This window comes from Streptosporangium sp. NPDC001559 (assembly GCF_042893955.1).
Classification (GTDB): domain Bacteria; phylum Actinomycetota; class Actinomycetes; order Streptosporangiales; family Streptosporangiaceae; genus Streptosporangium.
The window spans coordinates 1-115343 of the sequence record NZ_JBIAVG010000024.1 but is presented as its reverse complement, the minus strand read 5'-3'; the positions used below and the strand labels follow the sequence as shown (position 1 = coordinate 115343).

99 protein-coding genes and 3 pseudogenes (1 of these 102 running past the window's edge) are annotated in these 115343 nt (G+C 70.0%); 52 read left to right on the top strand and 50 right to left on the bottom strand.

Annotation, left to right across the window (positions count from 1 at the left end; translation table 11 throughout):
• From ACFYY8_RS38125 to ACFYY8_RS38115, 3 genes are all read right to left on the bottom strand, one after another.
• On the bottom strand, positions 1-1037 hold the 5' portion of the coding sequence (locus ACFYY8_RS38125) for an MFS transporter (RefSeq protein ID WP_390049738.1). It extends 208 nt beyond the left edge of the window; only the first 1037 of its 1245 coding nucleotides appear in the window; it begins with the start codon at positions 1035-1037; its stop codon lies beyond the left edge, outside the window.
• Between the two features lie 29 nt (positions 1038-1066).
• The gene (locus ACFYY8_RS38120) at positions 1067-1804 is read right to left on the bottom strand and encodes an SDR family NAD(P)-dependent oxidoreductase (protein WP_390049736.1); all 738 of its coding nucleotides are present in this window, start codon (positions 1802-1804) and stop codon (positions 1067-1069) included.
• A 148-nt stretch (positions 1805-1952) separates the two neighbouring features.
• On the bottom strand, positions 1953-2525 hold the full coding sequence (locus ACFYY8_RS38115; RefSeq protein ID WP_390049734.1) for an NADPH-dependent F420 reductase: 573 nt from the start codon (positions 2523-2525) through the stop codon (positions 1953-1955).
• 130 nt (positions 2526-2655) lie between these two features.
• On the opposite strand from ACFYY8_RS38115, the gene ACFYY8_RS38110 reads away from it, so the two are divergent.
• From ACFYY8_RS38110 to ACFYY8_RS38080, 7 genes are all read left to right on the top strand, one after another.
• A complete protein-coding gene (locus ACFYY8_RS38110) occupies positions 2656-3147 on the top strand; it encodes a MarR family winged helix-turn-helix transcriptional regulator (protein ID WP_390049732.1) in 492 nt (163 codons plus the stop codon).
• Positions 3148-3666: 519 nt separating this feature from the next.
• The gene (locus ACFYY8_RS38105) at positions 3667-5004 is read left to right on the top strand and encodes a carotenoid oxygenase family protein (RefSeq protein WP_390049730.1); all 1338 of its coding nucleotides are present in this window, start codon (positions 3667-3669) and stop codon (positions 5002-5004) included.
• Positions 5005-5357: 353 nt separating this feature from the next.
• The gene (locus tag ACFYY8_RS38100) at positions 5358-5492 is read left to right on the top strand and encodes a hypothetical protein (RefSeq protein WP_390049728.1); all 135 of its coding nucleotides are present in this window, start codon (positions 5358-5360) and stop codon (positions 5490-5492) included.
• A 557-nt stretch (positions 5493-6049) separates the two neighbouring features.
• On the top strand, positions 6050-6526 hold the full coding sequence (locus ACFYY8_RS38095) for a peptidase inhibitor family I36 protein (protein ID WP_390049726.1): 477 nt from the start codon (positions 6050-6052) through the stop codon (positions 6524-6526).
• Between the two features lie 292 nt (positions 6527-6818).
• The gene (locus ACFYY8_RS38090) at positions 6819-7457 is read left to right on the top strand and encodes a PadR family transcriptional regulator (RefSeq protein WP_390049724.1); all 639 of its coding nucleotides are present in this window, start codon (positions 6819-6821) and stop codon (positions 7455-7457) included.
• Positions 7454-8983, top strand: a complete 1530-nt coding sequence (locus tag ACFYY8_RS38085; RefSeq protein ID WP_390049722.1) for an FAD-dependent monooxygenase — start codon at positions 7454-7456, stop codon at positions 8981-8983. Before ACFYY8_RS38090 ends, ACFYY8_RS38085 begins: the two co-directional genes overlap by 4 nt.
• A gap of 252 nt (positions 8984-9235) precedes the next feature.
• Entirely contained in the window at positions 9236-9955 is a 720-nt protein-coding gene (locus tag ACFYY8_RS38080) for a GNAT family N-acetyltransferase (protein ID WP_390049720.1), read from the top strand.
• Positions 9956-10027: 72 nt separating this feature from the next.
• On the opposite strand, the gene ACFYY8_RS38075 is transcribed toward ACFYY8_RS38080, so the two are convergent.
• The gene (locus ACFYY8_RS38075) at positions 10028-10582 is read right to left on the bottom strand and encodes a DUF4158 domain-containing protein (protein WP_390049718.1); all 555 of its coding nucleotides are present in this window, start codon (positions 10580-10582) and stop codon (positions 10028-10030) included.
• Positions 10583-10774: 192 nt separating this feature from the next.
• Here ACFYY8_RS38075 and ACFYY8_RS38070 point away from each other — a divergent pair, with 192 nt between their 5' ends.
• Together ACFYY8_RS38070 and ACFYY8_RS38065 are read left to right on the top strand one after the other, a co-directional pair.
• Positions 10775-11230 (top strand): GbsR/MarR family transcriptional regulator, encoded by a 456-nt coding sequence (locus ACFYY8_RS38070; protein ID WP_390049716.1) that lies wholly within the window; start codon positions 10775-10777, stop codon positions 11228-11230.
• A 9-nt stretch (positions 11231-11239) separates the two neighbouring features.
• Positions 11240-12067 carry a class I SAM-dependent methyltransferase gene (locus tag ACFYY8_RS38065; protein WP_390049714.1) on the top strand — a complete coding sequence of 276 codons (828 nt, stop codon included), beginning with the start codon at positions 11240-11242 and terminating at the stop codon, positions 12065-12067.
• Positions 12068-12125: 58 nt separating this feature from the next.
• Here ACFYY8_RS38065 and ACFYY8_RS38060 read toward each other — a convergent pair whose 3' ends face one another.
• From ACFYY8_RS38060 to ACFYY8_RS38045, 4 genes are all read right to left on the bottom strand, one after another.
• Positions 12126-12506 carry a hypothetical protein gene (locus ACFYY8_RS38060; RefSeq protein ID WP_390049712.1) on the bottom strand — a complete coding sequence of 127 codons (381 nt, stop codon included), beginning with the start codon at positions 12504-12506 and terminating at the stop codon, positions 12126-12128.
• A complete protein-coding gene (locus tag ACFYY8_RS38055) occupies positions 12503-13060 on the bottom strand; it encodes a MarR family winged helix-turn-helix transcriptional regulator (RefSeq protein WP_390049710.1) in 558 nt (185 codons plus the stop codon). Before ACFYY8_RS38055 ends, ACFYY8_RS38060 begins: the two co-directional genes overlap by 4 nt.
• A 27-nt stretch (positions 13061-13087) precedes the next feature.
• On the bottom strand, positions 13088-13816 hold the full coding sequence (locus ACFYY8_RS38050) for a DUF998 domain-containing protein (RefSeq protein ID WP_390049708.1): 729 nt from the start codon (positions 13814-13816) through the stop codon (positions 13088-13090).
• Positions 13817-14308: 492 nt separating this feature from the next.
• Entirely contained in the window at positions 14309-15400 is a 1092-nt protein-coding gene (locus tag ACFYY8_RS38045) for a Dyp-type peroxidase (RefSeq protein WP_390049706.1), read from the bottom strand.
• A gap of 474 nt (positions 15401-15874) precedes the next feature.
• Between ACFYY8_RS38045 and ACFYY8_RS38040 the strand changes: the two genes are divergently transcribed.
• Both ACFYY8_RS38040 and ACFYY8_RS38035 read left to right on the top strand, forming a co-directional pair.
• Positions 15875-23812: an RHS repeat-associated core domain-containing protein gene (locus tag ACFYY8_RS38040; RefSeq protein WP_390049704.1), complete on the top strand. Its 7938-nt coding sequence runs from the start codon at positions 15875-15877 to the stop codon at positions 23810-23812.
• Between the two features lie 110 nt (positions 23813-23922).
• Positions 23923-24636, top strand: a complete 714-nt coding sequence (locus tag ACFYY8_RS38035; protein ID WP_390049701.1) for a hypothetical protein — start codon at positions 23923-23925, stop codon at positions 24634-24636.
• A 213-nt stretch (positions 24637-24849) separates the two neighbouring features.
• Here the strand turns inward: ACFYY8_RS38035 and ACFYY8_RS38030 are convergent, their stop codons facing one another.
• Positions 24850-26220, bottom strand: coding sequence for an aminotransferase class I/II-fold pyridoxal phosphate-dependent enzyme (locus ACFYY8_RS38030; RefSeq protein ID WP_390049698.1), 1371 nt, complete (start codon positions 26218-26220; stop codon positions 24850-24852).
• A gap of 180 nt (positions 26221-26400) precedes the next feature.
• Here ACFYY8_RS38030 and ACFYY8_RS38025 point away from each other — a divergent pair, with 180 nt between their 5' ends.
• The 9 genes from ACFYY8_RS38025 to ACFYY8_RS37985 all read left to right on the top strand — a co-directional run bounded on the left by ACFYY8_RS38025 (position 26401) and on the right by ACFYY8_RS37985 (position 40119).
• Positions 26401-28113, top strand: a complete 1713-nt coding sequence (locus tag ACFYY8_RS38025; RefSeq protein WP_390049696.1) for an ABC transporter family substrate-binding protein — start codon at positions 26401-26403, stop codon at positions 28111-28113.
• The gene (locus ACFYY8_RS38020; protein ID WP_390049694.1) at positions 28103-29593 is read left to right on the top strand and encodes an ABC transporter substrate-binding protein; all 1491 of its coding nucleotides are present in this window, start codon (positions 28103-28105) and stop codon (positions 29591-29593) included. Before ACFYY8_RS38025 ends, ACFYY8_RS38020 begins: the two co-directional genes overlap by 11 nt.
• Positions 29594-29647: 54 nt before the next feature.
• Positions 29648-31138 (top strand): ABC transporter substrate-binding protein, encoded by a 1491-nt coding sequence (locus ACFYY8_RS38015; RefSeq protein WP_390049692.1) that lies wholly within the window; start codon positions 29648-29650, stop codon positions 31136-31138.
• Positions 31139-31162: 24 nt separating this feature from the next.
• Positions 31163-32152, top strand: coding sequence for an ABC transporter permease (locus ACFYY8_RS38010; RefSeq protein WP_390049690.1), 990 nt, complete (start codon positions 31163-31165; stop codon positions 32150-32152).
• Complete coding sequence (locus ACFYY8_RS38005) at positions 32142-34076, top strand: dipeptide/oligopeptide/nickel ABC transporter permease/ATP-binding protein (RefSeq protein ID WP_390049688.1); 1935 nt, start codon at positions 32142-32144, stop codon at positions 34074-34076. The genes ACFYY8_RS38010 and ACFYY8_RS38005 overlap by 11 nt, the downstream gene beginning before the upstream one ends.
• A gap of 34 nt (positions 34077-34110) precedes the next feature.
• Positions 34111-35088, top strand: coding sequence for an ABC transporter ATP-binding protein (locus tag ACFYY8_RS38000; RefSeq protein ID WP_390049686.1), 978 nt, complete (start codon positions 34111-34113; stop codon positions 35086-35088).
• Positions 35089-35409: 321 nt separating this feature from the next.
• Positions 35410-37200, top strand: a complete 1791-nt coding sequence (locus ACFYY8_RS37995; protein ID WP_390049684.1) for an asparagine synthase-related protein — start codon at positions 35410-35412, stop codon at positions 37198-37200.
• A gap of 224 nt (positions 37201-37424) precedes the next feature.
• Positions 37425-38858, top strand: coding sequence for an MFS transporter (locus ACFYY8_RS37990; RefSeq protein ID WP_390049682.1), 1434 nt, complete (start codon positions 37425-37427; stop codon positions 38856-38858).
• Positions 38859-38901: 43 nt separating this feature from the next.
• The gene (locus tag ACFYY8_RS37985) at positions 38902-40119 is read left to right on the top strand and encodes a cytochrome P450 (protein ID WP_390049680.1); all 1218 of its coding nucleotides are present in this window, start codon (positions 38902-38904) and stop codon (positions 40117-40119) included.
• 7 nt (positions 40120-40126) lie between these two features.
• Here ACFYY8_RS37985 and ACFYY8_RS37980 read toward each other — a convergent pair whose 3' ends face one another.
• Positions 40127-41311, bottom strand: coding sequence for an FAD-dependent monooxygenase (locus tag ACFYY8_RS37980; RefSeq protein ID WP_390049678.1), 1185 nt, complete (start codon positions 41309-41311; stop codon positions 40127-40129).
• A 66-nt stretch (positions 41312-41377) separates the two neighbouring features.
• Here ACFYY8_RS37980 and ACFYY8_RS37975 point away from each other — a divergent pair, with 66 nt between their 5' ends.
• The gene (locus ACFYY8_RS37975; protein WP_390049676.1) at positions 41378-41962 is read left to right on the top strand and encodes a TetR/AcrR family transcriptional regulator; all 585 of its coding nucleotides are present in this window, start codon (positions 41378-41380) and stop codon (positions 41960-41962) included.
• Positions 41963-42197: 235 nt separating this feature from the next.
• On the opposite strand, the gene ACFYY8_RS37970 is transcribed toward ACFYY8_RS37975, so the two are convergent.
• The 4 genes from ACFYY8_RS37970 to ACFYY8_RS37955 form a co-directional block, all read right to left on the bottom strand.
• Positions 42198-43397 (bottom strand): alpha/beta hydrolase, encoded by a 1200-nt coding sequence (locus ACFYY8_RS37970; RefSeq protein WP_390049674.1) that lies wholly within the window; start codon positions 43395-43397, stop codon positions 42198-42200.
• 228 nt (positions 43398-43625) lie between these two features.
• Positions 43626-44300 carry a response regulator gene (locus ACFYY8_RS37965; protein WP_390049671.1) on the bottom strand — a complete coding sequence of 225 codons (675 nt, stop codon included), beginning with the start codon at positions 44298-44300 and terminating at the stop codon, positions 43626-43628.
• Positions 44297-45511 carry a sensor histidine kinase gene (locus tag ACFYY8_RS37960; protein ID WP_390049668.1) on the bottom strand — a complete coding sequence of 405 codons (1215 nt, stop codon included), beginning with the start codon at positions 45509-45511 and terminating at the stop codon, positions 44297-44299. The genes ACFYY8_RS37965 and ACFYY8_RS37960 overlap by 4 nt, the downstream gene beginning before the upstream one ends.
• 170 nt (positions 45512-45681) lie before the next feature.
• Positions 45682-46047 carry a winged helix-turn-helix transcriptional regulator gene (locus tag ACFYY8_RS37955; RefSeq protein ID WP_390049665.1) on the bottom strand — a complete coding sequence of 122 codons (366 nt, stop codon included), beginning with the start codon at positions 46045-46047 and terminating at the stop codon, positions 45682-45684.
• 75 nt (positions 46048-46122) lie between these two features.
• On the opposite strand from ACFYY8_RS37955, the gene ACFYY8_RS37950 reads away from it, so the two are divergent.
• Positions 46123-46974 (top strand): MBL fold metallo-hydrolase, encoded by an 852-nt coding sequence (locus ACFYY8_RS37950; protein WP_390049663.1) that lies wholly within the window; start codon positions 46123-46125, stop codon positions 46972-46974.
• Positions 46974-47972, top strand: coding sequence for a zinc-binding alcohol dehydrogenase family protein (locus ACFYY8_RS37945; protein WP_390049661.1), 999 nt, complete (start codon positions 46974-46976; stop codon positions 47970-47972). The genes ACFYY8_RS37950 and ACFYY8_RS37945 overlap by 1 nt, the downstream gene beginning before the upstream one ends.
• An 87-nt stretch (positions 47973-48059) precedes the next feature.
• On the opposite strand, the gene ACFYY8_RS37940 is transcribed toward ACFYY8_RS37945, so the two are convergent.
• Complete coding sequence (locus ACFYY8_RS37940) at positions 48060-49016, bottom strand: AraC family transcriptional regulator (RefSeq protein WP_390049659.1); 957 nt, start codon at positions 49014-49016, stop codon at positions 48060-48062.
• Positions 49017-49105: 89 nt separating this feature from the next.
• Here ACFYY8_RS37940 and ACFYY8_RS37935 point away from each other — a divergent pair, with 89 nt between their 5' ends.
• Together ACFYY8_RS37935 and ACFYY8_RS37930 are read left to right on the top strand one after the other, a co-directional pair.
• Positions 49106-50725, top strand: a complete 1620-nt coding sequence (locus tag ACFYY8_RS37935; RefSeq protein ID WP_390049657.1) for an alcohol dehydrogenase catalytic domain-containing protein — start codon at positions 49106-49108, stop codon at positions 50723-50725.
• Positions 50722-51279 (top strand): NAD(P)H-dependent oxidoreductase, encoded by a 558-nt coding sequence (locus ACFYY8_RS37930; RefSeq protein ID WP_352012324.1) that lies wholly within the window; start codon positions 50722-50724, stop codon positions 51277-51279. The genes ACFYY8_RS37935 and ACFYY8_RS37930 overlap by 4 nt, the downstream gene beginning before the upstream one ends.
• 5 nt (positions 51280-51284) lie before the next feature.
• Here ACFYY8_RS37930 and ACFYY8_RS37925 read toward each other — a convergent pair whose 3' ends face one another.
• On the bottom strand, positions 51285-51470 hold the full coding sequence (locus ACFYY8_RS37925) for a hypothetical protein (protein WP_390049655.1): 186 nt from the start codon (positions 51468-51470) through the stop codon (positions 51285-51287).
• Entirely contained in the window at positions 51451-54693 is a 3243-nt protein-coding gene (locus ACFYY8_RS37920; protein ID WP_390049653.1) for a BTAD domain-containing putative transcriptional regulator, read from the bottom strand. The genes ACFYY8_RS37925 and ACFYY8_RS37920 overlap by 20 nt, the downstream gene beginning before the upstream one ends.
• 102 nt (positions 54694-54795) lie before the next feature.
• Between ACFYY8_RS37920 and ACFYY8_RS37915 the strand changes: the two genes are divergently transcribed.
• Positions 54796-55434 (top strand): hemerythrin domain-containing protein, encoded by a 639-nt coding sequence (locus ACFYY8_RS37915; RefSeq protein WP_390049651.1) that lies wholly within the window; start codon positions 54796-54798, stop codon positions 55432-55434.
• A gap of 34 nt (positions 55435-55468) precedes the next feature.
• Positions 55469-55873: a DUF4267 domain-containing protein gene (locus tag ACFYY8_RS37910; RefSeq protein ID WP_390049649.1), complete on the top strand. Its 405-nt coding sequence runs from the start codon at positions 55469-55471 to the stop codon at positions 55871-55873.
• Positions 55874-56635: 762 nt separating this feature from the next.
• On the opposite strand, the gene ACFYY8_RS37905 is transcribed toward ACFYY8_RS37910, so the two are convergent.
• Together ACFYY8_RS37905 and ACFYY8_RS37900 are read right to left on the bottom strand one after the other, a co-directional pair.
• A complete protein-coding gene (locus ACFYY8_RS37905) occupies positions 56636-57319 on the bottom strand; it encodes a response regulator (protein ID WP_390049647.1) in 684 nt (227 codons plus the stop codon).
• The gene (locus tag ACFYY8_RS37900) at positions 57316-58599 is read right to left on the bottom strand and encodes a sensor histidine kinase (RefSeq protein WP_390049645.1); all 1284 of its coding nucleotides are present in this window, start codon (positions 58597-58599) and stop codon (positions 57316-57318) included. Before ACFYY8_RS37900 ends, ACFYY8_RS37905 begins: the two co-directional genes overlap by 4 nt.
• Positions 58600-58727: 128 nt before the next feature.
• On the opposite strand from ACFYY8_RS37900, the gene ACFYY8_RS37895 reads away from it, so the two are divergent.
• The 4 genes from ACFYY8_RS37895 to ACFYY8_RS37880 all read left to right on the top strand — a co-directional run bounded on the left by ACFYY8_RS37895 (position 58728) and on the right by ACFYY8_RS37880 (position 63632).
• The gene (locus ACFYY8_RS37895) at positions 58728-60185 is read left to right on the top strand and encodes a S41 family peptidase (protein ID WP_390049643.1); all 1458 of its coding nucleotides are present in this window, start codon (positions 58728-58730) and stop codon (positions 60183-60185) included.
• A gap of 153 nt (positions 60186-60338) precedes the next feature.
• Positions 60339-61262, top strand: a complete 924-nt coding sequence (locus ACFYY8_RS37890; protein ID WP_390049641.1) for a tyrosine-type recombinase/integrase — start codon at positions 60339-60341, stop codon at positions 61260-61262.
• Between the two features lie 7 nt (positions 61263-61269).
• Positions 61270-61482, top strand: coding sequence for a hypothetical protein (locus ACFYY8_RS37885; RefSeq protein WP_390049639.1), 213 nt, complete (start codon positions 61270-61272; stop codon positions 61480-61482).
• Between the two features lie 347 nt (positions 61483-61829).
• Entirely contained in the window at positions 61830-63632 is a 1803-nt protein-coding gene (locus tag ACFYY8_RS37880; protein ID WP_390049637.1) for a hemopexin repeat-containing protein, read from the top strand.
• A gap of 86 nt (positions 63633-63718) precedes the next feature.
• Here ACFYY8_RS37880 and ACFYY8_RS37875 read toward each other — a convergent pair.
• From ACFYY8_RS37875 to ACFYY8_RS37850, 6 genes and pseudogenes are all read right to left on the bottom strand, one after another.
• Positions 63719-65060 (bottom strand): annotated as a pseudogene (locus ACFYY8_RS37875) (transposase); the annotation flags it as partial.
• Between the two features lie 296 nt (positions 65061-65356).
• Positions 65357-65776: a hypothetical protein gene (locus tag ACFYY8_RS37870; RefSeq protein ID WP_390049635.1), complete on the bottom strand. Its 420-nt coding sequence runs from the start codon at positions 65774-65776 to the stop codon at positions 65357-65359.
• A 217-nt stretch (positions 65777-65993) separates the two neighbouring features.
• Positions 65994-66761, bottom strand: a complete 768-nt coding sequence (locus ACFYY8_RS37865) for a hypothetical protein (RefSeq protein WP_390049633.1) — start codon at positions 66759-66761, stop codon at positions 65994-65996.
• Between the two features lie 92 nt (positions 66762-66853).
• Positions 66854-67867 carry a HEAT repeat domain-containing protein gene (locus ACFYY8_RS37860; protein ID WP_390049631.1) on the bottom strand — a complete coding sequence of 338 codons (1014 nt, stop codon included), beginning with the start codon at positions 67865-67867 and terminating at the stop codon, positions 66854-66856.
• Positions 67868-67873: 6 nt separating this feature from the next.
• Positions 67874-68530: a HEAT repeat domain-containing protein gene (locus ACFYY8_RS37855; RefSeq protein ID WP_390049629.1), complete on the bottom strand. Its 657-nt coding sequence runs from the start codon at positions 68528-68530 to the stop codon at positions 67874-67876.
• Positions 68531-68648: 118 nt separating this feature from the next.
• Positions 68649-69632, bottom strand: coding sequence for an Lrp/AsnC family transcriptional regulator (locus tag ACFYY8_RS37850; RefSeq protein ID WP_390049628.1), 984 nt, complete (start codon positions 69630-69632; stop codon positions 68649-68651).
• A gap of 110 nt (positions 69633-69742) precedes the next feature.
• On the opposite strand from ACFYY8_RS37850, the gene ACFYY8_RS37845 reads away from it, so the two are divergent.
• Entirely contained in the window at positions 69743-70591 is an 849-nt protein-coding gene (locus ACFYY8_RS37845) for an NAD(P)H-binding protein (RefSeq protein ID WP_390049626.1), read from the top strand.
• A gap of 75 nt (positions 70592-70666) precedes the next feature.
• Here ACFYY8_RS37845 and ACFYY8_RS37840 read toward each other — a convergent pair whose 3' ends face one another.
• Positions 70667-71887 (bottom strand): FAD-dependent monooxygenase, encoded by a 1221-nt coding sequence (locus ACFYY8_RS37840; RefSeq protein ID WP_390049624.1) that lies wholly within the window; start codon positions 71885-71887, stop codon positions 70667-70669.
• Between the two features lie 30 nt (positions 71888-71917).
• Here ACFYY8_RS37840 and ACFYY8_RS37835 point away from each other — a divergent pair, with 30 nt between their 5' ends.
• Entirely contained in the window at positions 71918-72658 is a 741-nt protein-coding gene (locus tag ACFYY8_RS37835) for a TetR/AcrR family transcriptional regulator (RefSeq protein WP_390049622.1), read from the top strand.
• Here the strand turns inward: ACFYY8_RS37835 and ACFYY8_RS37830 are convergent, their stop codons facing one another.
• Positions 72659-73300: an HD domain-containing protein gene (locus ACFYY8_RS37830; protein WP_390049620.1), complete on the bottom strand. Its 642-nt coding sequence runs from the start codon at positions 73298-73300 to the stop codon at positions 72659-72661.
• Between the two features lie 101 nt (positions 73301-73401).
• Between ACFYY8_RS37830 and ACFYY8_RS37825 the strand changes: the two genes are divergently transcribed.
• The 3 genes from ACFYY8_RS37825 (at position 73402) to ACFYY8_RS37815 (ending at position 76177) form a co-directional block, all read left to right on the top strand.
• Positions 73402-74340: a GlxA family transcriptional regulator gene (locus tag ACFYY8_RS37825; protein ID WP_390049618.1), complete on the top strand. Its 939-nt coding sequence runs from the start codon at positions 73402-73404 to the stop codon at positions 74338-74340.
• Between the two features lie 71 nt (positions 74341-74411).
• A complete protein-coding gene (locus tag ACFYY8_RS37820; RefSeq protein ID WP_390049616.1) occupies positions 74412-74852 on the top strand; it encodes a YybH family protein in 441 nt (146 codons plus the stop codon).
• 233 nt (positions 74853-75085) lie between these two features.
• Complete coding sequence (locus tag ACFYY8_RS37815) at positions 75086-76177, top strand: hypothetical protein (RefSeq protein WP_390049614.1); 1092 nt, start codon at positions 75086-75088, stop codon at positions 76175-76177.
• Between the two features lie 9 nt (positions 76178-76186).
• Here ACFYY8_RS37815 and ACFYY8_RS37810 read toward each other — a convergent pair whose 3' ends face one another.
• A complete protein-coding gene (locus ACFYY8_RS37810; protein WP_390049612.1) occupies positions 76187-77362 on the bottom strand; it encodes a low temperature requirement protein A in 1176 nt (391 codons plus the stop codon).
• Between the two features lie 208 nt (positions 77363-77570).
• Complete coding sequence (locus ACFYY8_RS37805; RefSeq protein WP_390049610.1) at positions 77571-78761, bottom strand: SGNH/GDSL hydrolase family protein; 1191 nt, start codon at positions 78759-78761, stop codon at positions 77571-77573.
• A 154-nt stretch (positions 78762-78915) separates the two neighbouring features.
• Between ACFYY8_RS37805 and ACFYY8_RS37800 the strand changes: the two genes are divergently transcribed.
• On the top strand, positions 78916-82173 hold the full coding sequence (locus ACFYY8_RS37800; RefSeq protein ID WP_390049608.1) for a BTAD domain-containing putative transcriptional regulator: 3258 nt from the start codon (positions 78916-78918) through the stop codon (positions 82171-82173).
• A 20-nt stretch (positions 82174-82193) separates the two neighbouring features.
• Here ACFYY8_RS37800 and ACFYY8_RS37795 read toward each other — a convergent pair whose 3' ends face one another.
• The 6 genes from ACFYY8_RS37795 to ACFYY8_RS37770 form a co-directional block, all read right to left on the bottom strand.
• Positions 82194-82415, bottom strand: coding sequence for a helix-turn-helix domain-containing protein (locus tag ACFYY8_RS37795; protein WP_390049606.1), 222 nt, complete (start codon positions 82413-82415; stop codon positions 82194-82196).
• Entirely contained in the window at positions 82415-82900 is a 486-nt protein-coding gene (locus ACFYY8_RS37790; RefSeq protein WP_390049604.1) for a DUF2975 domain-containing protein, read from the bottom strand. Before ACFYY8_RS37790 ends, ACFYY8_RS37795 begins: the two co-directional genes overlap by 1 nt.
• A 212-nt stretch (positions 82901-83112) precedes the next feature.
• Positions 83113-83664 (bottom strand): EF-hand domain-containing protein, encoded by a 552-nt coding sequence (locus ACFYY8_RS37785; RefSeq protein WP_390049602.1) that lies wholly within the window; start codon positions 83662-83664, stop codon positions 83113-83115.
• Between the two features lie 488 nt (positions 83665-84152).
• Positions 84153-84290 carry a hypothetical protein gene (locus ACFYY8_RS37780; RefSeq protein WP_390049600.1) on the bottom strand — a complete coding sequence of 46 codons (138 nt, stop codon included), beginning with the start codon at positions 84288-84290 and terminating at the stop codon, positions 84153-84155.
• Positions 84291-84346: 56 nt separating this feature from the next.
• The gene (locus ACFYY8_RS37775) at positions 84347-84637 is read right to left on the bottom strand and encodes a hypothetical protein (protein ID WP_390049598.1); all 291 of its coding nucleotides are present in this window, start codon (positions 84635-84637) and stop codon (positions 84347-84349) included.
• A 238-nt stretch (positions 84638-84875) separates the two neighbouring features.
• Complete coding sequence (locus ACFYY8_RS37770) at positions 84876-86672, bottom strand: hypothetical protein (RefSeq protein ID WP_390049596.1); 1797 nt, start codon at positions 86670-86672, stop codon at positions 84876-84878.
• Positions 86673-86928: 256 nt separating this feature from the next.
• Between ACFYY8_RS37770 and ACFYY8_RS37765 the strand changes: the two genes are divergently transcribed.
• The 3 genes from ACFYY8_RS37765 to ACFYY8_RS37755 all read left to right on the top strand — a co-directional run bounded on the left by ACFYY8_RS37765 (position 86929) and on the right by ACFYY8_RS37755 (position 89399).
• On the top strand, positions 86929-87210 hold the full coding sequence (locus tag ACFYY8_RS37765; protein ID WP_390049594.1) for a hypothetical protein: 282 nt from the start codon (positions 86929-86931) through the stop codon (positions 87208-87210).
• A 209-nt stretch (positions 87211-87419) separates the two neighbouring features.
• Complete coding sequence (locus ACFYY8_RS37760) at positions 87420-88184, top strand: hypothetical protein (protein WP_390049592.1); 765 nt, start codon at positions 87420-87422, stop codon at positions 88182-88184.
• Positions 88185-88589: 405 nt separating this feature from the next.
• Positions 88590-89399, top strand: a complete 810-nt coding sequence (locus ACFYY8_RS37755) for an STM4013/SEN3800 family hydrolase (protein ID WP_390049590.1) — start codon at positions 88590-88592, stop codon at positions 89397-89399.
• 22 nt (positions 89400-89421) lie between these two features.
• Here ACFYY8_RS37755 and ACFYY8_RS37750 read toward each other — a convergent pair whose 3' ends face one another.
• From ACFYY8_RS37750 to ACFYY8_RS37740, 3 genes are all read right to left on the bottom strand, one after another.
• Complete coding sequence (locus ACFYY8_RS37750; RefSeq protein ID WP_390049587.1) at positions 89422-90510, bottom strand: PQQ-dependent sugar dehydrogenase; 1089 nt, start codon at positions 90508-90510, stop codon at positions 89422-89424.
• A gap of 78 nt (positions 90511-90588) precedes the next feature.
• Positions 90589-90900 carry a cyclophilin-like fold protein gene (locus ACFYY8_RS37745; protein ID WP_390049767.1) on the bottom strand — a complete coding sequence of 104 codons (312 nt, stop codon included), beginning with the start codon at positions 90898-90900 and terminating at the stop codon, positions 90589-90591.
• A complete protein-coding gene (locus ACFYY8_RS37740) occupies positions 90884-91309 on the bottom strand; it encodes a hypothetical protein (RefSeq protein ID WP_390049585.1) in 426 nt (141 codons plus the stop codon). The genes ACFYY8_RS37745 and ACFYY8_RS37740 overlap by 17 nt, the downstream gene beginning before the upstream one ends.
• A 19-nt stretch (positions 91310-91328) precedes the next feature.
• Between ACFYY8_RS37740 and ACFYY8_RS37735 the strand changes: the two genes are divergently transcribed.
• Positions 91329-92213: a LysR family transcriptional regulator gene (locus ACFYY8_RS37735; RefSeq protein ID WP_390049583.1), complete on the top strand. Its 885-nt coding sequence runs from the start codon at positions 91329-91331 to the stop codon at positions 92211-92213.
• A gap of 68 nt (positions 92214-92281) precedes the next feature.
• A complete protein-coding gene (locus ACFYY8_RS37730; RefSeq protein ID WP_390049581.1) occupies positions 92282-92761 on the top strand; it encodes a VOC family protein in 480 nt (159 codons plus the stop codon).
• A 94-nt stretch (positions 92762-92855) separates the two neighbouring features.
• Here the strand turns inward: ACFYY8_RS37730 and ACFYY8_RS37725 are convergent, their stop codons facing one another.
• Positions 92856-94013 carry an MFS transporter gene (locus tag ACFYY8_RS37725; RefSeq protein ID WP_390049579.1) on the bottom strand — a complete coding sequence of 386 codons (1158 nt, stop codon included), beginning with the start codon at positions 94011-94013 and terminating at the stop codon, positions 92856-92858.
• A 425-nt stretch (positions 94014-94438) separates the two neighbouring features.
• Between ACFYY8_RS37725 and ACFYY8_RS37720 the strand changes: the two genes are divergently transcribed.
• Positions 94439-96781: an excinuclease ABC subunit UvrA gene (locus ACFYY8_RS37720; protein WP_390049577.1), complete on the top strand. Its 2343-nt coding sequence runs from the start codon at positions 94439-94441 to the stop codon at positions 96779-96781.
• A 12-nt stretch (positions 96782-96793) separates the two neighbouring features.
• Here the strand turns inward: ACFYY8_RS37720 and ACFYY8_RS37715 are convergent, their stop codons facing one another.
• Positions 96794-97486 (bottom strand): TetR/AcrR family transcriptional regulator, encoded by a 693-nt coding sequence (locus tag ACFYY8_RS37715; protein ID WP_390049575.1) that lies wholly within the window; start codon positions 97484-97486, stop codon positions 96794-96796.
• A 53-nt stretch (positions 97487-97539) separates the two neighbouring features.
• Between ACFYY8_RS37715 and ACFYY8_RS37710 the strand changes: the two genes are divergently transcribed.
• Positions 97540-98664: an FAD-dependent oxidoreductase gene (locus tag ACFYY8_RS37710; RefSeq protein WP_390049573.1), complete on the top strand. Its 1125-nt coding sequence runs from the start codon at positions 97540-97542 to the stop codon at positions 98662-98664.
• 96 nt (positions 98665-98760) lie between these two features.
• Here the strand turns inward: ACFYY8_RS37710 and ACFYY8_RS37705 are convergent, their stop codons facing one another.
• From ACFYY8_RS37705 to ACFYY8_RS37690, 4 genes are read right to left on the bottom strand one after another with little or no spacing between them, the layout of a single operon-like run.
• Positions 98761-99381 (bottom strand): response regulator, encoded by a 621-nt coding sequence (locus ACFYY8_RS37705; protein ID WP_390049571.1) that lies wholly within the window; start codon positions 99379-99381, stop codon positions 98761-98763.
• Positions 99378-100586: a sensor histidine kinase gene (locus tag ACFYY8_RS37700; RefSeq protein WP_390049569.1), complete on the bottom strand. Its 1209-nt coding sequence runs from the start codon at positions 100584-100586 to the stop codon at positions 99378-99380. Before ACFYY8_RS37700 ends, ACFYY8_RS37705 begins: the two co-directional genes overlap by 4 nt.
• A 7-nt stretch (positions 100587-100593) precedes the next feature.
• The gene (locus tag ACFYY8_RS37695; protein WP_390049567.1) at positions 100594-102423 is read right to left on the bottom strand and encodes a hypothetical protein; all 1830 of its coding nucleotides are present in this window, start codon (positions 102421-102423) and stop codon (positions 100594-100596) included.
• A complete protein-coding gene (locus tag ACFYY8_RS37690; protein WP_390049565.1) occupies positions 102408-103175 on the bottom strand; it encodes an ABC transporter ATP-binding protein in 768 nt (255 codons plus the stop codon). The genes ACFYY8_RS37695 and ACFYY8_RS37690 overlap by 16 nt, the downstream gene beginning before the upstream one ends.
• A 153-nt stretch (positions 103176-103328) precedes the next feature.
• Between ACFYY8_RS37690 and ACFYY8_RS37685 the strand changes: the two genes are divergently transcribed.
• A complete protein-coding gene (locus ACFYY8_RS37685) occupies positions 103329-103847 on the top strand; it encodes a VOC family protein (RefSeq protein ID WP_390049563.1) in 519 nt (172 codons plus the stop codon).
• A gap of 13 nt (positions 103848-103860) precedes the next feature.
• The gene (locus tag ACFYY8_RS37680) at positions 103861-104679 is read left to right on the top strand and encodes a MerR family transcriptional regulator (protein WP_390049561.1); all 819 of its coding nucleotides are present in this window, start codon (positions 103861-103863) and stop codon (positions 104677-104679) included.
• A gap of 6 nt (positions 104680-104685) precedes the next feature.
• Here the strand turns inward: ACFYY8_RS37680 and ACFYY8_RS37675 are convergent.
• The 3 genes and pseudogenes from ACFYY8_RS37675 to ACFYY8_RS37665 all read right to left on the bottom strand — a co-directional run.
• Positions 104686-104925: pseudogene (locus tag ACFYY8_RS37675) on the bottom strand (hypothetical protein); the annotation flags it as partial.
• A gap of 127 nt (positions 104926-105052) precedes the next feature.
• Positions 105053-105568, bottom strand: a pseudogene (locus tag ACFYY8_RS37670) (helix-turn-helix domain-containing protein); the annotation flags it as partial.
• A gap of 40 nt (positions 105569-105608) precedes the next feature.
• The gene (locus ACFYY8_RS37665) at positions 105609-107264 is read right to left on the bottom strand and encodes a serine hydrolase (protein ID WP_390049559.1); all 1656 of its coding nucleotides are present in this window, start codon (positions 107262-107264) and stop codon (positions 105609-105611) included.
• A 207-nt stretch (positions 107265-107471) separates the two neighbouring features.
• Between ACFYY8_RS37665 and ACFYY8_RS37660 the strand changes: the two genes are divergently transcribed.
• On the top strand, positions 107472-108422 hold the full coding sequence (locus tag ACFYY8_RS37660) for a helix-turn-helix domain-containing protein (RefSeq protein ID WP_390049557.1): 951 nt from the start codon (positions 107472-107474) through the stop codon (positions 108420-108422).
• 45 nt (positions 108423-108467) lie between these two features.
• Entirely contained in the window at positions 108468-108977 is a 510-nt protein-coding gene (locus ACFYY8_RS37655; protein ID WP_390049555.1) for a signal peptidase II, read from the top strand.
• A 70-nt stretch (positions 108978-109047) separates the two neighbouring features.
• Here ACFYY8_RS37655 and ACFYY8_RS37650 read toward each other — a convergent pair whose 3' ends face one another.
• Entirely contained in the window at positions 109048-109644 is a 597-nt protein-coding gene (locus tag ACFYY8_RS37650; RefSeq protein WP_390049553.1) for a TetR/AcrR family transcriptional regulator, read from the bottom strand.
• A 96-nt stretch (positions 109645-109740) separates the two neighbouring features.
• Here ACFYY8_RS37650 and ACFYY8_RS37645 point away from each other — a divergent pair, with 96 nt between their 5' ends.
• The 3 genes from ACFYY8_RS37645 to ACFYY8_RS37635 all read left to right on the top strand — a co-directional run bounded on the left by ACFYY8_RS37645 (position 109741) and on the right by ACFYY8_RS37635 (position 111756).
• On the top strand, positions 109741-110652 hold the full coding sequence (locus ACFYY8_RS37645) for an NmrA family NAD(P)-binding protein (protein ID WP_390049551.1): 912 nt from the start codon (positions 109741-109743) through the stop codon (positions 110650-110652).
• A gap of 158 nt (positions 110653-110810) precedes the next feature.
• Positions 110811-111110 (top strand): hypothetical protein, encoded by a 300-nt coding sequence (locus tag ACFYY8_RS37640; RefSeq protein WP_390049548.1) that lies wholly within the window; start codon positions 110811-110813, stop codon positions 111108-111110.
• A 94-nt stretch (positions 111111-111204) separates the two neighbouring features.
• Complete coding sequence (locus ACFYY8_RS37635) at positions 111205-111756, top strand: hypothetical protein (RefSeq protein ID WP_390049544.1); 552 nt, start codon at positions 111205-111207, stop codon at positions 111754-111756.
• 258 nt (positions 111757-112014) lie between these two features.
• Here the strand turns inward: ACFYY8_RS37635 and ACFYY8_RS37630 are convergent, their stop codons facing one another.
• The gene (locus ACFYY8_RS37630) at positions 112015-112989 is read right to left on the bottom strand and encodes a helix-turn-helix transcriptional regulator (RefSeq protein ID WP_390049542.1); all 975 of its coding nucleotides are present in this window, start codon (positions 112987-112989) and stop codon (positions 112015-112017) included.
• An 80-nt stretch (positions 112990-113069) separates the two neighbouring features.
• On the opposite strand from ACFYY8_RS37630, the gene ACFYY8_RS37625 reads away from it, so the two are divergent.
• Positions 113070-113804: an alpha/beta fold hydrolase gene (locus ACFYY8_RS37625; protein ID WP_390049540.1), complete on the top strand. Its 735-nt coding sequence runs from the start codon at positions 113070-113072 to the stop codon at positions 113802-113804.
• A gap of 125 nt (positions 113805-113929) precedes the next feature.
• On the opposite strand, the gene ACFYY8_RS37620 is transcribed toward ACFYY8_RS37625, so the two are convergent.
• Positions 113930-114229 (bottom strand): Tn3 family transposase, encoded by a 300-nt coding sequence (locus ACFYY8_RS37620; protein ID WP_390049538.1) that lies wholly within the window; start codon positions 114227-114229, stop codon positions 113930-113932.
• Between the last annotated feature and the right edge of the window lie 1114 nt (positions 114230-115343).

The following is a 115343-nucleotide window of genomic DNA, read 5'->3' as shown; positions in this document are numbered from 1 at the left end:
GTGAGCCCGGCGAGCAGGGAGCCGAGGGCGTTGGCCAGATTGAAGGCGCCGATGTTGGCCGCCGAGGCCAGCGAGGGAGCCTGCGAGGCACTGTCCAGCACCCACGTCTGCAGCGGCGGGATCGTCGCGAAGGCGGCCACCCCGAACAGGACGATCGCGGCGATGAAGGCCGGCTGGTTGCCCGCTGCCACAGCGACGATCGCCGACAGGACGGTGAGGGCGCCGACGGAGACGTAGACCGCGGGTAGCACGGCCCGGTCGGCCAGGCGACCACCAAGGAGATTGCCCGCGACCAGGCCGATCCCCAGCAGCCCCATGACGGTGGGCACCGCGCCCGGGGAGAAACCGCCCACGTCGGTCATCATCGGTGCGATGAAGGTGATCACCGTGAACACCGGCGCGAATCCGAACACGGTCATGGCCAGCGCCGGCCAAACGCCCCCTTGCCGGAAGACACTCAGTTCGCGCAGGAGGCTCTGTCCCTGGGGGCGCGGGTGGGAGGGGACCAGCGCCCCCACTCCGGCAAGGCCGACAGCCGCGACGGCGACGACGGCCCAGAAGGTGGCGCGCCAGCCGAACGCCTGCCCGATCGCGGTGCCGGCGGGAACGCCGAGGACGTTCGCCAGACTCAGGCCGGAGAACATCACCGACAGCGCACGGGCGCGCTTGGCCGGTTCCACCAGGTCGGCCGCGACGACGGCGCCGACGCCGAAGAAGGCGCCATGGGAGAAGGCCGCGACGATCCGCCCGGCCATCAGCACACCGTAGGTGGGGGCCAGCGCTGAGAGCAGGTTCCCGGCCAGGAAGAGGACCATCAGGGCGAGCAGCATGGTCTTGCGGCGCAGGCGCGTCCCCGCGATGGTGAGAAGGGGCGCGCCGATGACCACGCCGGCGGCGTATCCCGAGACCAGCAGCCCGGCGGCCGGAACGCTGACATTGAAGTCGGCGGCCAGCTCAGGCAGTAGGCCGTTAATGATGAATTCGGTGGTTCCGATGCCGAATGCGCTTATCGCAAGGGCGAGCAGAGCCACGGGCATGAGGGGCTCCTGTCAGCGATGGGGAGAGGTCAGCGCGGGTAGGCGCCGCCGTCCAGGCTCAGCACCTGGTTGGTGAGGTATCCGTTGCGCAGGACGGACAGCGCCAGGTCGGCGACCTCCTCGGGCCGGCCGAACCGGCCGACGGGCAAGGCGCGGGGATCGGCGTTGCCGGGCAGCATGCGTGTGTCGGCGATCAGAGCGGGCGCCAGGGCGTTGACCGTCACGCCGCGGGAGGCGACGCGGGCGGCCAGGAAGTGGGTCAGGCCGTGCAGCCCGGCCTTGGAGGCGGCGTAGTCCGCGCCGACGACGCCGCCGGTGAAGGCGGCGACCGAGGACATGAACAGCACGCGCCCATACCCGCGTGCGGTCATGCCCGGCAGGGCGTGCTGGGCCAGCAGGAAAGGGGCACGCAGATTGATCGCGAGCGTGCGGTCCCACGCCTGGAGGTCCAGCGTGGTGTAGTCCTGCTGGAGCGCGTGCCCGGCGTTGGGGATCAGGATGTCGACGGGGCCGCCGAGCGCGTCGGCGGCCTCATCCAGCAGTCTGGCCGGGATATGAGGGTCGGCGAGGTCGCCGGCGAGCGCGACCGCGTCGACCCTCGCGTCCTGGGCCTGAGCGGCCAGCTCATGGGCCGGGCCGGAGTGCGAACCGTAGACGAAGGCGGTCTTCACACCGGCGGCGATGAGGCGTCGGCCCAGTGCTTGGCCGATGCCGCCTGACGCCCCGGTGAGCAAGGCCACCCTGCCGGACACATCGTGATCGCTCATCCCCCGCCCTTCCCTGCGCGCCGCGGTTGTACGGATGACCGGCGGATCAAAGGTCTGCCGGGTGATCTCCTCGCCGAAGGCATGGGCGGGATCCGCTCGTACGGGCTGAGGACCGCCGGGCGGAATCCCACCGTCCACGTCGGGACCGTCATGCCCGTGCCAGGGTGAAGCCGATGCCTGCGCCCATCCCCAAGCCGTACGCGAGCTGGATCAGCAGCTCCACGGCCGGCTCCAGGTAGCGGGCGTTGGCCAGCGGTCCTGCGTCCACGGCGTCGAAGCCGAGCTGCGCGCCCAACTCCAGCACGGTCTTCTTGGCGGCCTCATCGTCGGAGGCCACCGGCAGGAACAGGCCAGGGGTGTCCAGGGTGGAGGCGAACACGGTGTTGAAGGCCTTGACCACTCGGGCGCCGGGCAGTGCGGCGGCGACCTGCTCCCCCGCCGAGGTGGTGTGCCCGATGGTCAGCGACATGAAGTCGGCCGCCAGCGGGTTGGTGACGTCGATCACGACCTTGTCCCGCAGAGCGGACTTGATCTTGGCGTCGATCTGGGCGACGGCGGGGAACGGTACGGCCAGCACGATGACGTCGGCCTCGGCGACCTGCGCCGCGACCTGGTCCGGAGCGGTGGAGGAGTTCGCCGTGCTGACCGTGTGCCCGGCCGCGGTGAGGCGGTGCTCCAGAGCGGAGCCGACGTTGCCCTTGCCGATGATGCCGATCTTCATGAGTGGCCCTTTCCGAGATGCGAGGCGCGTCGATGGCACGACACGAAATGCGTCGAATTCGACGCATTTGTGCAACGGGATCGATGGTACGGATGCGTCGAATTCGACGCAACTTCGATAGGCTTCCGGCATGAGCGAACCGCGGTGGTTGGACGAGACACAGATGCGCGCCTGGACCGGCTTCCTGGAAACCTCCGGCCTGCTCCAGCGCCACGTGGAACGGCAACTTCGAGAGGACGCCGGGCTCACCATGATCCAGTACGAGATCCTGCACTGGGCCAACGAGTGCGCCCCCCAGCACCGGTGCATCACCGAGCTCGCCGACCTGATGATCACCTCGCGCAGCGGCCTGAGCTACCAGGTGGCCCAGCTGGAGAAGGCCGGACTGTTGCGCCGCGAAACCGACACCAACGATGAACGCAGGGCCATGGTCGTCATCACCGAAGACGGTCGGCGACTCCTTGCGAAGACCGCGCCCGGACATGTGGAGGCGGTCCGTGACGGCCTGATCGATCTCTTGACCGGTGAGCAGGTCGCCCAGCTCGCCGACATCATGGACAGCGTGCGCACCCGGCTGCGTTCCCGTGTGCCGTCGGCCACCTCCCGCAGAAGGACCACCTGAGAAGAAGTGGTCATGAGCGGGGCTCCGTCCGGCGAAGGCGGCCGGTGAGGCGGTGCCGGTTGGCGGCGAGCCGCACCCGTGCGCCGGAGTGATCGACCTTCTCTGAAGGGCTCCCGGTAGCGATCGCGAAAAATCCAACAGATATGGGCCTGGCTTGCATGGATGGGCTCTGGGCCCGCCGTGCCATGATCGTGTTTCTCCAGGAGTTCCCGCAGGCCGGAAGCAATACCGTCGGATTCTGCCCCATTGCTACCGGGACCCCTGGTAGCCCTTTCCGGCCTACTTGGTCTGCCCTCCTCCGGATCTTCCCGCTGCCCCGGTTCGCCGACGAGCGACTGCCCGGGCCTGACCGGCATGGTCAGCGGCTCCACCCAGGATTTTCTGAGGCGGCCCTCACCTGGGACTCCGCCGGGCGGCTGAGGCGTGCAGGAAGAACAAGACTGTTGCCCGCAGATTTTTTCGTGCACGGTTGTCGGCGTCTTCCCCTACGCCGACAGGAGTCCCAGCATGCCCGAAATCATGCCTTTGCATCTCGCGGGCAACAACGCGCCGGTCGCCGAGGAAGTGACCCTGGAACCGTCCAAGGTCGTCGGCGAGATCCCGCCCGAGCTGAGCGGGCAGTTCTTCCGCAACGGGCCGAATCCGCGTACCGGCTGGTCACCGCACTCCTTCGCGGGCGACGGAATGATCCACACCATCGCGTTGGAAGGTGGCAGGGCACGCTGGTACCGCAACCGGTACGTGCGTACGCCACTGTATGAGCACCCCGGCCAGTCCCGCTTCGCCCTCGCCTTCGACCAGGAGACAGGCCGGATCGACTACCGGGTGACCACGGCCAACACCCACCTGATCGCGCACGCGGGCCGACTACTCGCCCTGGAAGAGGGCGGCTTTCCGTACGAGGTGACGCCGGACCTCGCCACGATCGGGGTGCACACCTTCGGCGGGGGCCTGCAGACCCCGATGACCGCGCACCCGAAGACCTGCCCGATCACCGGTGAGCTGTTGTTCTTCGGATATCAGCTACGTCCGCCGTACCTGACCTACTACCGTGTCTCGGCTGCCGGTGAGGTGGTGCAGACGCGGGTCGTGGACGTGCCGCGCGCGACGATGACGCACGACTTCGCGATCACCCGCAACCATGTGATCTTCATGGACCTGCCGGTCGTCTTCGACTACGTCCAGGCCGCGGCGGGCGGGCCGCCGTGGCGCTGGGATGACGCGCACCGCGCCCGGTTCGGCGTGCTGGCACGTACAGCCGGCGACGACGCGCCCATACGCTGGTTCGACGTCGCTCCGTGCTACGTGTGGCACACCATGAACGCCTTCGAGGACCCGCAAGGCGACACGATCACCGTCACCGGCACCCGCGTCCCCACGTTGTGGCGCGGCGGCGCCGACGACCTGGAGGGAGGGCTCCCGGTCGTGCACCGCTGGACGCTGAACCTGAGGTCAGGCGCGGTCGCCGAGGAACCGTTCGACGACGCACCCAGCGAGTACCCCCGCGTGGCCGACTCGGTGCTCGGACTGCCCCACCGTTACGGCTACACGACGAGCTTCTCCCTGGACGCCGAGCCTGAGCGGTCAGAGATCTACGGCTACGACCTCACCAGCGGTGGCGAACGGACGATGCACCGTCTCCCTCGAGGCCACACCTGTGGCGAGGCCGTCTTCGTACCCCGGGCCGGGGCCGGCGAGAACGAGGGCTTCCTGATGACGTTCGCTCACGACCGCAGCACCGGCACGGGCTACCTGGCCGTCCTGGACGCCGCCAACCTGGCCGCGCCTCCGCTCGCCGAGGTACACGTCCCGGTGCGCATCCCCGCGGGTTTCCACGCCAACTGGATTCCGGTTTGAGTAAGCGCAGGCGGAGCGGAAGGTGTGTGGAAGGCCGCGGCGTCGGCGAAGCCCCGCCGGATTGCGATGGCGCGAATCGGCCGGCGACCACCTCGATCAGCTCGTCTTCATCGACGCCTACGTCCCGGACGATGGGGATTCATGTTGGTCTTTGACCAGCGACAGCTTCCGCGAGTTGTTCATAGTCGGCGCCCGCGCCGACGGTCGATGGGTCGCAGTCCCCGAAGGACTCGACCCCCGCGCGACCGCACCCCCTGGCGAACCTCGTCCAGTCGATCAGGCTGAAAGGCAACCCCAGCCGCGCGCTCGGCCGAACGTTCATCAGTGGTGGCGCATGGCCGGGTAGCCCGTTCGTGACCCTGACCGAACGGTTGCGCAACGACTCAAGCTGGCAGGTTCACGAGATCCCCGTCGGCCACAGCATCGCCCGCCGCGATTCGCACAGCCTCGCGGCCGTTCTCGGCGCACTGTCGCCGGGCTCCGCCTGACGCGCAGCCGCTCACTCCTCTGTGCCATCGTCGTCCTCGTAGAGGTGGACGGTCGCCGAGTCGGAGCTGTATCCGGCGCACGCGGCTCCTGTGCGGTGGAAAGTTCCTCAGCTGTGGAGAGTTCCGCCTTTAACGGTGCTCTGAACTGCGGAAATACACACCGTTTCCGGTGAGGCAGGAAAAATTCGCGTTTGGGGGCGCGGCAGATTCCCCGATGGTCGCTCTTCAGCGGTGCTTCCCGGGATGGGGTGCCGCCGGAATACGGCGGAAACGGGCCGCGCCGGGACGCCGACCGGACAGAACCGAGGTTCTGTCCGGTGCGCCGATCGCTGTTGTCGCTGGGGCCGGTGACGCGTTTCTTGGCCCTCCACTCGCCGGGTGGCCCCGGTTGGGTCGCCGGCCATGGACTGCCCGAACAGCACGCCTGCGGCATGCTCCACATGAGGTGCTGTCGCGTTCCTGCCCACGGACTGACCGAGCGGGGTCAACACGCACTCAACATGGACTCAACATCGGCCTGCCTATCTTCCTGTTCACCACACGAAGAAGGAGACGAAATGAGTTTCATGAGAGTGGCCGCCATCGTCATCGGCGCCGGTGTCATCGTCGGCGGCGCGCTCCCGGCCCAGGCAGCCTCAAGCAGCGCCCGAGTCGACGCCTACATGGCCGCGTTTCCCGGCGGGACGAAGGTCGGCAACAACGAGATCTCCTGGCAGGGCGGCGACGTCCGCGTGGTGCTGGAGGCCACCGCCAGGTCCTGCCCGGCCGGCTACTACTGCGTCTATGAGCACCAGTACTGGCGCGGCGCGATGGCCGCGTGGCGGGCCTCCGCCACGAACTGCAAGAAGTTCGAATTCACCCCCTACTGGCGGGATAAGGTCTCCTCGTTCTGGGCGCGCGGCGGCTGCCCGGCCGCCAACTACTTCCTGAAGAACAAGAAGAAGTGGCAGCCGGATCACTTCGAGCCCTTCGAGGGGAAGAAGGCCTGGGTCCGGTTCAACGACAGCTACGACTACGCCGCCCGCGGCTTGTAGGCCCTCCGCCTTGAACATGTTCCCCGCCGCCAACTAGCGCCGACCGCTTAGGATCTTGATCCTGTCCGGTTCCTGAGCGGGTACGGCCGGAATACGCGGGAACCGTACCGCCGGGTCTCCGACCGGACAGAAGCCCTGTTCCGTCCGATTCCCGGGACGATGTCTGACCAGGTCAACGCAGTAGAGCTGCTGCAGGGGCCGATCAGGCCCCACGCCGGGCACGACCATCCACAGCCGAAACCCCGGGCCGACCCGCGCCGGATTGAATAGTAATGACATGAATAGTAAGTTCATGACTATGAAAGTGACGGAACGGCGTTCCGGGCTCGGGCTGGTAGTGCTGGTGGCGCTCCTCGAAGCGCCGATGCACGCCTACCGCATCCACGCGCTCATCAAGGCCCGCGGCAAGGACCGCGTCGTCAACGTGCGCGGCCGGGCGAGCATCTACCAGGCCATCGACCGGCTGCAGCGACTCGGGCTCATCGCCGTACGCGAGAGCGGCCGGGTCGACAACCGGCCCGAGCGCAGGGTCTACGAGATCACCGAGCAGGGCAGGAAGGCCGCCCGCCAGTGGCTGAAGGAGATGCTCACCGACACCGGCAACGACTTCCCCGAGTTCCTCGTCGGCATCTCTTTCCTCACCGTGCTCACCCCCGAGGAAGTACGGCACGAACTGGCCGCCCGCGCCGAACGCCTGCGAGCGGAGGCCGGGGAGCTCGACGCGGCGTTCGCGCGGTACGGCGAGCTTCCGCGCGTCTTCCTCCTCGAGGAGGGGCTCCGCCGCACGATCGTCAAGGCCGAACTCGGCTGGCTCGAGTCCGTCCTGGAAGACCTGCGCACCGAAGCCCTCTCCTGGAACGACCAGTGGCTACGGGAGATCGCGGCCAAGTACGCCCACCAGATCGACGACCAGGAAGAGACCGGGTCATGACCACCCACCACGAGCACGTACCCGTTCTCATCGTCGGTGGTGGCCTCGTCGGCCTGGCCACCTCGATGTTCCTGTCCCGGCACGGTGTCCGCCACCTGCTCGTCGACAAGCACCCCGAGGTCACGCTGCAGGGACGGGCGCGCGGCATTAACCCCCGCACGATGGAGATCTACCGCGCGTTCGGAGTCGCCGACGCCGTGACCGAGGCGGGCCGGCCATTCGCCGACGACGCCGGCGGCGTGCGCTGCGAGACCCTGGCCGGCGAGTGGCAGTGGCTGTTCGAACCGGACCAGCCGCGCGAATGGCCGGAGCACACGGCGGGAACGTTCAGCCTGGCCGACCAGAACGCCGACCAGCGCTTCGAGACCGAACTGACCGACTTCCGGCAGGATGATGACGGCGTCACCGCCACGATCCGCGACCGGGCGACCGGCGAGACCAGCACGCTGCGCGCCGACTACATGGTGGCCGCCGATGGCCGCCGCAGCCCGATCCGGGAGCGGCTCGGCATCGCCAAACCCCTCCGAGGGCAGACGCTGAACTTTCTCAGCGTCATCTTCGAGGCCGACCTCGACCAGCTCGTCGAGCGGCGTGCGATCCTGTGGTTCATCGTGAACCGGAAGGTTGGCGTCGCCGTCCTCACCACCACCGCCCGGCGCGGCCGGTGGTCGCTCGGCATCGGCTACGACCCGGCCACCCGGTCACCCGCCGACTTCACGGCGGAGCGCTGCACCGAGATCATCCACGGCGCGCTCGGCCGCGACGACATCCCCGTCGTCGTCGAGGACGTGACCCCGTGGACGCAGGAGGTGGGGATCGCCGACACATTCCGGCAGGGACGCGTCTTCCTGGTCGGCGACGCCGCCCATACCTGGTCGCCCGCCGGTGGCATCGGCGCCAACAGCGGCGTCCAGGACGGGCACAACCTCGCTTGGAAGCTCGCCGCCGTGATGGACGGGCGGGCCGCGCCCGCGCTGCTCGACAGCTACGAGCCGGAACGCCGGCCGGTCGCCCAGATTCTCGCCGAACTCACCGAGCTGCGGCAGGCCAGGCGCTCCGGCCATAGCCCGGAGCGGGACGAGGTCGACGACCTGCACTGGGCGCTCGGTCAGCGCTACACCTCGCCCGCCGTGCTCGGCGCGCCGTACGGGAGCGTGTTCGGCGACGGTCTAGACCTGCGCGGTCGGCCCGGGACGCGGGCGCCGCACCTGTGGCTGGAGCGCGACGGCGAGCGCATCGCGGTCCACGACCTGTTCGCCCGCTCGTTCGTCCTGCTCACTGGCGGCGGCGGGAAAGCGTGGCTGGATGCGGCGGACGAGGTCGAGGCGTACCGCGTCGGCGTGGCCGGCGAGGACGTGGATCTGGTGGACAGCGAGTCGGAGTTCGCCCGCAGGTACGAGCTGGGAACCGACGGCGCGGTGCTGGTCCGGCCGGACGGTTACGTGGCCTGGCGCGCCGAGCCCGGCACCACCGACCCGGTCGGCGCCCTCCGGGAGGCCCTCGGCGCCATCCTGGGCCGGTCCTAAGCTTGTTGCAGAAGGTGGTGTTTAGGCAGGTCGGGGCGGGGTGGTGACTGTCGTGGTCATGGTGTGAGGGCGAGGTTGAGGGCGTGTATCGAAAGTGCCGGCCGCCGGCGTGGCACTGCCTAAATGGCATGCGGTCATCACTCGGTCGTGCTGGGATCAATCGCTATGAGTGATTATTTCCCTGACGAAGCCGACTTGGCGGACAGGATGGAACGGAACCTGGCGGAACACGCCTGTCATCTGCACCGGAGTATGCCCAATGCAACTGTCGCAGAGACCGGTGACCTCCTGGTCGCGGACAGCGGCCTGGACGACGACACGTTCAACATCGTCGCGGCGGCCCGCTTCACTGCCGCCGACACTACGGCCCGCATCACCGAGACCGTCGGGACGCTGGCCGGCACCGGTCGCGGTTTCTCCTGGTGGGTGGGCCCTGCCTCGACACCGGCAGACCTCACTGCCCGCCTGACGGCGGCCGGTCTGCCGGTGTCCGAATGCGAGACGGCGATGTGGGCCGAGCTGGACGACACCCTGCCGCCTCCCGCCGTTCCGGGACTGGGCATCCGGACGGTGACCACGCCTGAACAGCTCGCCGACTACGCCACGGTCCTCGCCGCGAACTGGAATCCACCCGCTGAAACCGTCCGCGACTTCTTCGCCCGGGCCGCTTCGCAGGCGCTGGCCGCGACCTGCCCGGCCCGGTATCTGGTGGGCTACGTGGAGAACCGCCCGGTCTGCTCCGCCGAGGTGTTCCACCACGCGGGAGTCGCCGGCATCTACAACATCTCCACCCTGGCCGCCCATCGCCGGCGCGGCTACGGCGGAGCCATCACGCTCGCGGCCCTCCGCACGGCCCGCGAGCGAGACCACCGCATCGCGGTCCTGCAGGCGTCGGCCGACGGCGAACCCGTCTACCGCCGCCTGGGATTCCGCGCCTGCGGCCAGTTCGTCGAACATGCCATCAATGCCTGAACCGCCAAGACTCCACGGGCTGGCCGTCCGCCATCCCTGAATGAGCCGGTCACAGCCACTCATTGATGGCCGCTACGAGGAGTGGCCTCGTAGCGGCCCGCGAGCGTGTCGTATCTCGTGACCACAGTCCGGTTCCTTTTGAGACGGTTGGCCGTACTCGACGGCATACCGAGCCTTGTAGTCCTCGGCGTTGAGCTCGTGCGCCAGCCGGTCGAACGTCTCAGCCCGCGCGATCTGGCGAGCATGCGCGATCCGCTCCACCAAGGTCACCGGCCCCGGCCGGATCGCCTTCGCCGAGATCAGGTACTCCCACGCCAGCCGGAACAACGGCGTCGGCGAGTCATGCCCCATCTCCCGCGCCGGCAGAAACTCATCCAGCTCCTTCACCTCCAGCGCCGTCGCAGGCGGCGCCGATGCCACGTCGTCCGGCACGAACCCCAGCCACGGCAACGTGCACGACGTCACGGCAAGCCCCAGCCGATCCGTCGGTCCCCGGCCACGACCGGGAGCGATGAACGCCACGTCCGCCGGGGCCAAGGTGAAGGACCGGAACAGCTCCTCCCGGCCGATCTCAGGGAATCTCCGCAGGGCCTCCGGTTCCTGGTCCGCGAACACCCGCGTCGCCAACCGGCCGCTTCCTGCCAGAGTCCGAAGATCCCCAGCTCAGGAGCCCATCGGGTTGTATCCGCCCGATTTTCCGCGAGTACTACGGGGACTCCCTGAACGGCGAATCGTATTGAATTTGCTAGTTATTTCAGTCATGATTGAAATGACTGGCGGCATTGAACCGGCACATGATCAGCAAGGAAGGACGCGACGATGAGCGCCGAGGAACAGCGGGACCGGCTGCTTCGATGGGTGGAGCGGGTGGCCGCCTTCTGCGTCGATGAGTGGGGGCTGCCACCCATCACCGGACGCATCCTCGGCTGGCTCATGATCTGTGATCCGGCCGAGCAATCCGCCGGCCAGATCGCGGAGGTCATCCAGGCCAGCCGGGCCTCGCTCACCTCGAACATGCGGTTTCTCACGACCATCGGCCTGGTCAAGAAGGTGAGAAGGCCCGGAGATCGCACCTCCTACTACCGCATCGAGGACGACGCCTGGCAGAAGGTCGTTCAGCGCAAGATTGAAAGCCTGAGCGCGTTCGGCGAGATCGCCGACGAAGGGCTCGACCTCGCGGGCGGCGAGGGGCAACGCGCAGAGCGCATCAAGGCCGCCCACGACTCCCTGACATGGCTGCAGAACCTCGCGGCCCGCCATCCACTACGCCGTTAAGGAATCTCCATGCGCCGCCGGCAACCCAAGCTCGGCCTGATCCAGGAAACGCTGCTGCTCACGCTCTACGCCCGAGCCCTGGACGCGGGGCGGCCCAGCCCGATCCTCGGCGACACGTTCTCCGCCGACCTGGTCGACGGAATCGACTACGACTTCGGCAGGCTGAAGGTCAAGCCCAACCTCGTCGTCACCACGGCACTGCGCGCCAAGAGACTCGACGACGTCGTCCGCGCCTACATCGCCGCTCACCCCGGATGCGTGGTGCTCGACCTGGGCTGTGGTCTGGACACCAGGATGTTCCGCTGCGATCCGCCTCCAGGCGTCGACTGGTACGACATCGACTTCCCGGAAGTGGTGGACCTGCGATCCGAATGCCTGCCCGGCCGTTCCCACCTGGTCGGAGCCGACCTCACCGGCTCCGGCTGGCTCGCGGCCGTCCCCGGTGACCGACCGGCGATGATCGTCGCCGAAGGACTGCTTCCCTTCATGCCCGGCGACTCCTTCCAGGCGATGACCCGCGAGCTGGCCGGCCGTTTCCCTTCGGGTGAGCTCGCGCTCAACGGATACACCCGTTTCGCCGCCTGGGCCATGAAGTACCACCCGACTATCAAGGCACTCGGCATCAAGGCCGCCCAGGGCTTCGACGACGCGCACGAACCTGAGTCCTGGGGCCCCGGCCTCGAACTGGTCGAGGAGCAGATCCTCACCCGCGCTCCGGAGGTGGCCGGATTCCCACAGCCCCTACGCGCGCTGACCCGCCTCACTGCCCGCAGCACCGCCCTGTCCCGGCAAGGGGCACGTGTTCTCCGCTATCGGTTCGGCCCTCGAAGAGGCTGAGCACAGGAGCCGGCGACAGGTGCCGAGCGGCCCGCGAACAGGATGGCGGCCCCGCCTGTCACGGTTCGATGTGGGCCCTCATCGACTGCCACGGGGAGGCGTCGAACAGCAGCGTGATCGAGACGATCCTGCCGTCCTCCAGGCGGAAGTGCTCGGCGGTGCACTGCGTGCCCACCGGTGTGGCGGTGTGCACGTCGTAGACGAGGGTCGCCTCCGCCTCGCCGTACAGCTCACTGATCAGTTCCACACCGGTCACGATCGACACGAATCCCGGGAGCGTGGCCAGGTGGCCCGTCCGGTCGTCGGAGCTGATGAACGGGCTCTGGAAGTGGAACGGCTCCCCCAGGTGCTCGGCGGCGGCGGTCACGTCGCCGCGGAAGCGCGCCTCGTGATAGCCGCGTACGGCGTGGCGGGTTCGTTCCGGAGAGGAGGTGGTCATGAGTGGGGTCCCGTCTGGTGAAGGTGGCCGGTGAGACGGTGCTGGTTGGCGGCGAGCCGCAGGCACAGGTCACGGAAGGTGACGAGGTCCTCGGGGGTGAACCCCTGGAACATGGCCCGCATCGCCATCCGAGCGGGCTGGCGGAACGCCTCGATCCACGCCTGCCCCGCGGTGGTGATCTCGGCCAGGACCGAGCGCCTGTCCTCGGGATCGGGGACGCGGCGGACCAGCCCGTCGCGTTCCAGGGTGTCCACCAGGCCGGTGACGTTGCGGGAGCTGACCCCGGCGGCGCGGGCGAGGTCACCGATGCTGATGCCCTGACCGGCCGCGCCGAGCCGGATCAGCAGGTCGAGGGCGCCCGCGCTGACCCCCCTGCCCTCGGAGCCCTGGGCGCGCATGCGTTCGACGGAGTGGTAGGCGGTGCGGACGGCGGCGCCCGCCTCGAAGGCGAGCAGTTGGTCGCCGTCTTCGGCGAACCGCGCCATCGCCTCTCTGACGCGGGGGTCGTAGAGGGTCCCGTCCTCGTCGTGCCCGTAGTTGTGTACGTCGTTCATAGTGAGAATGGAGATTAGTACCTACTTCTAGATCTTCGCAACGGGGCCGCGGCGCCTTGAGGGGGGCGGGCGAAGGGCCCCGCTCCGGAGCAGCAGGTGAAGGGCCAACAGGCTCAGCCAGCACCACCCGATGACGATCGCCGCACGCTGGAACAGCCCACCGAGGGAGACCAGCCCTTCGGCCTGCTCGAAGCCCAGGCTGGAAAGGACCATCGCCGCCGTGAAGGCGATCCCGGTGAGTACGGAGTAGACCGCCCATCCGCGTTCTCCCCAGCCGGCGAAGCGCCGGGCGAAGACGAGGCAGGCCGCCACCAGCGCCACGAAGGTGGCGAACGAGATGCCGTCGTGCAGGGCCGCGTGCGCGCTGCCGTAATGCGTGAGCCTGGCGGGGGTGCCCGGCGGATAACCGCTGATCGGGTCGGTGACGAAGATTCCGGCGCCGAGCAGTCCCAGCGCCCAGGCCGCCACCAGCAGCGGCCCCCAGGTCGAGCCCCCGAGCGGCTGGAGCGCGCGCCGTAACCCGACGGCGAAGGCCAGGGTGAGCAGGCCCGCGACGAGGAAGTTGGCCACCTGTACCCATCCGAGATCACCCAGGGCGAGTGAACTGACCGGATGGCGCAACGGGTCGTAGCCGGCTCGGGCGGCGCCCGCGACGAGGAAGGTGAGGACGAACAGCGGACCTGCGATCACCCCGCAGACGAGGAGGGGGGCGGTCCGTGCCGCCTCGGCCAATCGGGAATGTGTTCGCGCTGACATGGATGGCATTGCCCCTTTGGGAGTGGGTGACGATGCGGTTTCGCGTACCCGGCCGCGAAGAAGCGGGCGTGCCGTGGAACGGGGGCGCGCCTCCTCGAGGTGTTTGTCAGTCTGGGTTGACAACCACCAACGCGTCAACCCCAGTTGACAAACACGGAAGAAGGGGGCTCGCGAAGAGGCTCGAGTCGCACGACCCGGCAGTCCTCTTGCGGGCGGTGAACGCGTTGCATCGGCCGGCCGAACAGGTCGAGGCCGCAGCGGTGACACAGGCCAGGCAGCAGGGACGCCCTGGGGGTGTCCCGTCAGTCCGTCCACGCCAAGCGCGGAAGGAGGGAAACGGTGTCCGAACAGTTCACGGAGGACGCCAGAGCCGCGGTCACCTCGGCGCGCGATGAGGCTCGGCTACACGGAGACCATGGCACCGGGCCGGACTCCGAGGGCAGCCAAATCAATTCGTCTCAGTGATAAAACAGAAATGACGCTCTGTCATAGTCAGGTCACGAATTCAAAGGGATCGCTGCGAGAGAGATCGGGAATGAAATAGTAACCTCCCCCCACAGTAAGGGTGTATCTGTCAAGGGGCTGTCCGGCCAGTCGGCGCTGGACGCCGGCGAAACCGCCTTCCAGGTCACTTTGGAAAGCCACGAAGAGCATGCCCTGCGAGTCGGGTCCTTCATGGAAGTTATAGCCGCGCCGGAGCATCCGGGGAGGCGCGACTCCGGGTGTGCCCGGATTGGCGCGACGGGTGTGGGAGTCCAGCGGGGTGAGTTTCCCGTCGGGGTCGGCGCCGAAGGCCGGCCGACCGACAGGGGCGGTGCCGTCCAACCATGTGCCGTCGCGGCGCCGCCCCATCACCTGTTCCTGTACCTGGACGGGCTCGGCGTCCCATAGCCGGGTGGCGAACCGGATGACGCGCACCACCTGGTAGGTGCCTCCCGCCGCCCAGCGCGGCTCGCCCGAGCCGGAGGCCACGCGCACGACCTCCGCCGGACTCGGGCCACCCAGGAAGGATGGGTTGCCGTGCCCCTCCACGAACCCGAACAGGTTGCGTGCCAGTGCCCGGCCGTCGCTCAGGCGGCTGTCCGACCGGAACCCCCGCTTCTCCCATCGGACCCGCGCGGACGGGACCGTACGCCGCCAGGAGGCGCTCACCCGATGGGCACGCTCGGCGGTCGCGGCCGAGACCTGAAGCAGCAGGTCGCCATGGGTGAGTCCATCATCCAGCACGTCACCGGGGAAGAGCGGCATGCGCGTCAGGGCGGTGGGTCGAGCGCCCGTCAGCCCGGCCTTGTCGAACCATGACGCTCCAAGGGCGACGGCGGCCTGTGTTCCCTCGCCGGGGTCTCGGGTGAGACGGGCCAGTGCGGCGAACGCGCGTACGGCCTCCTGGCCGGCGGGCACGTCGAGCGCCGCCATGACGATGTGCGGCGCAGGGGGCAGGAGCACGGCGGGCAGCGAGCCGTCGGAGACGAACACGGGGTCGTCTCCGGAGTCGGCGGACGTCATCGCGCAGAGGGTCGCCAAGCCCCCGAGGGCGATGACCCCGCGCCGCGTGATGGCCTCCCGGCCGTCGGGGGGACTCACGACCTCCTCGGAGGTGCCGGGTGGTGTCGTGTCACAGGCTCTCCAGGGTGTCCGCTTCCGGGTTCGACACGCTACAAAACACCACGTTTTCTAATAAATCAAGATTCGTTACCTTATTGAGATACCAAAACAATTGGCCTTGTTTTCCGTGATCATTCGACATAGTCTTCCCGATTGTCGAGTAAAGCCCACATTAAAACGACAGGGTCGGAAGTTTCCGATTTTCTGCGGGTTTCGTCACGGGGAGTAAACATGTCGTTTTCCGCGCGTAGGAAATTTCTGGCGACCTTGCTCGGCCTGAGCGTTGCCTCCTCGTCACTCCCGGCTCATGGGCAGAGCGAGCCACCTTCGAAGCCCTCTCGCGTCGCAAGCCCGGTCGCGCTTCCTCTTGTGGACGGCGGCGCCGGACCGCCGGCGACGACCTCGGCGGTGACAGGCCCGCCCGCGAAGATCGGCACACCGAGGTCCTCGAACGTGGAAGCGGCCGGTCCCGCCATCTACGCCTATGACGCGGCGGGCAAGCTGGCCGGCGTCGCGCACCCGGGCGGTGAGGCGGCCAAGTACAACTACGACGAGGCAGGCAATCTGCTCGGCATTCAGCGATACCCCGCGGCGCAGCTGTCGGCGATGAGCCTCGTCCCCGTCTCCGCCCGGCCCGGAGCGACCGTTCGCGTCTACGGCACCGGCTTCTCCTCCACACCGGCCGCCAACGCGGTCTCCTTCAACGGCGCCGCCGCCACTGTGACCGCCGCCACCGCCACCACGCTCACCGTGATCGTGCCTCCAAACGTGACGACGGGACCGGTCGCCGTCACCGTCGGTGGCACCACCGCGCAGGCCGGGACGTTCACCCTCGGCGAGCCCGGCCCGGCTATCACGGCGATTAGCCCCCAATCAGGCCTGCCGACCACCGAGGTCACGGTCACCGGTTCCGGGTTCGCGAGCGCGTTACCCAACAACGTCGTCAGCGTCAACGGGACTCGTGCCGAGATCACTTCAGTCACGGCGACCGAGCTGAAGCTGGTGATCCCCGACGGGGCGACCACCGGCAGACTGGTGATCACCACCCCTGCGGGGAAGGCGGTGTCCGCCACGGACTTTCCCGTCCCCCTACCCGGTGTCGACCCGGTGACCATCGAAAGCACCACCCGTGTGCAGGTGGGCGGCCCGGCTCAGCCGGTCCCCATATCCACTGCGGGTAAGTCCGCGCTCGTCGTGTTCGACGCGCCTGCATCGGGAGAGGCCGACATCGGCTTGACCGGGAACACCCTGGGCGGCGTCGACACGATCGCCTACAGCTACGCGGGCAAGAAGATCACCAGTGTTTACACCAGTGGCGCAGGCTCGGTCAGACTCACCGGCCTCCGCGAAGGCAGGACATACCAGCTCCTGATCGACCCCAACTCGGCCGCGGCGGTCGGCCAGATCACGGTGACATCGTCCGAGCCGGTCGACGCGGGCGTTCTGTCCGCCACAGGTGCGGCCACCACGGTCACCCTTCCGCGCGCGGGTCAGCACGGGAAGATCACCTTCGCGGGGACGGCGGCCGACGCCGTGAGCCTGGGCTTCACCGCGAACACCCTCAGCGGCGCCGCCTACGTGGATGTGGTGGCGCCGGACGGCACGGTCGTGGTCGACGACTACTACGTCTCGGGGGGCTCCGTCGACGAGATCGACATCGCCAAGCTCCCGCAGAGCGGAACCTACAGGGTTCTGGTGAGCCCCCTGTACGCCGCTACCGGAGCGATCAGCGTCACCCTTTCAGTCCCGGCGGACGGCGGGACGCTCTCCCCGACCGGCGCCGCGACGACGGCGACCGTCGCTCGGCCGGGTCAGAACGCCGTCCTCGCTTTCCCGGGGTCGGCGGGTGACGCGGTGAGCGTCGGTTTCACCGCCAACTCGATCAGCCAGTCGACGTATGTCGACGTGGTGGCCCCCGACGGGACGGTGGTGGTCAACGACCACCACGTCTCGGGGGGAAGCGAAGGAGAGATCGACATCGCCAGGCTCCCGCAAAATGGGACGTACAGAGTTGTTCTGGATCCCATGCGGGCAGGCGTCGGTTCGATCTCGCTCACGTTGTCCACTCCCGTGGACGGCGGGACGCTCTCCCTGACCGGCGCCGCGACGACGGTGACCGTCGCTCGGCCGGGTCAGAACGCCGTCCTCGCTTTCCCGGGGTCGGCGGGTGACGCGGTGAGCGTCGGTTTCACCGCCAACTCGATCAATAAGGCGATGTATGTCGACGTGGTGGCGCCTGACGGCACGGTGGTGGTCAACGACCACTATGTCTCGGGGGGATCCGCAGAAGAGATCGACATCGCTCAGCTCCCGCAGAGCGGGACGTACAGAGTTGTTCTGGACCCCGATTGGGCGGGTACCGGTTCGATCTCGCTCACGTTGTCCACTCCCGTGGACGGTGGGACGCTCTCCCTGACCGGCGCCGCGACGACGGCGACCGTCGCTCGCCCGGGTCAGAATGTGGTCCTCACCTTTCCGGGATCGGCGGATGACGCGGTGAGCATCGGTTTCACCGCCAACTCGATGAACCAGCCGGCCTATGTCGACGTGGTGGCCCCCGACGGAACGGTCGTGGTCAACGACCACTACGTCTCGGCGGGATCCCCAGAAGAGATCGACATCGCCAGGCTCCCGCAAAATGGGACGTACAGAGTTGTTCTGGATCCCACGCGGGCAGGCGTCGGTTCGATCTCGCTCACGTTGTCCACTCCCGTGGACGGCGGGACGCTCTCCCTGACCGGCGCCGCGACGACGGCGACCGTCGCTCGGCCGGGTCAGAACGCCGTCCTCGCTTTCCCGGGGTCGGCGGGTGACGCGGTGAGCGTCGGTTTCACCGCCAACTCGATGAACCAGTCGACGTATGTCGACGTGGTGGCCCCCGACGGGACGGTCGTGGTCGACGACTACTACGTCTCGGGGGGCTCCGTCGACGAGATCGACATCGCCAGGCTCCCGCAGAGCGGGACGTACAGAGTTGTTCTGGACCCTCTGCGGGCAGGCGTCGGTTCGATCTCGCTCACGTTGTCCACTCCCGTGGACGGCGGGACGCTCTCCCTGACCGGCGCCGCGACGACGGCGACCGTCGCTCGGCCGGGTCAGAACGCCGTCCTCGCTTTCCCGGGGTCGGCGGGTGACGCGGTGAGCGTCGGTTTCACCGCCAACTCGATGAACCAGTCGACGTATGTCGACGTGGTGGCCCCCGACGGGACGGTCGTGGTCAACGACCACTACGTCTCGGCGGGATCCCCAGAAGAGATCGACATCGCCAGGCTCCCGCAGAGCGGGACGTACAGAGTTGTTCTGGATCCCACGCGGGCAGGCGTCGGCTCGATCACGCTCACGGTCTCCGGACGGGTCACAGGCGGCTCGCTGGCACTCGGTGGAACCGCCGTCAGCGCGACGATCTCCCGTGCCGGGCAGGACGCGGCCTTCACCTTCAGCGGGACCGCCGCGCAGAAGGTACGGCTCAACGTCACGGGAGTTCCGACCTTCACCGGCGGCTACATCTACGTGGACGTCTACAAACCCGACGCGACCCGGCTCAGCAACACCTACGTCACCGCCGACAAGAGCATAGACCTGGCGGATCTTCCGGCGACCGGCACGTATACGGTCGTGGTCGACCCGACCAATGCGGTGACCGGGCAGGTCGGCATCGCTCTCGCCACCCGTGCCACCGTACTGACCGCTCCGGCGAGACCGGAGGGGACTCCGGCCCCGCCACCGGCGGCCTCCGCTGAGGCCGGGCCCGCCTACCTCAGCGGGGAGAAACCCGCGGAGACCGACGCCGCGTGGAAGCCCGATAAGGGCAACCTGCGGGGCGTCGACTGGAACATCCGCCGGGCAGAACCTGTGCGGGTCGCTCCCCTGAAGGCCCCCGCCGGAGTCACGGCGCTGTCCGGCGTGATCCGCACCATCGACGGCAAGCCGTTGTCAAAGGTCTCGGCCGGTGTGGGCAGGGCCAGAACGACCACGGACGACAAGGGGCGTTTCCTGCTGGCGAATCTCCCGGCTGGAACGTCGACCCTGGACGTCGAGGGCGCCACGGCGAGCACCAGGGGTCACCGCTATGGCTTCTACTCGGTCAAGGTCGATCTGGTCGCCGGGCAGACAACCGTGCTGCCCTACACGATCTGGATGCAGCGACTCGACACCGAGCACATGGTGCGTTTCGACTCACCCACCAAAAAAGAGGTCGTGCTCACCACCCCGAAGATCCCCGGCCTGGAGGTGCACATCCCGGCGGGGTCGGTGATTCGCGACAAGGCGGGCAAGGTCGTCACTGAGCTGGGCATCACGCCGATCCCGATCGACCGGCCGCCCTTCCCGCTGCCGCCGAACGGTATCGTGCCGGTGTACTTCACCGTGCAGCCCGGCGGAACGTTCGTCTTCCCCGACGGCGCGCGGGTGGTCTATCCGAACTACACCAAACTGCCACCCGGCCACACCGTGGACTTCTGGAACTACGATCCCGAGCGGCGGGGCTGGCATGTCTACGGCCACGGCAAGGTCAGCGAGGACGGCAGGCAGGTTGTACCGGATCCCGGTACCAAGGTGTGGTCGTTCTACGGCGGGATGTTCAACACCTCGATCATCCCCAAGTGGCTGAAGAAGTGGTTCAAGGACGTCTGGAACTGGGTCAGCGGCGACCCGGTGCAGCTGTCCACCGGTCAGCTCATGGATTCGCGGACCGACCTGGCCCTCGACGACGTGATGCCGATCGAGGTCACCCGCACGCTCTACCAGGGCGACGCGGCCGACCGTGACTTCGGCATCGGGCAGATCGGGAACTACAACGCATTCCTGCACTCCGAGGAGCAATATCAGGAGGTCGACCTCTACCTGCCGGGCGGCGCGGTCATCCACTACGAACGGACCTCACCGGGCACCGGGTACAGTGATGCGATCTTCGCCGCCCGGGACACCCCGAGTGAGTACCGCGGCTCGACGATCAATCGCGACAACCCACGCAACGGCTGGGAACTGCGGCGCCGTGACGGCATGCGGTACTTCTTCCCACAGTACGAACCGCTCACCGAGATCACGGACCCCAACGGCAACACGATCACACTGACCCGCGACAGCGACCTCAACCTCACTCAGATCACCTCGCCCAACGGCAAGTGGATCAAGCTCGCGTACAACGCGCAGAAGCGGGTCAGCGGGCTGCGTGACAATATCGGCCGCACGGTGAGTTACACCTACAACGCCGGTGGCAGACTGGAGACGGTCACCGACACCGGCGGCAAGACCATGTCGTACACCTACGACACCGCAGGCCGGATGCTCACCGCGACCGACGCGCAGGGCATCACCTATCTGACCAACGAGTACGACGCCGCGGGCCGGGTGGCCAAACAGACACTGACCAACGGCCAGGTCTACCGGTTCGCCTATGTCACCGACACCGCCGAGAAGATCACCGAAACCCGGATCACCCAACCGGGCGGCGCCGTGCAGCGGGTCGTCTTCAACGCCTCGGGGGCCGTGACGAGCCAGACCGACGCGTACGGCACGCCGGAGGCACGCACCACCACCTTCACCCGTGGTGTGGACGAGCGCCTGGAATCCGTGACCAACGCGGAGGGACAGGTGACCGCCTACTCCTACGACAGCGAGGGCAGGGTCACCCACTCCACACGCCTGTCCGGAACACCGGGCGCCGTGGACGGGGAGAAGACCGTCTACGGCGGACCTCACGACCAGGCCTCCAGCGTCACCGACGAACTGGGCAAGACCACCACGTTCGACTACGACGACCGCGGCAACCTCGTCAAGGAGACCGACCCGCTCGGCCGGGTGACCCGGACGACGTACAACGCGGCGGGTCAGATCCTGACCGTCACCGACGCGGCGGGCAAGGTCACCACCAACACCTACGACCTTGGGGACCTGCGGACGAGTACCGACCCGACGGGGGGCGTCACCCGGGCCTTCACCGACGGCGCGGGTCGGGTGACCCAGACCACCGACCCGGCCGGAGCCACCTCGACGATCACCTACGACGCCCGCAACCAGATCACCGCCGCGACGGACCCCCTGGGCCGGTCGTACACATTCGGCTACGACGCGAACGGCAACCGCACCCGGCTCACCGACCCGCGCAACAACTCGATCTTCTGGGAGTACGACGCGTCCGATCGGGTGACCAAGGTCACCGACCCGCTCGGCAGGTCGTCGACCACGACCTATACCGACGGCGGCCAGGTCGCCACCACGACAGGCCGGAGCGGCAAGGTCACCAGATTCGCCTACGACGCCCTCGGCAGGACCAAACAGGTCGACTACGGTGTCAGCAGCACCACCGCCGAGTCGACCGTGGTCTTCACCTACGAGGCCGACCTGCTGAAGCGTATCGCGGACACGGCAGCCGGAGGCGACACGACCTTCACCTACGACGCGCTCGACCGCGTCACCCGGGTCACGCGGCCGTCCGGGCGAATCGACTACGGATACGACGCGGCGGACCGGCGGACCAGCGTCACGGTCGCGGGGCGGGACCCGGTCACCTACGGCTTCGACGACAGCGGGGCGGTCAAGCGGATCGAACGCGGCACCGTCGCGGTCGTCCCGCACTACGACGACACCGGCCGGCAGGACCGTCTCGGCCTGCCCGGCGGATGGAGCCAGCACTACGGCTACGACGATGCCGGCCGGGTCACCACGATCACCTACCGGCACGGTTCCACCGACAAGGGCGATCTGTCCTACACCTACGACTTGCTCGGCCGCATAGGCTCCGTCAGCGGCTCGTTCGCCAAGGTCGCGCTGCCGTCGGCGGTCACCGGGAGGGTCTACGACGCGGCCAACCGACTGACCGGCAGCGCGGGGCAGAGCCTCTCCTACGACCTCGACGGCAACCTCACCGGCGACGGCGGCACCACCTACAGCTGGAACGCGCGGGGTCAGCTCTCCGGGCTCAGCCGTGCCGGCCTGACAGCCGGATTCCGGTACGACGCCGAGGGCCGACGCGACCTGCGTACGGTCAACGGTGCCGTCACCGGCTTCCTGTCGGCCGGCGACAACCCCATAGCCGAGACCGACGCCTCGGGGAACGTCACGGCCGAGCTGATGTCCGGCGTGGTCGACCAGTGGTTCGGGCGCACCACAGCGTCCGGGACGCGGGCCTACCTCACCGACCTGCAGGGCAGCACACTGGCGCTGGGCGCGGACGACGGCAGTCTGCGAGCGGACTACGCCTACGACCCGTACGGCGGCACCACGGTCACCGGCGACGCCGACGGCAACGGTTTCACCTACACCGGCCGTGAGGACGACGGCACCGGTCTGCTGTTCTACCGGGCCCGTTACTACAGCCCGACCCTCGGTCGTTTCATCAGCGAGGATCCGGTCGGTGTCGACGGAGGGGCGAACCTGTACGGCTACGCGGCTGGCGACCCCGTCAACGCGACCGACCCGAGCGGCAACAACCCGCTGCTGGTCGCCTGCGCGGGCGGAGCGCTGTCAGGCGGCGGGCTCGAGTACCTGACACAGCGGCTCTCCGGCCGGAAGGTCGACTGGGGCGAAGTCGGCACGCAGGCGGCCTTTGGCTGCGGGCTCGGCATGTCCGGCAAGGCCTTCCAACTCGGCAAGCTCGCACAGTGCACAGGCAACAGCTTCACCGGCGACACCCCGGTCCTCATGGCCGACGGGACACGCAGACCGATCAGCGACGTCAAGGTCGGTGATCGGGTCTCCGCGACCGACCCGGAGACCGGGATCACCCTGAGCGAGCCCGTCACCGCCGTCATCCAGGGCATCGGGCCGAAGAACCTCGTACGGATAACCGTCGACCTCGACGGAGACCGGGGAACGGCCACCGGAACGGTCACCGCGACCGACGGCCACCCGTTCTGGGTCCCGGACCGCGGCGAATGGGTCGAAGCCGGAAAACTCGTTCCTGGAACGTGGCTGCGGACCTCGGCGGGGACCCACCTCCAGGTCGCCGCGGTCCAGAAATCCTTCAGATGGGAGCGCGTCTACAACCTCACCGTCGGCCGGACGCACACCTATCATGTGGCTGTCGGCGGTCAGGACGTCCTCGTCCACAACGCGGCCTGTCCGAAGTCGGCCTGGCTTGGCAAGGTCGACTTCACCAATAAAAGCACGATGCAGAAGAAGTACAACGCCCACAAGGCCGACTTCGGCCTCCAGGGAAACTGGAACAATAACGCCTTGCAGGCGTTCGAGAAAGCTCTCCGTGACCACATGGGAGCGGCGGGAACCAAGATCTACCGGTTCAACTACCGGAATCAGGGCATCGCGGTCGGCTTCATCGACCCGAGCTCGGGAAAGATGGTGATGCTCCATACGAACGGGTCATTCTGGACCGCCTACAGACTCGGCGACAAACAACTGATGGGCATCATAGACAGGGCTTTCCTGTGGTAAGAGCGGAGACAGGCCGGCGAGGCCCCCTGACGAGCGGGGACCTCGCCGGGGCGCTGCTGGCGAATCCGCACCGTTTCAAAAGACAGTGGCTGGACGAGGGTTCCAGAACGGTGGTTCCGGTACCCGCGTCCCCGTCCGAGGAAGAGAAACTGGCGGCCCGCGTCTGCGTGGGCGCCAGGGAGGTCGGCGTCGATCATGTGCTGGCCGGACAGGTCGGTGAGCGGCATGCCGGCGAGGACGTCATCCGGATCCCCACGGCCCCGAGCGGCCCGCCGAACCTCCCCCCGCGCGACACGAACCTCCTGCTCGCACTCGCCGACCTCTCCGGAGCGGTTCTTGTCACGCAGGAGGGCTACGCGCTGATCGCGGGCGACAGCCGCTTCGTACGGGCGTGTCTGGACGAGGGGATCGACAGAGCCAGGGCGAGGTTCGCCAGGTACGCGCGGAGACTGAAAGGCTCGCGGCCAGACCTGCCGGCGATTGCCGGGGAATTCCCGCCGCACCGGGTGACGCAGCCCGTACCTGACCGGATGGCCCCCGGATCGGGCGTCGCCGAGCAGCTCGCCCTGATGAGGTCGCTCGCACGGGGGGAGATGTCCGCCGCCGCCTTCATGCCGGCATGGCTGGCCGCACGCCGACATGCGCTCACCGAAGGTGAACACGTCCCCGACCCGGTGGATCGGGTCCTGACGGATGTCTTCTACGACCTGGAGGACTACACCGCGGACCCGGACCTCCGCGAGCCCGGTGACATGTCGGACGGAGAGCTGACGTCCCGGGTCCGCGCGGCCCTCGACAAGCTGGGGGCGGCCGACGAACTGTGAACAGACCGCAGATCCGGGGCTCCACCAGCCGGTACCGGGATCCTGGACTGGCGAGTTCGGCGGAGGTGGCCCGGGGGTGTAGCGGTTGCAGGTGGCTCCGGTCTCGGCGGCGAGCTTGGCCGTGGTGGCGGATGGAAGCCGAGGACTCCGGCGACGATCGGGGCGCGGCTGTCCACGAGGTGCCGGCGGGGGCAGCCTCGCGGGCCGGCGCGGTCACCGCCTCCGGCGGGATCGAGGGCCGGACCCCAGGGCGAAGTCGGCGGCGTCGGCGATCGCGTCCGCGAAGTACTCGGTCGCCTGGGCGGCCGTGCCGCCGTTCACATGAATGTGGTCCGGGGCGGCGGGCTGTTTCCTGAACAGGAACCCCGGCAATATGGAGACGCCTTTCCTGGCCAGCCGCGTCGAAACCGAGTGCTCATCGGGAACCGGCACCCAGACGCTGATTCCCGAGTCGCTTCCGATGTCGAATCCGCGTTCTCTCAACGCCTCGACGAAATCGGCGTGCCTTCGCCGGTAGGTGGCGGCCGAGGAGGCGACGGCCGCGACGGAACCGGCGTCGGTGAGATGGAACGCGAGGGCGTTCTGCAGAATCCGGCTCACCCACCTGCTCGAATAGGTGATCTTAAACCACATCCGCTCGACGTGGTGGTGCGTTCCCCCGACGACCGCCACCCGGGAGTCGGAACCGTGGGAGAAGATGAAGTTCTGGACCTGGACGATCTGCCTGCCCAGATACGGCCCGAGCGACGGCACGCCGTTCTCGGCGAGAAAGGGGATGATGACGACCTCGATGACGGTGACGGACAATCCCGCGAGTAACGAGGCCGCCCTCTCCAGCCAGGCCGGAGTGACCGAACGCCCCAGCGGGACGTGGCCGAACGGCTGATAGAGAAAAGCACTCGGTTTGTCGGCCAGCGCCTTTTCGAGAATGTCGAGGTCCGGCCCCTCCTCGCCGTAGGGAATGGAGATGGGAGTCGCCCCGACGGATTCGACGATGTCGAAGATCCGGGGAAACGACGGCTCCTCGACCATCACACGGTCCCCCGCCTTGACCGATGTGCCGAGCGCGAGGTCCACACCGTCCATTCCGCCGTGCACGACCAGGAAGTCCTCCGCCGGGAACGGCCAGATCGGCTCGACCGCGCCGCGGAGCTCGGGGGTGATCAGCTCAGGTTCGAGCAGGTGCAGCTTGGGCGTCCGCGCCGCCGCGAGCAGCGCCGCCCGCGAGTCCGGCAGCAGCTCCGGGTCGTAGTTGAGGTTCCCCAGGTCGACGGGCATCCCGGCGCCGGCCCGCAACATGCGCTCAAGCCGTGAGGCGCGGGGAACGGACGGCGGCCCGGTGACGATCGTGCCGCCCCTGCGGCGTGTCTCGACGACACGGCGGTCGGCGAGGACACGCCAGGCCTGCGCGACGGCCGACGGGCTCATCCTCAGCTCGTGGGCCAGCTCGCGGATCGTGGGCAGTCGCGTCCCCGGTGGGATCTCACCGGAGGCGATCAGTTCGAGCACGGTACGCGCCAGTACGTTCGCGTTGTGCAGCGGCGTCCGGGTCGCGATGAGCCTGCGAAGCTCGTCGGGCTCCACGCTCCCCCCGTTCCGGATCGGGCCGTCGCGTATATGTACGTGTACATAAGTGCATTGACGTGCTGTGTGTACGTTCCGTACGGTCCGAGCTTACTCCGGGTCGGCCCCGCCCCCCACGGCGGCCGATGCCCGGACCAGGCCGACGACCTGTCGCCGGCGAGGCGCACGAGGGAGAGCGCGATGACGCGGATCAAAGGTGCACGGATCAGATACGGCGCGGCGCTGGCCGCGGTCGCCGTGCTCGCCGGGTGCGGCACCACGGACGGAACCGAGGGCGGCCAGACCGTGGCGACCGGCATGCAGGCCGGTCAGGTCGACGCCAACCAGGCCGAGGTACGGGACGGCGGCGCGGTCACCTACTCCATAGAGGTCGACGTCAAGAACTGGAACATCCTGCACGCAACCGGAGACGTCTTCGGCTACCGGCAGATCCTCAACCCCGTCCTGCCACACGCGATGATCTCCATGCCGGACTTCACGATGGCGAAGAACGACGCGCTGCTGCTCGACGCCAAGGTCGTGAAGGAGTCGCCGCAGACCGTCGAGTACACGATCAGGCCCGAGGCCGCCTGGTCGGACGGCACACCGATCACCGCCGAGGACTTCAAGTACACCTGGCAGGTCCAGGACCCCGGGCAGTGCTCGACCTGCCAGCCCGCGACCACCGCCGGATACGACCAGGTGGCCTCGGTCACCGGCGGCGAAGGCAAGACCGTCACCGTCACCTTCGAGAAGACCTACCAGCCGTGGCGGCTGATGTTCCCGTACCTGCTCCCGGCCCACGTCGCCGCCCAGCACGGAGACCTGGCGGCCTCCTTCAACGACTTCTTCTCCACCACCGTGCCGACCTGGTCCGGCGGGCCGTACCTCATCGAGCAGCACGTGCCGAACCAGTCGGTCACCATGAAGAAGAACCCCAAGTGGTACGGCGACGGCCCACGGCTCGACCAGCTCATCTTCCGGATCCTCACCGACGAGCGGCAGGCCGTGACGGCCATGGCCAACAACGAGATCCAGGTCGTGGCGCCACGCCCGACCCTCGACCTCGTCGAGCAGCTCAGGGGCATCGGCAGCGTCACCACGATGATGGCCTCCGGCCTGCTGTACGAGCACCTGGACATCAACACCGCGCACCCGGCCCTGTCCGACCAGGCGCTGCGCCGCGCCGTCTTCACCGCGGTCGACCGGAAGGCGATCGTGGACAAGACCATCGGGCAGTTCTCCCCGAACACCGAACCGCTGGGCAACCGCAACTTCATGCCGGGCCAGAAACTTGAGGGCGCCGACGCCTACAAGGACAACGTGACCGGCAAGGGCCTGGGCGGCGGCCAGATCGACGCCGCCAAGAAGATCCTCACCGACGCCGGATACACGATCGGCGACGCCGGGCTCACCGACCCCAAGGGCAAGCCGGTCCCCACGCTGCGGATGCGCTACAGCAAGGGCAACCAGATGCGGCTGGACACCTCGGTGCTCGTGCAGAACCAGCTCAAGCAGCTGGGCATCACACTCCAGCTCCAGGAGACCGACAGCCTCGGCACCACGGTGAACACCGGTGACTTCGACCTGATCGTCTTCGGCACCAACCTCGACGTCATCCCCACCGCGACAGCCCAGTCGGTGTTCGGCTCCAAGGGCACCCACACCGGATACAAGGACTCCGAGATCGACGGCTGGCTCTCCGACGCGGCCCAGACGCTCGACCCCAAGCAGGTCGTCGACCTGCTGAACAAGGTGGACGAACGGATCAGCGACCAGGCCGTGACGCTGCCGCTGTACCAGACGCCGACCCTGCTGGCCTACCGCGGTGACCTGGGCAACATCCGGGTCAACCCCACCCGCTTCGGCACCGGCTACAACGTCCAGGAATGGGGTGTCAAGAATGGCGGCTGACCGTCCGCCGAGCCTGGACTTCGTCGTCGAGGTCCCGGCCCCGGCCGTCGAGTTCAACGAGGTCTACCGCAACTTCGTGGGCTCCGCCGGATACTTCGTCGCCAACAACGTCTACAGCCGCCTAGTGGTCTACGACACCGGTTCGCCGGCCGCCTTCCCCGACCTGGCCGAACACTGGGAGATGGCGCCGGACGCCCGGACCCTGCGCTTCCGGCTCAACCGGAACGCCCGCTGGCACGACGGGCACCCGGTCACCGCGCACGACGTCGCCTACACCCACCTCACCGCGCTGGCCAACGGCTACCACGCGGCCTCCTTCCTGCAGGACGTGCAGGACATCGAGGTGATCGACGACCACACGCTGCGGTACGCGCTGCGCAGGCCCAACGCCGGGTTCCTCGCCCAGCTCGGGAATCTGGTGTTCGCCCACGTGCTGCCCAGGCACCTGTACGAGGGCACCGACTGGGCCGACAACCCGCACAACCAGCGTCCGGTCGGCTCTGGACCGTTCCGGTTCGCCGAACACGTCCCCGGGGAGCGGATCGTCCTCGAAGCCTGGAAGGACTACTGGGGGCCGCCCGCCGGCGTCGACCGGGTGGTGCTGGACATCGAACCCGACCTCGACGAGGCGGTCCGCAAGGTCGCCGACGGCCGGGCGCACTACATGGTCCAGGACGTGCTGACCTTCCCCAGGCTGCACCTGGCCGAGAACAGCACGACCGCCTCGCTGTGGCGCAAGCGGGGCCCCGGCATCGCGGTACTCGGCTTCAACCACACCCGGGAACGCTGGCGCGACCGGCGGGCACGGGCCGGGGTGGCGCACGCCGTCGACCGGCGCGGCCTCGAACCGCTGGCCGACCCCGGCTGGTCGGAGCCGTACGCGCACTACCTGCCGCGCAGCGTCGAGTGGGCCTACGCCGACGACGCGACCGCGCCCGGCTTCGACCCGGAGCTGGCCGGTCGCCTGCTCGGCGAGTGCGGTGTCACCGGTACGGCGCCGCTGCGGCTGGTGTACATGAAGACCTTCACCGGGCACGCGGGCATCGCCGCCGTGGTGGCCGAGAACCTGCGTGCGGCCGGCGTGGACGTCGAGGTCGCCGGGCTCGACTCACCGGCCTGGTCGCGTGAGGTGGCCGGGGACGCGGACTTCGACCTGTCGATCAGCGGCGGCAACATGATCCCGGACCCGGAGATCACCTCCAGCCGGTTCGAGACCGGCGGCGGACGCAACCACACCCGGCTGTCCGACCCCGAGGCCGACGCCTGCTACGCCGCCGCCCGCGCGACCGTCGACCGGGTACGGCGCGGCGAGCACTACCGGGAGCTGCAGCGGGTCTGGGCGCGCAACGTGGACTGGGTTCCGCTGTTCTGGTACGCCGCCTACTACCTGCGCAGCGACGACTTCTTCGGCTGGCCTGACCAGATCGGCTTCCGGGTCCCGTTCTGGCACTGGGGCCGCATCCGCCCCGCCACCCCCTGACCAACCGTTTCCCGCCTGAGATCCAGGCATTTCACGAAGGAGAGGAAAAGGGACTTGGACGAGTACATCGTCGTCGTACCCGTGGACGCGACCGAGATCAACGAGTCGTACCGCAACGTCGTCGGAGGCGCGGGCTACTTCGTCGCCAACAACGTCTACAGCCGCCTGGTCGTCACCGAGGTCGGCGGCGCGGCGTCCTACCCGGACCTGGCCGAGCACTGGGAGTGCCTGGACGGCGGGCAGCGCTGGCGGTTCACGCTCAACCGGCACGCCCGCTGGCACGACGGCCGTCCGGTCACCGCGCACGACGTCGCCTACACCCACCTCACCGCGCTGGCCAACGGGTATCACGCCGCCTCGTTCCTGCACGGCATCGCGGACATCACGGTGCTCGGCGACCACCTGGTGGAGTATGTCCTGCACGAGCCCAACGCCGCGTTCCTCACCCAGCTCGGCAACTTCGCCGCCACCCACGTGCTGCCCAAGCACCTCTACGAGGGCACCGACTGGGCCGACAACCCGCACAACCAGCGCCCCGTCGGCTCTGGACCGTTCCGATTCGCCGAACACGTCCCCGGGGAGCGGATCGTCCTCGAACGGTGGGACGGCTACTGGGGCCCGCCCGCCGGTGTCGACCGGGTCACCCTGCTCATCGAACCCGACCTCGACGAGTGCGTCCGGATGATCGCGGACGGCCGGGCGCACTACGCGCCGCAGGACGTGCTGACGATGAAGCGGCTGCCGCTGGCCGAGGGCGCGGAACACGCCGAGGTGTACCGCGAGCGCGGCCCCGGCATCGCGCTGCTCGGCTTCAACTACCGCCAGGAACGCTGGTCGGACCGCAGGCTGCGGCTGGCGCTCGCCCACGCCGTCGACCGTGAACGGCTGCGCCGCTTCGCCGAACCCGGCTGGTCGGAGCCGTGGGCGAACTTCTTCCCCGGCAGCAGCTTCGCCGTGGCCGAGGACGTGACCGCGGTCGGGCACGACGCCGCCCAGGCCGAGAAACTGCTCGACGAGGCCGGTTACCCGCGTGACGCGGACGGCTGGCGGATGTCGCTCCGGCTGTACTACATGGCCACCTTCGACGGGCACGGCGGCCTGGCGGCCAGTGTCGCCGAGGACCTCGCGGCGGTCGGCATCCGCGTCGAGCACGGCGGCCTCGACTCCGAGACGTGGAGCCGCCAGATCTCCGGGGAGGGGGACTTCGACCTGACGATCAGCGGCGGCAACATGATGCCCGACCCGGACATCACCGCGAGCAGGCTGTCCACCGGCGGTCAGCGCAACCATCTGAAGCTGTCGAACCCGGAGGCCGACGCCTGCTACGCCGCGGCCAGGGCGACCGTCGACCGGCGGGAACGGGTCGCGCACTACCGGCGGCTGCAGGAGGTGTGGGCACGCGACGTCAGCGTGGTCCCGCTCTTCTGGTACTGCATCTACCTGCTGCGCAGCGACGCGTACTTCGGATGGGCCGACCAGATCGACTTCCGGGTCCCGTTCTGGCACTGGGGCCGCATCCGCAGGATCGCCGGCGGCGAGGACTGACGGACGACGGGCACGGAGATTGCCATGGAGATCCTGGGCTTCGCCCTGAGGCGGCTGCTGGTCGCCGTCCCGGTGCTGCTCGTGTCGACGTTCCTCATCTTCCTCACGGTCGCCGGGTCGGGTGACCCGCTGACCGAGCTGCGGGAGCGTCAGCCGCCGGTCCCTCCGGAGACGATCGCCGCCGAGGAGGTACGGCTCGGGCTGAACCACCCCGTGCTGGAGCGGTACTGGCACTGGCTGACCGGGGTCGTGCGAGGCGACTTCGGGCCGTCGGTCAACCGTAACGCCTCCATCGCCGTGGAGATCGGTACACGCCTTGGCGTGACCATGCGCTTCGTGCTCGTCGCGATGCTGGTGGCGGCCGTGCTGGCGATCCTGGTCGGGGTCGTCAGCGCGGTCCGCCAGTACTCCTGGCTGGACCACCTGTTCACCTCGGCCGGGTTCCTGTTCCTCGCGATGCCGTCGTTCTGGCTGGCGATCCTCCTCAAGCAGGGTGGCATCCAGTTCAACCGGGCGACCGGTACGGACACCTTCTACATGATCGGCGACAGGTCGGTGCCGCCGCCGCCGACCCTCCTGGCGCAGCTGGCCGACATCGCCGGGCACATGATCCTGCCGACCGTCACCCTGGTGCTGATCCACTTCGCGGTGTGGAGCCGCTTCCAGCGCTCGTCCATGCTCGAAGTCCTCAACAGCGACTACGTCAGGCTGGCCACCGCCAAGGGGCTGCCCCGGCGCACGGTGCTGCGCAAGTACGCGCTGCGCACCGCGCTCACCCCGCTGATCACGGTCATCGCACTGGACTTCACCGCGGTCTTCGCCGGCGCGGTGATCACCGAGACGGTCTTCCAGTGGCGGGGCATGGGCGACTACCTGCTGTCGTCCATCAACGCGCGGGACGTCAACGCCGTCATGGCCTGGCTGCTCGTGGCGGCTCTGGCGGTGATGGTGTTCAACCTGGTGGCCGACATCCTGTACGCCGCCCTCGACCCGAGGATCCGTCATGTCCGCTGACTCCTCACCGGCACCCTTGCCCCCCGCTGTGATCGCCACTGAGCCGGGCCGGTGGCGCACCGTCGCCGCCCGTTTCCTACGGCACCGGCCGGCCGTCGCGGCGCTCGCCGTACTCACACTCGTGGCGTTGTTCGCCTTCGTCGGGCCGTCGCTGTGGCACTACGGATACGACCAGATCACCCCGGACAACTCCCGGCCGCCGTCGGCCGCCCACCCGCTGGGCACCGACTCGCTCGGCCACGACCTGCTGGCCCAGGTGATGCGCGGCACCCAGCAGTCGCTGCTCATCGCGCTGAGCGTGGCCCTGGGCGCGGCGCTGATCGGCACCCTGGTCGGCGTCGTCGCCGGGTTCCACCGGGGCCGCGCCGACGCGCTGCTGATGCGGGTCGTCGACCTGTTCCTCACCGTCCCGACGATCGCGGTCGCCGCCGTACTCGGGCACAACTTCGCCGGGGAGAGCGGCTGGTTCCTCATCGCCGCGGTGCTCGCCGCCCTGATGTGGACCACGGTCGCCCGGGTCGTCCGGGGGGTCGTGCTGGGCCTGCGGGAACGCGAGTTCGTCGCCGCCGCCCGCGCGCTCGGCGCCTCCAACACCCGGATCATGGTCTCGCACATCCTGCCCAACATCGCGGGACCGATCATCGTTTCGGTGACGGTCCTGGTCGCCGGCGCGATCCTCGCCGAGACCGCGCTGTCGTTCATCGGCTTCGGCGTCCAGCCGCCGGACACCTCGCTCGGCCTCCTGGTCGCCAACGCCCAGTCCGCGGTGGGCACCCGGCCCTGGCTGTTCTACTCCCCCGGCGTGGTCATCCTGCTGATCGCCCTGTCGATCAACTTCATCGGGGACGGGCTGCGCGACGCGCTGGACCCGGCGCAGACCAGGGGGCCGCGCAGGCGCCGGTACCTGGCCCGGCCGGTCGAGCGCACCGACGTGATCCCCGACGACGTGCTGCTGTCCGTCCGGGACCTGAGCGTGGTCTTCGCCGCCCCCGGGGACGACGTGCCCGCGGTCCGCCACCTCGACCTGGACCTGCGCCGGGGCGAGGTGGTCGGCCTGGTCGGGGAGTCCGGTTCGGGCAAGTCGGTCAGTGCCGCCGCGATCATGGGGCTGCTGCCGCCGGCCGCGACCGTCAGCGGCTCCATCCGCCTGGCCGGTCAGGAGCTCGTCGGGCTGGCCGAGTCCCGGTTCCGGCGGCTGCGCGGGCGGCGCGTCGCGATGGTCTTCCAGGACCCGATGTCCTCGCTCAGCCCGGTGCACACGATCGGCGACCAGGTGGCGGAGGCCGTGCGGGTGCACCAGGGAGGCTCCTGGGCCGCCGCCCGCCACCGGGCCGCCGAACTCCTGGACATCGTCGGAGTGCCCGACGCCCGCAACCGGCTGCGCGACTACCCGCACCAGTTCTCCGGCGGGATGCGTCAGCGGGTGGTGATCGCCATGGCCATCGCCAACGACCCGGACCTCATCATCGCCGACGAGCCGACCACCGCGCTGGACGTGACCGTGCAGGCGCAGGTGCTCGCGGCGCTGCGGGCCGTACGGGAACGCACCGGGGCGGCGATCCTGCTGATCACCCACGACCTGGGCATCGTGGCCGAGGTGGCGGACCGGATCGCGGTGATGTACGCGGGCCGCCTGGTGGAGACCGGCACCGCCGCGGACGTCTTCGACCGTCCCGCCATGCCGTACACCCGCGGCCTTCTGGAGTCGGTCCCCCGCCTGGACCGGCCCGCCGAGGAGGAGCTGTGGGCCATCCCCGGCTCCCCGCCGACGATGACCGCGCTGCCGTCCGGCTGCGCGTTCGCCCCCCGCTGCGCGAGCCGTACCGCCGAGTGCGCCGAGAGCGAGCCCGGCCTGCGCCCGGTGTCCGCCGGGCACCTCGCCGCCTGCCTGCACCTGACCGCCGAAAGGACACCACGCCGATGACCTCCCACCCGTACGGCTTCCGCCGGAGCGCGTCATGACCGGCGAGGAACTGCTGACGGTCGAGGACCTGACCAAGCACTACCCGGTACGGCGGGGGCACGTCGTCAGACGACAGGCCGGGGTGGTCAAGGCCGTCGACGGCGTGTCCTTCGAGCTTCGGGCCGGGGAGACACTGGGAGTCGTCGGAGAGTCCGGGTGCGGCAAGTCGACGCTCGCGAAGCTGCTCATCCGGCTGGAGCAGCCGACCGGCGGGCACATCCGGTACCGGGGCGCCGACATCGCGACGCTGGACGGGCGCGGACTGCGCGACCTGCGCCGCAAGGTGCAGATCGTCTTCCAGGATCCGTACTCGTCGCTGGACCCCCGGATGACGGTCGGCCAGATCATCGCGGAGCCGTTCACGGTGCACCGTGACGCGGCGCCCGACGACCGGCGCGGCCGGGTGCGGGAACTGCTGCGGACGGTCGGTCTCAACCCCGAGCACATCGACCGCTACCCGCACCAGTTCTCCGGCGGGCAGCGCCAGCGCATCGGCATCGCCCGCGCGCTCGCGCTCCGCCCCGACGTCCTGGTGTGCGACGAACCGGTCTCCGCGCTGGACGTGTCGATCCAGGCCCAGGTCATCAACCTGCTAAGGCAGCTGCAACGCGACTTCGGGCTGGCCTACGTCTTCATCGCGCACGACCTGGCCGTGGTGCGGCACATCTCGCACCGCGTCGCGGTCATGTATCTGGGGAGGATCGTGGAGACCGGCACGGCGCCCGAGATCTTCGAACGGCCCGCGCACCCCTACACGCGCGCCCTGCTGTCGGCGGCGCCGGTGCCCGACCCCCACCACCGGGGCGAGCGGATCATCCTGCGCGGTGACCCGCCGAGCCCGATGAACCCGCCGAGCGGTTGCGCGTTCCGCTCCCGCTGCCCGCACGCGGTGGACGCCTGCGCCGAGCGTTTCCCCGAGCTGACCGAACGCGGCGCCGGGCACCCGGTGGCCTGCCTCTTCGGTGGCGGCTGAGCCCGCCGGGCCGTACGGGAGACCGGCCCAACGCGGTTCCCGAAGGACCACGGCATCATCCGCCCCTCAGGCGAGGTAGCCAAAAGTATCCAATCGACTACCTTACGTAACTCCTGAAGGTGGGTGAAGGATTCACGCGGGGATCCGCCCCGGGCCCCCGCCCCGCCGTTCACGGGACACCGTCGAAGGAGGTCACTGGCATGGAATCCGCCACGCCCGGTTCCGAGGGCCGGGTCCGAGAGGAAGACGAGGCGGCCGGTACCGGTTGAGGAGTGGTTCGCGGCCCTCGGCGACGGTGAGCCGGCGCTGGACGCGGCACGAATGATCGGCTCGCGGGCCACGACGACGGTCCGCCACGCCTCCGGCCGACCGTGGCTGCTGGGTCGCTGGAGCCCGGACACCGTCGTGGTGGCGAGCGCGGGGCGGTCACGGGCCGCGGTCATCGGCCGCGGTGCGATCGACCAGGCCGAGCTGACCAGACGGCTCGGCCGGGTGCGGGGCGTCGACGACGTCGAGCGGCTGGTGGACGGCGTGGCCGGCAGCTTCCACCTGGTGGCCTCGATCGGCGGCCGGGTGCGGGTGCGGGGCAGCGCCTCGGCGGTCCGGCAGGTCTTCCACACGCGTCTGGCCGGCGTCACGGTCGCCTGCAGCCGGGCCGACGTCCTCGCGGCCGTGACCGGGGCCGGGATCGACGAACGCGTCATGGCCGCGCGGCTGCTGCCGGTGCCGGTGTACCGGTTGTACGAGCTGCCCATATGGCATGGTGTGCACCGCCTCGACCCGGGGGACTGCCTGCTGATCGACGGTGACGGCGGAGCCCGGAGCCGGTGCTGGTGGCGGGTACCCGAGCCGGTGCTGAGCGCTGAGGAGGGAGCCGCGCCGGTGCGCGAGGCACTGCGCGCCGCCGTCGGCTCCATCACCGCGGCCGGTGGGACCGTCAGCGCGGACCTGTCCGGAGGCCTCGACTCCACCAGCCTGTGTTTCCTGGCCGCCGACGGTCCCGCTCGGCTCGTCACCGCCCATCGCGTCCCGATGGACGCGGCCAACGACGACAGAGGGTGGGCGGGCAAGGCCGCCGCGGCACTGCCACACGCGCGCCACCTCGTCTTCGAACCCGGCCTGCTGCCGCTGTGGTTCGCCGAGGCGAACGGCTCTCCCCCGCCGACCGACGAGCCACACGGATGGGTCCGCGACTGGGCGCTCATGCGCGAGGTGGCCGAGCGGATGACGGGCGAAGGGTCGCGCCTGCACCTCATCGGGGGCGGTGGTGACGAACTGTTCGCCGCTCGACCCCACTACCTGCACGACCTGTTCCGGACCCGGCCATGGCAGGCGTTCACCCGGTTGCGCGCCCAGCCCGCCGGAGGCGGGCAACCGTTGTGGCGGCGGCTGGCCCAGCTGGCCGACCGCACGGGGTTCCCCGCCTGGCTGAACCGCCTCGCCACCGACCTGACCGTCGACGGCCCGGTCACGACCGTGTCGCCCGGGAGGGCCGCCAAGGTGTTCTCCCCCGGCTGGGGGCCGACCGCGCCGATGCCGTGCTGGGCCACCGAGCACGCCCTGCACGCCGTACGCGACCTTCTCCGGCAGTTGGCCGCGCAGCGGCCGGAGCCGCTGTCGCCGCTGCGCGGCCAGCACACCACCCTGTACAACGCGCGTCTCGGTGGCGACGGGCTCCGGCAGATCGACCAGGCCGCCACGGCCATAGGCCTGCCGCACGCCGCTCCGATCCTGGACGACGCCGTCATCGCCGCCGTGCTGTCGATCCGCACCGACCAGCGCAGCGTCCCGGGCCGCTACAAACCGGTACTGACCGCGGCGATGCGCTCCGTGGTGCCCGAATCGCTGCTGAGTCGCTCCACCAAGGGCAAGTACGCCGCCGAGTGGTACGCCGGGATGCGCCGTCACGGCGGAGAGCTGCTGGAGGTGTTCGGCGACAGCGCGCTGGCCCGGCTGGGCCTGATCGACGCCACCGTCCTGCGCGACGTCCTGTCGCGCACGCATCCCCGGCTCGATCCGCTCTATCCCCTCGTGCAGACACTGGGCTGCGAGATCTGGCTGCGCGCCTCGGATCAGGCGGGCCGCCGACCGACGACAGGACACATCGCTTGACATGTCGCCGTGACCGGCCGGCGTGCGGGCTCTCCCCCGGTTTGAGGGTTCTCACGGGTCGTCCGCTGGCCGGAGCGGGTGGCAGGGGACGGAAGCCTCCGGGATTCGTTCAACGACAGCCTTGATGTCATGAGTGTTTGCGACAGAGAACGAACTCTCGTCGAGGACCTGAGTGGTCACGGCCCCGTGAGGCGTGCCGTACCCGGTGGGACGAGGGTGACGGCGTGACGAGCGTGCCGCCCTCGTGGCGGGAACTGCTGGGCCCGGAGCACGCCGGTGCCGCGATCGTGCTGGCCGCGGGGGTGCTCGTCGGCGCGGTCAACATCTACCTGGCCTCAAGCCTGCTGCCGACCGCGGTGTCCGAGGTCGGCGGCGCCGGCTTCTACGCGTGGAACATGACGATCTACCTCGTCGCGATGGTGGTCGCGACGATGCTGGTCAGCCGTCTCCTGACCCGCTGGGGCAACGTCGGTGCCTACCTGCTCGGCTTCACCGTGTTCCTGGTGGGTTCGCTGGCCTGTGCGGTGAGTCCGGCGATGCCGGTGTTGCTGGCCGGTCGCGGTGTTCAGGGACTGGGGGCGGGGCTGCTGTCCGGGCTGGGTTTCGCCGTTGTCCGATCCGCCCTGCCGAGGCGGTTGTGGACGCGGGGCAACGCGCTGATGTCGGCGATGTACGGCGTGGGCAACTTCGTCGGCCCTGCGCTTGGCGGGCTGTTCGCCCAGTTCGGCGGGTGGCGGCTGGCATTCGTGACGATGGCGGTGATCGCGGCGGTGTGCGCCTCGTTCGTGCGCCGGGTGCTGCCCGCCGGTGAGCGGGGTGGAGCCGGGGCGCCGGTCCCGGTCGTGTCGTTGTTGCTGGTCACGGCTGCCACCGCCGCGGTCAGCGTGGCCGGGGTGTTGCCCGGCCCCCTGGCCATGGCGGCCGGTGTCGCGGTCGCGCTACTGCTGGTGGCCGCGTTCGTCGCTCGTGAGCGGCGCGGTGAGCCGCGGGTCTTCCCGTACGCCGCCTACCGGCCGGGTTCGCCGCTGAAGTGGCTGTATCTGACCCTGGCGTTGCTGGCCTTCGGCGTCGCGGTCGAGTCGTTCCTGCCGCTGTTCGGACAGCGGCTGGGCGGGCTGGTCCCGGCCGCGGCGGGGTTCTTCGGCGCGGCCATCTCACTTGGGTGGTCGGCGGCCCAGATCGTCAGCTCCTCGGCGGTCAGGGAACGCACGGTTCTCCGGTCGCGTGTCGCGGGCCCGCTGCTGCTGGCGTCCGGTCTCCTCGTCCAGGGGCTGCTGCAGCGGCAGGACTCGCCGGTCTGGCTGGTCCTCGTGTGGGTGCCGGTGTTGTTCGTCGCCGGTGCCGGTATCGGGCTGGCCTATCCGCACCTGTCGGTGGCGGTGATGTCCAGCACCCGGGATCCGGAGGAAGGCGGCCGGGCGGCGGCCGCGATCGCCACGGTGACGAGCCTGTCGATCGCGTTCGGTACGGCGGTCGCCGGGGTCCTGGTCAACCTGGGCGGCGCCTCGGTGCTCGACTCGGCCCGCTACATGCTGTTCGGATGCGCGGCCGTCTGCGCGGTCGGCGCCGTCACCGCCCATACGGCGGCTCGCCTCAGCCGTTCGGCACCGGCCGATCGGTCCGCTCCGCGATCCGTCCCGCCCACCGATGCGAGCTGAACCGCGGCTCGACCATGTCCGTGTACGACCCGATGGAGACGCCATGCCCGACGACCTGTCCGAGACGCCGACGTTCCCGATGGCCCGTGCGATGGGCTGCCCTTTTGATCCGCCTCCGGAGTTGAGCCGCCGTGGCGAGCTGAGTCCGGTTTCGCGCGTGCGGCTCTGGGACGGCAGCGGCGCGTGGATGGTCACCCGCCACGCCGACGTACGCGCGCTGCTCGCCGATCCGCGGGTCAGCGTCGACGTCGCCGAGCCTGGCTTTCCGCACACCAACGCGGTGAGCAAGGCGCGTGACGCGCGGATGAAGACGCTGATGCAGATGGACGCGCCGGAGCACATCGTTCACCGGCGTCGGCTGACCGCGGACTTCACGGTCAAGAAGATGGAGGCGCTGCGGCCCACGATTCAGCGGATCGTCGACGATCTCGTCGACGACCTGCTCGCCGGGCCGAACCCGGCCGACTTGATGGAGGCGTTCGCCCTTCCGGTTCCCTCGCTGGTGATCTGTGAGCTGCTGGGCGTTCCCTACGCCGACCGTGGCTTCTTCCAGCGGGTGGCCGGTGAGCTCGTCATGGACGAGGGCGACCCGGCCCACGCCCTGGCCGCCAGCGAGGAGCTGAACGTCTATCTCGAAAGGCTGCTGGAGGAGAAGAACGCGGCGCCGGGCGACGACATGCTCAGCGGGCTGGCCGTCGAGCAGTACCGTACCGGCGCGATGACCCGGAGGGAGATCGCCACACTGGGGCAGCTCCTGCTGGTGGCCGGGCACGACACCACCGCGAACATGATCGCGCTGGGCACGGCGGCGCTGCTGACCCATCCGGAGCAGCTGAGCGCGATCCGCGACGGCGCCGACCACGCCCGGGTGGCGGGCGCCGTCGAGGAACTCCTGCGTTATCTGTCCATCACCCACACCGAGGCCCGTCGTGTCGCCCGCGAGGACCTTGTGATCGGTGGGCAGTTGATTCGCCGGGGTGAGGGCGTCATCGCGGTGAAGAGCACCGCCAACCGCGATCCCGCCGTCTTCCCCGACCCCGACGTGCTCGACGTCCACCGTGACGCCCGCCATCACGTCGCCTTCGGCTACGGCGCCCACCAGTGCCTGGGCCAGTCGCTGGCCCGTGTGGAACTCCAGGTCGTCTTCGGCACCCTGTTCCGGCGTGTTCCCACGCTGGCGCTGGCCGTACCGCCACAGGAGCTGACTTTCAAACCCGACGCGGTCTTCTACGGAGTCCGCGACCTGCCCGTCACCTGGTGAGGGCGGTTCAGGCGCCGTTCCCGCGTCGCCCAAGGGCGTATTCCGGCAGGGGGCGGGCGTTCCTGGCCTGTGCCCGGCGCTCAACGGCGCCGATGGCCTTCATCAGCGGCAGGCGGGCGACGACGTCGCGGACGCACCGGCCGCCTTCGGTCCTGGGCACCATGAGGCGGACGTTGGGGCCGATCCGCTGCTTCGCGTCGACCAGTGGGCGGTGGGCCGTGTCGTAGCGGGCGAAGGCGACACGGTGGTCGCCGCCCGACGCGGCGAGTTCCCCGGCGAGGAGGTGGGCCCCGACCAGGGCGAGTTCCGCGCCCGCGCCCGAGACGGGAGAGGCGCACCAGGCGGCGTCGCCGACAAGGGCGACACGGCCGTCGGACCAGGAGGCCATCCGCACCTGGCCCAGGGCGTCGAAGTAGAAGTCGGGGTCGGCGAGGGCCGCGTCGAGCAGTTCCCTGGTCCGCCAGGACGACTCTCGCCCGAACGCCTCGCTGATCAGGCGCTTGTGTTCGGCGACGTCCCGGTGGTCGTACCGTAGCGGCGCGGAGCGGAACATGAAGTACGCCTTGGCCTGGGGGTGGTTGCCGGATCGGTAGATCCCGGTCATCCTGCCCGGCGTGTTGAACATCGTCACCCAGCGGTTCTCCCCAAGCGAGGCGTCGGTGTCGGCGAAGGCGAAGTAGTGGTGCTTGAACTGGACGAACCGCTCTTCGGGCCCGAAGACGAGCCTGCGGACGTTAGAGTGCATTCCGTCGGCGCCGACGACGAGGTCGAAGCGACGGGCGGGGGCGTGCTCGAAGGTGACCGACACGCCGTCGTCGTCCTGTTCCAGGCCGAGGATGGAGTCACCGAACAGGATCTCCACATCGGTCACCTCGTGCAGCAGGGTCACCAGGTCACCGCGCATGATCTCGATGGAGGCCGGGTCCCTGGTGTCGATCCGGGCGACGGCCCGATCGGCGGCGTCGACGAACTTCATGCCGTGGACGTCGGTGGCGAACTCGTGGATCCGCGACAGGATGCCCATCCGCTCGGCCACCTCGGTGGCGTTGCCGCGCACGTCGACCCCGTTGCCGCCGGAGCGCGGTGCCGGGGCGCGCTCGACCACGGTGGGCCTGAAGCCGTACCGGGCCAGCCAGTGGGCCAGGGTCAGGCCGGCGATGCTCGCGCCGGAGATCAGGATGCGTTCGTTCACAGGACTCCTCCGCGATAGAGTAAATGAAATGCATGTTCCATTTATTATGTGGAAGGGACATTCCATTTGTCAACGCCCGCTGGATCCCGACGCCGAGCCGACGCCGTCCGCAACCGTCAGCTCGCCCTGGACGCCGCCACCGCCCTGATGGCCGAACCCGGCGCCTCCCTCACCGTCGAGGCCATCGCCAGGAAGGCGGACCTGGGGGCGGCGACCGTGGTGCGCGCCTTCGGCGGCAAGGACGCGTTGCTGGACGCCGCCGTGTCACGCCTGCTCGAACCGGTGGTGCGACGCGCCCGTGACCTGCTCGCCGAGACCACGCCCACGCGGGCCCTGCGGGTCTTCCTGCGTGAACTGATCGCCTTCCAGGCGGCGCACCACGCCGTCAACGACCAGTTGGGCGGCCTGGAGTTGCCCGCCACCACGGCACTGCGCGCCGATCTCGTCCGGGCCGTCGAGGAAATGATCGACGGGGCACGCCGTGAGGGTACGGTTCGCACCGACATCGACCCTGCCGTCACCACGACTCTGATCGGCCAGACAGCCCTGGCGGTCGCTCGCACCCGGCCCCCCTCCCAGGACCTCGCCGACGCCTATCTCACCGTCCTGCTGGACGGCCTCCGCCCGCGTTCGGAACGAACCGGGGACTGACGAACCGGGGACCTGCGCGGATCTCTGGATCGCGACGTGCCGCGGCGGACCTGGACGGCGGATATGCCGGCATCGCATCAGAACGAATGGTCGCGTTGGCGGTCCTGGTGGAGCCGGTGTGGTGCGGATGGTCGTTCTGACGCGCCTGAACCGGGGTTCGCGCCGTTCTGGGGGTGTTTCCGGCCTGGGTGGGCAACGGTCCGGCCTTTGGCGGGGTTCGGCCGGCCGGCAGGTCCTAGCGTGCGTCCTTGATGAGGAAATCGAGCAGGATCTGTCGGCTGGTCTGGGAGGTGAGGCTGCCGTACGCGTCGTCGAAGGCGTGCTCGGCGAAGGGCAGTTCCTCGACCTCGACATGGACACCCTTCCTCCTGAGCGCGTCCCCGAAGCCGGTGACGGTTTCGGGGCGGGCGCTGCGGTCGCGGTCCCCGACCACGAGCAGGGTGCGGGGCAGGCCGGCGCGAACGTCAGAGGTCGGGGACACCTCGCGATAGCGGTCCGGGTACTGCCGCGGGGTACCACCGGTGAACATCTCCGCCGCCTCGCGGGTCCCGGCCACGTCGTCCTTCCACATTCGGGTGACATCGGTGCCGGGGTAGAAGCCGATCACGGAGGCCGGAGGGCTGGGGACGGTGCCGTCGGCGGCCTCGATGGTGCCGTTGCGGAGGCGGTAGGCGGTGTTCATCGCCAGGGTGCCGCCCGCCGACATGCCGCCGAGCGAGATCCGCGAGTTGTCGATGTCGTACTCGTCGGCGTTCTTCTGCACCCATTTCAAGGCGGAGACGAGGTCTTGAGGGGCCTTGTTCCAGGTGGGACGGCCGGGACCGGCCAGGCGGTAGTCGACGGCGAAGACGGCGACGCCGTGGTCGGCGAGCCAGCGGCCGGTGCCGCGCAGGTCGCTCTTGTCGAAGGTGTGGAAGCCGCCTGCGTGGGCGAGCACGACGGCCGGGGCCTTCTTACCCGGGGTCTTCTCGGGCAGGTACACGTCCGCCCGCAGTGGCTCGCCTTCGGGACTCGCGTACGTCTCGGTCGCGTCCGGCTTCGCCGCCGGGTAGGTGAGTTCGGTGAACACCTGGCTCAGAGAGATGTCGACGCCGGCGTTCTGGGCGGCCCGGAACTGGATTCCGCCGATGGCCAGCGCGCCCAAGGCGCACAGAGCCGTGATGACGGTGACCGCGCGACCCCAGCGCACCAGGCCGGTCCGCCAGGCCAGAGCGGCGAGGACGGCTGCGACGAGGGCCATCAGAGCTACGTGGAAGGGGTACTGCCCGCCCAGGACCGGCCCGATCACTCCCGCTTTGGGGATGGTCGGAAAGTACGCGCCGAGAACGATGGCGAGAGCCAGGAACGCGAGGAACGAGGCCAGGACGGCGGAGGCGGCCCGCAGGATCCGGACCGGCCGGCCGGTCGGCGCGGCGGGGGTTCTGTGTGTGGTCAAGGCTGCACTCCTGCGATGGCGTGTGGGGCGGGTTCCACCGCCTACGGGACTTGTCATGAGCTGTGAAGTCCTCGAAACCACGTGCGGGGCAGCGAGAACCAACTCACCAAGAAAGGTAGAAACCGGGCACCCGCTTCGGCCTCACGCTGCGGAGCCATTCCTTGACGTAGCTCTCAGGTAGGGGGCCTGTGAGAGATGTCAGAGCCCACGCTGCTCACCACTTTGGGATCACAGGTTGGTGCGACCGGGAACGACCAGGCCCGTCTCGTAGGCGAAGACGGCCGCCTGGGTACGGTCCCGCAGCTGGAGCTTCTGCAGGATGCTGCCCATGTGGGTCTTGACGGTCTGCTCGGCGACGACGAGTTCGGCGGAGATCTCCGCGTTGGACAGTCCTTGGGCGACCAGCGTCAACACCTCACTCTCACGATTGGTGAGTACGTCGATCCGTACCTGGGCGGACGGCTTCGCCGAGCCGCTCAGCCGTGAGAACTCCGTGATGAGCCGCTTGGTGATCTCAGGGGACAGCAGAGCCTCCCCGGCGGCCACGACGCGTACGGCTTCGGCCAGTTGGACTCCGGAAGCGTCTTTGAGCAGGAACCCGCTGGCGCCGGCCCGCAGCGCCTCATACACGTACTCGTCTAGATCGAAGGTGGTCAGGACCAGAATCCTGGCGGGCAGGTCGGTCCGCCGAGTGATCTGGCGGGTGGCCTCGATGCCGTTCAGCCTGGGCATCCGGACGTCCATGACGATCACGTCGGGGCGGAGTTCCTCCGCTTTGGTCACTGCTTCGAGGCCGTCCACGGCGGTCGCGATCACGTCGATGCCGGGCTGGGCGCCGAGAAGCACCGAGAAGGCCTCGCGGACCATCGCCTGGTCGTCGGCGATCATCACTCGGATCGTCATGCGGTCTGTTCCCTGTCTGTCATGGCAGCCGGGGCGGCGGGCGCCGGCAGCAGAGCGGTCACCTCATAGCCACCGTCGGGTGTTGTGCCTGCGGAGAACTCTCCGCCGAGCATCGCAGCACGTTCTCGCATACCCAGGACGCCATGTCCGGCTCCTGGCGAGGGCCGGGCGGCCTGTCGGCCGGGACCGTTGAGGATCCGCAGGTGAAGGGCGGCCTGGGTGTAGGTCAGTTCGACGCGGGCCGTGGCGCCGGGGGCGTGGCGCAGTGTGTTGCTGAGGGCCTCTTGCACGATGCGATAGGCCGACAGTTCCACGCCCCCGGGCAGCGGGCGGCGGGTCCCGGAGGTCACGGCCCTCACGTCGAGCCCGGCCGCACGCACGCCGTTGAGCAGGTCGTCGATCCGTTCCAGGGTGGGCTGCGGAGCCTCGGGAGCGTTGCCCTCGGGATGGTCCTCGGAGCGCAGCACTCCGAGGAGGCGGCGCAGCTCGGTCAGTCCCTCCAAGGCGCCCAGGCGGATGTCGGCCAGCGCCGTGACCAGTTCCCCGGGCGGGTCCGCGACCCGGTACGGGGCGGCCTCGGCCTGGATCGAGATGACCGACATGTGGTGGGCGACCACGTCGTGCAACTCACGTGCGATGCGGGCGCGTTCCTCCAGAACGGTGCGGTGCGCTCGCTCCTGCGCGAAGGCCACCTCCTGCTCCGCGAGCCGGGCGCGAACCTCCCTCGTCCCGCACACCCCGATCGCGGCGGCCACGACGAGAGCGAACATCACCAGCACGATCACCGTGAAGCGCCAAGGCCCGATCCCATCGCCGAGCACCTGCAGCCCCAGCAGCAGCGCGGCGCTCAGCAGCACCGTCTCGGCCATCACCTGTGGCCGGTTACGCAGCGCGATCAGAAACAACAGCCCGGCGTGTACGGCCCACGCCCATCCCGTGTACGGCCCGAAAGGTGGGTAGAGCGAGAAAACCGGCAACATCACCAGCGACAGCCACCAGACCGGCAGTGGCCGGTGCAACGCCGGCACGAGCAGTGCCGCGTGGATCATCCCGACGGGCCTCATCGAGATGTCCTCGGTAGCGGAGACGGCCGTGAACACCGCCATCGCGGCGACCGCGAGATGCGGCAACCACCTCAGCGACCTCGGGCCGCCCATGGGCGGCATGGGCTGCGGGGCCAGCGTGAACAGATCTTTCCGTACAGTGTTCAACGTTCCACGCACTGTCCCCTGCTCGGCCTTGTCCATGCGATCATTATTGTCCAATTTGTCTATTGGTTGGCCCTATGTCGCATTTGCTGAGGTGGTATGGGTCAGCAGGTCGGGCACCGGTCGCCTCGTGGGCGCCCCGCACGGGGCCTGGCCCGGTGAGGTCGCCACCGTCACTCCTGGTCTTCGGGGGGAGCGGCGGGAAGGGTGATCCATTCCAGAGCCCACCGGTTGAGGTCGAGTAACACCGCGCCGAGTGCGGCTCCCTTCTCGGTCAGCCGGTAGTCGACCCGTACCGGAGCGGCGCTTCGGACGTGTCGCTCGACGAGCCCGTCGGCCTCAAGGTCCTTCAGGCGCTGTGACAGCAGTTTGTCGGTCATGCCGGGGACGGCCGCCGCGATGTCGCTGAACCGTGTGGCGCCGCCGAGCAGTGCCCGCAGCACCGTCGCGGCCCAGCGGCGGCTCAGGGTGTCCATCGCCGCGGCGTAGTACGGGCAGTACGGCCGGATGTCATCCGGGTCCAGCTGGCGATGTGACATGGCTCACTTTCCCTATTAACTATCTTTTCGATAGCTTCTTGCTTATTGATAGTAGTTTATCGACAAGGAGCGAGTATGCCCGACGTGAGCGAAACCGCCGAGCTACGGTACGAGGTGTGGGTTTCCCAGCAGATCCCCACGAGCGGGACGCTTCCCACCGGTGCTCCCCAGCAGTGGTCGCCGCTCTCGACGACCCTCATCCACGGCACGAGCGACGCCGTACTCGTCGATCCGCCGTTCACCGTCGAGCAGACCCGGCGGGTCGGTGACCGGATCGATCGCTCCGGCAAGCGGTTGACCCACATCTACGTCACCCACGGCCATGGTGACCACTGGTTCGGCGCGTCGCTGCTGGTCGAGCGCTTCCCCGAAGCGGTGGTCGTCGCCACCGAGGGCACGATCCGGATGATGCACGCCTCGATCAGCGGGCGGCGCCGGTCGTTCTGGGAGGCGTTGTTTCCCGGACAGCTCCCCGACCTGCGTGTGACCGCCCAGCCGGTGCCGGCCGGAGGCCTCGTGCTCGAAGGGCACCGGCTGTGTCCGGTCGAGGTCGGCCACAGTGACGGCGACGACTCCACCGTGTTGCACGTGCCGGCGCTCGGTCTCGTCGTCGCGGGTGACGTCGCCTACAACAATGTTCACCAGTACCTCGCCGACGGCGGGTTCGACGGAGGCGTCGACGCCTGGCTCCAGGCCATCGAAACGGTGCGCGCCCTACGACCGGCGGCCGTGGTGGCCGGGCACAAGGATCCCACCCGTCCGGACGATCCCGGCATCCTTGACGAGACCGCCGAATACCTGCGAACCACCCTCAAGGTGATCGCTGCCAAGCCGACTCCCCGTGCGTACTTCGACGAGATGACCAGGCTCTACCCGGACCGCCTCAACCCGGGCACCGTCTGGCTCAACGCGCAGCGGCTGGCATGATGCGCGCCGTACGATTCCACCGGTTCGGCGGCGTCGAGAACCTGAGGATCGAGCAGGTCCCGCGGCCGGAACCCGACGGCACCGAGGTACTGATCCAGATCATCCGTGCCGGGGTGAGCCCGCTCGACGACAAGGTCCGCAGTGGCGTGCTGCCCCCGCGGATGCGCAAACCGCTGCCACTGGTCCCCGGGGCGAGCGCCGTGGGCCGGGTGATCGACCCCGGCACCTCCGGACACGCGCCCGGGACGCGCGTTCTGCTGTGCGGCTGGGGCTACGGCACGAAACTCGACGGCATGTGGCGTGAGGAAGCGGCCGTTCCGGCCGACCACCTGGTGCCCGTCCCCGAGCATGTCGGCGACGACGACGCCGCGGCCCTGGCGGCCGGCGCCGGATACCTGACCGCGTGGCTGGCGCTCACCAGGGTCGCCCGCGTCCGACCGGGACAGGTCGTGCTGGCACCCGGCGTCTACGGTGCGGTGGCCTCGGCCGCCGCGCAGGTGGCCCCGGTCCTCGGCGCCTCCAGGGTCATCTCCACCTCCCGCGGCGCCGACCGTCTCGCCGCGATCCCGCGGACCGACGGTCTCGCCGTCATCGACCTTGAGGCCGAAACCCTGACCGACGGCGTCGCCCGGCTGACCGACGGCTCGGGAGTGGACGTGGTCCTCGACGGCCTCGGCGGCGAGCTCACCGGCCAAGCGCTCAGCGCGCTGCGCCAAGGCGGAGTCGTGGTCAGCATCGGATACACGGTCGGCACCAAGGCGGCCATCAACGTCACCGACCTGATCTGGAAGACCGCACGGCTGGAGGGATTCCTGTTCACCGCGTTCACCCAGCGGGAACTCGCCGACGCCTACGGCACCTTGCTCGGGCACCTGGCCGAAGGCGTCCTACGGCCGGTGACGGACCGGGTCTATCCGCTGGAGCAGGCCGCCGAGGCGCAACGCCGGGTCGTCGAGGACCGCCCGATCGGCAGGGTCTTCCTCGATCCGAGGGCATAGCAGCGGAACCGATCGCAGGCGAGGCGCCGCTGCTTCTGACCTACCGGGTACGACGGGGTTTCCGTCCCGCCGTTCCTCAAGCCCCGTTCAAGGTTCCGGGGCCGTCGTCGTCCGGTCCGGAGGGCAGCCCAGGCGGCGGTATCTGCCGGGGGCCATGCCGTACTCGCGTTTGAAGGCGTTGGCGAAGGCGAACTCCGAGCCGTAGCCGACGGCGGGGGCGATCTCGCTCAGTGCGGCGTCGGAGTCACGCAGCATGCGCGCGGCCGTACCCAGCCGCCACCAGGTCAGGTAGGTCAGCGGTGGTTGCCCGACGAACCGGGTGAACCGGCTGGAGAACGCCGCACGGGACAATCCGGCACGACGGCCCAGCGACTCGACCGTCCACGGGTGGGAGGGGTCGCGATGGATGCCGTCGAGCGCGGCACCGACGGCCGGGTCGGCCAGCGCGGCGGCCCAGCTGTCGACCGCGCAGTGCTCCGTCGAGGTGTCGAACCAGGCCCGCAGGATGTACAGCAACAGCATGTCCAGCAGCGCCGACACCACCAGGTCCGCGCCCGGCCGAGGGTTCTCGATCTCCTTGCCCAGCAGCTCGACGGAGGCGCGCAGCTCGGTGTCGCGTCCCAGCCTGGCGGGCAGGTGGATCATCTCGGGCAGCCCGCTGAGCAGCGGGTGTACCCGGCTGGAGTCCAGCCGGTAGCCACCGCAGAGCGTCACGGTGACGGGCCCGGCGCCCTCGACGGAGGCCGAAGAGAACAGCTCGGTCTCGGCGTAGGGGTCGCAGTCGGACTCCTCGACGGGAGTCGCGGGCGAGTCGGCCAGCGCGTAGCCGTGCCCGTGGGGGAAGAACAGCACGTCTCCCGTCGCGACCGGGACCGGCTCCCCCTCCGGCGGGATCACCCAGCACGAGCCCCGCAGCACCACCTGGAAGCCCGCCGAGCCGGGCGCCGACGGGAACCGCTGTCCCCACCGGGCCGGCCACTCGACACGCGCCGAGCGGGGCACGCCCAAGCGCATGAAGGCGACCACGTCGCTCAGCACGTCCATGACATGAGTCTAATGCCAGAGACGATCGCGTATTAATCACAGACAGAGGCGCATTGGTTGTCTCGACTGTGGCTCATATCGTTGACGGCGTGACAAAAGTACTGGTCAGCGGGGCGACCGGCACGATCGGCCGCCCTCTGGTGAACCAACTCGAAGACGCGGGCGCCGACGTCCGCACGGTGACGAGGGAGCTGACCGATCCGGTCGCGTTGGGCGCGCCCCTCGACGGCGTCGACGCGGTGTTCCTGCTGTGGCCGTTCGCCTCGGCGGAGGGCGCCCGCGAGGTGCTGGAACTGATCGGAGCGCGGCGGGTGGTCTACCTGTCCTCGGCCGCCGCGCGCCCGCACGAGGTCGAGATAGAGCGCCTGATCGCCGGGACCGCCCGGGAGTGGACGGTGCTGCGCCCGCACGCCTTCGCGGCCAACGCCCTGCGGTGGGCCGCGCAGGTTCGGGAGGGCGTCGTGCGGCAGCCGTACGGTGATGTGGCCTTCTCTCCCGTCCACGAGCGGGACGTGGCGGCCGTCGCGGTGCGCGCGCTGCTCGGCGGGGGGCACCACGGCGTGGTCCACACACTGACCGGGCCCCGGCCGCTGACCCAGCGGGAACAGGCGCGGGCGATCGGCGACGCGATCGGCCTGCCGGTGCGCTGGGAGGAGGAGCCTCCGGAGGAGGCCAGGCTGCGGCTGCTCGGGCTCGGATGGCCCGCTCCCGCCGTGGACGGCATGCTGCGCGGCCTGGCCGAGCCGGGCCCGGCCACCGACACCGTGGAGAAGGTCACCGGAGTGCCCGCGAGCACCTTCGAGACGTGGGCGAGCGAGCACGCCGCCGACTTCCTCGGCACCATGCGGGCCGCCCGCATGCATGAGTACGGCGACGCCTCGGTGATCTCGCTGGAGGAGGTGCCGGTGCCGAGGCCGGGGCCGGGCGAGGTACTCGTCAGGGTGGCCGCCACGTCGTTCAACCCGTCGGAGGTCGGGCTGCGAACGGGCCTGCTGCGGGACGTGCTCGATGTCACGCTTCCGCACACGTTCGGCTGGGACGTCGCGGGCACCGTGGTCGTCGGAGCCGGTGACCTCACCCCCGGCGACCGGGTGATCGGGCTCATCGGAGGGGCGGCCGCCGAGTACGCGGTCGCGAAGGCGGACGCGCTGGCCAAAGCACCGCGGCGGATTCCGCTGGCGGACGCGGCCGCCGTGCCGGTGGCCGGGCTCACCGCGTGGCAGGCGGTCTTCGAGCACGCCCGCATCGGTCGCGGCAGCCGGGTGCTGATCAACGGGGCGGGCGGCGGCGTCGGGCTGTTCGCCGTGCAGCTGGCCAAGCACGCGGGCGCGTACGTGGTGGCGACCGCCGGTCCGCGCAGCGCCGCCGCCGTGCGGGCGCTGGGCGCCGACGAGATCGTCGACTACACCACCGCTCCCCTGCCGGGCGGTAACGACGTGCTGATCAACCTGGTGGCCGACGTGCCCGCCTCGGTGACGGAGCTGGCCGAGGAGTTCGTCTCGATCACCCGGCCGATCGAGCACCCGCGCGCCGTCCGGTTCGTGGCCCGCAACGACCCGGGCCAGCTGGCCGAACTCGTGGCGCTGATCGACGAGGGCGTGGTGGACGTCACGGTGGACGTTCGCCCGCTGGATTCCCTGGCTGACCTGCATCACGAAGCAGAGCACGGCCTTATTCGCGGAAAAATCGTATTGAAGGTGGGTAAATGATCAAGATTGGCATCATCGTCGGCAGCACGCGTCCGGGACGCAACGGCGAGGCCGTCGCCCGCTGGGTCCACGACCACGCGGTCAGACGTGGCGACGCGCACTACGAACTGGTCGACCTGAAGGACTACGACCTGCCCCATCTGGACGAACCGCTCGCCGCGGCCACCGGGGTGTACGAACACCCGCACACCAAGAAGTGGTCCGAGACCGTCGCGAACCTCGACGGCTTCGTCTTCGTGACACCCGAGTACAACCATTCGATCACCGGGGCGCTCAAGACCGCCATCGACTTCCTGTTCGCCGAATGGCACGACAAGGCCGCGGGCGTGGTCGGCTACGGCGTCAGCGGCGGCGTGCGGGCCGCCGAGCATCTGCGGCAGGTGCTCGGTCAGGTCAAGGTGGCCGATGTCCAGGTGGGCGTGGAGCTGCTGTTGCACACCGACTTCGAGAACTTCACCACCTTCAAACCCGCCGCGCACCAGGAGGACACACTGGGCAGGCTGCTCGACCAGGTCGTCTCCTGGAGTACGGCGCTGCGACCGCTCAGGGCGTGACCCCGTCACGCGTCGGACAGGCCCGTCCAGCGCTCCATCACCGCGGGGACCGGATACCGGGGCCCGGTCGCGGCGGTCAGGTGGGCGAGGGCCTCGGCGGAGCCGGCGCGGGTGGCGGCCGCCTGCGCCGACTCCAGGAAGCGCTCAACCGCAGATGACGCAAGTTCTGTGTCACAGATGTGCGGCGCCATGGGCAGTGGCATAGGTGGCCGTTCGCAACCGGGCCTCGGCGGCCCAATGAGGTGCGTTCCACCGGTCGGCGATGGTGGCGGCCAGGGTGAAGTGGGCGGCGGCCTCGTCGTCTTGGCCGAGGTAGACCGCCAGCTCACCGAGGGTGTGGGCGACCGGGCGCAGTGCCACCGACAGGCTCGCGGCGCCCGCCGGGGGGCCGTTGCGGTGCGGAAGCAGCGTCGCGTAGATCTCCTCGGCTGCGTCGCGGTCGTTCAAGGCGACACTGGCCATCGCGCGCAACGTGGTGAGAAAGGTGAAGAAGAAGTCAGGGCGGATCGGGCTGGGTGACGCGCGGACCTCGCGGGCTTCGGCATCCAGGCCGTTGGCGTGGAGGGCGAGCGCGAGCAGGTCGGAGACCATAGGGCCGAGCGTGGCGTGGAGGGCGCGAACGTCGTCCAGGTGCGCGCCGAGCGTGCCGTCGTTCAGCCAGATCGTGGCCAAGGCGAGTGGGAGAAAGCCCGTGTGCACCGATCCGGCGCGCCGCATGCCCTCGTCGGCCTTGATGTAGAGGAGTTCGGCGGCGGCAAAGCGGCCTTCGATGAGCGCTAGGCCTGCCAGCGTGATCTCGGCGGCGGCGATCGCCTCGCGCATTCGGTAGGTACGCGCGAGTTCCAGGGCCTCGGTGATCACCTGGCGCATGGTCACCGGGTCATTGGCGGCGGCGGCGATGCCGGCATGGTTGAGCAGCCCGGTGACACGGTAGACCGGCAGGTCGTGCTCGGTGCCGATCGCCACGAGTTCCCGGCAGAGCTCGGCGTCGCCGTGGACTTCAGACAGGATCTGGAGTGCCGCGGCCCGCAACCAGGGTCCGGTGGCGAGGTCGAGTGCCTCCTGCGCCGCCTCCAGAACGGTCGGGTCGTCCTCGCCGACCAGTTCGATGGCGTACGCAGTCAGGAGCCGGGACCGCACCGAAGGGGTCAGGTCACGCTTCAGCAGGCGGCTCAGGCGGTCGACGATGGGCCGGTCCACCGTGCCGTATGTACGGGCCTGCCAGGCGGTCGGCTCTGTCCACGCGGTGAATGCGGCGATCATCAAGTCGTCGCGGCCCAGAGACTCTGCGTACTCCACGGCTTCACGGCGCGTCTCGCGGGCGGCTGCGACGGCTCCCGCCCTGATCTGCGCACGCAGCAGCCTGCCGAGCAATTCGACCCGTTCATCCGGTCCTGTCGAGTTCGCGACCGCGTCGGTGAGGAGATCGGCCGCCACGTCGTGGGCATAGCGGGCCTCGGCGAGCTCGGCGGCCCGGACGCAGTGGCCGACGGCCTTCGGTGAGCCGGCGCGCGCGTAGTGATAGGCCAGCGCCGCGATGTCGCCGCTGCCTTCCAGGGCGTCGGCGATCCGGGCGTGCATCCGGGTGGCACGCAGTCTGCTGACGTCGGCGATGAGCGTGTCCCTGACGAGGGCGTGGACGAAGCGGATGCGGCCTGGGCCGGGCTCGTTGAGGAGCCCGGCGATGACGCCCGCGTCCAGCGCGTCCATCACCCCGTCCTCGTCGGTGTCGGCTGCCTTGACGAGGACGTCCACCGAGCTCTCCCGGCCTGCGACCGCGGCCAGACGCAGCACGGCCACGCATCCCTCGGGCAGGCGCGCGAGCCGTCGCCGCAGCACGTCCCGTACGCCTTCGGGGACCTCGGAGAGGGCGACCAGCGCGCCTTCGCCGTTCAGCAACCGGGCACTTTCGCGCACGTAGAACGGGTTGCCGCCGGTGCGCTCGGCGATCCCTGCGATGGTCTCCTCGTCGGCCTCGCACTCGGCCCGTACGAGCTCCGCGACGGCCTCGTCGTTCAGCCCCGGCAGCGCTAGGCGGAGAGGCGTGGCGCGCGCCAGTGAGGCCAGCGTCTCGGTGAGGTGCCCGCTCTCGTCCGCCCGGTAAGCCACCACGACCAGGATCGGGGCCCGAACGCCAGGGCCGCCGCCGAGCAGCTCCAGCGTGACGGCGTCCGCCCAGTGCAGGTCGTCCAGCACGACGGCGACCGGGCGTTCCGCGGCGACCGCCGCGAGCCACTTCCACACCGCCTGGCGCAGGCGGAACCGTCCCGCGGTGGCGTCGGCGCTCACCGGCCCGGTGTCGGTGAGCAGCGGCGCGAGGTCGTCGGCGAACTCGCCCGGGGACGTGGCCGCGGCGACGGCTCTCAGCACCTCGGCCCAGGCCCACGCGGGCGGCGCGCTGTCGACCTCGGGGCAGTGACCGACGGCGACCAGCCACCCGTCACGTTCGAGTCGCCTGCCGAGGTGGTCCAGCAGCGTCGACTTGCCGAGCCCGGCCTCGCCGGTGACAAGGGCGATACGGGCTCCGCCGGAGGCGGCCTCGGCGGCGGCCGCGACCAATGCCGCCAGCTCCTCCTGGCGTCCGACGAACGGCGCCTCGGTGATCGGAACCGTCTGCGGCAGCGGGACGACAGGCGGGGGCAGGAACACGGACGCGCGGAGGACGTCCGTGCGCTGGGCGAGGATCGCCCCCTCCAACGCCGTCAGGTCCGGGCCGGGGTCGAGCCCGAGCTCCTCGGCGAGGATGCCGCGGGCGCGGCGGAGCGTCGCCAGCGCGTCGGCCTGGCGGCCGCTGCTCCACAGCGCCAAGGCGTGCAGCCGCCAGCCCTCCTCGCGCAGCGGCTCGTCGCGGGTGAGCCGCTCGGCCGCGGGAACCACCGCGGCGGGGTCGCCGACGCGCAGACCCGCCGCGACGTGCAGCTCGGTGGCGACCAAACGTAGCTCGTTCAGCCGGGCGGTCTCGGCGGCGGCCCACGGTTCGTCGGCGACCTCGGCGAACGCCGGCCCCCGCCACAGCCCCAACGCCTCGGTGAGCCGAGCCTGCGCCGCGCGTGGGTCGGTGACCGTACGGGCTTGGTCCAGCAGGCCCTCGAACCGCCACGCGTCCACCGCATCCGGTGGCAGCCGCAGCGCGTAACCCGGCGCCGCGCTCACCAGCAGCCGGGCCGGCGTGCGCGGCGGCCGTCCGGGCTCCAGCAACCGGCGCAGGTTGGACACGTACGCCTGCAGGGACATCAGCGCCCGAGCGGGAGGCTCCCCGCGCCACAGGTCCTCGATCATCCGGTCGACCGGTACGACGTGCTCACGCGCCGCCACCAGCAATGCCAGCACGCCCCGCTGCCGCGGCCCGCCCAGGGGAACGGGCTCGCCGCCGACCTCGGCCTCGAAAGAGCCCAGCACCCGGATGAAGACCATGATCCGCACATCTTACGTGGACGTTCCAAATACCCTCCAAATCCCCTCCAAGCACCCAGGAGCAGCCTGAACGCATCGCAACCGATGAAGGGGCGGGAACGGATGAGCGTCAACACCCAGGACATGGAGATCGTCCACCGCGTGCTCCGCCGTGAGTCACGGCTGCTGGTGGGGCTCGTAGCGGCCGTCGCCCCGGGTGACACCGCTCGCGCCAAGGTGATCGCCGGCCACTTCCGCGTCTACCGGCTGGGCCTGCACAACCATCACGAGGGCGAGGACGAGCTGCTGTGGCCGCCGCTGCTTTCCCGGGTGGACCTGGAGGCCGACATCGTCCTGCGCATGCAGGCCCAGCACGAACGCGTCGCGGCCACCCTGACCAGGCTGGACGCCGCGTTCCCCGCCTGGGAGGCCGGCGCGGGCGCCGACGAACGCGACACCCTCGTGGCCGCCCTCGCCGAGCACCGCGCGGTCGTGCTGGAGCATCTCGACGACGAGGAGGCCACTCTTCTCCCGCTCGCGGCCAAGCACCTCACCGAGCGGGAGTGGGCCTCGCTGGGCGACCACCTGGTGAACAACACGCCCAAGCTCACCCTGCTCACGCTCTTCGGCGCCGTCCTGGAGGACGCGAACCCGGCCGAGCGCGCCATCGTCCTGCGCGGCCTTCCCGCCCCGGTCCGCGTCATCTGGCACGTCGTCGGCCGCCCCCGCTACGCCCGCCACATCCGCCGTGTCCGCGGCTGAACCCTGCTCGTCCGTACAAACAAGGAGAACGACCATGTCGCTGAAGAAGCTCAACACCGTCCTGGCCGCCGTCGTCGTCCTGTTCACCCTCTACCTCGGGCTGTCCTTCCTCCTGCCCCTCGAGGCGTCCTTCCCGGGCCTGCCGAACTGGCCCTCCGACGGCAGCGGCTTCCCTGTCGTGAAGGGCAGCCGCGAGATCGCGATGGGCCTGGCCATGGGCGTCCTGCTGGTGACGGGCCACCGCCGTCCGTTGGGCTGGGTCTTGCTGATGACGGCCGTCGCTCCGTTCGGCGACATGGTCAACGTCCTGGCCCACCACGGATCCACGGCCGCCGCACTCGGCATCCACGGCCTGACCGCGGCGCTGATCGCGGTCACGGGGTTGCTGATCCTCCGCGAGACCGGCACCACCCCGGCGACCACCGCGCAGTCCGCCTGACGTCCGCATTCTCTGACAGCTCGAAAAGGGGGACGACGATGACGATCAATGATCTGCGCGGGGTCCTGAAGGGGCGCGTGCTCCTGCCCGGTGACGACGGCTTCGAACGGCGGCCACCGCGTGGAATCTGACCGTCGGGCTGGTACTGCATGGCGCTGATGGGACCCCGGCGGATGTCGCGCGGCTGGACATGACAGCGTGGAACCGCACGGAACTGACCTTGACTCGGCTGAAGCTGGGCGAAGCGGTCTGAGAGATCTACTGACGGGTAACTACGCTAATGGCTGACGCGCAGCTCAGGGCGGTGGTCATGGCCCGGAGGCAGGGGCTCCTTGATCGGGTAGTAGATCGGAGAGCGCGGTTCGGGTGGCGGCCCGGCTCACCCCGTGAGCGCGAGCGAGTGCTGCGATCGAGGTGCCCTGCTGAATGTAGGCCGCCCGCACCTCTTCCACGCGCTCCCCGGTGAGCGCGGGCGGGCGACCGCGATAACGGCCTTCGGCCTCGGCGGCGGCGATCCCCTCGACGGTGAGCTCGTTCTGGATGTCACGTCAGGCCTCGATCGCCTTGTGCACCCCCAGTCGCCGGGGATCCCGCTGATCACCGCAGTTTTCGACATGGCCGCCGCGCCCCCTTTCCGGCTTTTCGGCGTTTCCCACGGCGTCTTCCCGTAGGCGTGACCGGACGCCGTCACACGTGGGTTTTCGCTCCCGGCCGCCGCACGCTTCTCCGGTGAACGGTCACCGTACGGTCCCCTGCCGGCGGTCACCGGGAGGGAAGGCTGGAGCGGGGCACGACGAGGCCGCTCTCGTAGGCGAAGACGATCGCCTGGGCGCGGTCTCGCAGATCGAGTTTGGCCAGGATGCGGCCAATGTGCGTCTTGACGGTCTGCTCGGCGACGACGAGGGCCGCGGCGATCTCGGTGTTGGACAGGCCGCGGGCGATGTGGAGGAGCACCTCGGACTCTCGCTCGGTCAGCGACTGCACCCGGGGTGCGGCGCCGGACAGCGCGGGCCTGCACCGGGCGATCTCCTCGATGAGGCGCCGGGTCACCGAGGGGGCGAGCAGGGCGTCCCCGGCCGCCACCACCCGCACCGCCGAGACCAGGTCCGCGGGCGGAGCCTCCTTCAGCAGGAACCCGCTGGCACCCGCGCGCAGCGCCTCGTACACGTAGTCGTCCAGGTCGAAGGTGGTGAGCATCAGCACACGCGGCCTGTACTCCCCGCCGGGCGGCGCCAGGAGCAGCCGGGCCGCCCCCAGGCCGTCCATCCCGGGCATGCGGACGTCCATGAGGACGACGTCGGGCCGCAGTCGTCTTGTCTCGGCCACCGCCTGTTCGCCGTCGGCCGCGTCACCGACGACCTCGATGTCCTGTTCGGCGGCCAGCAGCGCGCCGAAACCCGCCCGGACCATCGCGTGGTCGTCGGCGACGAGCACCCGGATCGTCACGTGTGCTCCTCCTCGTGCTCGGCCTGAACCAGGGGCAGCGTCAGCTCGACCCGGAACCCGCCCCGTGGCGTCGGCCCGGTCAGCAGGACGCCGCCCACCATGGCGGCCCGTTCCCGCATCCCGGCCAGCCCGTGACCGGTGCCTGCGGGCTCGGCGAACGCGCGCCCCGCGTCCGCGGGCGGCGCGTTCTCCACCACGACCCGCAGCCCGGTCCCGTTCCCGGTGACCGCCACGGCCGTCGCGGCGCCCGGCGCGTGCCGGATCACGTTGCTGAGCGCCTCCTGCACGATCCGGTAGACCGGTAGCTCCATCCCCGGCTGCACGTGCGCGGGCAGGCCCGTCACCGTCAGCTCGACGGGGGTTCCGGCCCGCCTGGCGCTCTCCACCAGCACGCCCACCTGGTCGAGGCCCGGCAGCGGGGCGCGCTGTGGCATCGCGTCGTCGCTGCGCAGCACGCCCAGCAGACGCCGCATCTCGGCCAGCGACTGCCGGGCCGCCGCCCCGATGGAGTCGAACTCCCGCTCGGCGTCGGCGGGCACCCCACCGAGCCTGCGCGCCGCGCTGGAGGCCTGTACGGCGATCACCGACATGTGATGCGCCACCACGTCGTGCATCTCCCTGGCGATTCTGGTCCGCTCCTCCAGCAGCTCGCGCCGGGCCCGCTCGGCCGCGCTGACCTGCTCCTGCTCGGCGACACGCGCCTGTGCCAGGCGGCGCCAGCGCAGATTATCGCCGACGATCAGCGGTACCGGCACGATGGCCGCCACGAGCTGCAGCACCACGGCCGGGTTCGTGGACGATACGGGCACCAGGGACACGTCCACCAGGGCGCCGAGGAGAGACAGTGCCCAGACGGCCACCAGCATCCATCGCGGCCGGTGCTGTGCCAGCGCGAACAGCACGATCAGATAGGCGACCACGGGCATCGGAAGCCACGGCCACGGGTTGTTCCCCAGCGGCGGCGTGACCAGCGGTGGCGTGACCAGCATCCCGATGTAGATCATCAGCCAGGCGGTCACCGGCCGGTGCCCGCAGATCGTCACCGGAGCCGCGCAGGCCGCGGCGAGCAGCACCGTCAGCTCGACCGGAGCGTCGTAGACGGTGGCGAGCATCCCCACGTTCATCGCGAACATGAAGCATGCGATCACCCAGGGCGCGACGGCCCGTACCCTCGCGAACCGGAGCGCGGGCAGGACCACGGTTCCGGCCGGGGCCGGGGCCGGGGCGAAGGCGCGCAACATGCCATCACAGTAGCCCTTGGCCTCCGCGAAGAGCTCCATCCCGCAGCCGACCTCAGGCCTCCCACCTGGGTATGACCCGCGGGCCGGATGGTTCGAAGGTATGACGGGCCTGGACGGCTCCGTGGTGTGATGTGCCCCGCCGGGGTCGCCGCCTAGCGTCGGATCCCGTGAACGACAACAGGAACACGAAGCGCGGAAGGACTTCCCGGCGACTGGCCGCCGTACTGGCCGCGCTGGGCATCGCCGTAGCGGGACAGGTCGCGGCACCGGCCGCCGACGCCGCCTCCGCGGCGCGGGAGCCGCTGGACGGGCTCTGGCGGGCCGACGGTTACGGCACGATCTTCAGCATCGGCCAAGGGCGGCTCACCACCTTCGACATGACGGCGATCAGCTGCCTGCAGGGAGTGCTTTCGGCGAAACAGACGGCGGGGACGCGCGACTCGGCGTCCTTCACGGCGCAGGAAGGCGGCCGACGGATCACCGTCCAGACGAGGGGGCCTGGCCGGGCGCGGCTACGGTATCTGGGAAGCGTCGGCGCCATCGAGTTGCGGAGGCTGCCCGCCCTGCCCGGAGCCTGTTCCACTCCCACGCCCGGTGATCCGGTGAAGGTGTTCGACGTCTTCTGGACGACCTTCGCCGAGAACTACCCCTTCTTCGCCACCAAGGGCGTCGACTGGCGAGCCGTCCGGGACCGGTACCGGTCCAAGATCAGTTCGAGCACCGAGGACGAGGAGCTGTTCGCCGTGCTGCGCGACATCCTCAAGGAGCTCGGCGAAGCGCACACCGCCCTCCTCGCGGGCGACAAGCAGTTCGCCAGGCCGTTGCGGCCGGGCACCAGGCAGCTGGACGGAATACCGGCCTTCATGGCCTTCAACAAACGGGTCCAGGAGTTCATCGAGAGGAACGACACCCACAAGCCCCTGAAACAGTGGGGACGGGGCGTGATCGGGTACGCCGACCTCCCGAACGGGCTGGGCTACCTGCGGCTGGGCGCGTTCGACGGCTACGCCGACGGTGGCTTCGAGCCCAATGCGGCCGAGCTGGACCGGGCGCTCGACGAGATCTTCACCGCGTCCCGCACCTCGGGTCCCGACCGGCTGCGCGGTCTCATCCTCGACATCCGGATCAACCTGGGCGGCTACGACGCGCTCGGCCTGCGGCTCGCCTCCAGGCTCACCGGCAGGCCGTACCTGGCCTACGCCAAGCAGGCCCGCAACACCCCGGATGACCCGCCCAGGTTCACCCGCCCCCAGCCGATACCGGTACGGCCGGCGACCGCGCCGGTGTACACGGGCCCCATCGCCATGCTCACCAGCAGCCTGACCATCAGCGCGGGCGAGACCTTCACCCAGGCCATGACAGGACGGACGCCCCGGCCTGAGCGGATCGGGGAGAACACCCAGGGAGCCTTCTCCGACTTCCTGTGGCGGAAGCTGCCCAACGGGTGGAGCTTCGCGCTGCCCAACGAGCGTTTCCTGACCCGGGAGGGGACCTCCTTCGACGTGACCGGTATCCCGCCACACCTGTCCGTTCCCGGCGTTCTCAGCGACGAGGAACTGAACGGCGACCATGACGCCGCCTTTGCCAAGGCCCTCTCCTATCTGGCGAGTCAGCGGCGACGGTAGTCGTGGAGTCAGGGGTCTGAGGAACATCGGAACCGGATCGTGCGCTAAGCCATGTCCGTGCAGGCCATCGCTGTGTGGTTCCGCGTCGAGCCCTTTCGATCAGGATTGACCGCAGATACTTGACGATTATCTGCGATAGAGCGCGGGGCGGTCGTGGGAGTGGTCCACAGGATCGGGGCCGAACGGCAGGCACCGGTGCTCAAGGACGCGGTCGAGGGGTTCCTCGCCGGAGTGTCCAACCCCAACACCGCCCGGTCCTACGCCACGGCGCTGCGCGCTCTGGTCGAGAGGTTCGGCCCTTCCAGGCCGGTGACCGCTTTGGAAGGGGAGGTGGCGGCAGACCGGGTAGCCGCCTGGTTCATCGAGCGGTGGGGGGCGCGCTCGGCGGCCACCGTCAACGCCCGGCTGAACGCGCTGGCCTCGGCTGTCGGCTGGTGGCGGGACCAGGGCTGGATCACCGAGGACCCGTTGCGTCGGCTTAAGCGCTGCCCGGTCGAGCCCGACCGCACTCGGTCGCTGGATCGTGGCGAGGTCGCCGAGTTGCTCGGCCGGGAGGGGATCGCACTGCGCGAGCGGACCCTGTGGCGGCTGCTGTATGAGTCCGCGGCGCGGGCCTCCGAGGTCTTGGGGTTGGATGTTGAGGAGTTGGACCTGCGGAATCGACGGGCCCGGGTACGGCGCAAGGGCGGCGCGGTCGACGTGATCGTGTGGCGCACCGGCACCGCCCGGCTTTTGCCTCGCCTGCTGGGCGGGCGCCGAGCGGGGCCGGTGTTCACCACCGACCGGCGGGCCCGGGTGGAGTTGCCGCCGGGCGACATCGACGCGGGCAGCGGGAAGGCGCGGTTGTCGTATCGTCGGGCGGCCGAGCTGTTCGAGGCGGCCACCGGCGGCTGGACACTGCATCAGCTGCGGCACTCGGCACTGACTCACGCGGCCGAGGACGGCGCCAACACCTCCACGCTGCTCGCGTTCTCCGGGCATACCTCGGTCGCCTCCTTGGCCCGCTACGCCCGGGTCTCTGGTGAAGCGCTCGCGCGCTGGCAGGCCAGGCGCGATCCTGCCGCCCGTAAGCGGTGAGGACCTTATGGCGTGCCGGGACGGCTCGAAGGACGCGGTCAAGCCGTTCCTGAAGCAGCCGCCGTTCGCTGACCGCGGCGCGATCATCCAGGGCTACACCGACCCTCTACTCCAGTTTCCTGCTGCGCACCGAACGCGCACCGCGCGGTACGGGGAACCCGCCTACGAGATCCTGCGGCGGGCCGGCGAGGCCGTGTACGTCGGCGGCAGAAGGACATGATCATCGACGTGGTGCTTCAGCCGGTGGCCGAGCGCGATCGCGCGGGGTGCCTCCGCCTGATGCGGCCGTCCCCACCGTTTGGCCCAGGACTTCCGAAGCTACGCCCGGGGCGAGGTAGCGGATCGCGCCGGGGGCGCGGGCGAGCCTGGAGCGTTCCCTCCTTCTCGACGAGACACCGCGGCCAGGGAGCGACTCACTCATTCGATTGCTTTTCGATCATGGTCTGTTACGTTGCGAACGGGTGCTGACAGGACTGCGCGCTCTCCTGCGAAACAGGCCCACAGCGCGCGGCGCCCCCCTTGCGGCCGTACCCGAGGCTCCGGACACAACGCGACGAAAGGACCATCATGAGCGAGGTCGGAATAGCGGCGTTCACCGCCGAGGAGCGCGCCCAGCACCTGGAGCGCTGGCAGGCGGTGCTGTCCGGACAGGGCCTGCAGCAGGCCCAGGAGGCCAAGGCGCAGCGGCTGTACAAGCGCGGCCCGGTGAACCTTATGACCGGCGTGCTGCTGCACGCCGCAGCCCGCGCCGACCAGGGACTGGAACTGACCGAGCTGGAGCGCTCGGTGCTGGCGCCGCTGGAGCGGGTGCTGGGCACCGACTACCTGCACGGCCTGGGCCGCATCTACCACCAGCAGCTGTCCGGCGGCCGTTCGGCGCAGGCCGTGCCCCAGGCCGTCAGCTCCCGCCCGCTGCAGGAGGGCTTTGACGAGCAGTCCTACAAGGCCGCCTTCGCCGAGGTGCTCCCGCTGGTGGCCCAGATGCCGAACCTGGCCGTGGTGGACCGCAAACACCTGACCGACGGCCAGATCCTCGACAGCGCGGAGTTCACCGCGACGATGGCCGAGTACGGCTTCGGCGTGACCGGCTTTGTTAGCGCCACCGACGACGACACGGCCGCCGTCGCGGCGGAGCCGTTCCAGGCCCGGCTGGAGCTGGAGAAGTTCTACTGCCACAAAGCGGTCGGAGACCAGGGCCTCGGCAAGGACGAGATCTACTGGACCGTCGCGGCCAAGGCCGCCGGCCACGAGCGCACCCTGCGCACCAACGAAACCGGGTCGGTCACCGAGAAGAAGGAGTTCGCCATCACCGGCGACACGGTCTTCTTCAACACCCGCCTGAACGGCTGCGGCGCGGCCATCGTCACCCTGTGGGAGGCCGACGACTCCACTGCCGAGTGGTACGAGAAACTCGGCGAGGCCCTGCGCCAGGTCGTGGAGGAGCTCAGATGGAACGACCTGTTCCTCAGCCTCATCCCCAGCATGGAGCTGTTCGGCTACGTGTACTTCGGCTTGGACGTGATCACGACCATCTGGGAGCATCTCCTCAACGAAGACGACCTGGTGCTCAGCCGGGGCTTCACCTTCGGCCCCGCGGACCTGGCCGCCCTCTACCACAACATCAGCGACCGCCGGGTGCGCTGGGAGTTCAACCGTGACTCCCAGGGCATGGGCCACTTCACCCTGTATGTCCGCTACACCGGCGACAATCCCGGCAACCCCCCCTCCGGCGACGGCTCGTACATCGCCACCGGCTGGCCCGGCCTGTTCGGCAGCGGCTTCACCCGCGACCTGGGAACCGCCTGCAACCTCCCCGGCCGCAACGGTGAGGTCTGGCTCTTCAAGGAAGACCAGTACCTGAAATACAGCGCGGACGCCGAAACAATCCTCATCGGCCCCGACACCGTCAGCGGCAACTGGCACGGCCTGGACGGCACCGCCTTCACCAGCGGCATCGGCGCCGCCTGCCTCGTGCCCGACGGAGGAGACGACGTCTACTTCTTCCGCGGCAGCAAGTACGTCCGCTACGACACCGACGACGAGGAACACGACGGCGTCAAGGACATCGCCACGAGCTGGCCCGGCCTGAAGGGCACCATCTTCACCAGCGACATCGAAGCAGCCTGCCAGGTTCCCGGCAGCAGCAGCGACGTCTACCTGTTCAAGGGCGACCAAGTCGTCCGCTACAACGTCCGCACCGAAACGATGGTCTACGACGGCCCCTGGCGCATTTCCGTCGCCTTCCCCGACCTGGAGGACACCATCTTCGCCTCCAACCTGTCAGCCGCCTTCCAGCTCAACCTCAGCAGCAACAAGTTCTACGTCTTCAAGGCCGACCGCTACATGCTCGTCCAAAAGCACGACTTCTAACCCCGACCCGGCCGCCGCTCACCAGCCTCTCGCACAGAACCCCACAGCCTGAGCGAGAGGCGCCCGGCACGCCAGCACCTGGCTGGTCAACCGCCGATGTCATCGTCGCGGATGTCATCCGGATCTCCCAGGGGGCGCAGTCCTCCGGGCAACTCAGGCAGGGCGAAGGAGTAGCGGCCCAGCATGTTCACATGCGCGTGGATGGACGACGTCTTCATCGCGCACGCCGAAGCCCTGCACCCTCAGCCGGGTTACGGCGGCGTCCATGTAGCGGGTGTTGAACAGCACCACGGCGTTGAGGACCAGGCCGAGCGCGCCGAGTTGGTCCTCCATGCCTTCGTGGTAGCGCTGGTGCAGATGGCCGCGCTTGCCGTGAAAGATCCGCCGGGCCAGGGCGTGGCGACCTTCTTGCAGGTTGGACTGGGCCTTGATCTCGCGCCGATAGTCCGGCTCATCAGCCATCCGCAGAATGTGCAGGGTTTTCGGGATGCGCCCGTAGTGGGCGATCGCCTCTCCTAGCGGAGTGGGGCGGCCATCGCGCGACAGCATCCGGATCACGTCGTGGGCGCGCACCGCGCCGGTGTGGATGGAGGCGATGACGCGGCAGATGTCGTCCCAGTGCCGCTCGATCTTGTCCAAGGAAACACGGCTGCGGGCGATGTGCTGCAAGGGGCCGTAGTCGGCGCGGGGGTCGGCGCGCCACAGTTTCTGGTCGGGCAGGTCGGCCAGCTGCGGGGCGTAGGAGAACCCGGCCAGGGTGAGCAGCCCGTAGACGATGTCGCTGTAGCCGGCGGTGTCGGTGACGATCGTCTCGGGGCGGCGGCCGCCGTCGCGGTCATACAGCACGTCCAGCACATACAACGAGTCGCGCGGGGTACCGGCCACGACCATGCCGCCCAGGCCCGAGGCCTGGTCGTTCAGCATGTTCAGCCAGATCGCGCCGCGGCCCCGCCCGAAGTACTTGGGGTTGGGCCGGGCGTGGATCGTGGCGGTGGGCACGACGAAACGCATCCCGTCGACCGAAGCCACCAGCCCGCCACCCCAGGCCTGAGCCAGGCCGATGCCTGCCTGGGCGTCGATGAGGGTGGCGTTGGCGGCCTTGTACGTGGCCAGCCGCAGATAAGTCTGATCGACATGGGACAACCGATCACGCCGCAGGGCCTTGGCGCCGCCGATGACCGGGGCCATCCCGACGTTGCAGCCGTGCGCCACCAGCAGCGCGGCGATCGAGCTCGGAAGGTCGGCCAGCCGCGCCGCCTCCCCGGTGACGGAGGTGAACGCGGCATCGGCGCCGGTCCAGGAGAACACCTCCAGCAGCACCTCGGGCAGGTCCACCCGGGGCATCATCGCCTCCACCGCCGCCCGCAACGCCACCAGAGTGTCTGATTCGGGGACCGGCTCCAGCGCCGCCAGGTGCAGCCGCCCGTCGGCGGACGAGGAGGCCGGCCTCGGTGAGGATGTGGCGCTGGCGCAGCAGGGACTGGGTCACGGTGGAGACGCGGGAGTAGACGATCCGCACCGGGCTCTCCTCGGGAAGGGGTTGAGCCCGACTTTTCCTGTCGGGAAATCCTGTCGTCAATTCGTGTGCGGAACCGGCCATCCGACGTCATGGTTCGTAACTCAATGTCCGGTTTCCAGGAGGAGTGCGCAGAGGGTGTCGGGAAATCGGCTAATTCCGACGCCCTCTGTGCATGATCAGGATCACCAAGGCTCCTCGCGGGCGCTCAGCCCGTGCTTGGCGACGAGCACGGCCAGGGCGGCGCGCAGGGGGTGATCCGGTCGGCGGCGTCCGGCCCGTAGATCCCGATCGTGATGGTGGTCTGGGTGGCGTGGAAGGTGGTGCGGCGTTCCTCGGCCGCATCGTCCGGAGCGGCGTTCGGGTCGCGCGACCGGGCCGGCGACAGCTTCCCATCCTTGATCCTGGCCGCGTCGTCGGTGGCCAGACCCGCGCCAACCTCCCGAAACGCACCGTCCAAGACGTCGGCGAGCTCGGCCAGGTGCTCACGCGGGTCGGCGGGAAGACCCAGCGCGGTCAGCACCCGGTCCCGCTCCCGCGCCCGCACCCGAGGTTCGATCAGCCGCAGCACCACAAGGTCGAACAGCTCCCGCCGTGAGTCCCGCGTCGTCGCCACCCGCGACGCCACATACTCCGTGATCTCCTGCTCGGCGGCGGCGAAGTCCCGGAGCCCCAGCAGGTCCCGGATCAGCCCGCGCCCGCCAGGACACCGGCACCGAATCGCCCGTCCGCAGCGACCGGGCCCGCACGAAATCAGTAGCCGGTCCGGATCCTCGCGCCGTTCGCCGGTCAGCGGTGCGCCGCATTTCGAGAAGCCGACGGCGCCGTACCGCCTGCCGCGCGCCTCAGGACGGGCGCGGTGCCGCCAGGAGCTCGCCGACCTGGACGACCGCGAACTCGACCTGACCCTGGCCCTCCTCCCAGTTGGCGATCAGCGTGCAGCCCTCGTCGGCGAGCAGGTCACCGCCCGACCGTTCGGTTCGCAGGTACATCAGCCCCTCTTCGCCCTCGGTGCAGAAGAAGCTCAAGTGGGCGAACAACTCGGGCGACGTGCGGTCGGCCAGTGCCTCCCGCCACTCCTCGGCTGCCTCCGCCGCAAAGGGAAGGAGGCTTTCGGGACCCGTGCCGAGCGCGGTGGCGACTCGCATCGCGTCGAGGAGCGTGCCGTCCGAGACCAGCCGCGGGTAGCAGACGGTCCAGGTGCCGCGCAGATCGGACGCGGAGAGGTCGTGTCGCGCCAACAGAGGAGCCAGGTCATCACCCAGGACGAGACGGCCGGAGAAACACGCCGCCGCGAGGTCCGCCTCGAACTCCGGCGGAAGCCCCGCCTTGTCGAACTCGAAGACCGACCGGCTCGCGTCGAACTCCAGCAGCGGCTCCTCCAGGTCGAAGACCGGGCAGTCCCAGACAACCGGCTCAGCACCGTGGAGGACGGCCGGGTTCATCCAGATGGAGTCCCGCGTGAAGCCGAGCTCGTTGACGAGGTCGCCGCCGAAGAACGTCGCGTAGACGGCGTTGGCGTCGAAACCAGCCAACGGACGGCCGAGCAGGATCTCAAAGGCACCGGCCAGTTGTTCCGACCACGGGCCTGAGACATTCGAGGAGGAACTCATGCCGCGACCATATAGGCCGAGCCCGTCATTCTAGACCGGGCCGGGCCGGCCGGAGCCTCGGACGATACGCGCACAACTCCGGGGACGGATCGTCATCGGGCGTCGCGTATGCCGAGGATGTATGTCGCGGTGAGCGCGACGGCGCGGTCCTCGTCGTGCGACAGATCCGTGAGGGCTTGTGACGCCGTGGTTCCCGGGATGTCCGCGAGCGCCTGGGCCAGCCGCAGGCGTACGGACGGTCCGGCGCCGCCGCGGGTGAGGCGGTCGACGAGCCCGGTGGCGATCCGGTCCGCCAGCGCGGGACGGCGCGCCAGCGCCCCCAGGGCGTCGGCCGCGTCGACGTCGTTCGTCCCCTCGACGACGACGTCGATGAGCGCGGGGATCGCGGCGGACACCCCACGCGCCCCGAGAGCCAGCGCCGCGTGCCTGCGGACCACGCCGTCGGGGCTCGTGAGGGCCTCTCTCAACAGCGTGGTCGCCTTGCCGTTCTGGATCTCGGCGACGGACTGGACGGCACGTTCGCGCACCTCCGCCACCGGTGAGCCGAGGCCTTCCGCCAGCAGCGCCAGACCGTCGTCACCCGACTGCGCCAGAGCCCAGCGGAGGGCTCCGGCGACGTTGGGGTCCTTCTCGCTCAGCGCAGCCTCGACCAGTGCCTCGACCGGCACCGCGACCTCCTCGACAGAGGACACCGAGGACAGGGCCGCGCGCTGGCGCCTGCCCGCGCTCTTCGAGCCCAGCGCCTGCAGGAGCGCGACGACCTGGAGGACCTCCTCCCAGTCGGCGGGCTCCACGGCGTCGATCTGACGCAGCCGCGTCAGCAGCTCGGTCTCGGCCGCGATGCGTTCCCGCGTCTGGCGGATGAGGTCGTCGACGAGATCCGAGGGCGTGAAGTCGGGATCGTCGAGCGCGCGCCCGACGTCACGCAGTGACAGTCCCAGAGATCGAAGGCTCTCGATGTGGAAGATCCGGCGGACGTCCTCGCTTGAGTACTCCCGATAGCCGGCGCCGCTACGGCCCGTCGGCCGTACCAGGCCGAGCGAGTCGTAGTGCCTGAGCATGCGGGCGCTGACCCCCGACCGTCGTGCCACATCACCGATCAACACCGCCTGTCACTCCTCCTTGCCGGTCGTGCCGAGGGCTACGACGCGCTTGGCCTCCTCGATCGCGAACTCGAATCCGGTCTCCGGGTCGTTCAACAGCCGTTCCGTGGCGATCGCGTGCGCGCGCACGCGCGGCCCGGGGTCCGTCGCCGCGGCGCGCAGGGCCGGCACGATCGCCTCACCGAGCGCGACCAGCGCCCGGCTGAGGCTCAGCTGCGTCTGGCGTTCGCCGCGCCCGAGCTGCGTCGCCAGCACCGTGGCCAACCCGGCCTCCTCCCCTTCGGGCACGAGTATGACCGCAGCCCGCCAGGCGCTCCGCGCCACCTCGTCGTCGGAGTCGGTCAGAAGCGCATGGGTGATCGCCGGCCATGTCCGCCGATCGCCGATCTTGGACAGCGTGTGCAGCGCCTGGCTTCGTGCCTGCGCGCGCTCGGAGTGGAGTTCCTTGAGCAGCGCCGGAACCGTCACCGATGCCGGGTGGCGGGTGAGTGCCCAGGTCAGCATATCGCGCACGTAGAACTCGGGTTCGATCGCGCATCGTTCGATGAGCCTGTCGACGAACAGCGGGTCAGGGGTCGTGCCGATCGCCATCGCGGCCCGCAGCCGTACGGACTCGCGGCCGTCCTCCAGCCCTCGGAGAACCGCGTCCTGTTCCTGAATGGTCATCGGGACCACCTCCTCGGCAGCAGTGAAGACCTTGTCACCGTGTGAAGGTCAAGCGGGATCACCCCGGAGCCCCGTGTTCGCCCGGCAGTACGGACCGGTCGGCGGCACCGGGCCGGGTTCAGTCGTCGAGGGTGGTCCGCAGGAGGCGGCCGAGGCGTTTGCGGGTCTGGATGATCGGGGTCGTCTCCACATGGGTGATGGCGGGCAGGGCCGCCAGGCGCTGGGTGAGGTACCGGAAGGTGTCGTGGGCGTCGGTGCAGATCACCGTGGCGGCCAGGTTGGTCGGCCCGGTGGTGGCGGCGGCGAAGACCACCTCGGGATGGGAGGCCAGGGCCTCTCCGACGGCGGTCAGCTCGGAGGGCGGGACCGAGGCCCACAGTCGCGTCCCCGCACGATAGCCGAGGTAGGCGACGTCGAACTCGGTGTAGAAGTGGAGCGCCCCCTGGGCCTGGAGTTCGTCCATCCGCCGCCGGACGGTCGACGGCGACCAGCCGGTGGCCGCCGCGAGCTCGGCCGGTCCGGTGCGGCCGTCGCGGGCCAGGACGTTCAGCAGGCGCAGGTCGTCGGCGTCGCAGTGGGGAAGGTCGGTGCCGGTCACCGCGTCAGGCCCGGGGCCGAGCCGGTCGGCCTCCTGCGGGGTGAGGGCGTTCAGCAGCCGGACGCCTCCGGGCGAGCCGTAGAAGGTGTGCAGCAGCGAGTAGGCGGCGAGGTCCACCACCCGTCCGCCACGGGGCAGGCGTTCCAGGAGTCGCTCGCCGTCGCCGGGCATCCGTGCGCGGGTGACGCACTGCACCTCGGTGCCGCCGGAGACGACCTGCACCCAGGCCGTGTCCGGGCGGCGGGCCAGCGCGGAGGCGATCCCGTCCGCCGCTCCCGGGACACAGCGCAACCGCAGCAGCCAACGTCCGTGCGCGTGGAAGTTGGCGGGCGGAACCGCCACGACCCTGAGCAGATCGGCCGAACGCAGCCGCCGGTAACGACGCGCCACCGTCTGGTCGGAGACCCCCAGCACCTCGGCGATCCGGCTGAACGGGGCTCGCGCGTCGAGCTGGAGCGCGTGGATCAGCCGCCGGTCCAGCTCGTCCGCAACGTCGATTCCCACCACTGAAAGCTAATTGATGTCGGATTCAGGCCGTCAATCGGCTTCTGAGTTGTCCGGCGGCTCATTCGCGCCACAGAGTTCGTCGGGTACCGAGACGAAAGGACGAGGCGATGATTCTGGTGACAGGGGCGACGGGAAACGTCGGACGGCACGTGCTCACCCGGTTGAGCGCGACGGGCGCCCCCGGCGTCCGCGCCCTGGTGCTCCCGCAGAAGGCCGCGTCGGTCCGGGTGCCCGACGGCGTCGGCGTCGTGCCCGGGAGCCTCGACGCGCCCGGAGGGCTGGACGAGGCGCTGACCGGGGTCAGGACGGTCTTCCTGATCTGGCCTTTCCTCACGACCCAGGGCGCGCCCGCGGTGCTGGAGGCGATCGGCGGACACGCCCGGCGGGTGGTCTACCTGTCGTCGATCGGCGTGGACGGCCGGCCCGAGGAACGGGACGACCCCATCTTCAGGGTGCACGCCGACATGGAGGGCCTGATCGAGAGGTCCGGCCTGCCCCGGACCGTCCTGCGGGCGGACACGATCGCCAGCAACACCCTGGGCTGGGCCGACCAGATCCGCGCCACCGGGGTGGTGCGCGGCCCGCTCACCGCGGCCACGGCGGTCATCGACCCGCGTGACATCGCGGCCGTCGCCGCCCGCGCGCTCACCGACGACGCCCACCTGGGCGCGACCCACCTGCTGACCGGGCCCCGGGTGATCGGCCGCCCCGAGCAGGTCCGGGCGATCGGCACGGCGATCGGCCGTGAACTCCGCTTCGAGGAGGTCCCCGTGCCGGACGCCAGGGCGCGGATGCTCGCCGACGGCCGTCCCCCCGCCCTGGTGGACGCGCTGCTGGCGGCGGCCGAGAAGCGCTCGGCCTCGTCCCTGGTCACCTCGACCGTCGAGGGCCTCACCGGGCGTCCGCCGTACGACTTCCAGCAGTGGGCACACGACCACCGCGAGTCCTTCCGATGAACGACCACCTCGGACGGAACCGGACGGCACCCCTGGTCGTCGAACACGCCGAACCGGTGATCACCCCGGCCGCCGTCACGTACTGCGAAACAGGCCGGTCGCCGGTGTGACCGGCTCGTCCCAGTCGACGCGGTAGTCGTAGATCCAGCGACTCGGATCCGCACCCCTGCGGGCCATGAATCTCATCCCCGCGGCCATGACGAGATCACGCGGTATGCGCGCCAGGGGCCCGAGCCCCTTCCAGCCTCCGGTGCGGTTGCCCTGGTCGACGACCCGCTCCACGCGTTCGCGCCGGAGCCGTTCGTAGGCGGTGAAGGCCGCGGTGACGCCGGGGCTGTCGCGCAGGCACTTGGCCAGGACGACGGTGTCCTCGATGGCCATGGCCGCGCCCTGCCCGATCGAGGGGGCGGTGGCGTGGGCGGCGTCCCCGATGATGATCATCCGGTCGCGGTGCCACCGGGGCATGGAGGGGACGTCGTAGGTCTTCCAGGCGGGGAAGATCTCGCCGGAGGCCGCGACGAGGTCGGCGGCGGGACCGGCGTCGCGCCGGAACAACTCGACCAGATGGGCCCGCCACTCCTGTGGGTCGATCGTGTCCAGCTCGGCGCGGGTCGGTTCGACCTTCCTGGCCGGGTTCGCCGCCCACCAGACCTCCCCGCTCGGATGGGTGAGGTGCACGAAGAAGCAGTGCCTGCCGAAGATCGCGCTCATCACCCCCGGCTCGGCGCCGGTCCGGACGCCGTGCGCGTAGCCACCGGTGTTGAGCAGCCCGGAGTAGCGGACGCCGGGGGCGGCCGGGTCGATGATCTCGCGGGTGCGCGACCACAGGCCGTCGGCGCCGATCAGCAGGTCTCCTTCGGCCGTGCCGCCGTCGGCGAACCTCGCCAGCACCCCGTCTCCCCCGCCGTGGGCGTCCACGAGCCGCCTGCCGTACTCGATCCGCACGCCCTGCCGTACGGCGTGCTCGCGGAGCAGGCGGTAGAGGTCGGCTCGTTTGACGGTCCTGCCGACGGTGCCGTCCGGCAGGGGATCGCCGTACCGGAGCTCACCGAGTTTCCTGCCGGAGCCGCTGGTGAGGGTCATCCTCGGCGTCTCGAAGCCGATCTCGCGGACGTCCACGCCGAGGGTGCGTAACGCGGCGAGCGCGTTCACCGCGAGCGTCAGGAAGGCGCCCACGTTGTCGGCGCCGTGCTCGTAGGCCTCGTAGACGACCGGCTCGATGCCCGCCTTGCGGAGAGCGATCGCGCTCAGTGTGCCCGCGATGCCGCCGCCAACGACCAGTGATGTGTATGTCATACACATCAATCTATGTCATACACTTCGCGGGTGAAGGAAGAAGAGCTACCCGCGGGTCTCAGCGCGCTGTGGGCCCGGTTCGACGAGCCCGAGCCGGAGCGGAGAAGCCGGCTGACCCTGTCCCGCGTCGTCCAGGCGGCGGTGGAGCTGGCCGACGCCGACGGCCTCGACGCCGTGTCCATGGCGCGGGTCGCCGAACGGCTCGGCTTCACCACGATGTCGATCTACCGGTACGTCAGAAGCAAGAACGAGCTGCTGCTGCTGATGCTCGACCAGGTCGCGGCACTGCCCGCCGAGCTGGACGAGCCCTGTGAGGGCTGGCGGCCCGGCCTGGAGCGCTGGTGCCGCGCGCAGTGGGAGATGCTGCACACCCACCCCTGGATCGTGCGCCTGCCGATCACCGGGCCACCGATCACCCCCAACCAGCTTGCGTGGACCGACCGTGCCCTGGGAGCGCTGAAGGACACCGGGCTGAGCGAGGCCGACAAGGTGGGGGTCGCCCTGCTGGTCGCCAGCCACATGCACACCGTGGCGCGGTTGGGCGCCGACCTCGGGCAGGCCGCCTCGGGCGAGTCGATCGCCGCCTACAGCGATCTACTCGGCGGCCTGGTCGATGGGCGGCGCTTCCCCGCGCTGCGCGCCGCTGTCGACGCGGGCGCCTACGACTACCCCGCGGAGACCCCGGCGGACGAGCGGCGGCTGGACTACCGGTTCGGGCTCGCCCGGATCCTGGACGGCGTGGCCGCGCTGATCCGCGCCACGGGCGGGTGACTACTCGGGCCAGTCGGAGTCCTTGATGACCTCGACGAAGTCACCGCGCCGGAAGCCGGGAACGTAGTGGGCCAGCACGTCGGCCTTGACGTTGCCGAAGGTCGTCTCCGGGCGGTCCTTGATGCCCTCGGTGAAGGCGGCGAGGATCCGGTTCTTGAAGTCGGGCCGGGGATGGGCCGAGACCACGGCCTCGCGCTGCTCGTCGGAGACCGCGTGATAGCCGATGCCCAGGACGTCCAACTCCACGCCACGGGTGATCAGGGCCACCTCGGGCGCCATGTGCAGCGGGATCTCCGGGGTGGTGTGCAGGGCGATCCCCGTCCAGACCCGGTCGGCCGGCTCTCCGGTGACACCGTGGGCGTTCAGGAAGCGGCGGGCCTCGTCGGCGCCGTCGATCTCGAAACGCTGGTCGGTACGGCGGAAGCGCTCGGTCAGCCCCAGGTCGTGGAACATGGCCCCGACGTACAGCAGCTCCGGATCGAAGTCCAGCCTCTGCTCACGGCCGCGCAGCGCCCCGAACAGGAACACCCGCCGGGAATGGTCGAACAGCAGCGGGGAGGCGGCCTCACGCACCAGTTCGGTCGCCTCACGCGCCAGGGCGCTGTCCGGGATCCGCACACCCGCGATCGATTCACCCGTCATGACTGCCTCTCCTCGCCCTCGATCGGTTGACTCCTCCAGGGTCACCCGGTGCCATACCCTGACACCATGTCCATACGGCCATGTGAACCACAGATTCCGACATGACGCATCGGGTGGCCTTCGTGGTGTTCGACGGCGTGACCCTGCTCGACGTCAGCGGTCCCCTGGAGGTGCTGCACCAGGCGGGCCGGTACACCTCGGTCCTGGTCTCCCCCCGCGGTGGCGACGTCCGGACGGCCTCCGGGCCGACGCTGGCCGCGACGACCACCGCGGCCGACGCCGGGCCCGTCGACACGGTCGTGGTCGCCGGAGCCGACCACCTCGCGGAGCGGGGCCCCGAGGACGAACTGCTGACAGCGGTCGCCGCCCTCGCCGACCGGGCGGCACGGGTCGCCTCGGTCTGCAGCGGCGCCTTCGTCCTGGCCGCGCTCGGCCTGCTCGACGGCCGGCGGGCGACCACCCACTGGCGGCACGCGCGGGCTCTCGCCCGCCGCCACCCCCTCGTGCGCGTCGAGCCGGACGCCCTGCACATCCGGGACGGCCGTTACGTCACCTCCGCGGGGATCAGCGCGGGCATCGACCTGGCCCTCGCGCTGGTGGAACACGACCACGGAGCGGACGCGGCCCGGGACATCGCCCGTGAACTGGTCGTGTTCATGCAGCGCCCAGGCGGCCAGTCACAGTTCTCCACGGCGTTGGCGACCCCACCGGCACGCGGCGACCTGCTGCGCTCACTGACGGCCTCCGTGCTCGCCGACCCGGCGGCCGACCACAGCCTGCCCGCCATGGCCGCCTCCGCGTCGGTCAGCACCCGGCACCTGACCCGGCTGTTCCAGACGGAGCTGAACACCACTCCGGCCCGCTGGGTCGAACGCGTCCGTCTCGACCGCGCGCAGCAGCTCCTCCTCGACGGGCACAGCATCACCTCGGCGGCACGGCACAGCGGTCTCGGCAGCGACGAGACCCTGCGGCGGACCTTCGCCCGCCACCTGGGCACCACCCCCACCGAGTACCGCAGACGATTCGGCACCACGACCTGACATTCGGAGCGTCCACGCCGTCGTAACGGTGAGAGACAGGAAATCCACACCGGAAGAAAGGGCGGGCGGCGATGACCACGCGACGCGAAACAGACGAGACCGTTCTCCGGCGGCACCTCGGCAGGCTGGTCGAGGCGATCCAGGCCAAGGACCTCGAGGGCCTGGAACGTCTCTACGCGGCGGACGTCGTGTCCTTCGACGTGGAACCTCCGCTGAGGCACGTCGGAGTGGCGGCGAAACTCAGGAACTGGGCGAACGTGTTCGCGTTCTTCGCGGACGTGACCTACGAGGTGCGCGACCTGAGACTCGTCGTGGGTGACGACGTGGCGTTCGGGTACGGCTTCGGCCGGCTCAGTGGCACGTCGAGGAACGGGACCGCGACGAGCGGCATATGGGTCAGGGGCACCTTCTGCTTCCAGAAGATCGACGGCGACTGGCTCATCGTGCACGACCAGGCCTCCGTGCCGTTCGACATCGCGACCGGCAGAGGGGTGACCGACCTGGAACCCTGACGGTCGGCGGGAGACTCGGTCTGAGGCGGCCCGGCCGGTTCGCGACTCTCACGGTGAGATGGGATACCTTGACGGGACGGCGACCGTCCGCGCCGAACCTCCGGCGACCCGCCCCAGCCGGGTCACCCACGGAGGCAAAGGGAGGTCCACCTCTCGGCCGGAGCTTCGTTGCCGATCGCGTGCCGCCGTACCGGTCGCTGGGGGATCCACGGTTGGCCGCGTGGGAGACGACCATGACGAAGCAGCCCGACTTCAAACGACGCGTGCGCGCCCGGATGGCCAAGACCGGCGAGTCGTACGCCGCCGCCCGCGGCAGGCTCCTCGCCGAACGGCCGGTCGGCGACAGGATGGCCACGGCGTTGCACGTCAGCAACGGCGACGGCACGGCCCTGCCGGGAACCGGGCTCGCCCGGCGCGTGCTGTTCTGGCGTGACGTCCTGCACGACGGCCCGGTGCCCGCGGTGGGGACCGAGGAGCTCCGCCGCGTCAGGGCCGGTTTCCTCGCCGAGGCGGGCGCGGACGAACGGGGTGAGGCCTCAGCGATGTTCGCCGAACGCGACCGCGTCCTGGAGGACAACCGGAACGGCGAGTACGTGCTGTGGTTCGAGGCGGACCTGTACGACCAGCTGCAGATCATCCAGATCCTCGCCCGCCTCGCCGACCTGGGCGTTCCCGCGCGGCGCGTCACCTTGATCTGCATCGGCGAGCATCCCGGCATCGCCCGCTTCGGCGGCCTCGGCCAGCTGACCGTGGAACAGCTGCGCGAGCTGCCCGCGACGAAGGCGTGCGCCCGGCTGACCCCGGACGCGCTGCGGCTCGCCACCCGCGCCTGGGACGCCTTCCGGGCGCCTACCCCCGACGGCCTCGGCGCCGTCGCCGCGAGCCACTCGGCCGAGCTGCGCTTCCTCGGCGAGGCGTTCGACCGGCTCAGCCGGGAGTACCCGGCCACCCGCGACGGGCTTTCGCTGGCCGAACGACGGGTACTCGCCGCGGTCGCCGACGGCGCGCCCGACGCAGGAACCGCGTTCATCCGCGCGGCGGCGCGGGAAACACGCCCGTACCTCGGAGACATCTGGTACTTCGCGATGATCGACCGGATGGTCCGCGCGCCGGTCCCGCTGCTCGACGCCGAGCGAGGGGACCGCCGAGCCGGCCACGCCACCCGCCTGCACCTGACCGAAACCGGGGCACGGGTACTCGCGGGCGAGGCCGACCACGTCGCGCTCAACGGCCTCGACCGCTGGATCGGCGGCGTCCACCTGAGCGGCCACCACGCACGCTGGCGCTGGGACGACGGGCTCGAAACCATCACGGGAAAGGCCTGACGGCGCACGTCAACCGCCCCGCCGGTCCCCGCCTCCGGCGTCCAGCGCCTCGACCACCTGGCGGTGCACCCGGGTCAGCACGACCACCAGCACCACGAGGACGACGTCCAGGATCAGCACCGAGACCAGCGGCGGCAGCCACCGCGCCGCGACCCCGGCGGCGGCGCAGGCGCCGCACGCGAGAAGCCGTGCGACCCACGCCCGTCCCGTGGTGACGTAGTACCACCACGCCTGTGCGGCCAGGTACAGGATCGGGCCACCGCACAGGAGCAGGCCCACCTGGGCACTGCCGGGGCCGGTGGCGTGGCCGATCACCAGCTCGGAGCCGACCGCGCCGATCACCAGGCCGGTCAGCGTGCCGTACAGGCCGTTCACCGCGCGGTGGACCGACCGCATCGGGTCGGCCGTGATCGCGATCTGCCGTGTCACGATCTTCTCGCCGCCGAGGAAGTACGTGGCCCACAGGCACACCAGCGCGACGAACACCCCGAAGGCGGCGGCCGTCGTCGGCACGTCGACCGGGGCGTCGGAGATCGCCGATCCGATGGTCAGCACCGTCTCACCGAGCTGCAGGATGAGGAACAACCGGATCCGTTCCACCATGTGCTCGGCGTCGAACACGAAGTGCCGGGACGGGAAGACCCTGCCGGGCAGCGGGTGCCTCAGCCACGTCCCGGCCAGGTCGACCGCGGCGGCACCGGCCCACCAGACCAGCCGGGACCCGGGATCGGCCGCGGCCCCGACCAGCCACAGCGGAATCGAGACCGCGGCCCACACCAGCACCCGGTGGTAGTGGCTCCGCAGGACGGCCACCGAGGTGGTCAGGGCGGCCGTCGCGCCGGTCAGGAGCAGGATCGCCACCAGCGGCACCGTGAACGCCCACGGGCGGGCCGCGAACGCGTGCGGGATCTGGGCGTTCATGAACAGGCCCAGGCCCATCACCGCCAGCACCAGCCCCTGGGTCCGGGGCCGCGTGATGTCCAGGAAGGTGGCGTCGAAGCTGGTGAGGACCCAGGTGCTGAGGACCGCGACCAGCATCACCGCCGTCTCGGCGGCGCCACGCCAGGACAGCTCGGCGTGCAGGTGCTCCGCGAGTTGCCTGAGGGCGAAGACGAAGGTCAGGTCGAAGAACAGCTCCAGCGGGGACACGGCACGGCGCAGCCCGGCGTCCGACCTCGCGCTCACGCCGGAACACCTGACAGGGTCATGATCCGGCTCGGCATGTATTCACGATAAGTCAGCGGGCGATCACGTCGGGTAGCGACACCGGGTGAGCGTCGACGTGGCTCTCGTGAACGGACGGCTCCCCGGCCCGGCGCTCCGACCGGCGCGGACGCGAAGGAGAGCGTCCGCGCCGGTCGGAGGGCTCGCCCGGCGGCCCGCCGCCATCCGCTCAGCCGAACAGTGACAGGTCCACGGAGTCGGCCAGGGCCCGGTAGCCCGCGTCGCTGCCGTGCAGATGGTCGCCGCAGTGGAAGTCCTCCCTGATCCGGCCGGGACGGTCCGGGTCACGCCAGACGGCGTCGAAGTCCAGTACGGCGTTGAAGGCGCCGCCCGTGCGGATCCATTCGTTGACCGTCTGACGGGCCCTCTCCCCCTCCGCCGTGTGGATCTCCGAGCCCTCGTAGGGCGGCGTCGTGGTGGCGTAGACCCGCACGCCCCGGTCGCGCGCCCGGGCGACCAGCTGGCGATAACCCGCGATGACGTCGTCCGCCGTCACCGGCGCCCCGGGGAACATCTTCAGGAAGTCGGTCAGGGAGCCGTCGTCACGTGGGGCGAAGGAGATGGCGAGGTCGCCGCCCCAGAAGAGCACGACGTAACCGAGGCCGGGTGTCGCCAGCACGTCGCGGTCGAAGCGGGCCAGGGCGGCGGTGCCGATACCGTTGTTGAGCAGCCGATTACCGCTGATGCCCTGGTTCGAGACGTAACCGGCCACTCCGCGCTCCGCGAGGCGCTCGGCCAGCAGCTCCGGCCAGCTGTGGTTGGTGTCCGGGGTCGATCCCGCGCCGTCGGTGCGGGAGTCGCCAACCGTGACGATGGTCCTTGCCGGACCGTCGGAGAACAACTCGACGGCGGAGATCAGCGCCCGTACCGGCAGGATTTCGGCGTTCTCCGGCACGGCCGGGGCGGCGACGGCGTCGCCCGGGATCACCCAGCCGGTCCGCAGCGCCGGGTCGTGGCAGGTGCAGGTCTCCACCCGCCCCGGCAGGTAGAGGCTGATGGACAGCTCGGCGAGAGCGGGCAGGCGCAGGTCGACCGGGTCGCTGAGGATCGGCGCGCCCGCCGGGACGGTGACCGTCGGCGCGCCGGAGAAGGTCAGCACCCGCTCGCTGCCGGGCCGGACCCCGCCGCCGGGCGTCGCGAGGCCCACCCGCGCCGCGCCGACGGTGAAGGGTGCGGTCCCGAACTCGTTGGTGAAGCGGACGCGCACCCGGCGCCCACCGCCGCTGATGCGCACCACCTGGCGCAGGGTCACCTCGGCGAGGGGCGGGCGGTCGTCGAACGAGCCGATCCCGTCGTGGGCCGCCTGAGGTGAGGCACTCCAGCTCCGGACCCAGTTGCCGGTTTCGTTCGTCTCGGTCATCTTCTGCCTCCGTTGTTCGTGACGGTGGTACGGCATACGAAGCCTGAGGCGGGTCGCTGACACGACGCTGACACGGTGCGGACATGGCGCGGGCGCGACCCTGACACGGCCGCCTCGCTTTGGGTCCGGCGGCCGGGCACGCGAGGATTGGGGAATGGACGGGGTCGCACGGTTTCGCATCACGCTGCTCGGCGCGTTCCAGGTGTCCCTCGGCGACGCCGTCCTGCCCGTCCCCGGGGCACGGTTACGGGGCCTGCTCGTCCGGCTGGCGCTCGCCGGCGGCCACGCGGTCGAACCGGGCGCGCTGGTCGGCGCGATCTGGGCCGAGGAACCGCCGTCCGGCCCCGTCCCCGCCCTGCAGGCCCTCGTCTCCCGGCTGCGCCGCACCCTCACCCTCGCCGGTGAGACCCGTGACGTGGTCGTGCGGGTCGAGAGCGGCTACCGGCTGGCGGTTGACGAGGCCGACGTGGACGCGCTGCGGTTCGAGCGGCTCGCCGCCACCGGTCGGGAGAGGCTGCGGGCAGGCGACCCGGGGGCCGCGGGCGTCGCGCTCGCCGAGGCCATGGCGTTGTGGGGCGACCGTCCCGGTGTCGAACCCGTGGTCGTCGCAGCGGTCGCACCCGCGGTCGCGACGCGGCTGGCACATGCGTCGGTCGAGGCGGCCGCCGATCTCGCCGAGGCCGAGTTGTCGCTGGGACGGGCCGAGGCCGCCGCCACCCGGTTGGCCGGGATACTGGCCGAGCAGGCGGTTCACGAGCGGGTGGCCGCGCTGCTGATGGACGCGCTCGCCGCCCAGGGGCGTCAGGCAGAGGCGCTGGCCGTCTACGAGCGGGTTCGCCGGTCCCTGGCCGACGATCTCGGCGCTGACCCGGGCACCGCACTGCGGGAACGCCACCTGCGCCTGCTGCGCTCCGGCCCCCCGGCGCCGGACACCTCGTCTGGGAACCCGGCGGCCACCGAACCAGGCCGGGCCCGGCAGGGTTACCTGCCCGCGTCGCTGACCGGCTTCGTCGGCCGCGACGACGACCTCGCCCGCATCGGCGACCTGCTCACCACCGGACGCCTGGTCACCGTGCTCGGCCCCGGTGGAGCGGGGAAGACCCGCCTCGCGCTGGAGGCCGCCCGCCGCCACCGCCACGAGTACCGCGACGGCGCCTGGTTCGTCGACCTCGCGTCCGTCGCGGAGACGGCGGAGCTCACCACGGCCGTGCGTGCCGGGGTCGGGCTACGCGGCGGAGCGACGCTCGACGCACGCAAGCGAGTCGAGGGTGACGAACTGGACGCCCTCGTCGGCGAGCTCGGCGGCCGGGAGAGCCTGCTGCTGGTCGACAACTGCGAGCACCTGATCGACGCCGTGGCCCACCTGGTCACGAAGCTGTTGTCCCGCTGTCCCGGGCTGCGCGTGCTCGCCACCAGCCGCGAACCTCTCGCCGTCGACGGCGAGGCCCTGGTGCCGCTCGGCCCGCTCACCCTGCCCGAGCCGTACGACGACGTCGAACAGGCTCTGCGGGCGGAGTCGGTCCGCCTGTTCGCCGAACGGGCCGCCGCCGTACGACCGGGCTTCCACGTCGGCAAGACCACGCTGCCCGACGTGGTGCGGGTGGTGCGCGGTCTGGACGGCATGCCGCTGGCCCTCGAACTGGCCGCCGCCCGGCTGCGGACGCTGTCACTGCCGGACCTGGCGGACGGGCTCTCCGACCGGTTCCGGCTGCTGTCCAGCGGCAGCCGTACCGCACCGCCCCGGCACCGTACGTTACGCGCGGTCATCGCCTGGAGCTGGGAGCCGCTCGACGAGCACGAGCGGGTCGTCGCGGAACGGATCTCCATCCTGCCCGGCGGCGTCACGCCCGCCTCGGCCGCCGCCGTCTGCGCCGGAACCACCGTGCCACCCGACGAGATACCCGAGCTGCTCGCGGCCCTCGTCGACCGGTCGCTGCTGCAGCTCGCGCCCGGCACCGGCCGTTACCGCATGCTGGAGACGCTGCGCGAGTACGGCGCCGCCCGCCTGGCCGAGACCGGTGGCCTCCGTACGGCCCGCGACCTGGCCGCCGCCCACTTCACCGAGCTGGTGGCCCGTCACGACCCTCAGCTGCGCGGCCCCGGCCAGCTGACGGCCATGGAGGTCATCGGCGCCGAGTACGACAACACGCTCGCCGCCCTGCGCCACCTGTGCGCCAGCCGGGACTCCCCCGGCGCGATCGCCCTCGCCCTGGCCCTGACCTGGTACTGGCAGATGTTCGGCCGCCACTCCGACGCCGCCTGCTGGCTGGAGCAGGCACTGGCGGTGCCCGGCGGCGGGCCGACGCCCGAACGTGACTGCGCCAGAGCCGCCTACCTGCTCAACCGGGTGGACATCCTGTCGGGGATCACCGCCGGGGAGGCCGCGGAGGACCGGGCGGAGATGCGTGAGCTGGCCGACCGGCTGCTCGCGTATCCGGGACTGCCGAGTCACCACCGTGTGTTCGGCGCGGTCCTGCTCTTCCTCCGGGGGGAGCCGGACGCGCTCGCGGTCCTGCAGCTGCTGGCCGACGGCGACGACGTGTGGCTGTCCGGGCTGGCCCACATGTTGCGGGCCGAGATCGCCGAGAACACGGGCGCGCTCGACCGGACGCGTGTCCAGGTGGAGGCGGCCCTGGCCCGCTTCAGGAAGGCCGGTGACCGCTGGGGTCAGGCCGCCGTGCTGCCGATGCGCGCCCGGCTGAGGCGGTACGACGACCTCGACGGTGCGCTGGCCGACCTGGGTGAGGCCCGGAAACTGGCGGGCGAGTTCGGCTCGCTCAGCCTCGGCGACCAGTTCTACAGCGACCTGCGCTGGATCGACGTGCACATCCGGCGCGGTGACACCGACCTGGCGGCGGCGATGATCGGCTCCGCCAGGGAACGGGCGCTGCGTGCCTCCTCGGCGCGGATGCTGGTCCTGGTCGACGCGTGGGAGGCCGGCTTCCGGGTAGGGCTCGGCGATCTGGACCGGGCGGCCGTCCTGCTCGCCGACGCCGAACGGGGCCTGCTCGGCGACACGGCGTTCCCCGCGGAGCAGGCACGGGCGCTGGCCGGCGGCGCGCGGGCCGCGCTCCGCCTGGCGCTGGGAGATCTGCCCGGCGCCGGCAGGGCGTTGCGGGAGGCGTACACGGCCGCGCTGGCGACCAGGGAACTGCCGGTCCTGTCGCCGGTGACGGTGAACACGGCCGCCCTCGCCGAAGCGCGCGGGCGACCGTATGAGTCGGCCGTGCTGCTCGGGGCCGCCGCCCGGCTGCGGGGCGCGCACGACCGCACCGATCCACAGGTCCGCGAACTCACCCGTCGCGGTCAGGCCGCGCTCGGCGGGGAGGGGTTCGCCGCGGCGTACGCGAAGGGCTGGGAGCTGGACACGAGGACGGCCGTGAGAGTGGCTGATCCGGCCTCGGGGGTGTAGGGGCCGCTCCCGCGTGGACGTCATCCGTCCGCGGCGTCCTCGGCCTCCCAGCGCAGCAGGTCGCCCGGCTGACACTTGAGCACCTCGCAGAGCGCGGCGAGCGTCGAGAAGCGCACCGCCTTGGCGCGGCCGTTCTTGAGTACCGCCAGGTTGGCGGGCGTGATCCCCACATGGTCCGCGAGGTCGCCCACGGACATCTTCCGCCTGGCCAGCATCACGTCGATGTCGACGATGATCGGCATCAGATCACCTCGTCCAGCTCGGCCTGCATCTGCGTCGCTTCGACGTCGCGCGCGACGGCCTGGACGAGCAGCATCCGCAGTACGAGCACGATGAGCGCGACCCCCAGGATGGCCAGGCCGATCCCGCCCATGATGACGGTGACGCCCGGGTCGTCCCGCTGGCCCGGCGCGTTGAGAGCCGTGACCGCGAACCACAGGAGGGCAGCCGTCACAATCGCGCCGATCACGGCGTCCACGTACCGGAAGGCGGCGTGGGAGAACACGGTGCCGCGTCTCACCATCGTCACCAGCCGCCATACGCTGGCCAGGGCGACCTGGCCCGACACCATGCCCAGGATCGTGATCACGCGCAGTGGGGCCAGCGGGAGCGACCCGTCCTCCGGGTCGGTGGCCAACGCCCACACCATCGATACCTGTATGAACACGGTGCCGACGAACACCACCGCGAGCACAGCGCGAAGCGCACGCACTGCCAGTTTTCCCATGACCCGTCCTTCCATCGAGTTACGATGGAAATCTATCGAATTTCGATAGGTTAAACAAGGCTGGGGTGGAGGGCGGGTGGCGGTTTGACGTCGTGGCGGGAGTAACGGCGCAGGGGCACGCCCCCTTCCCCGGCCGCGAAGGCGAGGACGGTTCGAGCACGTCCTCCCGCGGCCGGGTGGACGTGTGGAACGGGGGCGCTCATCGGGATCGGTCAGCCGGACGGAAGGGGTGAGCCGAGCATCCAGTTGCCGGGTGCCTCGGTGTCGGTGCTGAGGTAGAACTCCTCGATGGCGGCGCGGAACTCCTCATGGGTGAGGGTGCCGCTGCCGTTGCGGTCGAGGCGCTGGAAGGCCGCGCCGGAGACGGCAGGGTCGATGCCGAGGGCGTCGTACAGGCGGACGTACTCATCGGCGGTGAGTGCGCCGCTTCCGTCGGTGTCCAAGGCGCGCATGAGGGCGTCGACGATGGGCATCACCAGACGTTCAAGGGTCGTGGCGTCGGAGGCGACGTGGGAGCGCATGGTGGCGATGAACCGCTGGGGGCCGATGCGGCCCTGGGCGTCCGGGGCGCCGGCCTCGCCCAGGACGTCCCACCAGATCGTGAACGCCGCACGCAGCGCGCTCTTGGCGTTCTCGTCCGGGGCCACCGCGGCGAACACCTCGCCGATCTGCTGGAAGTCGTCGCGGGTGAGATGGCCGTCGCCGGTGCGGTCGAACCAGGTGAACAGGAAGGCGAACTTCTGTTCGGTGCTGTCGTGGACCATGGTGGCCTCCTTGGGCGGGGTGGTCAGAGGTCGGGGGCGGCGACAAGCAGGGTGGCCACGGCGAACGGGATGAGACGGAGGCGGGGCATCAAGGTCACCTCTCGGGGGCCGGAGAGAAGGCCATAAGTTACAATATGCATTATCTATATCACTCAGTGTATCGACTCGGCGCTGACGGAAGGGTGAGGAAGGAGTGCGGGGCGAGGCGATGAAGAGCGTGCGCAGGTACTCCAGAACTAGGTGACGAGGTTCAGCCCGGTGATCAGGTAGCCGATCGTGTCGCCGCTGGGGATGGAATAGGTGACGGCGCCGGTTTCCCGGTCCGGGTCGTGCGCGCGTACCGGTCGATCGCGCTGCCGGCCGTCCAGTGGATCTCGGTCCGGCCCGCCTTGGTCGCCGGGAGGCCGCCGGCATTGGAATCCGCCCCATTCCAGGCGGACCCGGAACGAGGCGGTCTTCGCCTCACCGTCGGCCGAGGTGCCGGACGGCTATTCGTCGAAGACGGCGACGCCGTAGCCGGACTCGGCGGTGTCCACCGGTTCACCAACCGGCAGACGCGTCCACTCCACCCGGGCGACGTTCGGCTGATCTTGCCGCTGGCGGTGTTGGGTGTGCGAGGTTCTCACCGTTCCATGCCCGCCTGCGACCTATGTGGGACGGGGAAGGTCGCCCGGCATTCCGTTCAGCGGGAGACCGACCAGTAGTAGTTGGGACTGTAGCCGTCGTCGGCCAGGACGACGAACTCGTTCGGCCCGGTGCCGTAGACGGGTCTGATGGCGTTTCTGGTGGCGTAGGAGACGAACTTGACGGTGCGCCAGTCGCCCTCGCGGTCGGGTTCCGCTCTCCACAGGAACCCGTTCGTGCTGCAGTCCTTGCTGACCACGCTGGGCAGGCCGTCGACGATGCGGCCGGGCGCGGCGCACAGGTTGGACTTGGCGTTGCGCATGCGGAACCAGAGGTATCCGCCCCGCACCTGGCCTTCCTCGAAGAATCACTCGTTGGCCGGCGCGGTGACGAGCAACGCGCCGGCGAGCGCGAGCATCGACAACACCGCCGGCAGAACCAGCTTGGCGGTCGAGTACGGCGACTTCATGGGGTTTCCTTTCACTGTTGGGCCGGCAAAGGAGAAAAGGAACAGGGGCGGCGCCGAACCAGGCGGTGGCCGCGACCTCATCCGTCCGGAGCGGGAGCGCCCTTCGGGAGGCAGGGAGTCAGGACGCCTGCGGAGAGGAGGGACCCTCGTTGCCGATCCAGGTGACGTACCAGCCGTAGTGTTCGGCGTCGGCCGGGCTCAGCGGCCCGCCGTCGGTCCAGCGCACGTAGACGCGGAACCCGGTGGGGGTGGCGTCGTAGATTCCGGTGGCACCGCTGAGCAGCCACTGCGAGCCGCCGGTGCTGCTGATCGAGGCCACGTAGACCGGGGTGGCGGCGAACTCGGCGTCGCCGGTGTCCACCTGCAGGGTGATGGTCGTGCCGGTGTAGGCCTGCCAGCCCCGGCCGGGCTCGGTGCGGCCGGAGACGGTGCGACCGCACGTCTCGGGGCAGGAAGACGGGAACGGGGCGCAGCCTCCTCCGCAACCGCCGCCGTGACCACCGCCGCGGTGGGGCGGGCAGGGCTGCGGCGGCAGCGCGCAGACGACGAGCGTGCTGGTGGTGACCGGGTGGTCGGGCGGGGTCTCGTTGGCGGTGGCCGCGGCGGTGTTGCGGATCGCGCCGGGTCTGGTCACCACGGCCTTGAGCTCCAGGTGCGCACTGGCGTTCGCATCCAGCGTGCCGACGTTCCAGACGCCGCTCGCCGGGTCGTAGCCGCCGGTGCCGGTACCTCCGGTGGTGTGCGCGGACAGGTAGGTCAGGTGCCTGGGCAGCCTGTCGGTGACCTTCACGCCGGTGGCCTGGCCGGGGCCGTGGTTGGTGACGAGCAGGTGGAAGGTCACGACCTCCCCCACACCGACCTGGGTACGGTCGGCCGCCTTGGTCAGGCCGAGGTCGACGGGCCGCCGCACGGGGGTGGTGACCGCGTTGGAGACGGCGTCCCTGTGCTCGACGGGGTTCTCCAGGGTGTTGTCGTAGGTCGCCTTGGCCTGGTTCTCGATCAGGTGGCCGCCGGCCGCCCGATCGATCCTCGCCTGGAACCGGACGGTGGTGGAGACCGGCCTGCCGTCGGTGGAGGGGTCCAGCCGGCCGCCTGCGTCGGCGGTGGCGCCCTCGCCGAGGCGGAAGGTCACCGTGCGCGAGACCGGGTCGTAGGAGGCGCGCTCGTCGCCGCCGGCGCCGGGGCCGTTCACGATGCGCGGCGAGCCGGGCACCAGGCTGGTGCCCGGCGGGACGGCGTCGGTCAGGATGAGGTTGTCGGCGGGCGAGCCGCCCTCGTTGACGGCGGTGACCTCATAGGTGACGGTGTCGCCGATCTTCAGCTCGCCGTCGGGCGTGGCCTTCTTGGTCAGCACCACACACGGTGCGGTGCCGAAGACGATGTCGTCCAGGAAGTTGCCGACGCTGGGGCTGCCTCCGGCGGAGCGGATCGCGACGAACCCGAACCGGGTGTGGTCCTGACCCGCGGGAACGGTGTAGACGCCGCTGTGCGTGCCCCACGCGCCGGTGCCGTCCTCCAGGTTCTGGGGGTTGTTGTTGGGGACGAGCCGGGCGCCCTGTGCCGGGACCGGGCCGATGTGGACCTGCATGACGTCGTTGCCGCTGCGGCCTCGGTGGCGCAGCCTCCAGTACAGCTTCTGGCCGGGTGTGGTGGGCAGGTCCTGGTACAGCATGGACGCCGAGTTGGCGTTCAGCTCGACGAACTGGGTTCCCTCCGCCGACGGGACACCGTAGGTGGAGGAGTTGGAGGGCCAGAACTCGATCTGGTTCCTGCTGTCGTTGGTCTGCCAGCCGGGTACCTGGCCGGCGTCGAGGAAGGTGACGTTGTCCCGGTTCGGTACCTGAGGCTGCTCGAAACCGCCGTTGGTCAGCACGACACGTTTGGGGCAGCCGCCGGGAGGGGGGTTCTGTGGCAAGGCCATAGGGATCCTTTCCTGCCGGTTGTCGCGGTACGGCCAGAAGGATCGACCGCACCCTACGGTTGCCATTTGTAATCGACCCATTACCGAACGTTAAGTTAGATTGCGGTTACCCTCCCGCCACCGTTACAGCACGGATGAAACCCCACCCTGAAGGCCGCGCACGTCTTTGAGCGGCACAAATGCGGTCAGATGACCACCGGCCTCGTCCGCCGGCCGGTCATGCGCGGCGGCCCGCGAATCCTGCACCGTGGTGGCGTCCCGGTTCTACTTCCAGGTTCACCTCGATTACGTGGGTGGCCACAATCCGGACGCCGACGAGGAGGTGGACGTCGACTACGACGTCGAGTTCCGGGAGGGCGGTCCGGACGAGCATCACCGTGCCAGGATTACCGGCCTGTACGGCTTCGCCGGGCTGGATCTCGTGCACAAGGTGTATCGCGCGTGGCGGACCGAAGATCCTGGGTTGAGGGATCCGCTGTCGTGGAAATCACTGAAATTCGAGAGTCGGACCGATACGGCTCAGGGCTCCTGAAGCTACGGCGAACGGTGACCCGGACGCTCACCGGACCCGTCACCTTGACCGCGAACAACACCGCGTTCACCGAATCCGTCACCGGAGAAGCACCCCTCACAGCGTGAAACGCAGTGACTCGATGCGGTTGCCCACCCGGTGGCCGACCTCACGACGTCGGGCCATGGGATGCGGTGGTCGTGCGCCGCTGTCCGGCCTAGGGTGCGGGCATGTCCTACGTGCTCCACGGTGTCGTCGGTGATTTCGACCGTCTCCGCTCTCTGTCGGACGATGTGCCACGGGCTGTGGTGGCCCCCCTCCGGCAACGCCTGGGGCTGCTACCGGTGACCGACGAGATTTTCAACGAGCTGACCGACGCGCGGCGGGAGAGCGGGCCGTTCACGCTCATGTCCCCGGGGTTCGCCGAGAGGCTGAAGGGCTGGTCACGCGGCGGCCATATCGCTTACGTGGAAGCGGACTTCTGGGGTGGTAACGGCAGCCAGGCCGCTGCTCTGTGGGAGAACGGCCGTCAGAGCTGGGGTCCCGCGTACGCATCGATCCGGGTCGGACCGCCACAAGAGGACTGGCCGATCAACGCCGTGCTCGCCCGCCTCGGAGCGGTCAGAGCAGGTGCGCCGGACCTCTTCGACGCGGTCGGCTTTGGGCGGGAACGCGACCTGAAAGGGTGGCGCCGAGCGGGCCTGAATGCCCTGGACGCCGCCGACTACGATGTGTGGGAGGCCGCGTGCCGCGCCAAGGAAGAGGCCGACGCCCGCACCGCCGCCGAACGTGACAGGTACACCAGACGCGACGACGCCCCCGTCGTACTCGACGGCGGAACGGTGATGCGGACGCTCGGCGTCCCGCCCTCCCCGATGGTGGGGGCCGCGATCCGGCATCTCCAGGAGGTTCACCTGGAGCGTGGCTCCCTCACCCGCGACGAGGCCACCACCGAACTCCGCCGCTGGGCCCAGAGCTTCCGAAGCGCTCGATGAACCGCGAGCCGCCGGGATATGACACGCGGTGAACATGGTGACACCGGCGTTCGAGAGGGAACCACCCGGCTGAGGCCGCGTTCACGGAGGTGGCGCACGATTTTCCCCTGGTCAAAGGCATGGCGGCGGGAAACGGTGACGGCTGTCGCGATCCTTCGAGTAGCGAAGACCAAGTTCGCAGGATCACGCGAAGGCCGGCTCATACGCCACTTCGCTTGCAGGGTGGCTCAGCGAGTCGAGTGCGGGTTGTTCGGGCGTTCTCTGTCGGAGGCCCCACTCACGATGACATCGTAATCATGCGATCGCAAACGGTAGTCACAAGGAAAGTCCTGGCCTCTGTCGTTGAACCGCTTTCCAAGAGGTGATGCGGGCCGGAGGCCGGGAGACGGCGGGTAAGGAGACATCGTGATCAGTGGCCATGACGTGATCCCCAGTCACAACATCTTGTTCATCACGCTCGATTCACTTCGCTTCGACACAGCGCGTTTCGTTCTTCGTGCCGACCGGAGCCCGAACCTGGCGCGGATTTTGCCGGGCGGTAACTGGGAAGAGCGCCGGACCCCGGGAACCTACACCCTCCCGGCGCATATGTCGTTCTTCGCGGGCTGGCTCCCCACTCCCGCCCGCCCCGGCCGGCCTCCCCGGCTCCTGGCCTGCCGTTCCCCGAACGGCGCCACCATCGGTGAGCGCACCTACGTCTTCGACGCGCCCGACATCGTCTCCGGCCTGGCCGGTCTCGGCTATCGCACCGTGTGCATCGGAGGCGTGGAGTTCTTCTCCCGTCTGACACCACTGGGAAGCGTGCTTCCCGCGCTCTTCCAGGAGAGCCACTGGCATCACCGGATGAGCGCCGACGAGCCGGACTCCACCCGCCACCAGGTGGACGTCGCCCTGCAGATCCTGGACGGCCACCCCAAGGACCAGCGCCTGTTGCTGTTCCTCAACGTCTCCGCCACGCACATGCCCACGCACTTCTACCTGCCGGGGCAGTCACAGGACTCGTGGGAGAGCCAGTGCGCCGCGCTGGCCTACGCCGACGCCGAGCTAGGACGCCTGTTCGACGCGCTGCCACCTCTGGGCCCCTGGTTCGGCCTCATCTGCGCCGATCATGGGGAGGCCTACGGCGAGGACGGCTGGACCGGCCACTCGATCTCCCACCCGACCGTGTGGGCCGTGCCGTACGCCGAGACCATCATCCCCGCCGCGGCACGCTGACGGAGCTTCAGCGGCGGGGATGTCAGCCATCGATCGCGACACGGAGGACGCGGTCGTCTCCCGGACCGGGAGTGCCGCGGCCGTCGGTGTTGTTGGTCAGTACCCACAGCGACCCGTCGGGAGCGACGACGGCGTCACGAAGGCGTCCGTACCGGCCGACGAGGCGCTGGGTGGAGGTGGAGAGCCGGTCGAGCGGGATCTGCCGGAGGAGCCTGCCGCGCAGGTTGGCGATGTAGATCGTCCCGTTCGTGATGGCCATGCCGCTGGGGCTCGCCTCGGCTGGTGGCCACTGCTGGACCGGGTCGGTGAAGCCGTTACGGCTCGCGATGCCTTCGACTTCGGGCCAGCCGTAGTTGCCGCCCGGCCGGATGACGTTGAGCTCGTCCCAGGTGTCCTGCCCGAACTCGCTGGCGTACAGGGTGCCGCCACTGTCCCAGGCGATGCCCTGGGGGTTGCGGTGGCCGAAGCTGTAGACCAGGGAACCCGCGAACGGGTTGTCCGGGGGAACCTTCCCCTCCGGCGTCATCCGCAGGATCTTGCCCGCGAGCGCGTTCACGTCCTGGGCCGCGGCGCGGTCGCCGGCGTCGCCGACGGTGGCGTACAGCATCCCGTCGGGCCCGAACGCGATCCGGCCGCCGTTGTGATAGCTCGCCGACGGCAGCCCGTCGAGCACGGTGGAGGAGCGTCCGAGGCCGAGCCTGCCGGGGGTGCCGGTGAGCGCGAACCGCTCGATCCGGTTCCCGTCGTTCGCGGTGTAGTAGGCGTACAGGAAACCGTTGTGGACGGCGATGCCGAGAAGCCCGCCTTCGCCCATCGGGGTGACGGCCTCGATGACGCCGACCTGGCGGACGGCTCCCCGCTCGCCGATCTCGACGACGCGGGCGGTGTCCCGCTCGCTGACCAGGGCCGTCCGGCCGTGGAAGGCGATGGACCAGGGGGCGTCCAGGCCGTCGGCGATCGTGGTGACTGCGGCGAGCGGGGTGGCGGACGTGGCCTGCGCGGAGGAGGGGGCGGCGCGTGCGGCACCCTGGTCCGGCGCGCACGCGGTCAGCGTGGCCGACGCGGTCAAGGCGAGCGCGGGAGCGGCGAGCCGTAGGAGCAACGTTCTCATGGTCATGAGCATGTCCGTCGAATCTGCGTCGGGAGCCGGGCGGGACGACAGGGAGGCGGGACTCACGTGGCCGGATGGTCAGCCGGCCAGGACCACGGTGACGTCGTCGCCTTCGGGCTTGGTCAGCTGGTCGAGTGCGGCCCGGTAGGCGCCGAGGTGGATGACTTGGTCGGAGTGGCCGATGCCGGCGGCGTCGTAGTGGAAGCCGATGTCGCCCCAGGGTACGAAGTAGATGAGATCGCCATCTTCAGGGTCCGATCCGAGAGAGCCGGTGGTGTCGAGCTTACGTCGCAGGCAGCCGATCTTCTCTCTGCCGCTGAACTCCTCGTCAGCCCACGTGCGGCCGGTCCGCCGAGGTGAGAGGAGCTGTTCTTCAGTCTCGGGTGGCAGGCTCCTCGTGCGGCAGACGGGAGGAGCCGGTCTCGGTGTCGTCTGCGGCGTCGAGAGTGGCGGCCCAGCCGGCCGGTAGCCGCAACGCGTCGTGCGCGGGGGTATCGGGGGCGGCGGTGTAGACGGTCAGGTTGAGACCGGGATCGGCGTGCAGGTCCATCGACTCGTCGTCGAGGGTGAGCTCACCGATGATCGGGTGGTGGAGGCGGACTTCGTGCCGGGCCCAGCGGGTGCGGAAGTCGTCGCTGCGGGTGGACAACTCGCCGATGAGCCGGGTGAGGTCGGCGTTGAACGGGTCAACGCGGTCTGTCCCGGCACGATCGACACCCTGGTGGTCTCCGACATGATCGCCAAAGGGGAGCTCGGCCTCGCCACTGCCTTGACCTGCGACAACGATGGGATTCGCCACGATCGCTAACCTGTGGGTCATGGAACGGCGTGACATCGAGATCTTCCTGACCCTGGCCGAGGAGCTGCACTTCGCCCGTACGGCCGAGCGGCTGGGCGTCAGCGGCGCCCGGGTGAGCCAGACGATCAAGCAGTTGGAGCGCCGGTTCGGTGTCGCGCTGTTCCAGCGGACCAGCCGCCAGGTGGCGCTCACCCCGGTCGGCAACGCGCTGCGAGAGGACGTGCAGGCCGGATACCAACGCATTCAGGAGGGCATCGCCAAGGCGGTCGCCGCCGGACGCGGCTTCGGTGGGACCTTGCGGGTGGGCTTCTCCAGCCCCCTGGTAGGGGAGGCGATCATGGCCGCCGGAGAGACGTTCCGCACCCGCCATCCGGACTGCGAGGTGCGCATCCGCGAGGTGCACCTGTCGGAGGCGTTCCACGCGCTGCGCAGCGGTGACCTCGACCTGCAGATCACCGAGTTGCCCGTCCAGGAGAACGACCTGTCGAGTGGGCCCGCGCTGCTGCGCGATCCCCGCATGCTGGCCGTCTCCGCCAGGCACCCCTTCGCCCGTCGCGACAGCGTCACGGTGGAGGACCTCACCAGGGACACCGTGCTCGTGCCCGCCGACGCCCCCGCCTACCTGCTGGACACGCTCATCCCGGCGCAGGCCCCCAGCGGGCGTCCCATCCGGCGCGAGAGGGTGCTGACCTCGCGACAGGAACTGTTGACGCTGGTCAGCGGCGGCGCGGGGATGGCCGTCGTGGGCAACCAGGCCACGCGGTACCACGCCCGGCCGGACATCGTCTACGTGCCCATCGCCGACATGCCGCCGATCGAGTACGGGCCTGTCTGGCCGGTCGGCGGCCAGACCGGCAAGGTGCGTTCCTTCCTCGCGCTCCTCCTGGCCGAGCTCGATCGCTAACCCGGAGGTTAGCGATCGTTTCGGATCTCGTCGTTGTCGCAGGCCGGCGTGGCGCCAAGGATGGAGTCATGACAACGACGAAGGAGAACACCGTGACGAACCCCATCCCCGAGGAGTACAAGGGAGGCGTTCCCTACCTCAACGTGCACGACGCCAAGGCGGCGATCGCCTTCTACAAGGAGGCCTTCGACGCGGACGTGCGCATCGAGATCCCCCGCCAGGGCGACAAGGTCGCGCACGCCGAGTTCCGGATCGGGGACGCGGTCTTCATGCTGCGTGACGAGTACCCCGAATACCGCTTCCGCAGCCCGAAGACGATCGGCGGCACCCCGATCAACCTGATGGTCTTCGTGACGGACGTCGAGACGTTCGCCGAACGGGCCGTCGCCGCGGGCGCCCACGTCATCCGGCCGGTGGAGATGCAGTTCCACGGCGATCTGCAGGTCGAGCTGGAGGACCCCTTCGGCCACTCCTGGTTCTTCACCAGCCGGGTCGCGCACATGGACGAGGCGGAGTTGAAGGAGACCGCGTCGGCGGTGAACCTCTGAACCGGCCGGGCGACACTCGGCGGGAGCCGTGAAGGCCATGTCGCAGGGGTCACCAGAGCGGCGGCCTTCAAGAACCACGAGGTCACGCCCTGCCTCACCGGCGACCCGCTGAAGGACTCCCTGTACGGCGACGCCCGCGTAGCAGTTGCTCACCGAGCAGGACCGCACAGGACCCGACGGTCAGCAGCCCGCCGGTGAGGAAGGTGCCCCGTACCTCGGCGAGCGGCAGGACCAGCGCCCCTATCGCGGCTCCCGCCGCGATGCCGGCGTTGTAGGCACCGGAGTTCGCCGCAAGAGCGATGTCCGTGCGGCCCGGCGCGCAGTACAGCATCGCGTTCTGTGCGGTCATGAACACCGGCCCGAGCGCACCGCCCATCAACACCAGAAACACCACCGCCGCCGCCTGATGAGCGCCGAAGACGTACAGGCCGAGCATGCCAACCGCCTGCGTGGTCACGGCGGCGGCCAGCGCGGACTGCGGAAAACGGTCCAGAAACGTCCCGGTGATGCTCACTCCGGCCAGACACGCGACACCGAAACCCACGAACAGGACGCCGACCGTGTTCGGGGAGAACCCGCTCACGTCGCCCAGGAAGGTCACGATGTAGGTGTACCCCGTGAACGCGCCGGTGGCAGACAGGGCTCCGGCCGTCAGCACCGTCCCGAACCGTCGCGCATCGGGATCGGTGCCGTAGGCGGCGGGCTCCTCTTCCGGGCGCGAGGTCGGTAGCAGGACGGCGATCGTGACCAGGGAGACAAGCCCCAGGGCCGCCAGCAGGGCGATGGGCACCTGCCAACCGCTCTGCTGGCCCAGACGGGTCCCCGCGGGAACACCGAGCACGAGGGCGAGCGAACCGGCGACGGACAGTGCCCCGACCACACGCCCCCGGACCTCGGGCGCGAACAGGCCCACCGCGACCGGTCCCATCACGGCCCAGAACAGCGCCTGGGCGAGCGCGGTCAGCAGCCGTGCCACGAGGAGCTGCCAATAGGAGGTGGCCAGCGCCGCGACGAGGCTGGACACCACGAGCGCGGCCAGCAATCCCGTGAGCACATGGCGCCGGGGCACCGCCCGCACGACGTGGGCGATCGGCACCGACACGATGGCCACCATCGCGCCGTAACCGGTGACCAGGAGGCCGACCGCGGACAGGGACACCCGTAGATCTTCGGAGATGAGCTCCAGGAGACCGACCGGCAGGTTCTCCGCGGTGTTGAAAGTGAGGGCGGCCAGCATCAGGGCCCCGAGCACCGCAAGCCTGCGCCATGGAGCCGGCTGTCGCGTGACGGTGCGGCCTCTTCCAGCTCTCGCCCGTCGCGCCTGCTCGGTGGCACCGTCCATGCAGTCACCCCACCAAGCCCATCGGTTCCGCCGCAACCGAAATTCATCCGCGGAAACCGCTGCCGCGCCGGCGGAACCAGGGGTCATCGGCGGAACCGATCGGTCCGGGCGGCTGTCACGCGGGTGGCGTAAAGGACGGCCGGCCTGGTCACGTGCGGCCGTTCCTCCGCGCCCACATCAACGCCGTCCTGCCCGGCCCGCGACATCGTTGAGCACCAGACGCGGCACCAGCGCGTGCTCGGCGAGCAACGGTCGGGATCCTCGGGGGGATGGCAGGCGTCCTGCTGGGCATGCCCCACCCTGTGAGGTTCGGCGCAAGAAGGGCGGAAGGACGCATGCGAGACGGCTCTGGAGGGGGAAACGGCGGACGCGGCCGGTGGATCGTCGTCGAGAAGGCCGCGACGCACAACCTGCGTGACGTGTGCGTGGAGATCCCCAAGGAGGCGCTGACGGTCTTCACGGGCGTGTCGGGCTCCGGAAAGTCGTCGCTGGCCCTGGACACGGTCGCGGCCGAGGCGCAGCGGCTGGTCAACGACTCCTACCCGTCTTTCGTGCGCAACCGGCTGCCGCACACCGCCCAGCCGGACGTGCAGCGGATCGACGGCCTGACCTTCACCGTCCTGATCGACCAGCGCCGCTTCACCGGGAACGCGCGTTCCACGGTGGCGACGGCGACCGACATCGCCCCGCTGCTGCGGTTGATCTTCTCGCGGGTCGGCGAGCCGTCGGCGGGATACTCCCCCGCCTACTCCTTCAACGACCCGAGTGGGATGTGCCCGGAATGTGAGGGGCTCGGCGTGGTCCAGGACGTCGACCTCGACGCGCTGCTCGACCTGGACAGCTCCATCGACCAGGGGCCGGTACGGTTCCCCGCCTTCCGGCCGGGCACCTACCGGTGGAAGCGTTTCGCCTACAGCGGCCTCTTCGACAGGTCCAAGCCGCTGCGGGACTACACGGAACAGGAGATGCGGGACTTCCTGTTCGCCGACCAGATGAAGCTGCCCGCCCCCGATCCGCGTTTCCCCAAGACGGCGAGGTTCGACGGCGTCGTGACGCGGATGCGCGACGTCTACATCCGCAATCCGCCCCGGTCGAAGTCGAAGGAGACCGAGGAGGCGATGCACCGGGTGATCACCATCCGGACGTGTCCCCTGTGCGGGGGCGCGCGCCTGAACCAGGCCGCCCTGGCGAGCCTGGTCGAGGGGCGTTCCATCGCGGACTGGACGGCGCTGCCGGTGGACCGGCTCCACGACCTCCTCGCCGGCCTGCGCGACCACCGGGTCGCCCCCGCCCTGTCGGAGGCCCGCAGGCGGCTGGAGGCGCTGAGGTCGGTCGGGCTCGGCTACCTCACCCTGGACAGGGTCTCCTCGACGCTGTCGGGCGGGGAGGCGCAGCGGGTCAAGATCATCCGTTATCTCGGCAGTCCGCTGAGCTCGGTGACCTACGTCTTCGACGAGCCGAGCAGTGGTCTGCACCCGCACGACGTCCGGCGGCTGACCGAGCTTCTTCTCCGGCTGCGTGACGCCGCGAACACGGTGCTGGTCGTCGAACACCACCCGCAGGTCATCGCGCTCGCCGACCACGTCGTCGATCTCGGGCCGGGGGCCGGGCGCCAAGGCGGCCGGATCCTGTTCGAGGGGACGACCGCCGATCTGCTGCGCGCCGACACGCCGACCGCGCGGGCCCTGCGCGAACCGCTGACGCCGCGCGCCGCGACCCGCCCCGCCCACGGCCACGTCATGATCCGGGACGCGCGCACCCACAACCTCCAGGGCTTCGACGTCGGTATTCCGCTACGGCTGCTCACCGTCGTCACCGGCGTGGCCGGATCGGGAAAGAGTTCCCTGGTCACGGGTGAACTGCCCAGGCAGCACCAGGACTTCGTCGTGGTCGGGCAGGAGCCTCTGCAGGGTGGCGGGCGGTCAACGCCGCTGAGTCAGCTCGGTCTGGCCGAACGGGTCCGCAGGATCTTCGCCGCCGAGTCCGGGCTCGCTCCCGCGTGGTACAGCTTCAACTCCAAGGGCGCCTGCCCGGTGTGCCGGGGCCGTGGGTTCATCACCACCGAGCTGGCCTTCCTCGACGACGTCTTCACCCCCTGCGACGTCTGTGAGGGGTCGCGGTTCAATCCCCGGGCCCTGGCCACGCGTGTCAACGGGGCGACCATCGCCGACGTCCTGGCCTCGCCTCCCGCCACGCTCATCGAGCTGTTCGCCGGCCACGCCGACATCGTCGCCAGACTCGGGTGGATGGACCGTGTCGGCCTGGGCTACCTCACCGTCGGGCAGCCCATGGACACCATGTCCGGCGGGGAGAAACAGCGGCTGCTGCTCGCCAAGCACCTCGGAGACGTCGGGCGGGGACGTGGTCAGCGCGTCATCCTGGACGAGCCGACGACCGGGCTGCACGGCACCGATGTGGACCGGCTGCTCGTCCTCTTCGACGAACTGGTCGACGACGGCGCCACGCTCGTCGTCGTCGAGCACGACCTGCGGGTCGTCGCCCACGCGGACCACGTCATCGACATCGGTCCCGACGCCGGTGACGCGGGTGGCCGTGTGGTCTTCCAGGGGACTCCGGCCGATCTGGCGGCCGATCCCGGCTCGTTCACCGGCCAGGCCCTCGCGCAGGCGTTCCGCCCTCCGGCTTCCCTCGGGCGGCGGGCGGCCGCCACGCGGTGATCCGCCGGGCCGTCACATCGGAGGCCGGGCGAGTTTGGCGGCCACGGCGTCGAGGACCCAGTCCAGGCCGGTGGAGAAGGACGTCTCGGCGTCCACCTCCGTGCCGTCGTACACGATCCTGGCCAGCATCGGGAAGCGGCCCGTGTCCAGCATCCTGCGCACATGCGGGCCGAAGGCGCGCTGCCAGTCCTGGTCGGACAAGCCCGTGGCGCGTTCGGCCCGCAGGTTCGCGATCTCGCGTCTGATCGCACCGGTGACGTAGGCGCTGACGGTCTCCGCGGCGCGCATGACGGTGTCGAGGTCGGCGAGGCCGTCGAGGGCGGACAGCGTGGCCTCGCCCACGGCGAAGCCGTTCGGGCCCAGGGCCGGACGGCCGCCGAGCAGGTCGGCCAGCCATTCGTGACGGAGGGTGGCCTCCCTGGTGCGGTGGGCGTGGCCGCGCAGCGCCTCCCGCCAGTCGCCTGGCCGCTCGTCGGGGAGGATCTCGGCGTAGACCTCGTCCACCATGAGGTCGAACAGCTCCTCCTTGGTGGAGATGTAGCCGTACAGCCGCATCGGGCCGACGTCCAGTCGGGCGGCGACCTTGCGCAGCGACATCGCCTCCAGTCCGCCCTCGTCGGCCAGCGCGATGGCGGCGGCGACGATCCGCGCCCGGTCGAGCGGCACAGGACGAGCCGACGGCTCCGGACGGTCCCACACAGTCATGGCTACATCGTACTGTCGCGATACAGCGTAAGGATGAAATACAGTGTATCGACATGAGACACCGTATCGCTGTTGTCGGGGCCGGACCCGCCGGACTCACCTTCGCCCGCGTCCTGCACCGCCACGGTCACCCCGTCACCGTCCTCGAACGTGACCCCTCCCCCGACGCCCGTCCTCCGGGGGGCACGCTGGACCTGCACAAGGGGCTGGGCCAGCTCGCCTTGGGCAAGGCGGGGCTCCTGGCGGAGTTCCAGGCGCTGTCCCGTCCCGAGGGGCAGGCCATGCGCATCCTGGACACCGACGGGGCCGTCCTGCGCGACTGGCGGCCCCGCCCGGACGATCAGGCCAATCCCGAGATCGACCGCGGGCAACTCCGTGACCTGCTGCTCGGCCCCCTCGACGTTCAGTGGGGGCGAGGCGTGACAGAGGTGGTGCCGGGAGCCCCGGACGGGACGCTGGTCCGTTTCGCGGACGGGCGGCAGGAGACGTTCGACCTCGTGGTCGGCGCGGACGGCGCCTGGTCCCGGGTCCGTCCCGCGGTCTCCCCCGCTACGCCGCACTACACCGGCGTCACCGCGATCGAGACCTCCCTGAACGACGTCGACACCCGCCACCCCGACCTCGCCCGGCTGGTCGGAGACGGTTCCGTGGCGGTGTACGGCGTCAACCGCTCCCTCGTCGCCCAGCGCAACAGCGGCGGCCACGTCAAGGTCTACGTCCAGACCCGCGCGCCGCTGGACTGGCACACGAACCTGGATCCGGCCGACGCCGAAGCGGTGCGATCAACCCTGCTGGCCCTGTTCGACGGCTGGACCGCCCCCGTTCTCGACCTCCTCCGCCACGGCACCGCCTTCATCCCCCGCCCCCTCCACGTCCTGCCCGTGTCCCACACCTGGGACCACGTCCCCGGGGTGACGCTTCTGGGCGATGCCGCCCACCTGATGCCCCCCTTGGGGGCGGGCGCGAACCTCGCGATGCTGGAAGGCGCCGAGCTCGCCGAGTCCGTGGCCGCCGCCTCCGGCCCCGGAGAGCTGGACGAGGCCGTCCGTGCCTTCGAGGAGCAGATGTGGACGCGGGCCGGCAGGTGGGCGAAGATCACGACGGCAGGCCTGGAACGCCTCGTGAGCCAGGATCCCACCCAGGCCGTCGCCCTCTTCGACGAGGTTCAGACGTCTTGAAGCCTCCGCCGTAGGTCCGGAGCCGGCCCGTTGGCAAGACCTGCTCCACCAGCCGTCGTCCGCGGTGTCCCCGCAGGGAGGCGGGCTGTTGGCCGGCTAGCTGAGCAGACCCCGTCGGTAGCCCTCACCGACGGCCGCGGCGCGGTCGCGGACGCCGAGTTTGTCGTAGATGTGCAGCAGATGCGTCTTGATGCTGGCTTCGCTGATGAAGAGCCTGGCGGCCGCCTGGCGGTTGGAGGCGCCGTCGGCGACGAGGGCGAGGACCTGGAGTTCGCGGTCGGTGAGGGCGGCTTTGGCCGGTTTGCGCACCTGGCCCATCAGCCGTCCGGTGACAGAGGGAGACAGGACCGGCTCGCCGGCGGCCGAGGCGCGTACGGCGCGCAGGAGTTCGTCGGTGGGGGCGTCTTTGAGGAGGTAGCCGGTGGCGCCGGCTTCGATGGCGGGCAGAACGTCGGAGTCGGCGTCGAAGGTGGTCAGGACGAGGGTCTTGATGTGGGGGTGGGAGCGGCGCAGGGTGGCGATGGCGGTGACGCCGTCCATTTCGGGCATGCGCAGGTCCATGAGGACGATGTCGACCTCGAGTGCGGCGGCACGCTCTACGCCTTCGCGGCCGTTGGCGGCTTCGCCGGCGACGTGGATGTCGGGCTCGGCTTCGAAGGCGGCACGCAGACCGTCACGGACGATGGGGTGGTCGTCGACGATGAGGAGGCGGATCACCGGGGGCTTCCTTGGAGTGCGGGGACGGTGGCGCTGACGGCGGTGCCCTCGCCGGGCGTGCTCTCGATTTCCAGGGAGCCGCCGACGCCGCGTAGACGTTGCCGCATGCTGCTGAGGCCGAATCCTCTGCCGTCGGAGTCGTGGATGCCGGTGCCGTCATCGCGGATGTCGAGCAGGACGACGGAGCCGGCGTAGGAGAGGGTCAGGCCGGCGCGGGTGGCGCCCGCGTGCTTGGCGACGTTGGTGAGGGCCTCCTGGGCGACGCGGAAGAGGGTGACCTCGATGGCGGGGCTGAGCGGGATACGGTCGCCTGTGACCTCGACGTGCAGGTCGACGCCGGTGGACCGCGCCCAGTTGCGCGCCAGGGTGGTCATCGCCTCGGGCAGGTGGGCGTCGTCGAGTTGGTGGGGCTGGAGGGCGGCGACGGAACGGCGGGCCTCGGTGAGGCTTTCGCGGGCCAGGTCGAGGGCGAGCGCGACGTGGGTTTCGGAGTCCTCGACGCGCTGGGCGGCGCGCAGCTGGGTGATGATGCCGGTCAGGCCCTGGGCGAGGGTGTCGTGGATCTCCCGGGCCATGCGCTGGCGTTCGTCGAGGATGCCCGCCTCGTGGGCCTGGGCGAGGAGTTGGGCGTGCAGGTCGGCGTTCTCCTCCAGGGCGGTCTGCAGGTCACTGACCGTCTTCCGGTACGCGCGCTGACGGTCCTCGATCTTGATTCCGGCGATGGAGCCGCCGCCGATGGCGACGGTCTGCACGGCGATGATCGCCAGATAGAAGGCGACGAGCTGGACGGTGGCCTGCGACCAGTCGAGCGTCGAGCCGTACAGGACGAAGGAGGTGGCGGCGACGGCGGCGAAGGTCCACTTGGAGGGGGCGAGGTGGGCGGCCAGGAAGAAGCCGGATGTGCAGTAGATGATGAAGATGGGGTCGTGGAAGGCCAGCAGTGCCGCGGTGGCCAGGACACCGAGGAAGTGCGCGGTGACCGCCACCCGCCGCCCGCGTACGGCGGCGGGCAGGAGGGTGCGGGAGCCGAGGATCCAGGCCAGGGCCAGGGCGGTGAGCGCGAGGGTGCGCAGGACCCCGCCCGGGGGCTGCGCAGGGGAGGCCAGGCTGATGACCAGGGAGGTGGCGAGGGTGAGATAAGGGACGATCTCGACGATGCGCTCGAAGCGCCGTTCCCAGATGGAAGGAGGGAAGGGGTCGTTCATCCGGGACCTACCCCCCCTTTCGCCTGGTAGCCGACGTGGACGAGCTTAGACGCATCGGGATGAGGATGGCGTAACCGTACATCAGCAGCCCAATCGCGATCATGAAGATGATGGTCGGCCACTGCCAGATCGGTGGGAGATACAGGGCCAGGAACCAGACGCGCTCCTCGACACCCAGGATCTTCATGACCAGGGGGGCCAGGCCCTGCGGGAACAGTGGGAGCCAGGCGATGAGGTAGCTGATCGTGACGCCGATGCGGTGGTGGGTGGGGAGGTCGGCGGTGGTGGGTTTGGCGGGTTCGGGGGGCGGGCCGTACTTCATGAGGTTGAGCAGTTCGATCCCGTGGCTCTCCAGCCTGCGGTAGGCGATCCTGCCCAGGCCCCAGGCGCTGAGGACTCCTGTCAGCACGCCGGTGGCGACTCCGGCCCAGGGGTTGAGGAGGATGACGCCGGCCGCGGGCAGGGCGGTGGCGGGGACCGCGAGGAGCACCAGCCAGGCGAGGCTGGTCTCGGCGGTCTCGTCGGCGCCGGTGCTGAGCGGGTTGCCGCCGCGCTTGTGCGGGTCGGTGCCGGGGACGAGCGAGGTGACGGCGAGCAGGACGACGACTCCGGCGCCGCCACCGAGCAGGGCGGGCAGCAGTCCCAGGACCCACGGCCAGGCCCAGTTCAGGCCGCTGACGAGGGTGCCTGCCAGGGAGAGAACGAGCGCGGCCGGGCCGACGATGACCAACCAGGCCAGCTGGCGGCCGCGGACGTCGGCGCGTTCGGCTCCGGGGGTCATGAGGGTGAGCCACAGGGCGGTGCCGTCGGAGCCGTACAGGTTGGCCGAGGTGGCGGCTCCCATCACGATCGCGATGAGACCCGTGAACGGGACCGTGACCCAGGCGCCGATGGTCACGAGCAGCAGGGGCGTGACGACGGCGTAGGACAGGGCGGTGGCCAGGAGCTGGATGCGGATCAGGTCACGCCACCAGGCGCGCAGTTCCTTCGCGGCCGCGATCCGGGCGCCGGTCGCCGTGGGAAGCGGACGCGGGGTGCCCCGCCGGGGCGGCACTCCGCCACGCGCGGCCGAGACGACGCGGCGCGTGAGCAGGCCGGACCAGACGGCCAGGAGGAGGGCGATGACGGCGGCGTTGGCCGCGAGGATGGCCAGGGCGAGAGGCCATGGGGCCTCGACCGCGGCCACACCCCACCCCGACGGCAGGACGCGGACGAAGAGCCACGACCACGCGGCGGTGTCGGCGCCGCCCAGCGCCGCCACCAGGGCCCAGCCGTTGCTGCACAGGGCGACGGCGGTTCCGGTCACCACGCCGACCGCTGCCGCGGTGACGCGGGATCTGACGAACAGGCCGATCAGGGCCACGATCACACGGGAGATCATCACCATCGTGACGAGCGTGACGACCGCCGCCGCGAGGCCGATGAGCACACCTGCCGGGCCGAAGCGCCAGCCGTACACCGGCAGGGACATCAGGGCGACGAGGTTGACCGCCGGTGCGGGGCCGGCGAAGGCTCCGGCGAGCAGCGCCGCCGCGATCCGGCCCGGCGGGGCCGGGAGCATGGAGAAGTACTCGGGGCGCAGGGCCTCACTGCCACCCCCGATGAAGATGGGGCCGAAGATCCAGCCGGACAGCCAGACCGCCAGCACGACCGGCAGGTGGACGGGCCACAGGACGGCGACGGCGATCGTCGCGATGGCCAGGATCAGCCCGAGCGAGACGCCGGTGTAGAGGTTGGAGGCGTTGTCGCCGCGCAGGGAGTTGCGCGTGAGCGCCAGCCGCATGCGGATCATGTGCCGTGCCGACGCGGCCGGGCCGGGGGTCAGGAGGTGAGCCATGTCAGCCCCTCCGTCCCTCCGGTGCGGGCGCCTACGAGGTCGACGAAGGCGTCCTCCAGAGTCCCGGCGCCGCGTACGTCGGCCAGCGGACCGGCGGCTACGACGCGGCCGTCGGAGATGACTCCCACGTGGTCGCAGAGCTGCTCGACGAGGGCCATGACGTGGCTGGAGATGATCACCGAGCCGCCGCTGTCCGCGAACCTGCGCAGGATGGTCCTGATCGTGGCCGCGGAGACGGGGTCGACGGCCTCGAAGGGCTCGTCCAGGACGAGCAGGCGGGGCGCGTGCAGAAGGGCGACTGCCAGGCCGATCTTCTTGCGCATGCCGGTGGAGTACTCGATGACCAGGGTCCGCTCGGCGGAGTCGAGTTCGAGGACCTGGAGGAGTTCCTCGGTGCGCTCGGCGACGACAGCGGGCGGCAGGCCGCGCAGCAGGCCGAGGTAGGTGAGGACTTCGCGGCCGGTGAGCCGTTCCGGCATGGCGTTGCCGTCGGGCAGCACGCCGATCAGTCCCTTGGCCCGGACGGTGTCACGCCAGACGTCGACGCCGAAGATCTCGGCGCTGCCGGAGTCGGGACGGAGCAGGCCGACGGCCATGGCCAAGGTGGTGGTCTTGCCTGCCCCATTGGGGCCGACCAGGCCGTAGAAGGATCCGGCGGGGACGGTGAGGTGGATGTCGTCGACGGCCAGGTGGTCGCCGAAGGCTTTGCGGAGTCCGGTGGTGCGGAGGGCGGCATCCCGGTTTGCTGGCATGCCTTGAGAATCGCGCGGGGGCGGGAGCGGCGGATCGTCCGTACGGGGAGCGGGGTGGTGGATCACGGCATCAACCGATCGGTTGATGCGGGGCGCGGTCGTCGAACGATTCGGATTTGACCCTGACGTCGCGTCAGGCTCCACGATGAACGCATGGCCGACTACTACGACGCATTTGAAATCAGCCCTGTCCCTCCGCCCGGGCCCGACGCGACGCCACCTGAGATCTACCGGGGCATCTACGGCATGCCGATGTTCGTCACCGTGCCGACGTCGGACCTGGCCGCGTCCGTGGACTTCTGGACCCGCGGGCTCGGCTTCATCGACCTGTTCACGATTCCCGGTCAGGTCACGCACCTCCGGCGGTGGGCGTTCCAGGATGTTCTGCTTGTCCCGACCGGCGCCCCGCAGACCCCTTCGACGGTGAGCGTCAGCTTCTCCTGCGTGCTGAGCCAGATCGACGGGATCGCGCAGGCGTGCACCACGCTGGTGCCCGGATGCGCGACCGGACCACGACGGACGCCGTGGAACACCGTGGATCTGGAGGTCGTCACGCCGGAGAACACCCGGGTGATCCTGACCGCGGCCCGTCTCCTCGAACTGGACAGTGATGAGGCGCGCGACCTCGAAGCGATGGGCATCTCCCTCCCGAAGGAGGGAAGTCGCGCATGACAGACTCGTCGGTGTGACCAAGAAAGCGATGGGCGATGCCGCGGAGTCCGGCGGGCTGACCGTCGGGGCCGCGGCGTCGCACGCGGGGGTCACCGTCCGCACCCTCCATCACTGGGACGCGATCGGGCTGGTCCGCCCGTCCGGGCGGACCACAGGCGGTTACCGGCTCTACTCGGCGGCCGACGTCGCACGCGTGCACCGGGTGCTCATCTACCGCGAGCTCGGTCTGCCCCTCGACGACATCGGTGAACTTCTCGACGCTCCGACGGTCGACGTGACCGTGCCGCTGAGACAACAGCGCGCCCAGCTCCTCGAGCGCATCTCCCGTCTGCGGTCGATGGTCGACGCGGTCGATCGCATGATCGAAGCCGCGAACGCCGGCATCCTGCTCTCCGCGGAGGAACAGGTCGCGATCTTCGGGCAGCGCTGGAATCCGGCGTGGGCCGCGGGCGCGCGTGACCGGTGGGGCGACACACCTCAATGGGCGCAGTACGCCGAGCGCGCCGCGGGCATGACCCCCGAGGGCTGGCGGCGGATCGCCGACAGCGTCGCGGCGCTCGAAAACGACCTGGCGGTGGCCAAGCGCGCCGGCGTCAGGCCCGGTAGCGCCGAAGCCAACGCCCTGGCGGAACGGCATAGGGCGTCCATCGGCGCGTACTTCGACTGCACCCCTTCGATGCACGTCTGCCTGGGCAGGAGCCACGCCGCCGACCCTGGCTTCACGGCCTACTACGACGCGATCGAACCGGGCCTGACCGTCTGGCTCCGTGACATCATCGACGCCAACGCCCGCGATCGAGGCGTCGACCCGGATTCGGCGACCTGGACCTGACAGGTGTCATGCCTGCGGCGTGCCCGCCGGACGTTCGGCGGGCGCCGTCGCGGCGGTGCCGTGCCGGTGTCGCGGGCCGAGAAGACGCAGCATGTCCAGCGCCTCGGAGCCGCCGGGCGTCGGGGTGAACACCCGCAGCCGCTGGTCGGCCGCGGGCGTCGCCAGCACCTCGCAGTCGAGCTCGATCACGCCGAGCTCGGGATGCATGATCCGGTACGGGTGCGACCTGCGCACCGCGACCTCGTGCCGGTCCCAGAGGGCCGTGAACTCGGCGCTGGCCGTACGGAGCCGTGTGACGAGTTCGCGGGGACGCCACGTCGTCCCCGCGGCGGGTCACCGTGGCGCGCAGGTCGGCGACCAGCTGCCTGGCCTGCTCCTCGTGCTCCTCGGGCGCGAAGTAACCGCGCACGTCCGGCTCGGTGAACCAGCGCAGCACGATGTTGCGGTTGTCCGGGGCCACCGTGCACACGCATCCGAACAACGCCTGCGCCATGTCGTTCTGCGCCAGCAGGTCGCCCAGGTCGCTCAGGACCTGGACCGGAACGCTGTCCAGCCGGTCGAGCAGGTACAGCAGGCTTGGCCGCAGGTACTCCCCCGCCCGTGCCCCCTCAGGCGGGCGGTGCCCGGCGAGCAGGTACAGATGGTCCCGCTCGTCGATGGTCAGCCGCAGCGCGCGCGTCAGCGCGGCCAGCATCTGGACCGAGGGCTGCGTGCTCCTGGCCTGCTCAAGCCGCATGTAGTAGTCGGCCGACATCCCGGCGAGCGCCGCGACCTCCTCACGGCGCAGTCCCGGCGTACGCCGCCTCGGCCCCTCGACCAGCCCGACCTCCCCTGGAGTCAGCCGCCCCCGGGACCGGCGCAGGAAATCGGCGAGATCGTCGCGATGCATCCCCATGCCGGTAGTGATACCACCGTTCCGCCGAGGGCGGTCACGCCGCCGGGAGCCCGACCGCGTTTGAGGCGTCGGCCTCGAAGTACTCCGTGGTGGCGAAGGGGCCGACGTGCTCTTCGAGGAAGCTCCTGACACCGTCGACCGAGTCGTGGACGATGACGTTCACCGCCCTGTCGCCGTCGGCGCTCGCCACCGCCAGCGTCCATCCCGCTCCCTTGGGCAGCAGGCCGTACGCCTTCTTCAGGGAGTTCCAGAAACCCTCGCTGTCGAAGATCGTGGAAACGGTCATGACGTGCACTGTGGCACTCTCCCTGTTCGTTCTCGGATGCACCCGGCAGTTGATGTGGAGGTACCGCGCGGCCCCGTCTTCGACGTCGTATATCGCGACGGTCTGCGGGTCCTCCAGCGGGTCGCCGGAAGGCATCAGGAAATGCGTCTCGCTGATCGGGAGAAGCTCGTATTCGAGTCGTTCCGGCCTGTTGAGGAGTTTCGCCTCCATGGGGTTCAGCGTGAGCCCGAGGTGGAGTCTTCCGTCTTCGGCCACCACCTCGTAGCGGGTGCCGGGCCGCCCGTAGGAGCCTTCGTACCTGGACAGGTCGAGGGCCGGGACCGGGGCGGGCTTCGGCAGATCGGGGATCGTGACCGTGCCGAGGTCGGCGAGGATCTCGTTGAAGACCCTCCGGTAGAAGCTGTCGCGCGGCCCGGCGTTCGTCAGCATCGTGACGGCGACGTTCGACTCCGGCAGGATCCGCAGGCGGGCGCTCTGGCTGACCGCGCTGCCGTCGTGGGCGTAGACGGTCTGGCCGTGCCAGTCGCACACGATGAGACCGAGCGCCCATTCCGGTCCGAACATGTACGGGTCGGGTACGGGGACCCGGGACTCCGTCATCTCTCGGATGATCTCGGGCGAGACGATCCTGGTCCCGTCCGGTGCCTTTCCCTCGTTGAGGAAGACGGAGGCCATCATGAGCGTTTCCCTGGCCGTCGTGCTGATGTTGCCTCCGGGGCCGAAGGAGCGCGGCAGGCGGCCCAGCGGTGAGAGGACGGGTCCCTCGTCGAGGGATCGGATCAGATGTCCGGTCGCGGCCCGGTTCCGGTCGACGTGCTCATGCCTGCTGCTCGTCGAGGTCAGCCCCAGAGGGCCGAACAGGCGGTCCCTCATGATGTCGTCCCACCGCCTGCCGTCGACCACCTCCATGACGCGGGCGAGGATCGCGTAGCCGAGGGCCGCGCTGTAGCCGTGGGTGTGGCCCAGGGGGTGGACCTGGGGCGCGCCGGCGATGTTCTCCACCATGCGCTCGTACACGTCGTCCCCCTCCCCCGGATCTCCGTAGCTCTCCTCGATGCCGTTGGTGTGGTTGAGGAGGTGGCGAGGGGTGACCCTGGCACCGACCTCGGGGTCGGCGACCCGGAAATCCGGGAGGTAGGTCCGCACCGGCTCGTCCAGGGAGATCCTTCCCTCGTCGACGAACCGCATGAAGGCGAGGGCGGTCCATGTCTTGGACACCGAACCGCACTGGTAGACGGTGTCGGTCGTCGCGGGCTCTCCCGTGGAGACGTCCTTGACGCCGACCGCGAAGTCGGTGATCTCCCCGTCGCCGAGGACGCCGATCACGGCGCTCGGGATCCGGTACTCCGCGAGCAGTTCCGCGACGTGAGCCCGTATCCGGGGCACGTCCAACGCTCTCGCCACAAGGGCTCCAATCTTTTCCAGATGCGAAAAGGCTACGTTGCGTTTCAAAATACGTCAACGAAAGACCGGTAACGAAGCGCCTTTTTGCTGGTCTTTCGTGAAAATCGTTGCAATGACATTGTCGATAAATGCAATCCATGCCGATCGTTCGTTGCAATGTATTGTTGGTGAACGTACCCGTGAACACGAACCGACAGGGGCGAGCCGATGCCCGGAGACAGGCTGACCCACGAGGATCGCCGACGGATCGCGATCTGGCTGGCCGAGGGGCTGGGATACGCCGAGATCGCCAGACGGCTGGGCAGGCCCACCTCCACGATCAGTCGCGAGGTGGCGCGCAACAGCGCGCCCGGTGGCTATCTGGCCGACCGCGCGCAGCAGGCCACCGGACAGCGGGCCCGCCGCCGCAGACCGGTCCAGGCCGCGTGTCCGCCGGCCGGCGAGCGGTCGGCCGAGTCCGTGCGCGGTTTCATGGAGCGGCTCGCGGTCCTGCTGGTCGGGGTCGGCCTTCCCCGGATGGCCGCCCGCGTGTTCGCCTGCCTGCTCACCTCCGGCTCGGGAGACCTGACGTCCGCCGAACTCGTACGAAGGCTGCAGGTCAGCCCCGCCTCGGTGTCCAAGGCCGTCGGCTACCTTGAGGCGATCGAGCTGGTCGGGCGCACCCGGGACTCGGGGCGCCGTGAACGGTACGTCGTCGACGACGACGTCTGGCTCCGTGCGTTCAGGGCGGACACCGGGGCGCACGCCGAGGTCGCGACGGAGGCGCGGCGCGGGATCGGGATCTTCGGCGCCGACACGCCCACCGGCGCCCGGCTGGGCCGGATGGCTCAGTTCTTCACCTGGATCAGTGAGCAGATGGACGGCAGTGATCTCATCGACGCCGTCGTCCGTGACGCGCTGACGGTGGTCTCCGCGCTGGTGTACGTCGCCCGGCCGCTCACCGTGGACGAACTCGCCACGGCGCTGGGCTGGCCCGTACGGCGGGCGGCCGGCGTCCTGGACGCGATCGGCCGCCGCCCGATCCTCGCCGACCCGTTCGTCGTGGAGCGGGCCGGGAGCGGCGCGTTCGCCGTCGCCCCGAGACCGGACCGCCTGAGCCCGGCGCAACGCGACGCCCTGCTCGAAGGCGTGGCGGCACCTCGGAAAACGCCTCGGTAGGCTCGGGGGAATCCTGGTTCGGACACGGTGGTACGGAGGCCTTGAATGATGCGATCGGAGCGGGGTTCGAGGCGGCTGTACGGCATCATGCTCGCACTGGCCGCGGTGGTCGCGCTCCTGGACCAGCTCACCAAGTTCTGGGCGGTCTCCACGCTGTCCGAGACCGAGCGTGTCCCCGTGATCCCCCCGCTGATCCACTTCCGGCTGCTGTACAACCCCGGCGCCGCCTTCTCCCTGGGAGAGAACGCCACGTGGGTGTTCGCCCTGGTCGCGGCGGCCGCGGTGGGTGGCATCCTCTACACCGCCCGCCGCGTGGCCTCCCCAGGCTGGGCGCTCGTGCTGGGCGCACTGCTCGGTGGCGCGGTGTCCCACCTGGGCGACCGGCTCCTCCGTGAGCCCGGTTTCGCCCGCGGGCACGTCGTGGACTTCATCGACTACGGCCCGTTCGTGGGCAACGTCGCCGACATCGCGCTCACCTGCGGGGGCGCCGCGCTGGTGCTGCTCAGCCTGCGCGGCGTTCCGTTCGCCGAGGAGACGGGCGAAGAGCCCGCCTGACCCCCGGCGGCCGAAGACCGTACCGCCGGGCATCCCACCCGTGGGCGGCGCGCCGGTTCGTGGAAGCGGGCTACGGCCCCGGCGGCGCCGGGGGGCGGATCCCGTCGAGGGCGAGCAGGAGCAGGCGGTCGGTCGCGGCGGACGCGTCGGCGTGCCGCTCGGTCGCCGCCGAGATGGCGTTGACCAGGGTGAGCAGGTCGTCGATGGACACCTCAGGGCGTACGGCTCCCGCCCGCCGGGCCCGGGTCAGCAACTCCTCACCGGCGCCACTGATCTTCCTGTGGCAGGTCACGTTCCGTTCCCGGTGTTCGAGCTCGTGGGCGCTCAGCAGCAGTGACGGGGCGAGCCCGCGCACGTTGGCGGCGTAGGCGCCGATGGCCCTGAGCCAGGTGACGAGCGCGGCCCCGGGGTCCGGCTCCGCGGCCAGCTCGCGAGCCTGGGAGCACAGCGTCTCGACACGGTCGAGGAACACCGTCTCCAGCAGTGCCAGGCGGGAGGGGAAGTGCCGGTGCAGCGTCGCGGAGCCGACCCCGGCCTGCCTGGCGATCTCCTCCAGCGAGGCGTCGACGCCGTCCCTGGCGATGGCGATCTGAGCCGCGGCCAGGATCCGGTCGCGGTTGCGCCGCGCGTCCGCGCGCTTCGGCCGTTCTTCCTTGGTCTCCCGCACCGTGTCTCCCGCCGCTTGCCAAGTGGGGTGGTCCCCCATATCTTACCCTGAGAAGTGAAAACGGGGTGTCACCCCACTTTTCGGTGGAGGTCTGTCATGTCTGATCCAGTGCTCGTCACCGGTGCGACCGGCAAGCAGGGCGGCGCGGCCGCGCGAGCCCTCCTCGCCGCGGGGACACCGGTGCGGGTCCTTCTCAGAGATCCGGAGTCCGAGCCCGCCAGGGCCGTCCTGGCACTCGGCGCGGAACCAGTTCGCGGAGACCTCGACGATCCCGCGTCCCTGACGGCCGCGGTGACCGGTGTCCGCGGGGTGTTCTCGGTGCAGCTCCCGGATCTCACCGACCTCATGTCCGACGGCGAGGTCGTCCGTGGCCGCAACCTGGTCGAGGCCGCCAGAGCGGCCGGTGTGGCGCAGTTCGTGCACACCTCGGTCTCCGGAGCCGGAGACGAGGTCCGGGCCGTGCCCGGCTGGACGCCGGACGAGTGGAGCCGCCACTACTGGGCGAGCAAGGCCCGCGTGGACGACCTCGTACGCACCGCGGGATTCCCCCACTGGACGGTCCTGAAGCCCGCCACCTTCATGGAGAACCTGCTCGGCCGGTCCTACATGTTCGGCGACTGGGCGGAACGGGGATTCGTCACGGTGTTCGCGAAGGACACGAAACTGTCACTGGTGGCGGTGCGGGACATCGGCGCGACGGCCGCCGCCGCCTTCGCCGACCCAGAGAGGTTCGCCGGCGCCGACGTCGAGCTCGCCGGTGACCTCCTGACGATGACCGAGATCGCCGAGATCCTGTCCGGGGTGCTGGGCCGTACGGTCGAGGCCCCCGTTCTGTCCGCCGAACAGGCCGTCGCGCGGGGGCTTCCGCCCATGATGGTCAACACGCAGCAAGGGATGAACGTCCGCGGCCAGGCGGCCCACCCGGAGCACGCGCACGCGTTCGGACTGACCATGACCGGCTTCGCCGCCTGGGCCCGCGACGCCTTCGGCCGGACACATCCGTCCTGACCCGGGACCTCCGTGGGCGACGGGGTGACAAAGGCCTCGTCGACATCTGACGGCCCGCTGTATCGTCGTGATCGGGTTACGCGTCTGGAGGTGATCACGGTGCATCCGGTCTTGTGACGGCCCCATCCCGGGGCGTCGCGGAGCCGAAAGGTGACCGTATGAGCAAGACTGACAAGACCCGGCCCTGGTGGGTGCGGATGGCCGAGACACCGATGGTGACCTGCCTGCCCGTGCACGACCACCGGTTCGGGCCGTGCACGCTGCCGGATGAGATCACCGCTGACAGCGTCTCCCAGAGCGTCCGCACGACCGGCTGTCACTGGGGTGCCCCCGCCGGTCTCTGGTTCGGCCACACCGGCAGAGGCGGATACCGGGAGTGGCACTACTTCCTGCGCCAGGAGCGCCGGCGTGACCGCCGCCGGGCACGCCGCGAGCTGCGCGCCTATCTCGACGACTGAAGGCCCTCCCGGCGCGGCAGAGCGGGACGCCTCCCCCCGGAACCCTCAGGAGACTGGGCATGAACACGGGCACTCCCGAAGGACGCGCCGGCTGATGAGCCGGCCGGTGTGGTTGCTCGACGTCGACGGTGTGATCAACGTCGCCCGGCCCGGTTGGGGCGGTATCCCGCGCAGAGGGGTCGCCCACTCCGGTGGCTACGCCTATCGCATGCGCTGGGCGCCCGCTCTGATCGACCGTGTCCGCGCACTGCACCGGGCGGGCACGGTCGAGATCCGCTGGTGCAGCACCTGGTGCGCCGACGCCGATGAGATGGAACGGTTGTTCGCCCTGCCCCGGTTGCCCCGTGCCTGGTCGGAGCGCCTTTCCAGCACCGCCGCGGCGGAGGCGAAACTCGCCGCAGCACGCCAGGTCCTGGCGGGAGGGCGGCGGCTCATCTGGACCGACGACGTCGAGGTGCCCACCGACGGACCGGTGCGTGACGAGTTGACCAAAGACGGCCGGGCCCTGTTGATCGCGCCGTCGCCCCGCGAGGGTCTGCGGCCCGATCACATGGACGCGATCGAGGACTTCGTCGCCGCTCCGGTGGCCGACGCCCTGCACATCGCGCGACGCCTCCTGGGAGGCGAAACCGCACCGCCTCCGTGAGCGACGAATCGCGGATTCGCGATGCCCGCGCCGGTGAGGTACCGCTCGACTGCCGCGGTGTATGACGCGGGAGGGGCGGACATGCACGACCCGAGCGCGCGGCAACCGAGGCGTGCCCCCGCTCCCCGGCTCGGTCACCGGTTCGATCGTCATGCCGTCCCCCGCTGCGGTAAACGCGTACGCCTCACCCCGGCGGCCGGAATCGTCCGCCGCAGATCGCGATGATCGCCGTAGAGGCTCCGTCGCGGTAAATCCGGTTTACTGCGGCAGTTCTTCCGGCCGTCGTTGAGCGGTTGCGGTGAGCAGGGCGGCGAGGTCCTGGAGGGCTTGCCGTAGTTCGTCGGGGTGGTGGATGGTGAAGGGCCATTCCAGGGAGGCGAGTAGGTGTGCCATGCCGTCCAGCCGTTCTGCTCGTGCGTGCATGAGGACGCCGGTGGGCTGGGCGGTGAGGGTCACCGCTGAGCGAGGCAGTCGGCGGGCGATCGCATCGAGAGGACCGTGGATCGTCACCTCGACCTGCCAGCGGTAGGGGCCCTGAGCCAGGGTGGAGGTCAGGTGGGCGACGGGGTCGAAGCCGTCGGGGGCGGTGAAGCGGCGGGTTCGGGGGGTGGCGGAGGCGATGCGGTCGATGCGGAAGGTTCGCAGGCTGTCGCGGAGGTGGTCGTGGCCGACGACATACCAGCGGCCGGTGTGGAAGACCACGCCGTAGGGGTCGATGTCGCGTTCGGTGTGCTCCTGCCGCCATGACCGGTGGCTGATGCCGACGGCCGTGCCGGCGCGGGATGCCTGGGCCAGGGCCAGCAGGACGCCGGTTTCGGGTGCCTGCCCGATCACGGCGTTGGCGGTGAACGACAGGGTCTCCCGCATGGCGGCGAGTGGCTCGCGCAGGGCGTGCGGAAGCACCCGCTCGATCTTGGCCAGGGCGCCGGCACTGGCCGGTGCGGTTGTGCCCATGCCCAGCCGTTCTGCTGCGAGCAGGCCCAGGACGACGGCGAGGGCCTCGTCGTTGGTGAGGACCAGGGGTGGCATCCGGTAACCGCGGGCCAGGCGGTAGCCGCCGTAGCGGCCGCGCTCGGCTTCCACGGGGATGCCCAGTTCCCGCAGGTGGGCGGTGTACCGGCGCACCGTGCGGACGTCGGTGTCCAGACGGTCCGCCAGCTCCGTCCCGGTGAGTCGGGCGTTGGACTGGAGAAGTTCCAGCAGGGTCAGAACCCGGGTGAGGGGATGCGTCATGGATCACTCGGCATTTCAGGGCGGAAAATGTCCTGTATTGAGTTTACGCTCCCGATGGCACCTCATATCAGGGAGATCACATGGCAACCTTCGTACTCGTTCCCGGCGCCTGGCTCGGGGCGTGGGCCTGGGAGGACACCGCCCGCGCTCTGCGGGAGCGCGGCCACACGGCGCTGCCGCTCACGCTGACGGGCCTGGCCGAGCACGCCGACCAGGCCGGACCCGAGACGGACCTGAACACGCACATCGCGGACATCACCGGCTTCATCGAGGGGAATGACCTGCGCGATGTCACGCTGGTCGCCCACAGCTACGCGGCTGCCCCGGTCACCGGGGCAGCCGGACGTCTCGGTGACCGGCTGGAGCGCGTGATCTACGTGGACAGCGCCCCGTTCACCGCAGGTATGCGCATGCTCGACCTCATGCCGCCGGAGGCGGCGGACCAGCTGCACCGGCAGGTCTCCGCTTCCGGCGACGGGTGGCGGCTGCCGATGCCGCCGTTTGAGGTCCTGGGCTTGTCCGGGAGCCTCGACGGGCTCGATGAGGGACAGCGGAACGTTATGCGTTCGCGTGCCACCCCTCAGCCGTTCGGCACCTACACCCAGCGTCTCGCCGGCCCGGCCGAGCTCAGCGTCGGCGTGGACCGTGTCCTGGTCGCCTGTCACGACTTCACCGGCCTGCTGGATGCCGGGGTGCCGATGCTGGCCTACCTGAACCAGCCGCCATGGCGGCGCTACGACCTGCCCACCGGACACTGGCCGATGCTGTCCGCGCCCACCGAACTCGCCGACATCCTCGACAAGGCCGTCTCCTGACGGAGTCGGCTTCCTGCAGGGCCGATTGCGGAATCCGCAGGCACGACACGAACATCTCCTGTTCGTCGCCCCGGTTCGAGGCGATCTCGCCACCCTTGCCGTAGGCGGGCGGGTCGGTGCCGGGGTCAACTGCGGGGAGGCGTCCGGTTCACCGGCCGGTACAGCTTCACCGTGGTGATCCGCTTGATCCTGGGCGACAGCTCGAAGTTCAGCAACCTCGTGACACCGAACCCGATTTCCAACTGGCCATGCGAGTCCGTGTAGCCGGCCTCCACGTCCATGGTGGTGCCGTGCCGCATCGCGCCCTCGATCATCGCGGCGACCTCGGAGGCGGTGCAGTTGATCAGTTGGGAGTGGATGGCCAGGGACTTCTTTTCCACGTGCCAGTAGATGAGGACCCCGCGGCCACCGTAGCCGAGTGCCACTCGGTGAACAGGTTCTGGTCGTAGGCGCGCACGTGGGTGAAGTCGGATGCGACCGCGGTCGAGCCCTGGCCCCACAGCTCGGTGCCGCCTGTGGCGGTGGTGCGGCCGGCCGAGCAGCTCGGCGTCGATGGGCCTTCGGGGAGGGTCGGACCGGATTTTGGCGCTACGCCAAGAGGAGCTTGCATCCGGTACTCAGGTACAGGTTTACCGTCGAGACATGACACAGGACATCGCCGTTGACCTGGGATGGGTGCCTTCCGCCTGCTCCCTTCCCACCGCCGGGCAACCTCTGCGCGTGGCTGAGTTCGACGCCCTGTTCGCCGACGCGGTGCGGGGCGTGGCGCGGCCGGAGCACACCCGGCTGCGCCTGGACCTCGCCTTCAGCCCGGACAACGCCGCCCGGGCCGCCGAACTGACGGCTTTCCCGGTCCCGCGCCCTTTGTCTCCGGTGCTTGGCGCACCGGCGGTCTTCCCTCCTCCCGCCGGTCTCTTACACACGCACCCAGGTCACACTCTCCCCTCTCTTCTCACGTTCTTGAGGCAACCGCGCGCCCGGACGCCAGCCCGGCGCGCCATCGCGTCATGCCCTGCTTTTCGGCCCGGAACTCCCGAAGCTGCGGTGAGCCGCAAAATAGGCGGGTCGGTCCAGCTCAGCGCGGGTTTCCGTACCGCTCGCCAGAGCCGGACTTCGGCGGCCCGCCTCGGGTTGGCGTCGAGGACCGGATTGGCGGGACGATCGAGTTCAGGGCCGTGACCTGGGGCGATGTGGTTCCGCTGACCGACAGAGTCGTAGTTCTGTCCGGTCGGCCTCCTGCTTTGCCCCTGGCCGTAGCTTCGGGAGTCCTGGGCCATGCCGTCTGGCCCGCCCTCACCGACCGGCAGGAATCTCGCAATGGTCGGGCGTTGACTTTGTCGCAAGGCATGTCGCACCATGTTGATACAAAGCTTGCGGCAAAGGAGGCGCTGTGACCCCCGAACCGTTACCGGACACCGACCCGCCGACGAGCACGCCCGATCTGCGCATGGCGGGCGTGTGGCTGGCCATGCACGACCTGGCCGGCACCCGCCCGACCCCGCTGCTCGCCAGCCGGCTCGCGGTCCGCAGACGCGCCCG

Coding starts and splice junctions, on each gene's coding strand:
- ACFYY8_RS38120 (WP_390049736.1), bottom strand. CDS start 1,804: ATGAGCGATCACGATGTGTCCGGCAGGGTGGCCTTGCTCACCGGGGCG.
- ACFYY8_RS38115 (WP_390049734.1), bottom strand. CDS start 2,525: ATGAAGATCGGCATCATCGGCAAGGGCAACGTCGGCTCCGCTCTGGAG.
- ACFYY8_RS38110 (WP_390049732.1), top strand. CDS start 2,656: ATGAGCGAACCGCGGTGGTTGGACGAGACACAGATGCGCGCCTGGACC.
- ACFYY8_RS38105 (WP_390049730.1), top strand. CDS start 3,667: ATGCCTTTGCATCTCGCGGGCAACAACGCGCCGGTCGCCGAGGAAGTG.
- ACFYY8_RS38095 (WP_390049726.1), top strand. CDS start 6,050: ATGAGTTTCATGAGAGTGGCCGCCATCGTCATCGGCGCCGGTGTCATC.
- ACFYY8_RS38090 (WP_390049724.1), top strand. CDS start 6,819: ATGACTATGAAAGTGACGGAACGGCGTTCCGGGCTCGGGCTGGTAGTG.
- ACFYY8_RS38085 (WP_390049722.1), top strand. CDS start 7,454: ATGACCACCCACCACGAGCACGTACCCGTTCTCATCGTCGGTGGTGGC.
- ACFYY8_RS38080 (WP_390049720.1), top strand. CDS start 9,236: ATGCCCAATGCAACTGTCGCAGAGACCGGTGACCTCCTGGTCGCGGAC.
- ACFYY8_RS38070 (WP_390049716.1), top strand. CDS start 10,775: ATGAGCGCCGAGGAACAGCGGGACCGGCTGCTTCGATGGGTGGAGCGG.
- ACFYY8_RS38065 (WP_390049714.1), top strand. CDS start 11,240: ATGCGCCGCCGGCAACCCAAGCTCGGCCTGATCCAGGAAACGCTGCTG.
- ACFYY8_RS38060 (WP_390049712.1), bottom strand. CDS start 12,506: ATGACCACCTCCTCTCCGGAACGAACCCGCCACGCCGTACGCGGCTAT.
- ACFYY8_RS38055 (WP_390049710.1), bottom strand. CDS start 13,060: ATGAACGACGTACACAACTACGGGCACGACGAGGACGGGACCCTCTAC.
- ACFYY8_RS38050 (WP_390049708.1), bottom strand. CDS start 13,816: ATGTCAGCGCGAACACATTCCCGATTGGCCGAGGCGGCACGGACCGCC.
- ACFYY8_RS38025 (WP_390049696.1), top strand. CDS start 26,401: ATGACGCGGATCAAAGGTGCACGGATCAGATACGGCGCGGCGCTGGCC.
- ACFYY8_RS38020 (WP_390049694.1), top strand. CDS start 28,103: ATGGCGGCTGACCGTCCGCCGAGCCTGGACTTCGTCGTCGAGGTCCCG.
- ACFYY8_RS38010 (WP_390049690.1), top strand. CDS start 31,163: ATGGAGATCCTGGGCTTCGCCCTGAGGCGGCTGCTGGTCGCCGTCCCG.
- ACFYY8_RS38005 (WP_390049688.1), top strand. CDS start 32,142: ATGTCCGCTGACTCCTCACCGGCACCCTTGCCCCCCGCTGTGATCGCC.
- ACFYY8_RS38000 (WP_390049686.1), top strand. CDS start 34,111: ATGACCGGCGAGGAACTGCTGACGGTCGAGGACCTGACCAAGCACTAC.
- ACFYY8_RS37995 (WP_390049684.1), top strand. CDS start 35,410: ATGATCGGCTCGCGGGCCACGACGACGGTCCGCCACGCCTCCGGCCGA.
- ACFYY8_RS37985 (WP_390049680.1), top strand. CDS start 38,902: ATGCCCGACGACCTGTCCGAGACGCCGACGTTCCCGATGGCCCGTGCG.
- ACFYY8_RS37965 (WP_390049671.1), bottom strand. CDS start 44,300: ATGACGATCCGAGTGATGATCGCCGACGACCAGGCGATGGTCCGCGAG.
- ACFYY8_RS37955 (WP_390049665.1), bottom strand. CDS start 46,047: ATGTCACATCGCCAGCTGGACCCGGATGACATCCGGCCGTACTGCCCG.
- ACFYY8_RS37950 (WP_390049663.1), top strand. CDS start 46,123: ATGCCCGACGTGAGCGAAACCGCCGAGCTACGGTACGAGGTGTGGGTT.
- ACFYY8_RS37945 (WP_390049661.1), top strand. CDS start 46,974: ATGCGCGCCGTACGATTCCACCGGTTCGGCGGCGTCGAGAACCTGAGG.
- ACFYY8_RS37940 (WP_390049659.1), bottom strand. CDS start 49,016: ATGGACGTGCTGAGCGACGTGGTCGCCTTCATGCGCTTGGGCGTGCCC.
- ACFYY8_RS37930 (WP_352012324.1), top strand. CDS start 50,722: ATGATCAAGATTGGCATCATCGTCGGCAGCACGCGTCCGGGACGCAAC.
- ACFYY8_RS37925 (WP_390049655.1), bottom strand. CDS start 51,470: ATGGCGCCGCACATCTGTGACACAGAACTTGCGTCATCTGCGGTTGAG.
- ACFYY8_RS37920 (WP_390049653.1), bottom strand. CDS start 54,693: ATGGTCTTCATCCGGGTGCTGGGCTCTTTCGAGGCCGAGGTCGGCGGC.
- ACFYY8_RS37915 (WP_390049651.1), top strand. CDS start 54,796: ATGAGCGTCAACACCCAGGACATGGAGATCGTCCACCGCGTGCTCCGC.
- ACFYY8_RS37910 (WP_390049649.1), top strand. CDS start 55,469: ATGTCGCTGAAGAAGCTCAACACCGTCCTGGCCGCCGTCGTCGTCCTG.
- ACFYY8_RS37900 (WP_390049645.1), bottom strand. CDS start 58,599: ATGGAGCTCTTCGCGGAGGCCAAGGGCTACTGTGATGGCATGTTGCGC.
- ACFYY8_RS37885 (WP_390049639.1), top strand. CDS start 61,270: ATGGCGTGCCGGGACGGCTCGAAGGACGCGGTCAAGCCGTTCCTGAAG.
- ACFYY8_RS37880 (WP_390049637.1), top strand. CDS start 61,830: ATGAGCGAGGTCGGAATAGCGGCGTTCACCGCCGAGGAGCGCGCCCAG.
- ACFYY8_RS37865 (WP_390049633.1), bottom strand. CDS start 66,761: ATGAGTTCCTCCTCGAATGTCTCAGGCCCGTGGTCGGAACAACTGGCC.
- ACFYY8_RS37855 (WP_390049629.1), bottom strand. CDS start 68,530: ATGACCATTCAGGAACAGGACGCGGTTCTCCGAGGGCTGGAGGACGGC.
- ACFYY8_RS37845 (WP_390049626.1), top strand. CDS start 69,743: ATGATTCTGGTGACAGGGGCGACGGGAAACGTCGGACGGCACGTGCTC.
- ACFYY8_RS37840 (WP_390049624.1), bottom strand. CDS start 71,887: ATGACATACACATCACTGGTCGTTGGCGGCGGCATCGCGGGCACACTG.
- ACFYY8_RS37830 (WP_390049620.1), bottom strand. CDS start 73,300: ATGACGGGTGAATCGATCGCGGGTGTGCGGATCCCGGACAGCGCCCTG.
- ACFYY8_RS37825 (WP_390049618.1), top strand. CDS start 73,402: ATGACGCATCGGGTGGCCTTCGTGGTGTTCGACGGCGTGACCCTGCTC.
- ACFYY8_RS37820 (WP_390049616.1), top strand. CDS start 74,412: ATGACCACGCGACGCGAAACAGACGAGACCGTTCTCCGGCGGCACCTC.
- ACFYY8_RS37815 (WP_390049614.1), top strand. CDS start 75,086: ATGACGAAGCAGCCCGACTTCAAACGACGCGTGCGCGCCCGGATGGCC.
- ACFYY8_RS37805 (WP_390049610.1), bottom strand. CDS start 78,761: ATGACCGAGACGAACGAAACCGGCAACTGGGTCCGGAGCTGGAGTGCC.
- ACFYY8_RS37800 (WP_390049608.1), top strand. CDS start 78,916: ATGGACGGGGTCGCACGGTTTCGCATCACGCTGCTCGGCGCGTTCCAG.
- ACFYY8_RS37795 (WP_390049606.1), bottom strand. CDS start 82,415: ATGCCGATCATCGTCGACATCGACGTGATGCTGGCCAGGCGGAAGATG.
- ACFYY8_RS37790 (WP_390049604.1), bottom strand. CDS start 82,900: ATGGGAAAACTGGCAGTGCGTGCGCTTCGCGCTGTGCTCGCGGTGGTG.
- ACFYY8_RS37785 (WP_390049602.1), bottom strand. CDS start 83,664: ATGGTCCACGACAGCACCGAACAGAAGTTCGCCTTCCTGTTCACCTGG.
- ACFYY8_RS37760 (WP_390049592.1), top strand. CDS start 87,420: ATGTCCTACGTGCTCCACGGTGTCGTCGGTGATTTCGACCGTCTCCGC.
- ACFYY8_RS37750 (WP_390049587.1), bottom strand. CDS start 90,510: ATGAGAACGTTGCTCCTACGGCTCGCCGCTCCCGCGCTCGCCTTGACC.
- ACFYY8_RS37735 (WP_390049583.1), top strand. CDS start 91,329: ATGGAACGGCGTGACATCGAGATCTTCCTGACCCTGGCCGAGGAGCTG.
- ACFYY8_RS37730 (WP_390049581.1), top strand. CDS start 92,282: ATGACAACGACGAAGGAGAACACCGTGACGAACCCCATCCCCGAGGAG.
- ACFYY8_RS37720 (WP_390049577.1), top strand. CDS start 94,439: ATGCGAGACGGCTCTGGAGGGGGAAACGGCGGACGCGGCCGGTGGATC.
- ACFYY8_RS37715 (WP_390049575.1), bottom strand. CDS start 97,486: ATGACTGTGTGGGACCGTCCGGAGCCGTCGGCTCGTCCTGTGCCGCTC.
- ACFYY8_RS37710 (WP_390049573.1), top strand. CDS start 97,540: ATGAGACACCGTATCGCTGTTGTCGGGGCCGGACCCGCCGGACTCACC.
- ACFYY8_RS37700 (WP_390049569.1), bottom strand. CDS start 100,586: ATGAACGACCCCTTCCCTCCTTCCATCTGGGAACGGCGCTTCGAGCGC.
- ACFYY8_RS37695 (WP_390049567.1), bottom strand. CDS start 102,423: ATGGCTCACCTCCTGACCCCCGGCCCGGCCGCGTCGGCACGGCACATG.
- ACFYY8_RS37690 (WP_390049565.1), bottom strand. CDS start 103,175: ATGCCAGCAAACCGGGATGCCGCCCTCCGCACCACCGGACTCCGCAAA.
- ACFYY8_RS37685 (WP_390049563.1), top strand. CDS start 103,329: ATGGCCGACTACTACGACGCATTTGAAATCAGCCCTGTCCCTCCGCCC.
- ACFYY8_RS37660 (WP_390049557.1), top strand. CDS start 107,472: ATGCCCGGAGACAGGCTGACCCACGAGGATCGCCGACGGATCGCGATC.
- ACFYY8_RS37655 (WP_390049555.1), top strand. CDS start 108,468: ATGATGCGATCGGAGCGGGGTTCGAGGCGGCTGTACGGCATCATGCTC.
- ACFYY8_RS37645 (WP_390049551.1), top strand. CDS start 109,741: ATGTCTGATCCAGTGCTCGTCACCGGTGCGACCGGCAAGCAGGGCGGC.
- ACFYY8_RS37640 (WP_390049548.1), top strand. CDS start 110,811: ATGAGCAAGACTGACAAGACCCGGCCCTGGTGGGTGCGGATGGCCGAG.
- ACFYY8_RS37635 (WP_390049544.1), top strand. CDS start 111,205: ATGAGCCGGCCGGTGTGGTTGCTCGACGTCGACGGTGTGATCAACGTC.
- ACFYY8_RS37630 (WP_390049542.1), bottom strand. CDS start 112,989: ATGACGCATCCCCTCACCCGGGTTCTGACCCTGCTGGAACTTCTCCAG.
- ACFYY8_RS37625 (WP_390049540.1), top strand. CDS start 113,070: ATGGCAACCTTCGTACTCGTTCCCGGCGCCTGGCTCGGGGCGTGGGCC.